Annotated in this window: 94 protein-coding genes (1 of these 94 running past the window's edge); 45 read left to right on the top strand and 49 right to left on the bottom strand. The window is 70.6% G+C overall.

Translation table 11 applies throughout. From position 1 onward, the window contains the following. The coding region (locus ACIF83_RS39925; RefSeq protein ID WP_399734720.1) for an RHS repeat-associated core domain-containing protein at positions 1-2025 on the top strand (2025 nt) is incomplete at its 5' end. A gap of 396 nt (positions 2026-2421) precedes the next feature. Here ACIF83_RS39925 and ACIF83_RS39920 read toward each other — a convergent pair. After that, a complete protein-coding gene (locus ACIF83_RS39920) occupies positions 2422-3294 on the bottom strand; it encodes a hypothetical protein (protein WP_399734717.1) in 873 nt (290 codons plus the stop codon). A 33-nt stretch (positions 3295-3327) separates the two neighbouring features. Beyond that, entirely contained in the window at positions 3328-3735 is a 408-nt protein-coding gene (locus ACIF83_RS39915; RefSeq protein WP_399734715.1) for an ATP-binding protein, read from the bottom strand. Positions 3736-3970: 235 nt separating this feature from the next. On the opposite strand from ACIF83_RS39915, the gene ACIF83_RS39910 reads away from it, so the two are divergent. Both ACIF83_RS39910 and ACIF83_RS39905 read left to right on the top strand, forming a co-directional pair. Next, positions 3971-4789, top strand: a complete 819-nt coding sequence (locus ACIF83_RS39910; RefSeq protein WP_399734712.1) for a helix-turn-helix domain-containing protein — start codon at positions 3971-3973, stop codon at positions 4787-4789. An 8-nt stretch (positions 4790-4797) separates the two neighbouring features. Beyond that, positions 4798-4995 carry a DUF397 domain-containing protein gene (locus ACIF83_RS39905; protein ID WP_393469783.1) on the top strand — a complete coding sequence of 66 codons (198 nt, stop codon included), beginning with the start codon at positions 4798-4800 and terminating at the stop codon, positions 4993-4995. 13 nt (positions 4996-5008) lie between these two features. Here the strand turns inward: ACIF83_RS39905 and ACIF83_RS39900 are convergent, their stop codons facing one another. Then, on the bottom strand, positions 5009-5449 hold the full coding sequence (locus ACIF83_RS39900; protein WP_399734709.1) for a hypothetical protein: 441 nt from the start codon (positions 5447-5449) through the stop codon (positions 5009-5011). A gap of 245 nt (positions 5450-5694) precedes the next feature. Here ACIF83_RS39900 and ACIF83_RS39895 point away from each other — a divergent pair, with 245 nt between their 5' ends. Beyond that, positions 5695-6948, top strand: a complete 1254-nt coding sequence (locus ACIF83_RS39895; protein WP_399734707.1) for a DUF1266 domain-containing protein — start codon at positions 5695-5697, stop codon at positions 6946-6948. Between the two features lie 209 nt (positions 6949-7157). After that, positions 7158-8501, top strand: a complete 1344-nt coding sequence (locus ACIF83_RS39890) for a M14 family metallopeptidase (protein ID WP_399734704.1) — start codon at positions 7158-7160, stop codon at positions 8499-8501. Here ACIF83_RS39890 and ACIF83_RS39885 read toward each other — a convergent pair. The 6 genes from ACIF83_RS39885 to ACIF83_RS39860 all read right to left on the bottom strand — a co-directional run bounded on the left by ACIF83_RS39885 (position 8498) and on the right by ACIF83_RS39860 (position 14509). Continuing rightward, positions 8498-9007 carry a hypothetical protein gene (locus ACIF83_RS39885; RefSeq protein ID WP_399734701.1) on the bottom strand — a complete coding sequence of 170 codons (510 nt, stop codon included), beginning with the start codon at positions 9005-9007 and terminating at the stop codon, positions 8498-8500. The two genes, ACIF83_RS39890 and ACIF83_RS39885, sit on opposite strands and share 4 nt — an antisense overlap. 68 nt (positions 9008-9075) lie before the next feature. Then, positions 9076-10641, bottom strand: a complete 1566-nt coding sequence (locus ACIF83_RS39880; protein ID WP_399734698.1) for an AAA family ATPase — start codon at positions 10639-10641, stop codon at positions 9076-9078. 70 nt (positions 10642-10711) lie between these two features. Continuing rightward, a complete protein-coding gene (locus ACIF83_RS39875) occupies positions 10712-11263 on the bottom strand; it encodes a hypothetical protein (RefSeq protein WP_393468316.1) in 552 nt (183 codons plus the stop codon). Next, a complete protein-coding gene (locus tag ACIF83_RS39870; RefSeq protein WP_399734695.1) occupies positions 11260-11856 on the bottom strand; it encodes a hypothetical protein in 597 nt (198 codons plus the stop codon). Before ACIF83_RS39870 ends, ACIF83_RS39875 begins: the two co-directional genes overlap by 4 nt. Then, entirely contained in the window at positions 11853-13973 is a 2121-nt protein-coding gene (locus tag ACIF83_RS39865; protein ID WP_399734692.1) for a hypothetical protein, read from the bottom strand. Before ACIF83_RS39865 ends, ACIF83_RS39870 begins: the two co-directional genes overlap by 4 nt. A 53-nt stretch (positions 13974-14026) precedes the next feature. Beyond that, positions 14027-14509, bottom strand: a complete 483-nt coding sequence (locus tag ACIF83_RS39860) for a hypothetical protein (protein WP_393468307.1) — start codon at positions 14507-14509, stop codon at positions 14027-14029. A 131-nt stretch (positions 14510-14640) separates the two neighbouring features. Here ACIF83_RS39860 and ACIF83_RS39855 point away from each other — a divergent pair, with 131 nt between their 5' ends. After that, positions 14641-16452 carry a caspase domain-containing protein gene (locus ACIF83_RS39855; protein WP_399734689.1) on the top strand — a complete coding sequence of 604 codons (1812 nt, stop codon included), beginning with the start codon at positions 14641-14643 and terminating at the stop codon, positions 16450-16452. Here ACIF83_RS39855 and ACIF83_RS39850 read toward each other — a convergent pair. The 5 genes from ACIF83_RS39850 to ACIF83_RS39830 all read right to left on the bottom strand — a co-directional run bounded on the left by ACIF83_RS39850 (position 16433) and on the right by ACIF83_RS39830 (position 24631). Further along, on the bottom strand, positions 16433-20569 hold the full coding sequence (locus ACIF83_RS39850; RefSeq protein ID WP_399734686.1) for a CHAT domain-containing protein: 4137 nt from the start codon (positions 20567-20569) through the stop codon (positions 16433-16435). The genes ACIF83_RS39855 and ACIF83_RS39850 overlap by 20 nt on opposite strands. 13 nt (positions 20570-20582) lie before the next feature. Then, positions 20583-22070 carry a GntP family permease gene (locus tag ACIF83_RS39845; RefSeq protein ID WP_399734683.1) on the bottom strand — a complete coding sequence of 496 codons (1488 nt, stop codon included), beginning with the start codon at positions 22068-22070 and terminating at the stop codon, positions 20583-20585. 139 nt (positions 22071-22209) lie between these two features. Next, on the bottom strand, positions 22210-22620 hold the full coding sequence (locus ACIF83_RS39840; RefSeq protein ID WP_399734680.1) for a RidA family protein: 411 nt from the start codon (positions 22618-22620) through the stop codon (positions 22210-22212). Further along, complete coding sequence (locus tag ACIF83_RS39835; protein WP_393468292.1) at positions 22617-23381, bottom strand: IclR family transcriptional regulator; 765 nt, start codon at positions 23379-23381, stop codon at positions 22617-22619. Before ACIF83_RS39835 ends, ACIF83_RS39840 begins: the two co-directional genes overlap by 4 nt. Beyond that, positions 23378-24631, bottom strand: a complete 1254-nt coding sequence (locus ACIF83_RS39830; protein WP_399734677.1) for a sugar kinase — start codon at positions 24629-24631, stop codon at positions 23378-23380. Before ACIF83_RS39830 ends, ACIF83_RS39835 begins: the two co-directional genes overlap by 4 nt. A 124-nt stretch (positions 24632-24755) precedes the next feature. On the opposite strand from ACIF83_RS39830, the gene ACIF83_RS39825 reads away from it, so the two are divergent. Continuing rightward, the gene (locus ACIF83_RS39825; RefSeq protein WP_399734674.1) at positions 24756-26033 is read left to right on the top strand and encodes an alanine racemase; all 1278 of its coding nucleotides are present in this window, start codon (positions 24756-24758) and stop codon (positions 26031-26033) included. 17 nt (positions 26034-26050) lie between these two features. Beyond that, positions 26051-27661, top strand: coding sequence for an amidohydrolase family protein (locus ACIF83_RS39820; protein ID WP_399734671.1), 1611 nt, complete (start codon positions 26051-26053; stop codon positions 27659-27661). A gap of 18 nt (positions 27662-27679) precedes the next feature. On the opposite strand, the gene ACIF83_RS39815 is transcribed toward ACIF83_RS39820, so the two are convergent. Continuing rightward, positions 27680-28513: a serine protease gene (locus tag ACIF83_RS39815; RefSeq protein WP_393468281.1), complete on the bottom strand. Its 834-nt coding sequence runs from the start codon at positions 28511-28513 to the stop codon at positions 27680-27682. Between the two features lie 130 nt (positions 28514-28643). Then, positions 28644-29318 carry a hypothetical protein gene (locus tag ACIF83_RS39810; protein WP_399734668.1) on the bottom strand — a complete coding sequence of 225 codons (675 nt, stop codon included), beginning with the start codon at positions 29316-29318 and terminating at the stop codon, positions 28644-28646. Between the two features lie 126 nt (positions 29319-29444). On the opposite strand from ACIF83_RS39810, the gene ACIF83_RS39805 reads away from it, so the two are divergent. The 4 genes from ACIF83_RS39805 (at position 29445) to ACIF83_RS39790 (ending at position 33443) form a co-directional block, all read left to right on the top strand. After that, complete coding sequence (locus ACIF83_RS39805) at positions 29445-30656, top strand: pyridoxal phosphate-dependent aminotransferase (RefSeq protein WP_398137104.1); 1212 nt, start codon at positions 29445-29447, stop codon at positions 30654-30656. Between the two features lie 97 nt (positions 30657-30753). Then, the gene (locus tag ACIF83_RS39800) at positions 30754-31173 is read left to right on the top strand and encodes a hypothetical protein (RefSeq protein ID WP_393468272.1); all 420 of its coding nucleotides are present in this window, start codon (positions 30754-30756) and stop codon (positions 31171-31173) included. A 495-nt stretch (positions 31174-31668) separates the two neighbouring features. Beyond that, a complete protein-coding gene (locus ACIF83_RS39795) occupies positions 31669-32172 on the top strand; it encodes a tetratricopeptide repeat protein (protein ID WP_393468269.1) in 504 nt (167 codons plus the stop codon). Further along, positions 32169-33443 carry a glycosyltransferase gene (locus tag ACIF83_RS39790; protein WP_393468266.1) on the top strand — a complete coding sequence of 425 codons (1275 nt, stop codon included), beginning with the start codon at positions 32169-32171 and terminating at the stop codon, positions 33441-33443. The genes ACIF83_RS39795 and ACIF83_RS39790 overlap by 4 nt, the downstream gene beginning before the upstream one ends. Positions 33444-33525: 82 nt before the next feature. On the opposite strand, the gene rfbD is transcribed toward ACIF83_RS39790, so the two are convergent. Then, the gene (gene rfbD, locus ACIF83_RS39785) at positions 33526-34443 is read right to left on the bottom strand and encodes a dTDP-4-dehydrorhamnose reductase (RefSeq protein ID WP_399734663.1); all 918 of its coding nucleotides are present in this window, start codon (positions 34441-34443) and stop codon (positions 33526-33528) included. Next, on the bottom strand, positions 34440-35414 hold the full coding sequence (gene rfbB / locus ACIF83_RS39780; protein ID WP_399734660.1) for a dTDP-glucose 4,6-dehydratase: 975 nt from the start codon (positions 35412-35414) through the stop codon (positions 34440-34442). Before rfbB ends, rfbD begins: the two co-directional genes overlap by 4 nt. A 183-nt stretch (positions 35415-35597) precedes the next feature. On the opposite strand from rfbB, the gene ACIF83_RS39775 reads away from it, so the two are divergent. Then, positions 35598-37715 carry a hypothetical protein gene (locus tag ACIF83_RS39775; protein ID WP_399734657.1) on the top strand — a complete coding sequence of 706 codons (2118 nt, stop codon included), beginning with the start codon at positions 35598-35600 and terminating at the stop codon, positions 37713-37715. Between the two features lie 227 nt (positions 37716-37942). Here the strand turns inward: ACIF83_RS39775 and ACIF83_RS39770 are convergent, their stop codons facing one another. The 3 genes from ACIF83_RS39770 to ACIF83_RS39760 form a co-directional block, all read right to left on the bottom strand. Further along, positions 37943-38548, bottom strand: a complete 606-nt coding sequence (locus tag ACIF83_RS39770; RefSeq protein WP_399734654.1) for a dTDP-4-dehydrorhamnose 3,5-epimerase family protein — start codon at positions 38546-38548, stop codon at positions 37943-37945. A gap of 98 nt (positions 38549-38646) precedes the next feature. Next, positions 38647-39600: a glucose-1-phosphate thymidylyltransferase RfbA gene (gene rfbA, locus ACIF83_RS39765; protein WP_399734651.1), complete on the bottom strand. Its 954-nt coding sequence runs from the start codon at positions 39598-39600 to the stop codon at positions 38647-38649. 218 nt (positions 39601-39818) lie between these two features. Then, complete coding sequence (locus tag ACIF83_RS39760; protein WP_393468247.1) at positions 39819-41642, bottom strand: phosphoenolpyruvate carboxykinase (GTP); 1824 nt, start codon at positions 41640-41642, stop codon at positions 39819-39821. 280 nt (positions 41643-41922) lie between these two features. On the opposite strand from ACIF83_RS39760, the gene ACIF83_RS39755 reads away from it, so the two are divergent. The 4 genes from ACIF83_RS39755 to ACIF83_RS39740 all read left to right on the top strand — a co-directional run bounded on the left by ACIF83_RS39755 (position 41923) and on the right by ACIF83_RS39740 (position 45711). Beyond that, complete coding sequence (locus ACIF83_RS39755; RefSeq protein WP_399734648.1) at positions 41923-42636, top strand: hemolysin III family protein; 714 nt, start codon at positions 41923-41925, stop codon at positions 42634-42636. Between the two features lie 112 nt (positions 42637-42748). Then, positions 42749-44317, top strand: coding sequence for an MFS transporter (locus ACIF83_RS39750; RefSeq protein ID WP_399734645.1), 1569 nt, complete (start codon positions 42749-42751; stop codon positions 44315-44317). Next, entirely contained in the window at positions 44314-44955 is a 642-nt protein-coding gene (locus ACIF83_RS39745) for a TetR/AcrR family transcriptional regulator (RefSeq protein WP_393468241.1), read from the top strand. The genes ACIF83_RS39750 and ACIF83_RS39745 overlap by 4 nt, the downstream gene beginning before the upstream one ends. Positions 44956-44988: 33 nt before the next feature. Beyond that, entirely contained in the window at positions 44989-45711 is a 723-nt protein-coding gene (locus ACIF83_RS39740; protein WP_393468238.1) for a Mut7-C RNAse domain-containing protein, read from the top strand. Here ACIF83_RS39740 and ACIF83_RS39735 read toward each other — a convergent pair. The 6 genes from ACIF83_RS39735 to ACIF83_RS39710 all read right to left on the bottom strand — a co-directional run bounded on the left by ACIF83_RS39735 (position 45708) and on the right by ACIF83_RS39710 (position 55057). Then, positions 45708-48110, bottom strand: coding sequence for a galactose oxidase-like domain-containing protein (locus ACIF83_RS39735; RefSeq protein ID WP_399734636.1), 2403 nt, complete (start codon positions 48108-48110; stop codon positions 45708-45710). The genes ACIF83_RS39740 and ACIF83_RS39735 overlap by 4 nt on opposite strands. Before the next feature lie 31 nt (positions 48111-48141). Then, positions 48142-49323, bottom strand: coding sequence for a glycosyltransferase (locus tag ACIF83_RS39730; RefSeq protein ID WP_399734633.1), 1182 nt, complete (start codon positions 49321-49323; stop codon positions 48142-48144). Continuing rightward, positions 49320-50972 (bottom strand): ArnT family glycosyltransferase, encoded by a 1653-nt coding sequence (locus tag ACIF83_RS39725; protein WP_399734630.1) that lies wholly within the window; start codon positions 50970-50972, stop codon positions 49320-49322. Before ACIF83_RS39725 ends, ACIF83_RS39730 begins: the two co-directional genes overlap by 4 nt. After that, positions 50969-52237 carry a glycosyltransferase gene (locus tag ACIF83_RS39720; RefSeq protein ID WP_399734627.1) on the bottom strand — a complete coding sequence of 423 codons (1269 nt, stop codon included), beginning with the start codon at positions 52235-52237 and terminating at the stop codon, positions 50969-50971. Before ACIF83_RS39720 ends, ACIF83_RS39725 begins: the two co-directional genes overlap by 4 nt. A gap of 215 nt (positions 52238-52452) precedes the next feature. Next, positions 52453-54486 carry a thioredoxin domain-containing protein gene (locus ACIF83_RS39715; RefSeq protein WP_399734624.1) on the bottom strand — a complete coding sequence of 678 codons (2034 nt, stop codon included), beginning with the start codon at positions 54484-54486 and terminating at the stop codon, positions 52453-52455. After that, complete coding sequence (locus ACIF83_RS39710; RefSeq protein WP_393468221.1) at positions 54467-55057, bottom strand: ArsR/SmtB family transcription factor; 591 nt, start codon at positions 55055-55057, stop codon at positions 54467-54469. Before ACIF83_RS39710 ends, ACIF83_RS39715 begins: the two co-directional genes overlap by 20 nt. 115 nt (positions 55058-55172) lie before the next feature. Here ACIF83_RS39710 and ACIF83_RS39705 point away from each other — a divergent pair, with 115 nt between their 5' ends. Next, positions 55173-55613 (top strand): hypothetical protein, encoded by a 441-nt coding sequence (locus ACIF83_RS39705; protein WP_393468218.1) that lies wholly within the window; start codon positions 55173-55175, stop codon positions 55611-55613. 76 nt (positions 55614-55689) lie between these two features. Beyond that, positions 55690-58893, top strand: coding sequence for a tetratricopeptide repeat protein (locus tag ACIF83_RS39700; protein WP_399734621.1), 3204 nt, complete (start codon positions 55690-55692; stop codon positions 58891-58893). 4 nt (positions 58894-58897) lie between these two features. On the opposite strand, the gene ACIF83_RS39695 is transcribed toward ACIF83_RS39700, so the two are convergent. Next, complete coding sequence (locus tag ACIF83_RS39695) at positions 58898-59122, bottom strand: hypothetical protein (RefSeq protein WP_393468216.1); 225 nt, start codon at positions 59120-59122, stop codon at positions 58898-58900. A gap of 1 nt (position 59123) precedes the next feature. Next, positions 59124-60005 carry a mycothiol conjugate amidase Mca gene (gene mca / locus ACIF83_RS39690; protein WP_393468213.1) on the bottom strand — a complete coding sequence of 294 codons (882 nt, stop codon included), beginning with the start codon at positions 60003-60005 and terminating at the stop codon, positions 59124-59126. Between the two features lie 102 nt (positions 60006-60107). Here mca and ACIF83_RS39685 point away from each other — a divergent pair, with 102 nt between their 5' ends. Together ACIF83_RS39685 and greA are read left to right on the top strand one after the other, a co-directional pair. Next, entirely contained in the window at positions 60108-60506 is a 399-nt protein-coding gene (locus tag ACIF83_RS39685) for a DUF4307 domain-containing protein (protein ID WP_393468211.1), read from the top strand. Between the two features lie 171 nt (positions 60507-60677). Further along, positions 60678-61178 carry a transcription elongation factor GreA gene (gene greA, locus ACIF83_RS39680; RefSeq protein WP_393468208.1) on the top strand — a complete coding sequence of 167 codons (501 nt, stop codon included), beginning with the start codon at positions 60678-60680 and terminating at the stop codon, positions 61176-61178. 64 nt (positions 61179-61242) lie between these two features. Here the strand turns inward: greA and ACIF83_RS39675 are convergent, their stop codons facing one another. The 3 genes from ACIF83_RS39675 to ilvA all read right to left on the bottom strand — a co-directional run bounded on the left by ACIF83_RS39675 (position 61243) and on the right by ilvA (position 64543). Continuing rightward, positions 61243-62100 carry an ABC transporter permease gene (locus ACIF83_RS39675; RefSeq protein ID WP_398137092.1) on the bottom strand — a complete coding sequence of 286 codons (858 nt, stop codon included), beginning with the start codon at positions 62098-62100 and terminating at the stop codon, positions 61243-61245. After that, the gene (locus tag ACIF83_RS39670) at positions 62097-63080 is read right to left on the bottom strand and encodes an ATP-binding cassette domain-containing protein (RefSeq protein ID WP_399734615.1); all 984 of its coding nucleotides are present in this window, start codon (positions 63078-63080) and stop codon (positions 62097-62099) included. The genes ACIF83_RS39675 and ACIF83_RS39670 overlap by 4 nt, the downstream gene beginning before the upstream one ends. A gap of 233 nt (positions 63081-63313) precedes the next feature. Further along, the gene (ilvA, locus tag ACIF83_RS39665) at positions 63314-64543 is read right to left on the bottom strand and encodes a threonine ammonia-lyase (RefSeq protein WP_393468199.1); all 1230 of its coding nucleotides are present in this window, start codon (positions 64541-64543) and stop codon (positions 63314-63316) included. A gap of 163 nt (positions 64544-64706) precedes the next feature. Between ilvA and ACIF83_RS39660 the strand changes: the two genes are divergently transcribed. From ACIF83_RS39660 to ACIF83_RS39650, 3 genes are all read left to right on the top strand, one after another. Beyond that, positions 64707-65210, top strand: a complete 504-nt coding sequence (locus ACIF83_RS39660; protein ID WP_386579380.1) for a MarR family winged helix-turn-helix transcriptional regulator — start codon at positions 64707-64709, stop codon at positions 65208-65210. Positions 65211-65340: 130 nt separating this feature from the next. Continuing rightward, entirely contained in the window at positions 65341-65871 is a 531-nt protein-coding gene (locus ACIF83_RS39655; RefSeq protein ID WP_398137090.1) for a sigma factor-like helix-turn-helix DNA-binding protein, read from the top strand. After that, positions 65868-66116: a hypothetical protein gene (locus ACIF83_RS39650; protein WP_393468194.1), complete on the top strand. Its 249-nt coding sequence runs from the start codon at positions 65868-65870 to the stop codon at positions 66114-66116. The genes ACIF83_RS39655 and ACIF83_RS39650 overlap by 4 nt, the downstream gene beginning before the upstream one ends. Before the next feature lie 7 nt (positions 66117-66123). Here the strand turns inward: ACIF83_RS39650 and ACIF83_RS39645 are convergent, their stop codons facing one another. Continuing rightward, positions 66124-67278: a cystathionine gamma-synthase gene (locus tag ACIF83_RS39645; protein ID WP_399734610.1), complete on the bottom strand. Its 1155-nt coding sequence runs from the start codon at positions 67276-67278 to the stop codon at positions 66124-66126. A gap of 119 nt (positions 67279-67397) precedes the next feature. On the opposite strand from ACIF83_RS39645, the gene ACIF83_RS39640 reads away from it, so the two are divergent. The 7 genes from ACIF83_RS39640 to ACIF83_RS39610 all read left to right on the top strand — a co-directional run bounded on the left by ACIF83_RS39640 (position 67398) and on the right by ACIF83_RS39610 (position 74265). Continuing rightward, positions 67398-68516: a hypothetical protein gene (locus ACIF83_RS39640; protein WP_399734607.1), complete on the top strand. Its 1119-nt coding sequence runs from the start codon at positions 67398-67400 to the stop codon at positions 68514-68516. 193 nt (positions 68517-68709) lie between these two features. Then, positions 68710-70347, top strand: coding sequence for a M48 family metallopeptidase (locus tag ACIF83_RS39635; protein ID WP_399734604.1), 1638 nt, complete (start codon positions 68710-68712; stop codon positions 70345-70347). 114 nt (positions 70348-70461) lie between these two features. Continuing rightward, positions 70462-71553, top strand: a complete 1092-nt coding sequence (locus ACIF83_RS39630) for a hypothetical protein (RefSeq protein WP_399734602.1) — start codon at positions 70462-70464, stop codon at positions 71551-71553. A gap of 78 nt (positions 71554-71631) precedes the next feature. Then, a complete protein-coding gene (msrA, locus tag ACIF83_RS39625; RefSeq protein WP_398137088.1) occupies positions 71632-72345 on the top strand; it encodes a peptide-methionine (S)-S-oxide reductase MsrA in 714 nt (237 codons plus the stop codon). A gap of 134 nt (positions 72346-72479) precedes the next feature. Next, positions 72480-72662: a hypothetical protein gene (locus tag ACIF83_RS39620; RefSeq protein WP_393468184.1), complete on the top strand. Its 183-nt coding sequence runs from the start codon at positions 72480-72482 to the stop codon at positions 72660-72662. Continuing rightward, positions 72659-73312 carry a cytochrome b N-terminal domain-containing protein gene (locus ACIF83_RS39615; RefSeq protein WP_393468183.1) on the top strand — a complete coding sequence of 218 codons (654 nt, stop codon included), beginning with the start codon at positions 72659-72661 and terminating at the stop codon, positions 73310-73312. Before ACIF83_RS39620 ends, ACIF83_RS39615 begins: the two co-directional genes overlap by 4 nt. After that, positions 73309-74265 carry a hypothetical protein gene (locus ACIF83_RS39610; protein ID WP_399734597.1) on the top strand — a complete coding sequence of 319 codons (957 nt, stop codon included), beginning with the start codon at positions 73309-73311 and terminating at the stop codon, positions 74263-74265. Before ACIF83_RS39615 ends, ACIF83_RS39610 begins: the two co-directional genes overlap by 4 nt. A gap of 101 nt (positions 74266-74366) precedes the next feature. Here ACIF83_RS39610 and ACIF83_RS39605 read toward each other — a convergent pair whose 3' ends face one another. Then, the gene (locus ACIF83_RS39605; protein ID WP_393468178.1) at positions 74367-74855 is read right to left on the bottom strand and encodes a nuclear transport factor 2 family protein; all 489 of its coding nucleotides are present in this window, start codon (positions 74853-74855) and stop codon (positions 74367-74369) included. A 134-nt stretch (positions 74856-74989) separates the two neighbouring features. Between ACIF83_RS39605 and ACIF83_RS39600 the strand changes: the two genes are divergently transcribed. Together ACIF83_RS39600 and ACIF83_RS39595 are read left to right on the top strand one after the other, a co-directional pair. Next, positions 74990-77410, top strand: a complete 2421-nt coding sequence (locus tag ACIF83_RS39600) for a SpoIIE family protein phosphatase (protein WP_399734595.1) — start codon at positions 74990-74992, stop codon at positions 77408-77410. A 108-nt stretch (positions 77411-77518) separates the two neighbouring features. Next, entirely contained in the window at positions 77519-78253 is a 735-nt protein-coding gene (locus tag ACIF83_RS39595; RefSeq protein WP_399734592.1) for a hypothetical protein, read from the top strand. Positions 78254-78432: 179 nt separating this feature from the next. On the opposite strand, the gene ACIF83_RS39590 is transcribed toward ACIF83_RS39595, so the two are convergent. After that, complete coding sequence (locus ACIF83_RS39590; RefSeq protein WP_399734589.1) at positions 78433-79473, bottom strand: NAD(P)-dependent alcohol dehydrogenase; 1041 nt, start codon at positions 79471-79473, stop codon at positions 78433-78435. Between the two features lie 181 nt (positions 79474-79654). Here ACIF83_RS39590 and ACIF83_RS39585 point away from each other — a divergent pair, with 181 nt between their 5' ends. From ACIF83_RS39585 to ACIF83_RS39570, 4 genes are all read left to right on the top strand, one after another. Continuing rightward, positions 79655-80566, top strand: coding sequence for a helix-turn-helix domain-containing protein (locus tag ACIF83_RS39585; RefSeq protein WP_399734586.1), 912 nt, complete (start codon positions 79655-79657; stop codon positions 80564-80566). A gap of 117 nt (positions 80567-80683) precedes the next feature. Then, positions 80684-81040 carry a hypothetical protein gene (locus tag ACIF83_RS39580; RefSeq protein ID WP_399734583.1) on the top strand — a complete coding sequence of 119 codons (357 nt, stop codon included), beginning with the start codon at positions 80684-80686 and terminating at the stop codon, positions 81038-81040. Then, positions 81037-82338 (top strand): WXG100 family type VII secretion target, encoded by a 1302-nt coding sequence (locus tag ACIF83_RS39575; RefSeq protein WP_399734580.1) that lies wholly within the window; start codon positions 81037-81039, stop codon positions 82336-82338. The genes ACIF83_RS39580 and ACIF83_RS39575 overlap by 4 nt, the downstream gene beginning before the upstream one ends. After that, positions 82338-82571 carry a hypothetical protein gene (locus ACIF83_RS39570; RefSeq protein WP_393468158.1) on the top strand — a complete coding sequence of 78 codons (234 nt, stop codon included), beginning with the start codon at positions 82338-82340 and terminating at the stop codon, positions 82569-82571. Before ACIF83_RS39575 ends, ACIF83_RS39570 begins: the two co-directional genes overlap by 1 nt. Positions 82572-82695: 124 nt before the next feature. On the opposite strand, the gene ACIF83_RS39565 is transcribed toward ACIF83_RS39570, so the two are convergent. The 6 genes from ACIF83_RS39565 to ACIF83_RS39540 form a co-directional block, all read right to left on the bottom strand. Next, a complete protein-coding gene (locus ACIF83_RS39565) occupies positions 82696-83466 on the bottom strand; it encodes a group II truncated hemoglobin (RefSeq protein ID WP_393468155.1) in 771 nt (256 codons plus the stop codon). 82 nt (positions 83467-83548) lie between these two features. Further along, positions 83549-86851: a S8 family peptidase gene (locus tag ACIF83_RS39560; protein ID WP_398137080.1), complete on the bottom strand. Its 3303-nt coding sequence runs from the start codon at positions 86849-86851 to the stop codon at positions 83549-83551. A gap of 241 nt (positions 86852-87092) precedes the next feature. After that, entirely contained in the window at positions 87093-87776 is a 684-nt protein-coding gene (locus tag ACIF83_RS39555) for an ABC transporter ATP-binding protein (RefSeq protein ID WP_399734575.1), read from the bottom strand. A 105-nt stretch (positions 87777-87881) separates the two neighbouring features. Then, positions 87882-89342 (bottom strand): ABC transporter permease, encoded by a 1461-nt coding sequence (locus ACIF83_RS39550; protein ID WP_393468146.1) that lies wholly within the window; start codon positions 89340-89342, stop codon positions 87882-87884. A gap of 143 nt (positions 89343-89485) precedes the next feature. Further along, the gene (locus tag ACIF83_RS39545; protein WP_398137079.1) at positions 89486-90733 is read right to left on the bottom strand and encodes an Ig-like domain-containing protein; all 1248 of its coding nucleotides are present in this window, start codon (positions 90731-90733) and stop codon (positions 89486-89488) included. Positions 90734-90952: 219 nt separating this feature from the next. Further along, positions 90953-91297: a hypothetical protein gene (locus ACIF83_RS39540; protein ID WP_399734571.1), complete on the bottom strand. Its 345-nt coding sequence runs from the start codon at positions 91295-91297 to the stop codon at positions 90953-90955. A 110-nt stretch (positions 91298-91407) separates the two neighbouring features. Here ACIF83_RS39540 and ACIF83_RS39535 point away from each other — a divergent pair, with 110 nt between their 5' ends. Both ACIF83_RS39535 and ACIF83_RS39530 read left to right on the top strand, forming a co-directional pair. Continuing rightward, on the top strand, positions 91408-91734 hold the full coding sequence (locus tag ACIF83_RS39535; RefSeq protein ID WP_393468137.1) for an LAETG motif-containing sortase-dependent surface protein: 327 nt from the start codon (positions 91408-91410) through the stop codon (positions 91732-91734). A gap of 42 nt (positions 91735-91776) precedes the next feature. Next, positions 91777-92571 carry a hypothetical protein gene (locus ACIF83_RS39530; protein ID WP_398137077.1) on the top strand — a complete coding sequence of 265 codons (795 nt, stop codon included), beginning with the start codon at positions 91777-91779 and terminating at the stop codon, positions 92569-92571. 53 nt (positions 92572-92624) lie between these two features. Here ACIF83_RS39530 and hutH read toward each other — a convergent pair whose 3' ends face one another. From hutH to ACIF83_RS39515, 3 genes are all read right to left on the bottom strand, one after another. Next, the gene (gene hutH / locus ACIF83_RS39525) at positions 92625-94163 is read right to left on the bottom strand and encodes a histidine ammonia-lyase (protein WP_393469777.1); all 1539 of its coding nucleotides are present in this window, start codon (positions 94161-94163) and stop codon (positions 92625-92627) included. 64 nt (positions 94164-94227) lie between these two features. Then, positions 94228-95415 (bottom strand): diguanylate cyclase domain-containing protein, encoded by a 1188-nt coding sequence (locus ACIF83_RS39520; RefSeq protein WP_398137076.1) that lies wholly within the window; start codon positions 95413-95415, stop codon positions 94228-94230. Positions 95416-95506: 91 nt separating this feature from the next. Continuing rightward, positions 95507-96301: an enoyl-CoA hydratase/isomerase family protein gene (locus ACIF83_RS39515; RefSeq protein WP_393468128.1), complete on the bottom strand. Its 795-nt coding sequence runs from the start codon at positions 96299-96301 to the stop codon at positions 95507-95509. Positions 96302-96503: 202 nt separating this feature from the next. On the opposite strand from ACIF83_RS39515, the gene ACIF83_RS39510 reads away from it, so the two are divergent. Beyond that, on the top strand, positions 96504-97115 hold the full coding sequence (locus ACIF83_RS39510; protein WP_399734565.1) for a hypothetical protein: 612 nt from the start codon (positions 96504-96506) through the stop codon (positions 97113-97115). Here the strand turns inward: ACIF83_RS39510 and ACIF83_RS39505 are convergent. Further along, entirely contained in the window at positions 97106-98221 is a 1116-nt protein-coding gene (locus ACIF83_RS39505) for an adenylate/guanylate cyclase domain-containing protein (RefSeq protein WP_393468122.1), read from the bottom strand. The two genes, ACIF83_RS39510 and ACIF83_RS39505, sit on opposite strands and share 10 nt — an antisense overlap. 606 nt (positions 98222-98827) lie before the next feature. Continuing rightward, positions 98828-99688, bottom strand: a complete 861-nt coding sequence (locus ACIF83_RS39500; protein WP_393468119.1) for a biotin--[acetyl-CoA-carboxylase] ligase — start codon at positions 99686-99688, stop codon at positions 98828-98830. 111 nt (positions 99689-99799) lie between these two features. Here ACIF83_RS39500 and ACIF83_RS39495 point away from each other — a divergent pair, with 111 nt between their 5' ends. From ACIF83_RS39495 to ACIF83_RS39480, 4 genes are all read left to right on the top strand, one after another. After that, positions 99800-101395 carry an acyl-CoA carboxylase subunit beta gene (locus ACIF83_RS39495; protein ID WP_399734561.1) on the top strand — a complete coding sequence of 532 codons (1596 nt, stop codon included), beginning with the start codon at positions 99800-99802 and terminating at the stop codon, positions 101393-101395. Positions 101396-101419: 24 nt separating this feature from the next. Further along, positions 101420-101629 carry an acyl-CoA carboxylase epsilon subunit gene (locus tag ACIF83_RS39490; RefSeq protein ID WP_399734558.1) on the top strand — a complete coding sequence of 70 codons (210 nt, stop codon included), beginning with the start codon at positions 101420-101422 and terminating at the stop codon, positions 101627-101629. Positions 101630-101766: 137 nt separating this feature from the next. Beyond that, a complete protein-coding gene (gene mmpB, locus ACIF83_RS39485) occupies positions 101767-101895 on the top strand; it encodes a morphogenic membrane protein MmpB (RefSeq protein WP_386579162.1) in 129 nt (42 codons plus the stop codon). Positions 101896-101921: 26 nt separating this feature from the next. Continuing rightward, positions 101922-102539, top strand: coding sequence for a Maf family protein (locus ACIF83_RS39480; RefSeq protein ID WP_393468113.1), 618 nt, complete (start codon positions 101922-101924; stop codon positions 102537-102539). Here ACIF83_RS39480 and ACIF83_RS39475 read toward each other — a convergent pair. Beyond that, positions 102511-103095: a hypothetical protein gene (locus tag ACIF83_RS39475; RefSeq protein ID WP_393468111.1), complete on the bottom strand. Its 585-nt coding sequence runs from the start codon at positions 103093-103095 to the stop codon at positions 102511-102513. The genes ACIF83_RS39480 and ACIF83_RS39475 overlap by 29 nt on opposite strands. A 375-nt stretch (positions 103096-103470) precedes the next feature. Here ACIF83_RS39475 and ACIF83_RS39470 point away from each other — a divergent pair, with 375 nt between their 5' ends. After that, positions 103471-105243 (top strand): acetyl/propionyl/methylcrotonyl-CoA carboxylase subunit alpha, encoded by a 1773-nt coding sequence (locus ACIF83_RS39470; protein ID WP_393468108.1) that lies wholly within the window; start codon positions 103471-103473, stop codon positions 105241-105243. Between the two features lie 167 nt (positions 105244-105410). Here the strand turns inward: ACIF83_RS39470 and ACIF83_RS39465 are convergent, their stop codons facing one another. Together ACIF83_RS39465 and ACIF83_RS39460 are read right to left on the bottom strand one after the other, a co-directional pair. Next, positions 105411-106334, bottom strand: coding sequence for a DeoR/GlpR family DNA-binding transcription regulator (locus ACIF83_RS39465; RefSeq protein WP_393468105.1), 924 nt, complete (start codon positions 106332-106334; stop codon positions 105411-105413). Positions 106335-106500: 166 nt separating this feature from the next. Further along, positions 106501-106865, bottom strand: partial view of an NAD(P)H-quinone dehydrogenase gene (locus ACIF83_RS39460; protein WP_393468102.1) — the end only. 1084 nt of this gene lie beyond the right edge of the window; 365 of the gene's 1449 nt are visible here — the last part of the coding sequence; its start codon lies beyond the right edge, outside the window; it ends in the stop codon at positions 106501-106503.

The raw sequence follows: 106865 nt of genomic DNA, 5'->3' as shown, positions 1-106865 counted from the left end.
GACGGTGTCCGCTACGAGTTCGACCACGACATGGAACTGCGCCTGACGAAGGTCACGAACCCGCAGGGCCTGACGTGGACGTACGAGTACGACGCGGCCGGCCGTCTGCTGACGGAGACGGACTTCGACGCCCGCACGCTGACGTACGCGTACGACTCCGCAGGTCGCCTCACCTCGCGCAGAAACGTCCTCGGTGAGGTGGTGTCCTTCGAGCGGAACGAACTGGGCCAGGTGACCCGCAAGGACGCGGCGGGCCAGGTCACGACCTACGCCTACGACTTCACGGACCAGCTGGCGCAGGCGACCGGCCCGGACGGTACGACCCTCACCCTCCTCCGCGACCGGTACGGCCGCCTGCACTCGGAAACGGTCAACGGCCGGACACTGAGCTACACGTACGACGCACTGGGCCGCCGCACCAGCCGCACGACCCCCACTGGCGCCGAAACGACATGGTCGTATGACACGACCGGACGTCGCACAGGCCTGGTGGCCTCGGGCAGGGCCATCGACTTCACGTACGACGAGGCAGGCCGCGAACTGTCCCGCCACATCGGTGAAACGGTCGCGCTTGAGCACGCCTTCGACGCTGTGGGCCGCCTGACGACCCAGTCGGTGACGGGTGCCGAGGGCCGCACCGTCCAACACAGGGCGTACACCTACCGAGCCGACGGCAACCTGATCGGCATCGACGACCAGCTCACCGGCTCCCGTCGCTTCGACCTGGACGCCGCGGGCCGGGTGACGGCGGTACATGCGGCCGGCTGGACAGAGCGGTACGCGTACGACGAGGCCGGCAACCAGACACAGGCAAACTGGCCTGCCGCACACCCCGGCCAGGAGGCAGTCGGCCCCCGCACCTACACAGGCACGCGCATCACGCGCGCCGGCAATGTCCGCTACGAACACGACGCACTGGGCCGCATCATCCTCCGCCAGAAGACCCGCCTGTCCCGCAAGCCGGACACCTGGCGCTACGAATGGGACGCCGAGGACCGCCTCACCGCGGTGACGACACCAGACGGCACCCGCTGGCACTACACCTACGACCCCCTGGGCCGCCGCACCGCGAAACTCCGCCTCGCGGCAGACGGCGAAACGATCGTCGAACGAGTCGACTTCACCTGGGACGCCACCACCCTCTGCGAACAGACCACGACATCCCCCGACCTCCCCGACCCGGTCACCCTCACCTGGGACCACCAGGGCCTACGCCCCCTGGCCCAAACAGAACGCATCACAGCAGCCGCCACACCCCAGGACGAGATCGATTCCCGCTTCTTCGCCATCGTCACCGACCTGGTCGGCACCCCCAGCGAACTCATCGACGAACACGGCGACATCGCCTGGCACACCCGCAGCACCCTGTGGGGGACGACGGCATGGGCTGTCGACAGCACCGCCTACACACCCCTTCGCTTCCCGGGGCAGTACTACGACCCGGAAACCGGCCTCCACTACAACTACTTCCGCCATTACGACTCTGAGACCGCTCGGTACCTCACCCCAGACCCCCTCGGGCTCACCCCCGCCCCCAATCCAGCCGCTTACGTTCACAATCCGCATATTCGGAGTGATTCCCTGGGATTGGCGCCGGAGTGTCTCCCTAAGGCAGACACCCCAGGAAGCGAAGGCAACGCGACATCCGGCTTGGAGCGCCGGATTGCGAACACGGGCCCCTTCTCCGAGCTGCAGGTTCCCATGCAGAAGCGGGTGGTACATCAAGTGGCTGAGCAGGCTGGGGTCGGACTCGAAGGGGTGAAGGTAAAGATCAATCGAGATGCAGACTTGATCGGACGTGGACTATACGGGCACACATCACCCGATGGAACAATCACGCTATATCCTGACGCCTTCACCTCTAAGGAGGACTTGGTGCGGACGATTGGCCACGAACGAATGCACGTGATGCAGATCGATCTGTACGGGGCCGCAACCTCACTGGAACAAGAAGCCGCATGGGAGCGGGCCGCCTATGGTTCAGAAGACCAATTCTGGAACTACTACAACGGGAGATTGGGCTGATGGCTAACCGAGCCGCCTGGCTGAAGGCACTTTCTCGACTTAACGTCGGCGCCGACAAGGAAGCTGCAGAACCGTGCCCTAACTGCGGACGAAATCAAATAAGAACTCGCTACATCGCAAACCCCGAAAGCCGAGTAGGCTACGCCCTAATCTGGTGCGACGCATGTCTCCACGGCGTATCCGTATCGCGGGTCCGAGCCCCCGACGGGGCACCTATTTGGCCAATCGAAGACCCAGATCCGGTCGCCGGCGTCCCAGTCTTCAAGCGTGACGAGTAGGCCGGATGGAAGGAATCCGTCATTTGGCCCGCCGCGAGGCTCGGGCCTCAAAGAGTCCGAAGCTGGAGGTTTCTGCCTCGCCCTAGATCCCTCTCGCCAGGCGGTGACCGCCCCCAGCTCACTCCTCGGCGAACAGCTCCGCCGCATCCGTGGCATGCACAGCTCGCTGGGCCCAGACCTCGAGTTGGTCCAGGTCGGCGCAGGCGCTCACCCGTTCGCGGACGGCTTCGGGTACCGGGATGCCGCGCCACTCCAGGATGCGGAGCGTCATCTCCTGACGATCCTGGATACGCCCCTCCTCGCGTACCTGCTCTGCCAGTGGGTGTCGCCAGAAGTACTGGATCGCCGTCATCAGGTCCCTCCACATCTGCTTCGCCTGGGGGTCGGCCAGGCATGAGTCGACGAACTGCACGAAGACCGCGGCACTGTCGGGGTCGATGGTCCGCAGGGCGGATGCCAGCGATTCCAGTATGGCCGGAGCCTGCGGGCCGCGCCCGTGTGTCATGGCCGAGAGCACCGCAAGGGGGACGTCCCGCTCCGCCTGCCGTTCACTCGTGATCACCGGAACGTTGTCCGGGCCCAGCACCAGCGGACGCACCGTCAGCGAGTGCCAGTCTCGGAAGCCGAGCTGGATCGGGCGCGACGCCCACTTGGCCGTGGCGCTGCTCTGGGTGATGACGATGAGTACGGGCTCGCAGCGGTACTTCTCGTACAGGTAGGAGAGGTAGTAGGGCCAGCTGCCGCGCTTGCGGTCGTCCACCTTCCCCTGTGATTCGACCACGAGGAGGTACGTGCCCTCGTCCGTCTCCGCCCGCAGCAGCGTGTCCACGCGGCGTTCGACCGGTTCGATCTCGGTGAGGTCCACGTTCAGCGCGGCGATCTCGTGAGGTTCGGGGAAGGGTACGTGCAGCACCCGCTGTAACGCCCTCGTCAGCAGCGCCGGGTCCTTCTGGAAGATCCGGTGCAGCGCCTCATGCGACGAGCCGACCATCAGCTCTCCTTTCCGTCTGACGTGATCAACGAGCTAGGCCGCCGCAAGTTCGCACCACACGAACTTGCCCCGGTTCCCGAACCGGGCCGACGGCTGCCAGCCCCAGCAGTCCGCACACGCCCTGACCAGCGCCAGCCCCCGCCCCTCCTCCACCAGCTCGGCGAGCTGCTCCAACGGCCGCGGAGGCTCCGGCGGCCCCGGGTCCGTGTCCCACGCCCCGATCCACACCACCCCCTCCGGCGAGCGACGCACCCTCAGCGCGGCCGGCCCCTTCGTGTGCCGCACCGCGTTCGAGACCAGCTCCGTCGCCAGCAGCTCCGCCGTGTCCACCAGGCCAGTCAACCCGTGCAGGGTCAGGATCAGACGCAGAGTGCGGCGACAGACCGTGACCGCTCTGAGGTCGTTCGGGATGTAGAGGGTGTAGTCCCAGCTTTCGGGCATGCGTCAACTCCGTTCAGAGGAAAGGGAATGCGCGCGCGGTGGCATTGCCGCAGCCGTCGTGGCACGGCGGAGCGGTGCACTTCCGCTTCGTATGCGTCGCGTCACTGAAGGTATTTCCTAAATTTAGGAAGGTGCAAGTCGTTGCCGTATCCTGGCCCCGAACGAGCGACACCCGCAGGGCAGTTGGGACGGGAGGTAACGGTTGCCGCCGAAGAGGCATCTCACGGCTCGCAAGGTGCGGCTGGGCGCTGAACTGCGCAGGCTGCGCGAGGCGACAGGCATGAAGGCTCGGGAAGCGGCGGATTTGCTCGGAGCCGACTCTGTCCAGATGAGTCAGATCGAGTCCGGTGTCGCCGGTGTGAGCGCGGAACGCGTACGGCGTATGGCGGCCCACTACGCCTGCACGGACGAGGCGCTGATCGACGCGCTCGCCGTCATGGCGACTGATCGGACCCGTGGCTGGTGGGAGGAGTACCGGGGGCGGCTGCCCACACCCTTCCTCGATCTGTCCGAGCTGGAACACCACGCCAAGCGCCGGTGGGACGTGGACTTCCTGCACATCCCGGGCCTGCTACAGACTGAGGACTACGCGCGAGCAATCTTCTCGCGCCGGGTTCCCGAACTCCCTCAAAGCGAAATCGAATTGCGCGTCCGTCATCGCATGCAACGGCGCGTCATCCTCGAACAGGCCGAACCGGTCCCGTACGAGGTGCTGGTGCACGAGGCAGCATTGCGGATCAAGGTAGGCGGCCGCGTCGCCTCCCTGGCTCAGCTGGCCCGCATCCTGGAGCTCTCCGAAGCAGACCACGTGACCGTGCGCGTCATCCCCTTCGAGCTGGACGACTTCGCCGACATCACAGCCGCCATGGTGTACGCCGGCGGCCCCGTCCCCAGACTGGACACTGTGGTTCGCGACGGCCCTCACGGTTCTCTTTTCATCGACTCCGAAACACAGCTGGGCGTCTTCCGAACACTCTTCCGTAGAGTTGAGGGAGCGTCACTCGACCCTGCTCGGTCGCGAGACCTCATCCACAGATTGGCCAAGGAACTGTGAGGCGCACGGTGACCACCCCGGACAACTGGCGGAAGTCCTCCTACTCCGGCAGCGGCGACGGCAACGCCTGCGTGGAGATGGCAGACCGGCGGACTCACATATCCATCCGTGACTCAAAGGCCCCGGCCAGAGCGACCCTCACCTTCCCGCCCGGAGCCTTCACCCCCTTCATAGAAGCCCTGAAGCGGGCGGACCACCCGCTGTAGGTCGTCGGGGTCGCTACTTCTTGCCCAGCCCCTGGGTCACGAGCGGGTCCCCGAACGCGTTGTACACCGTCACCGAGCCGGCCTTGGCGGACTTCCCCGCCCCAGCCGCACCCGCATAGTCGCGGTAGGCGTCCGCGACCTGCTGTGCCCGGGTCATCGCCTCGTCCACGGCGCCGATGTCCGTCGAGATGAGGACGTGGCCGCCGCCGGTGTCTCGGGCCTGGATGCGTTCGACTTCGGCCGTGGCCTTCGACAGGCCGTGGGTCTTGCCGTAGTCGCGGAGAGCCTTGGCGTTCGCCTTCATCTCGGTGCGGTCGCCCGTCGCGGGGAACTTCTCCGGGATCGCCGACTCCTTGGCCGTCGACCCCTTGGTCGCCGGCTCAGCGGTGCAGGCCGCGGTGAACAGGCAGGCGGCCAGCAGGGCCGAGCAGGCCACAATTCTGCGGTTGATCACGTCGAGACTCCTTGAGACTGTTTCGGACTCCCGTTGGGAGCGGCGGGGCTCATAGCCAAACCCCGCCTCCCCAAGACGGGCAAACAAAGAGTCAGGTCGCGGTAAAACGGCATGACCTGGGCCACTCGTCGGCGAACACCTCGCACCCGACACGCCGCCCCACCACGGTCGCCGCCCCCGCATCCCATAGCATGACCATGCAAGTCAAGTCGCCTCAGACGGCCATAAGTTGAAAAGGGCACGACATGTCGTTCGGTCCGCCAGCCGCAGGGTTCGGGCCTGCGACACCGCCAGCCTGGACTCCGCCGACGGCCATCGAGCAGGCGCTCTTCGAGGCCAAGGCGCGTGAGGACTGGGCGGCCTACTTCGACACCCTCGCAGGGCGCCACCTCTACTACGAGATACGGCGTGAGAAGTCGGATGCCGACCCGAGCAAGGTCCATCCCCTCTTCGGGCACGACCCCCGGGTTGCCGGCGGTCGCGTCTGGGCGGTCTACACCGAGGGAATGCTGCCCGCCCCGGAGCCGCACCGGGTGTTCGACCGGAAGTCGCTCGGGTGGTTCGCGCGGGGGTGGGAGCCCACGGATCCTCCGTGGCTCGTGGTCAACCCCGGCAGCCCCTGCGAGGCCTTCCTCCCGTCCGCGCCGCCGCACTCCGGGGCCTGGGCCCAGCATGCCGAACGGCGGGGCGTGCCCTCGTGCGGTCCGGGGCTGCGCGCTCTCCGGGTCGGCGGGCCGCTGCAGGGCGCCGTGGCCCATGGGCTGGCCTGTGGCGCTCTGCTCTTCGTGCGCTGCGGGCACCCCTGGAACGCGATGGCGCATCACGGCCACGGATACCCCGAGGAGCGCAAGCTGCTCAAGGAGTGGTGGGGCGTCACGAGTCGCGAGGAGTGGCAGGTCCAGCAGCGCGCCCTGCTCGACCCCGACGGCGCCAACCCGGTCTGGGAGTTCGCCCTGAACCTGCGTCGCACCATCGCCCGTGACTTCGGCGGCCATGTCGACACCGCCTACTGGCGCGACGCGGTCGCCCGGGTGCTGCGCGGTCCCGCAGATGGCGAGATCGTCATCACCCCGGACGGGGTCACCAGCCCAGCTGGTCCGGAGCCGGAGACCGAGGCACGCATCAAGGGTGTCCAGGCTCTCGTCGGTCGTATCACCCGCTACGAGGCGCGCTTCCGGGCCGACGGCATCCTCGACGAGAACCGGTTCGTCAGTTCCGTGGACGCCTGGAACTTCGGGCGCGCATCGGGCATGGCCCGGTGGGGGCTGGGGGCCCGGTACTGCTCTCTGCAGGAGGCCGAGTCTGCCGTCGTCGAGGCCGGGCGGGTCGCCGCGCGGTCGTACAAGTCCTGGCGGGACTTCGCCGCCGGGTACATCCTCGGACGCTGTCTGCACTTCGACGACGAGGAGTTCGGCAGCTGGTACACGGACATGGTCGACGTCCACCGGATTCTGACGTCCGAACCCGACAGTCCCTGGCTCACCGTTCCCTTCCGGTGATGCCGGCGAATCTCACCATCTCCGGCGAAGGCGAAATCCGGCCGGAGCCGCCTCGGAAGCCTCTTGACCTGATCATGCCAACACTTCACCATGAGCGCCAACCCCCGCACAGCGGCCTCACAGCAATAGGCACGTCGCACTGACGCACCCCCCAGCTCCACTCCCCACTTCCGGCGACCCCGGAATCCCTGGAGAACCAAGGAGAGTTCATGCGACTTCGCATCCGCGGCTCCGGCGCGCGCGGCGGCAGGCGTACCGCCGCACTCGGCGCACTGCTGGCCCTCGCTCTCGCCGCCCCCGTGTCCGCCACCGCCACGCACGCCGCCGCCGACGGCGCCCGGAAGGCCGCGCCGTCCGGTGACGACATCCGGCAGTACGAGATCCATCAGAGCACCGATCCCGTGACGCGTACGGCCATTCAGCAGGCCGGCGTCACCGTCGACGAGGCCGACGAGGAGACCGTCGTCGTGTCCGGGCGGGCCGAGCAGATCAGCAAGCTGCGCAAGCTCGGGTACGACGTCAGTCCGCTGGGGGCGGCACCCCAGCGGTCAGGCGCCCGGCTCTACGACTTCCCCAGCGCCGACTCGAAATACCACAACTACGCCGAGATGAACGCAGAGATCGACCAGCGGCTCGCCGCCTACCCGAACATCATGAGCAAGCGGGTGATCGGGAAGTCGTACCAGGGGCGGGACATCGTCGCCATCAAGGTGAGCGACAACGTCGGGACCGATGAGGACGAGCCGGAGGTGCTGTTCACCTTCCACCAGCATGCTCGTGAGCATCTGACCGTGGAGATGGCTCTGTACCTGCTGCGCGAGTTCGGCGCCGGGTACGGGAACGACTCGCGGATCACGAACCTGATCAACAGCCGGGAGATCTGGATCGTCCCCGATCTGAATCCCGACGGCGGCGAGTACGACATCGCCACCGGGTCGTACCGGTCGTGGCGGAAGAACCGGCAGCCCAACTCGGGGTCGTCGTACGTCGGCACCGACCTCAACCGGAACTGGGACTACAAGTGGGGCTGCTGCGGCGGGTCGTCGGGCTCGAAGTCGTCCGAGACCTACCGCGGTTCGGCCGCCGAGTCCGCGCCCGAGGTGAAGGTCGTCTCCGACTTCGTGCGCAGCCGGGTCGTCGGCGGCAAGCAGCAGATCAAGGCCGGCATCGACTTCCACACCTACAGCGAGCTGGTGCTGTGGCCGTTCGGGTACACCTACTCGGACACGGCGACGGGGATGACCGCCGATGACGCCGCCGCGTTCAAGGCCGTGGGGCAGAAGATGGCCGCGAGCAACGGGTACACGCCGGAGCAGTCGAGCGATCTGTACATCACCGACGGGTCGATCGACGACTACCTGTGGGGCGTCCACAAGATCTTCGACTACACCTTCGAGATGTATCCGACGTCCAGTTCCGGGGGTGGGTTCTACCCGCCCGACGAGGTCATCGAGCGGGAGACGTCCCGGAACAAGGACGCGGTGTTGCAGCTGCTGGAGAACGCGGACTGCATGTACCGGGCGATCGGGAAGGCCGCCCAGTACTGCAGCTAGGCCTCTTCGAAGTAGGCGTCGAGGACCGCGTCCAGCCGGCCCTCCCACTCCTTGAAGCGCGCCCTGGCCGTCGCCTCGATCTCGATCGGGTACCAACGGCGGTCAGGGGTGTGCACCGTGATGGTGAAACGCTTGCCGAAGCGGGGGGACTCCGTCTCGACCGCGGCGATCTCCTCCCAGCGGAACTCGCAGTTCTCCTCGTCCAGGCTGAGCCGGACACCGCGGTGGTCGGCGGCGAACTTGGCGCGGCGGTCGGAGGCCTCGAAGACGGGCCCGTCCGCGGGCGCCTCCTCCTCTTCCTCCGGCTCCGCCGGTGCCTCGGCCGCCTTGGCCTTCGGCTCCTGCTCCGGCTCCGGCTCCGGCTCCTCGGCAGGCTCCGGTGCCGCCGCCTGCGGCTCCTGCTCCTGCTCCGACTTCGCCGCCGGTGCGGTGAGCCCGGGGATGAAGGCCGGGTCGAATCCGGCGCCCTCGACGGGCTTGCTGCTCGATCCTATGCGCTGCTCCACGGCGGCAGTATGGACGACATTCCTGTGCCGGAACCAGTCGGACCACCCGACTCACGGATTGAACCTGGTCACTCGTCCATGAAGACGATCCTTCGGGTACGGCCCCCGTCGCCCGGTACCGGCGTCACCGCCGCCCGGCCCGCCGGTACCGCGCGCTCGCGGCCCCAGGCGCGGATCTCCTCGATCTGTTCGGGGTTGCTGACGCTGAGCGGGCGTACCTGGGCGAAGGTGTCCATGACGTACGAGTCCTTCAGCTGGGCGATGCCACCGCGACGCAGGGCCTCCTCGCCCACGTCGTGCACGGCGGCCTCTATGTCGGAGCCGGCGAAGCCCTCGGAGAGGTCGACCAGGCGGTCGAGCTGCTCGGGGTCGGGGTCGGCCTGGAGGTAGCGGTGGTGATAGATGCGGATGATCTCCTTGCGGTCCTGGGCGTCGGGCAGGTCCACGAAGAAGAGTTCGTCGAAGCGGCCCTTGCGCAGCAGCTCCGGGGGCAGGCTGCGGATGTCGTTGGCGGTGGCCACGACGAACGCGCGGGACTGGGACTCCTGGAGCCAGTACAGGAACTGGCCGATGATGCGCTGCGGGACGCCGGACATGTCGTCCCGCCCGGCCAGGCCCTTCTCGATCTCGTCGATCCAGAGCACACAGGGGGCCACCCTGTCGGCCATCGCGAGGGCCTCGCGGAAGCGGCCCTCGGACTCGCCGAGGTACTTGCCGTGGATGCTGGCCATGTCGAGGCGGTAGAGCGGGAGCTGCCAGTCGTGGGCGATGGCCTTGGCGGACAGCGACTTGCCGCAGCCGGGTACGCCGACCAGCAGGACGCCCCGCGGCGGGCGCAGGGCGGTGTGGCGCAGGTCGCGGGAGATCATGTCGTGCTTGCGTTCCAGCCAGGTGCGCAGGCCGGTCAGGCCGCCGATGGCGTAGTCGCTCTGCTTGAGGTGGACCCGTTCCAGACCGGTGAGGTCGCTGAAGATGCGGTCCTTGGCCTGGGCCAGGCCGAGGACGTCCTCGCGGCGGATGGCTCCCTTGGCGGCGATGGTCGCCATGAGGTTGACGCACTCGGCCTCGGTGACGCCGTTCAGGAACTCGGCCGCGCGGCGGGCGTCCTCCTCGCTCCAGTCGATGGGGATGTGGCCGTGGTGGTCGCCGAGGAAGCCGCTGAGGATGCCGTACATCTCCTCGGAGTCGGGCAGGTCCAGGCGCAGGCTCATGCCGAGGCGCTGCAGGCCGCTCCAGATGGGGGTGTCCGTGATCAGGACGATGCTGCCCATGTTGCTGTCGGCCAGGCGGGCCAGCTCCGCGAAGTGGCGGGTGACCGGGGTGTCCGACTCGAGTTCGTCGGGGTCGACGAAGACGACGGTGGCGTTGGCGCGGCTGCCGAACTGGGCGGCCGCGAAGTCCATCGCACCCGCCAGCGAACGATCGTCCTGCACCGGCGCGTTGGTGCGCAGGTCGCGCAGTCCGGTGGCCCGGGTGTAGATCCAGAACGGCATGCTGCTGCGCCGGGACTGGGTGGCCGCCTCCCGCAACAGGCGCAGGGCGCGCTGCTGTTCGATCGTGCGCATCGCGATGACCGGCACGCGGGCGGAGATGTAGCTGTCGAGATGGCTGAGGCTCTCGGCGTAGTTCGACATTCGGGCCTTCTCGGAGGTGTTCGGGGACGGCGGGACGTGCGCGGCAGGCCGTGGCCCGCCGCCGTCCGCCTCAGCCGGGGACGATGCGGCGCCTGGGCGGGGCCGCGGGGTCGTACGCCCAGGCGTCCTGGGCCGGCCGCGCCGTGAGGGTCGCGGTCAGCGCGTTGTCCCGCAGGGCGCGGCGGCGACGCTCGACCAGGCGGGGGTCGGTGCCGCGCCGGATCTCGGCGTCCAGATTCCGCTCCAGCTGGGCCTGCACCTCGGTGATCTGGTTGTCGACCAGCTCGGTGAGCCGGGTGCGCAGGGACTCCGGGAGCCCCGGGTGGGCGGCCAGCCCGCGGACGGCGTGCAGGCCGGTGCGGGCCTGGGCGAGCTCGCGGCCCCAACTGAAGTCGTCCCGTGCCCCGTTCAGGGCGCGGACGAGGTGCTCGGCCCAGGCGACCAGGCGCGTGTTCAGGGCGCTGGTGAGGTGTTCGGTCAGCCGGGCCCAGGTGTCGCTGTCGTACTGCTCCTCGGCGAGCGCGGGCAGCACGGCGGGGTCGGCGGGCTCCAGGGCGGCCCAGCGCCGCAGGAAGCCGACCCAGGCCTGGTACGGGCCGCCGTCGCCCCACAGGCCGCTCATACGGTGCTGCCCGGCCGGCGTACGACGGTCTCCCCCGGTGGCAGCGGCTCCCAGTCCGGCAGCCCCTCCACGACCCGCCGAAGCCTGCTGGTGACCCGCTCCTGCTGCGGACGTCGCTGCGCGGCCCAGGGGGAGGACTGAGCACGGGCAGAGTCGGCGGAGGCGGCCCAGGGGGAGGCGGCGGACTGCTGGCCGCTGCCTGCGGGCTGCTGGGCGGGGCCGCTGCCGATGGGCTGCCCGCTGTGGGGGGCGGGACCGCTGCCGGTGGGCTGCCCGCTGTGAGGGGCGGGACCGCTGCTGGTGGGCTGCCCGGTGTGAGGGGCGGGGCCGCCTGCGCCTGGGGCGGGCTGCGGGGTGGCAGCCCAGAGCGCCGCCGGTGTGGCCCCCTGCGCGGGCACCGTGGCCCCGGGCTGACCGGTCGCAGCCCAGGAGCCCTGGGCTGCGTACGCCGACTGGGGTGCCGAGGTCTGCCCTGGCGGCACGGCCCCCGCCTCGTGCGACGCGGGACGCGCGACGTTCGCCCACGGCGACTCGTCCTGCGTGCCGCGCGGCGCCGGGCCGGGCTGGTGGGCGGGCGGCGGTGGCGTACTCATCGGGCGCTGTCCTCCCGGGACTCGGACGAGATCTCCTGACCGGCCTTGCCCTCCGGCTCGGCCTCCTTGCGGAACGACGGCTCGGGCGCGGAGGAGCTCTCCGCGCGGGCCGACGAGCCCGGCGCCGCGGCGCCCTCCCGGACCGACGCCCCGGACACGGCTCCCGAGCGCGCCGCAGGCACGGCGTCCCCCTGAACCGACCCCGCAGGCACGGACTCCTTCCCGGACCGGGACTCGGACACGGCCTCCCGGCCCGGCCCGGACTCGGACACGGCCTCCCCGCGGGCCGACGAATCGGATGCCGCCTCCCAGCGCGCCGCAGGCACAGCGTCCTCCTGGGCCGACTCCGCGGGCACGGACTCCTTGCGTACCGTCCGCCCCTCGAACGGCGAAGCACCCCCGCCCGCCGTCGGCAGCGTGGCGATCAGTTCGCGGACCTTTGCCTCGGCCTGGTCGGCCGCCGTGAACTTCTCGTACCAGTCGGTGAGTTCGGCGGAGGCTCCGCGGAGCTGATGCAGGGACTCCGTCTTGGCGCGGTCCAGGAGTTCGCGGGCCGCGGCCTGGGCGCGGGCCGCGGTCTGGGCCTGGTTGCGGAGGATGAGGCCCCAGACGAGGGCGACGATGGCTGCCGTTCCGATCGCGAAGGCGGGCCAGCTGCCGGCGAGGAAGAGCAGGATGGCCGCGACGACGCCGGCCAGCGGAGCCACCTTCTTCAGCCACGGGAAGGCGAGCGCCTCCACGAACGGACCCGTGTAACGGTCCCAGTGGTCGCCGAGGGACTTCTCCAGGGCGGCCAGGGGCTGGGTGAACGAACCTACCCAGGTGGGCAGCTGGAAGAGCTGTGAGCCCACGGAGTGCGACGTGGCGAACTGGGCCTGGACGTCCTGCGGCACGGCGGCGCGGTAGTCGCGGGTGTGCGCGGCGTGCGCCTGCTGGAACCACTCGTGGCAGGCCGCGACGGAGAGCCGCTGGGTGGCCGGCGAGGTGCCGATGGCCTGCGGGTTGAGCGCGGCCGTGGTCTGCACGGTGAGGTAGTCGAGAGTCTCCTCGTACGAGGCCGCGTCCGCGTCGGCGGTCTTGCGGGCTCCGGCGAGGTCGCCGTCGTGGTCGACCACCGCCTGGTTGAAGGCGAGGTCGCGGCGCAGCGGCAGCTCCTCGTTGTCGTACTCGGAGACAAGCCGGTCGAGGATGTCGTCGACGGCGTCCTCGATGCGCTCGGACGGCTGGAACTCTCGGTCCATGACGGCCCGGTACTTGTCCAGCACGGGCTGCTGGCCGCGCGCGGACGAGAGCACGCCGTCGAGGGTGACCCACTGCGGGGAGACGGCGGCCAGGCGCGGGAACTCGGCCGCCTGGGACGGACCGCGCAGGGACTCCAGCTCGTCGCGCCAGCACCGGACCTGTCTGGCCTGCGCGTCGGCGCTGTCCATCAGCTGGGAGCGCCACTCGGCGAGGGTGCGGTCCAGCAGCTCGCGGCCGACCGGTCCGAACGCGCCCTGGGCGATGGCCTCCAGGATGACCGCGAACTCGCGGCCGAGCGCGGCCGGGTCCTGGGCGAGGAGATAGTGCCGCAGCCAGCGCACCGCGCCCTCGGAGCGGCCCTGGCGACGCAGGACGAGCGCGAAGAAGAGGGAGGTGCGGTCGGGCGAGCGACGGAAGGCCTCGTCGACCGCGCGCTCGCACAGGGTGCGGTCGTCGGCGGACCAGGAGGCGAGGGCGACCAGGGCGGGAGCGAGCCAGTAACGGGGGGTCTGGAGCATCAGCTGGTCGCCGACCATCCGGACGTTGTCCTCCGACACCAGGCCGATGTCGAAGGCCTGGAGCATGCCGACCGCGGTGCGGCGGACCGTCTTGTGGTGGCCGAACTCGTGGTCGATCTTGTCCTCGATGACCCCGATGCGGGTCTCGGCGCGCTGCACGTTCGCGGTGGCCTGCGCCTGCTGGACGAAGGCGAGGAACTCGTCGCGCAGCTGCTGGAGTTCGGTGCGGGTCTGCTGCTGGTTGGCCTCGACCGTGGAGACCTGGCCGGACACGGAGCCGACCTGTTCGCTGAGTCTGATGACGAGGTTGCTGACCTCCTGCACCTGGCGGCGCAGTGTGTAGTCGACCTCGGACATGCGGAACTCCGTTCGAGTGCTGCGGGGTGAGCGGGCTGGGTAGGGATCGGGACTCAGGGGCGGACGACGGTGCCGTCGTCCAGGACCGGCAGGATCAGGCCGTCGTCGTAGACCTCGACGTAGGCATAGCCGCCGGAGCGGGCGAGCATCCGGGCCGCCGAGAACGGCTCGGGCATCGGCTCGGCCGGGGCGAAGTGCCGCACGATGACCTGGAAGAGGTTGAGCTGGTGGTCGACGTACGGCGGGCCCAGGTGGCAGCGGGCGACGAAGCCGAGCGGCACCGAGCCGTATGCCGTCGTGTACTGCGCGCGGACCCACTCGGCCAGCGACCGGCAGGCCTGCTCGTCCAGGCCCGCGTCGAGCCGGCCCACGGCGTCGAGCAGTTTGCGGGAGCGCGGTGTGCACAGCGCGCGGCGTGCGACGCCGGGCGCCGGGTTCGCGGGCGCGGAGCCAGGCTGGGCGACCAGGCCCGGCTGGATACCCGGACCCTGCTGTGCCGGCCGCACGATACGGCGCGGCCGTTCGGTGTACCCCATGTGTCCCCCGAGAGTCATGGGTGGTGAGCGGTTGTGCGATGCACGGAAGGCGAAGGTTAGTGACGTCACGTCAAGAGCGCATCTCGGTATGCCTGATTGACCCGTGAACGGCACTGGCAAACTCTCTTCGCATGGGGAGGATCAAGGCGCTCCTGGTGGGCATCGACGACTATCCGGCGTCCGTGGCGAGTGCGCTCGGCGGCTGTGCGAACGACATCGCCGAGGCGCGTCGGCTGCTGACCGAGCAGGCCGGTGAACAGGTGGACGTCACCGTCCTGTTGGACGCCGACGCGACCGTGGCCGCCGTGACGGACGCGGTGCTGCGGCACCTGGGCTCGGCCGGTCCTGGGGACACCGCGCTGCTGTGGTTCTCCGGGCACGGCACGCAGGAGGCCGCCATCGGCGACGACCTGTTGATCGAGGCGACGGGCCTGAACCAGGCGCTGGTGTGCGTGGACGGTCCGCTGCTCGACAAGCGGCTGGGCGCGCTGCTGGACCGGGTCGCGGCGGGCGGTGCCCAGGTCACGGTGGTGCTGGACTGCTGTCACTCGGGGGGCGCGACGCGGGAGGCGGAACTCACCGCGCGGTACGCGCCGCCCCGGCCGGAGTGGGACTTCGGCACCCGCGCGTACGGCGGGTCTCCCCGGCATGTGCTGCTGGCGGCGAGCCGGCTGGACGAGCCTTCGTACGAGGGCTGGTTCGAGGGGCGCCGGCACGGGGCGTTCACCCTTGCGCTGGTCGGCGCGGTGCGCGCGGCCGGTCCCGGCGCCACGTGCCGGGAGCTGCTGGCGGCGGCCGCGGCGCGGGTGCAGCGGGCGGGCAGCACCCAGCATCCGGTGCTCTTCCCCGACCTGCCGGGCGGTGCGGCGGACCGCCCGCTGCTGGGCGGCGCGCCCCGTACGGCGAGCCCGCACCTGCTGCGGTACGGCGCCGACGGCTGGGAGGTGGACTGCGGCGCGGTGCACGGGCTCCGGGAGGGCGGCGCCGAGGCGCAGGGCACCACCTTCGCGGCGCTGGAGGAGGGGCCCGGCCGGGGGGTCGTGCGCGCGGTGACGGTGTCGGCCGCGCGGACGCTGGTCGCGCCGGTGGACTGGGACCCGGAGCCGGAGCGGGTGTATCCGGTCGCGCTGTCGGAGGTCGCGCTGCCGCCGGCCAGTGCGGCGGTGGACGGATCACCGGAGGACAGCCGGTGGCTGGCCCGCGAACTCGGCCCGCTGGTGCGGCTGGTGGACGGCCCCGAGGGGGCGCACGGGCTGCACTTCCAGGTGCGGGTACGGGACGGGCGGGCGTACGTCCTGCGGCGCGACGGTACCGAGTTCGCGGCGCCCCTGCCGTTCGAGGGTCCCGCGGACGCCGAGCGGGTCGCGGACTGCCTGGCCCACCTCGCCCGCTGGCACCAGCTGCGCGACCTCGCCCCGCGGCCCTCGCTGCTGGACGGGCTGGTGGAGCTGGAGATCGTCCCATGGGGCTCGGACGAGCCGCTGCGGCCGGACGGGTCCGGGGAGATCGTCTGCCCGTACGCCCCGGGCCCCTCCGGGCCGCGCCCGCCGTGGGTGTCGATCCGGCTGCACAACCGCTCCCCCGACCGCACCCTGTGGTGCGTCCTGCTCGACCTGACCGAAGGCTACGCCTCCTCCTCGGTGCTGTATCCGGGGCACTTCATCGGTCCCGGCCGTACGGGCCACGCGCTGGACGGCGATCCGGTGCAGCTGTCGCTGCCCGCGTCCCGGGCCGCGGTGCCGGGGGCGGAGGCCCGGGACTGGCTCAAACTGGTGGTGTCCGACCGGGAGTTGAACGTGGTGCCGTTCCAGCTGCCCCCGTGGGAGACCGCCACCGGCGGCCGGATCCTCGGTCCCGTACTGGGTGCGGCGGGCCGCTGGACGGCGGTGACCGTGCCGCTGCGCACGCTGGTGCCGGAGCCGGTCAGCGGCCGAGATGTGTGAAGCCGGCCCAGGCGCTCAGATCGCGCGGGTCGAGCCCGCGGGCCCGTTCGGCGAGGAACTCCGGGAACTCGGGCGGTAGTTCACGGTCGGGGTTGAGCATCCACAGCTGGGCGCGGCGCAGGGCGCGGGCCGGGGGTTCGCCGTGGGTGCGCAGGAAGTGGTGGGTGAGGAACATCAGCACCGAGGTCGCCTCGTCCGGGACCGGCCACAGCGAGCCGACGACCGAGCGGGCGCCGGCGGCGAGGAAGGCGGTGGCGAGGCTGTAGGCCTCGTTGTGGCCGCGGCCCGAGACATGGCTGCGGCAGGCGGCCAGCAGCACGAGACCGAGCCGGTCACCGCCCGCGCCGGCGATCTCCTCCGCCGCCAACTGGCCTGCGTGCAAGGAGAGATGGGCGCTGCGGCGGGCGTTCTCGGCGACGGACGCGTGGCAGGCGAGATGCAGCACTCCCCCGTCCTGCGGCGACTCGCGCAGCCACCGCAGCACCTCGCCGGGGGTGCCGGGGCCGTCGGTGGGACCGGTCGTGCGGCGGCCCAGGAACCGGGCCTCGGGGTAGAAGGCGCGCTGCACGGCGTCGGCCTCCTCGCCCGCGTGGCGCAGGTCGCCGGTGGGGTTGCCGACGATCAGCGCGGCACCGGTGTGCTCGGCGGCGGGGCGGGCGGCCACCTGGCACAGCAGGCGGGCCGAGGCGGCGTAGGAGATCTCGGCGGCCTGCAGCGCGTACTGCCGCCCGCGCGGCCCGCCCGGCTCCCAGGCCGCGTGCCAGGGCACGAGCCCGAGCCTGCCCATCGGCACCAGCACCAGCCGGGGCAACCGCCCGGCCGGCATCTCGAAGGCCTCCAGCAGCGGCCGCATCGCCACGTACCAGGCCCACCCGCACAGCCGGTCGAGCCGGGCGCGGAGGGTGGAGGGGGCCGAGGGGCGCCGGCCGGGGACGGGGCCCAGGTCACGAGGGGTTCCGTCACGGGTCAGCCCTTCCCCCGGCCCGTACTCCTTCAGTGGTGCCGCGTCCTCCGTCAGGGTCGGCAGGGGTACGGCGTGCACCGCGCCCTTCGACGTGACGACCAGGGCGGTGCCCGGGGTGTCCTCCGTGCTCGGTACCAGGTAGACCAGGGCGTCCTTGGTGAGGCTGCGCAGGGCCTCGGCGATCTCGTCGGGGGTGGGTGGGTCGAGGAGTTGTGCCTGGTGGGTGCCGGTGAGGGCGGCCAGGACGCGGCGGCGCAGGGTGCTGGGCACGGTGAGCTGGGTCCGGGCGGCGGCGAGGGGGTCGGCGGGCTGTTCGGTCGCGCCGGCTCCGGCGGTCCGCCACTCGGCCGTCAGGTCGGTGTGTCCGGTGGCGGTGAGGAGGTCGGGTACGGTCGCCGAGGTGAGGGTCGCGTGCAGGACCAGGCCCCGGCAGGCGTCCAGGGCCTGGAGGGCCTCCTCCGGGCGGTCGTCCTTCAGGCACCAGCCGGCCACCTGCAGCGCCGCCCTGGTGGCCTGCGCGGCGGCGACCGTCGCGTGGTCGGTGCCGGACTGCAGCAGGGCGGCCCAGGCATACCCGCGCAGGGACTTCAGGCCGAGGGCGCGGGCGCCGGCCCGGTCGCGGCGGTGCAGGTCGTCGCGGGAGCGGCGGGCCTGGGCGAGGGCGAGGCCGATGTCGGCGTAGAGCCGGTGCTCGGGGCCGCCGGCCTCCGCGAAGGCGCCCTCCAGCAGGGCGATGCCCTTGGCGAGGCGCTCGCGGCGGCGCACCCGGTCGATCTCCAGCTCGGACAGGGCGCAGTGGGCGATGCCCAGGGCGTTCGCGTAGCGCAGGCGGCTGTCGCTGCCGGGATCGCTCAGCTCGTGGGCCTCCCGGAGCAGGCCGATGGCAGCAGCGATGCCCGGCCCGTCCTGCTGCGTGACGGCGTGCATGAACCGGGTCATGCCGCAGTCGCCGAGCACCCAGGCCCGGTGGTCGCGGGGCAACCGGCGTGCCTGGCGGCGCAGTTCGGTGGCGTTCGGGCGGGCCGCGAGCGGCGGCAGCGGGGGTACGCCGAGGTGCTGGGCGAGGTTGTCGCGCCCGGAGCGGGCGTTCTCCAGGAGGGTGAGGATCTCGATGCGGGAGGGGTCCTCGTCGCCGAGCGCGGCGTGCCCCTCGGTGAGCGCGGCGATATGGCCGTCGGCGGCGGCCAGGTCGCCGCGCCGGACGGCGGCGTGCGCGTCGTAGCCCGCCTGCTGGAGGTCCATCAGGCGGCGCAGGTGCGCGGGCAGGGCGGGGTCGGAGCGCAGCCGCCTCCAGGTCGCGGCGCCGGCTTCCATGTCGTCGCCGGCGCCGCCGGTCTGGCCGCGCTGGGTCTGGGCCACGAACCGGGCGAGGGCAAGGCCGTGGTCGGCCTCTTCACCGAGGCCGCCGTCGGCCTCCGCCCGGTCGAAGTGGGCGAGCACCTCGTCGAACCCGGCGCCGGAGCCGCTGCTCATCTCCTGGTGCAGCCGGGCGACGCCGGCGACGGCGTTCGCCGGTCCCTGCCAGGCCGGGTCCCGTTCGGCCCGTTCCAGGACGGCCCGGGTCAGCTCGCGCCGGTGTTCGGCGGTGACGTAGGTGCCGTCGGGGTCGACGAGGGTGAGGTTGCCCAGCATCAGCGAGGCGAGCTGGGCCCGGCCGGGGCTGCCCGGTTCGAGGGAGCGCAGCCGGGCGAGGGCCTGCTCGAAGCCCTGGATACGACGGCGGGCTCCGACGACGTCCCGTTCCATGCCCCGCAGGAACTCCTCCTCCCCGAAGTCGACGAAGGTCCGGCCCTCGCGGATGTCGTCGAGGAGGCTGTCCCACGTCTGCTTCATCTGTTCGACGTCGAGTCCCTCCGGGCATCCGTCGGTCTCGGGCAGCACCCCGTGGTCGACGAGGGCGAAACGGGCCCAGCCGTCGAGCATCCGGGCGGACTGGAGCATGTCGTGGTTGTCGGTCCCGGAGTCCAGGACGAGACCGGCGGCCCGCAGCACGTCCCGGGCACGGTCCGGTCGGGGGTCGTCGTGGTGACGGGACTGCTGGAAGAGGGCGAGGAAGAGTGCGGTGGCGCCGATGTCGCCGTCCCGTTCCGGCCGCCAGGTGTCGACGGCCCGGCGGACCAGCGAGATACCGCGGTCCCTGCCCTCGACGTCGTCACGGGCGGCGGCCCGCTCGTACAGCAGGCGCCCGAACATGTCCAGGTACTGCGGCAGCAGCTGTTCCTCGGCGCCGGGCCGCTCCAGCAGGCGGCGCAGCTCGACCTCGGCGGCCAGGCTCTGGCCGACGTCCTTCCAGGTGGACCAGATCAGGGTCCGTACGAGGAGGGCGTTGACCTCGGCCTCGAACGCCCAGTCGGGTGCCGGTCCGCCCGCCCGCCGGGCCTCGGTGAGCGCGGTGTCGAAGGCGTCCCGGGCGCTCTCCAGTTCCTCCCGGTCGATCCGCACCCGGCCGCGCACCAGCGCGGCCAGGCCCAGGCTGTAGCGCAGGTGCGGGACGTCGGCGGGCGGGGCGGTGTCGAGGAGGGCGCGGTAGTGGCGGGCCGAGGCGTCGGCGGCGTCGAGGTCGCCGTGCAGCAGGGCCCGCCGCATGAACAGGTATCCGGCACCTGCCCTCAGGTCGGCCTCTTCCTCGCTTCCGGGCTCCGCGTCCTGAAGGGCGTCGTCGTGCCTGCGCAGGGCCTCCTCCAGCAACGCGGCGGAGTCGGGGTCGGCCAGGCAGCGCAGCTTGGCGCACACGGCGAGCACATGCCGACCCCACACGCGCTCCCAGGCGAAGTCGAGGTCCCCGGCGGGCAGCCCCTCCACACCGGCCGCCAGCAGCTCGAAGGCGTCCTCCAGCAGGTGCCGCTCGCCCCGGTCCTCGTACTGCACACCCCGCAGATGCCCGAACCTGACCCGCCAGGCCGACCAGAGCGGCTCGGCGCCGGGGGTGCGGAAGGCGTGCTCGAACGCCTCGACGGCCAGCGCGAGTTCCTCGTGCCGGCCGTCGTCCTCCCGCAGCAGGTACAGCCGGTGGCTCAGCTCTCCGGCGTACCCGCACAGCTCGGCGGTCTCCGGGTCACCGGCGGAGTACCGGGCCAACTCGTCGAGTACGGCGTCGCGTTCGGCGGTGATGTCACCGACAGGACCGGCCGGCCGGGAGGAGGAGAGGGTCACGTACCCATACTGCCTACACGAACACGCTCACCGCCGCCGCCACCGCGAAGCCAGCCACCGACAGCACCGACTCCAGCACCGTCCAGGTGCGCAGCGTGTCCCGCTCGGTGATGCCGAAGTACTTGGCCACCATCCAGAAGCCTCCGTCGTTGACGTGCGAGGCGAAGATGGAGCCGGCGGAGATGGCCATGATGACGAGGGCGACGAAGGCCTGGGAGTGGTGGCCCCCGGCGAGGAGCGGGGCGACGATGCCGGCCGTGGTCACGATCGCCACCGTGGCCGAGCCCTGGGCGACCCGCAGCACCAGCGAGATCAGGTACGACAGCATGATCACCGGCAGGCCCACGCCGTGGAAGGTGTCGGACAGGGCCTGGGCGACCCCGCTGGCCTTCAGCACGGCACCGAAGACACCGCCCGCGCCGACCACCAGCAGGATGTTGCCGACCGGCTTGAGGGACGAGGTCGACACCGACTCGAGGGACTTGCGGGACCAGCCGCGCCGGATGCCGAGCAGGTAGTAGGCGAGCAGCAGGGCGAGGGTGAGGGCGACGAAGGGGCTGCCGAAGAACTCGATCACCGAGCGGAAGGCGGAGGGGTCGAGCGCGATCGAGGAGAAGGTGGCGGCGAGGATGAGGACGAGCGGCGTACCGATGATGGCGAGGACCGTGCCGAGCGGCACCGGCTTCTCCTGCGGCTCGACCCCGGCCTCCCGCTGCTCGTGGATCACGGCGAGTCCGGCCTCCGCGGCCGCTTCGACCATGTCCTGCGGTACGGCGACGAAGATCCGCTTTCCGATCCAGGCGGAGAACACCCAGGCGGCCAGGACCGCGGGGATGCCGCAGACGATGCCCATGAGGACGACCCAGCCGAGCTGGACGTGCAGCAGTCCGGCGGCGGCGACCGGCCCCGGGTGCGGCGGCAGGAAGGCGTGGGTCATGGACAGGCCCGCGAGGAGGGGCAGGCAGTAGAGCAGGATCGACTTGCCGGACCGCTTGGCGGCCGCGTAGACGATCGGCGCGAGGACGAAGATGCCGACGTCGAAGAAGACCGGGATACCGAAGATCAGGCCGGTCAGGCCCATGGCGAGGGGCGCGCGCCGCTCCCCGAACAGGTCGAGCAGCCGCGAGGCCAGCACCTCGGCCCCGCCGCTGACTTCGAGGATCGCGCCGAGCATGGTGCCCAGCCCGATGATGATCGCGACATGGCCGAGGATGCCGCCCATCCCGGACTCGATGGTGGAGACGGCGTCGGAGCGCTGGACGGTGCCGAACAGTTCGGTGACGGAGAGGCCGGCGAGGAGACCGACGGCTATGGAGACGGCGAGCAGGGCGACGAAGGGCTGCAGCCGGACCTTGATGATCAGGAAGAGCAGCAGGGCTATGCCGATGGCGGCGACGGTGAGCAGTCCGGCGGTGCCGTCGACGAGGAGGAGCAGGCCTCCGGTGTGGGGTGGGGTTGCGGGGGCGGGGGCGGGGGCGGTTGCGGCGAGCGGAAAGGACATTCGGGGGTCCTCTTCGTAGATGCATCGTTCAGGGGGTCTGAGGTGTCCCCCCGAAGAGCGCAGCCGGGCAGGGGGGATCGCGGCACGGCACCCGAGGCGGGCGCCGTGCCGTGCAGGACGTGCGGGAGGTGATGTGCCGTCAGCTCAGGACGGCGAGGGCGTCGATCTCGACGAGGAGGCCGGCGGGCAGACCGACGTAGACCGTGGTCCGGGCGGCGGGCGGCTGAGTGAGGCCCTGCTCCTCGAAGTACGCGTTGTAGATCTCGTTCATCTCGGCGAAGTGGTCCACGTCGGTGAGGTAGACGCGGATCATCATCGCGTCGTCCCAGCTCGCGCCGCCCTCTTCGAGGATCGCCTTGACGTTGGCGAGGGTCTGCAGGGTCTGCTCGCGCAGGGTGGGACCGGCCGGTGTCGGGGGCTTGCCCTCCTCGGCGGGCAGGAAGCCGACCTGGCCGGCGACCTGGAGGATGTTGCCCTTCTTCACGCCGTGGGAGAACTTCGCGGGCGGGGTGGTGTGGGTCTTCGGGGTGAGCGCGATCTTCTCGGTCATTCGGGGGTGCCCTTCACTGGCGTTCTTCCGGAGTACTCGCCGCTGATCGCGTCCGCGGTACGGCGCACCTGCGGCAGCAGGGTGAGGAGTTCCTCGGCGGTGACGACGACGTTCGGCGCGGACACCGACATCGCGGCGACCACCCGGCCGTCGGCGCCGCGGACGGGGGCCGCGACGCAGTTGATGGACTCCTCGTGGCCCCCGAGGTCGGTGGCCCAGCCCTGTTCGCGCACCTGCTCCAACTCCCGCAGGAACGCGGCGGCGTTGGCGGTGGAACGGGCCGTGTACAGGGGATAGTCGAGCTTGTCCGCGAGGGCGCGGCGCTCGGGTTCGGGCAGGTCGGCGAGGAGCAGCTTGGCGACGGCGGCGACCGTGATGGCGACGGGCTTGCCGATCCGCGAGTACATGCGGACCGGGTAGCGGCTCTCGACCTTGTCGATGTACAGCACCTCGTTCTCCTCGTACACGGCGAGGTGGACGGTGTGGCCGCACTGCTCGTTGAGGCGGACGAGGTGGGGGTGGGCGATCTCGCGGATGTCGAGGTTCTCCATCGCCTCCTGGGCGAGGGCGAAGAGGCGGGCGCCGAGGCGGTAGCGCTGGTCGGACTGGCGGTAGACCAGGCCGTGCTCGTGCAGGGTGCGCAGGAGGCGCAGCGCCGTGGACTTGTGGACGCCGAGCCGGTCGGCGACCTGGCCGAGGTCGGCGGGGCCCTCGGCGAGCAGCGGCAGGATGCTCAGGGCACGGTCGACGGTCTGACTCATGGGGTGTTCGCCTCCTCCGGGGCCTCGTCGGCTTGCGTCCAGCCGGGGCCGAGTCGAAGTCTCCCCCATGCGTCGTCGTCCAGGGCGACGAGGCGGTCGGCGTGGCTCATCCAGGAGGGGCGCCGCGATGGGGGTCCCCCCAGGCGTTCAGCTCCGGGGGAGGCTCCTTGAGGGGCGGTGGTCGGGTGGCGGGTGGGAGGGGGAGCCAGGTCGCCGGGGGCGGTGAGGGCGGCTGCCGCCATGAGGTGACCGTGCCGGAGGCGGTCGCGCACCGGAAGGCCACGGAGGGTGCCGGAGAGGAATCCGGCGGCGAAGGCGTCTCCTGCACCGACCGTCGCCACGACGTCCACGGCGAGGGCCGGTTCGAAGGCGGGCGGTGCCGGTGCGGGCCGGGGGCGGGTCGCGCGGCCCGGCGCCGACGGGGTGCCGTCCGCGTCCGCCCTCCCCATCGCCCCAGCGGCACGACCGCCCGCGGGGAGCGGACACGGTTGCGGGCCCCCGTCGCTCTCGCGTCCGAACACCGTGGCCCCGCGCGCACCCTGCTTCACCACCAGCATCCGTGGTTCGGGCAGCAGCTGCCGGATCGCGGCCGGGCCGCCGGTGACGCCCCAGGCCTGCTCCGCCTCGTCCTCCCCCACGAACACGATGTCGGCGCACCGGGCCAGCTGCAGCAGTACCCGTGCTCCGTCGGCGTCCCGCCACAGTCCAGGCCGGTGATTGACGTCGAAGGAGATGAGCGGGCCCCCGGCAGACGGCTTCAGGAGGTGCCGTACAAGTTCCAGGCACCCTTCCGACAGTGCCGCCGTGATCCCCGACAGGTGCAGCACCCGCCCCGCCCGCACCGCCTCCACGTCCACGTTGTCCACGGCCATCGCGGAAGCCGCAGAGCCCGCCCGGTAATAAGCCACCTCATGCTCGTCCGTCGCCCGGTCCCCCGCCGTGCGGAAGTACAGTCCGGTCGGGCGTCCCGCGTCCCGGCGGACGTGGGCGACGTCGACGCCGTACGCCCCGATCGTCTCGACCAGGTGCTCGCCGAACCCGTCCGCCCCCACCCGGCTCACCCACCGCGTGGAGTGGCCGGAGGCCGCCAGCACGCAGGCCACGTTGGACTCGGCTCCGCCGATCCCGCGCTCGAAGGAGGGGACGTCGGCGAGGCGGCCCGGGCGGGTGGGGAGGAAGGCGACCATGGACTCGCCGAGCGCCACGACGTCCACAATGTCGGGGGCGTTGCGGGCTCCGGTGGCGGTCACGATCGTCGTAGCTCCTCGATGGTGGGAGTCCGTTGACCCCGCGTGGCCGAGATGTTAGACAGCAGTGAGCGACATACGCAATGAACGTTGCAGGGAGTGCAACGCACCAGATTGGGGAGGCCTCATGGCTCAGGAAGCCGGCACCGAAGCACTCGCCCGCCTCGCCGAGGAACGGGTCGACCACCGCTTCAAGGGCCTCCCGCCGGACGCCGAGGGCCTGACCGTCGCCGAGCTGGCCGCTCAGCGCCGCAACCTCTTCACCGACGGCTTCACCACCCCCGTGCTCGCGCTCTCCGCCGAGCGCCTGGAGCACAACCTGCAGCTCATGGAGACGTACGCCACCCGGCACGGCCTCGCCTTCGCCCCGCACGGCAAGACGTCCATGGCGCCCCAGCTCTTCCGGCGCCAGATCGAGCACGGGGCGTGGGGCATCACCCTCGCGGTGCCGCACCAGGTGTGGGTGGCCCGGGCGTTCGGGATCGAGCGGATCTTCCTGGCCAACGAGCTGGTCGACGCGGCGGCCCTGCGCCGGATCGCCGCCGACCTGGCGGCCGACCCCGACTTCCGTTTCGTCTGCTACGTCGACTCCGTGCGCGGGGTCGAGCTGATGGACGCGGCCCTGCGCGGCACGGCCCGCCCGGTGGACGTCGTGGTGGAGCTGGGCGCGGGCGAGGGTGCCCGTACCGGTGTGCGCACGGAGGCGGACGCGCGGGCGGTCGCGGACGCGGTGGCGGGTGTGGAGACGCTGCGCCTGGTGGGCGTGGCGGGCTACGAGGCCCAGGTGCCCGGCGCCGCTCCCGAGCCGGTGCGGGCCTGGCTGGGCCGGATGGTCGAGCTCGCGGCGGAGTTCGACAAGGCCGGGCGGTTCGCCGGGGCCGAGCAGATCGTGGTGAGCGCGGGCGGCAGCGAGTGGTTCGACGCGGTCGCCGACGTCTTCGCCGGCATCCCCGAACTCTCCCTCCCCGTGCTGAAGTTGCTGCGCTCGGGCGCGTACGTCTCGCACGACGACGTGCACTACAGCAGGCTCACCCCGTTCAACCGGGTGCCCGAGGAGGGTGCGCTGGAGCCCGCGTTCCGACTGTGGGCGCAGGTCGTCTCCCGCCCCTCCCCCGAGCAGGCCTTCGTCAACGCGGGCAAGCGCGACGCCGCCTACGACCTCGACCACCCGGTGGCCCACGTGGTGCGCCGGGACGGCACCGAGCACCCGGCGACCGGCATCGAGGTGACCGCCCTGTCCGACCAGCACCTCTGGCTGGGCACCGGACCTGCGGCGGACGTCGAGGTCGGCGACTGGATCGGCTTCGGCCTGTCCCACCCCTGCACGTCGTTCGACAAGTGGCAGCTGATCCCGGTGGCCGAGGCGGACGGGACGGTCGTCGACTTCGTCCGTACGTTCTTCTAGGGATCCGGGGGAGTGCCGTGGAGGACCTCGTCATCCGTGACGCGGACGTCGTCGACGGCAGCGGTGCGGACTCCTACCGCGCCGATGTCGTGGTCTACGGCGGCCGGATCGTCTCGATCGTCAAGGAGGCCGCGGCGGCGGGCTGTCAGCGGCCCCGGGCCCGGCGCGAGCTGGACGCGGAGGGGCTCGTCCTGTCCCCCGGCTTCATCGACATGCACGCCCACTCCGACCTGGCCCTGCTGCGCGACCCCGACCACAGTGCGAAGGCCGCGCAGGGGGTCACACTCGAAGTCGTCGGCCAGGACGGTCTCTCGTACGCGCCCGTGGACGACCGCACGCTGGAGGAGGTCCGGCGGGCGATCACCGGCTGGAACGGGTACGGCGACGACCTCGACATGGACTGGCGGACGGTCGGCGAGTATCTCGACCGGCTGGACCGGGGCATCGCCGTCAACGCCGCCTATCTCGTCCCCCAGGGCACGGTCCGCGCGCTCGCCGTCGGCTGGGAGGACCGCCCGGCCACGCCCGCGGAGCTGGACCGGATGCGGCAACTGGTCGCGGAGGGGCTGGAGCAGGGCGCGGTCGGCCTGTCCTCGGGGCTCACGTACACGCCGGGGATGTATGCCGCGGACGCCGAACTGACCGAGCTGTGCCGGGTGGTGGCGGAGTACGGCGGCTACTACTGCCCGCACCACCGCTCCTACGGCGCCGGCGCCCTGGAGGCCTACGCCGAGATGGTGGCGCTGACCCGGGAGGCGGGCTGCCCACTGCATCTGGCCCACGCGACGATGAACTTCGGCGTGAACAAGGGCCGGGCACCCGAACTGCTGGACCTGCTCGACGAGGCGCTCGACTCCGGCGCGGACATCACGCTGGACACCTATCCCTACACCCCCGGCTCCACCACCCTGGCCGCACTGCTGCCGAGCTGGGCGGGCGAGGGCGGCCCGGAGCGGGTCCTGGCCCGGCTCGCCGACCCGGCGACGGCCGCGCGGATCCGGCACGACCTGGAGGTGACCGGCGCGGACGGCTGCCACGGCGTGCCCGTGGAGTGGGAGACGATCGAGATCTCCGGCGTGACCGCACCGGCCCTGGCGGACCACGTCGGCCGTACGGTCCGGGAGTCGGCGGACCTGCGCGGCGAGAGTCCCTGGACGACTGCGCGCCGTCTGCTGGTGCACGACCGGCTCGGTACGACGGTCCTGCAGCACGTCGGCCACGAGGAGAACGTCCGCACGATCATGCGGCACCGCGCCCACACCGGCGGCTCGGACGGCATCCTGCGCGGAGCCAAGCCGCACCCGCGGGCATACGGCACCTTCCCCCGCTATCTCGGCCACTACGTACGGGAATTGGGCGTGCTGACGCTGGAGGAGTGCGTCGCGCACCTCACGGCGCGGCCCGCGGCCCGGCTGCGACTGCCGGACCGCGGGCTGGTGCGCGAGGGGTACCGGGCCGACCTGGTGCTCTTCGACCCGCGGACGGTGTCGTCCGGCGCCACCTTCGCCGAGCCCCGCATGCTCCCGACCGGGATCCCGTACGTCCTGGTCGACGGCAGGTTCGTCATCGAGGACGGCCGGCGAACGGACGTACTGGCGGGCCGGGCGGTGCGCCGCACACCGGTGTGACCGCCCGGCCCCGAGGGACTACGGCTTGGGCAGGGTGCAGCCGGAGGCGCTCAGGTCGAGCTTGTTGCCGGTCGTGAAGCAGGCCGGGATCTGGTAGGTCTCCTCGGCGTAGTTGATGCCCTGGCGGACGGTCACGTTTCCGCTCTCGTCGACCTCGCACGGGTTGTTCTCGGTGCAGCTCTCGCCGTCCTCGTTGCCCGTGTTGTTGACGGCGACGACGTTGCCGGTGGCCGTGTCGATCACCGGGGAGCCGGAGGTGCCGCCGATGGTGTTGCAGGCGGAGGTGTAGCGCATCGAGTCCTTCCAGGTCCAGCCACCCTCCTTCAGCCGGTACACGAACCCGTCCACGTTGCAGCTGTAGGTCCGCTTCCAGTAGCCGGAGACGACCTTGATGGCGGCGCCGGTGGTCGGGTGCGTGTTCTGCACGGTGAGCGGGCTGATGCCGTACGAGCTCTTGATCGCCGCGTAGGTGGTGGTCAGCCGGTAGATCGTGACGTCCGTGTCCGTCATGGTCGAGTAGACGACCTGGTTGGCGCGGAGCGTGGCGATCCGGCTGCCGGAGGAGCTCAGGAGGCCGAAGGAGCGGCTGGAGGACTGGCCGGTGATGACCTCGCCCGGGTCCGGGAAGCCGGTCTCCAGGCAGTGGCCGTTGGTCATCACGAGCGCCGGGTCGCTGTCCGCGGAGTTCGGGAAGCGGATGACGGAACCGGAGCAGTTGCTGAGCGAGACGGTGCCGGCGTAGGTGACGGTCACCGCCTTTGCCGTCTTGGCCTGGGGCGCGGCGACGGCGGGGGTCGCGCCGAGCCCGGCGATCGCCAGGGCGGACAGCGCGGCCAGGAGAGGCTTGTTCATGTGGGGGTCCCCTCTGCAGACATAAGCGACCGGAGATCTTCCGGCCGCCCACTGTCTTGTCATGAGCATTCTCACGAGAGGGGCAGGGGTGAGCAAGGAGTTGTATGCGAACTGTTTTACTGACGGATCGTCAACCCTGCGGCCATCTGGGCTTCTTGGTGGCACCCCGGCCATGCCCCCGACCACTGGGCGCGGTCGTCGTCGCGTTCGCCGACGGGGTCGTCGCCGTCGGCCTGGGGGCGGCAGAGGTCTGCGCGCCCGGAGAGGTGGCCGTGCTCGCCGACCGGGCAGCCGAGGGGGCGGCGGACGCGGGCACCGGCGAGGCCCCGCCGGGGGTGCCGGCGGTGGCCGTGGCGCTCGGCGCGTCGCTGCCCTTCCGCGTCGTCGCGGCACCGGAGTCGTCGGACGAGACGCGGTCGCCCTTCGCGGGCTGCTGTCCGGCCGGAGAACCCGAGCCACCCGTCAGACCGACGATCACGGCGACGACACCGGCCGCCCCGAGGACCCCCGCGACGGCCACCCGACGACGGCCGCCCTGCTTCTTCCGGCGCCGGAGATCGGCCCGGCCGCCGCCCGCCACGACAGGGGGCGGCCCGGCGGGCTCGGCCGCCGCGGGCACCGGGGGCAGCTCACGGGTCTCGTCGTAGGCGCTCTGCCAGCCGTGGGCGACGGCAGGATCGGCGTACTCCTCGTACGACGGGGCCGGGGCGGCATGCGGGTGGTACACGTTCGGCGGCCCCCCGGGCTCGCCACCCGCTCCGTGCGCGCCGTACGCCTCTGCCCCGTGCTCACGATCGGTGGACATGGGCGGGAATTGTAGAGACGTGTGTGACCCCTGAGACAGCTACCGGCGATAACAGCACAAAGCTCCGTGTCTCACGTGTCGGAAAACACGACCCGCGAGGCGTTACCGGGCCGTAAGCTCACGGACATGCAGGTGATCCAGTCGACCAAGCTCGCCAACGTCTGTTACGAGATCCGGGGCCCAGTTCTCGAGGAGGCGATGCGCCTGGAGGCGGCAGGTCACCGCATCCTGAAGCTCAACACCGGCAACCCGGCCGCCTTCGGCTTCGAGTGCCCGCCGGAGATCCTCGAGGACATCCTCCGCAACGTCTCCACCGCGCACGGCTACGGCGACGCCAAGGGCCTGCTGGCCGCCCGCCGGGCGGTCGTCATGCACAACCAGACCCTCGGCATCGAGACCGACGTCGAGCACGTCTACATCGGCAACGGCGTCTCCGAGCTGATCGTGATGGCGATGCAGGGCCTGCTGGACGACGGCGACGAGGTCCTCGTACCGGCCCCCGACTACCCCCTGTGGACGGCGGCCGTCTCGCTGTCCGGCGGTACGGCGGTGCACTACCGCTGCGACGAGCAGTCGGACTGGATGCCCGACCTCGCCGATGTCGAGCGCAAGGTCACCGATCGCACCAAGGCGATCGTCATCATCAACCCGAACAACCCCACGGGCGCTGTCTACGACGAGGCGATGCTCAAGGGGCTGACGGACATCGCCCGCCGTCACAACCTGCTGGTCTGCTCCGACGAGATCTACGACAAGATCCTCTACGACGGCGCCACGCACACCCCGACCGCCAAGATCGCCCCCGATCTGCTCACCCTCACCTTCAACGGCATGTCCAAGGCGTACCGGGTGGCCGGCTACCGCGTCGGCTGGATGTCGATCTCCGGCCCGCGCGCGCACGCCGACTCCTACATCGAGGGCCTGACGATCCTGGCCAACATGCGGCTGTGCGCCAACATGCCGGGCCAGCACGGTGTGGTCGCCGCGCTCAGCGGACGCCAGTCGATCAACGATCTGGTGCTGCCGGGCGGCCGACTGAAGGAACAGCTGGACGTCGCCTACGAGCTGCTCACCCAGATCCCTGGCGTGACCTGCGTACGGCCCAAGGGCGCGCTGTATCTCTTCCCACGCCTCGACCCCAAGGTCTTCAAGATCAAGGACGACCGGCGGATGGTGCTGGACCTGCTGCGCCAGGAGAAGATCATGGTCGTCCAGGGCACCGGCTTCAACTGGCCCGAGCCCGATCACTTCCGTGTGGTGACCCTGCCGTCCGCCGGCGATCTCCGGGACGCGGTGACCCGGATCGGGAACTTCCTGGACGGATACAGCCAGCCGTAGCAGACGGAGACCGGCGGACCGCAGTCCGTGACATGACTCAACTTTAGACGAAATCCAAGCTAGGATGGTTTCCTGTCAGAGCACAGGAGGCCATCCCATGTACGAACCGATCCGCACCAAGTCGGTCCACAGCACGATGGCCGGCACCCCTTCCGACTTTCCGCACCGGTCGCGCGAGGAAGAGCTGGACATCCAGCTGGCCGGACACCTCTCCGCGCTGCTCGCCGTCACCGACGACCTGCGCTCCCTGACCCCGTCGACCGATCTGGACGCGGCTGCGGAACGCCTCGCCGACGAGGTCGGCCGACTGCGGGGAGGACGTACGCCGTTGCGCGCGACACCGGCCGCGGCCGGTGACCCCGCCGCCCTTCACCAGCGCGCGCACGCTCTCGCCGGCCGCGCCCTCGTGGTCGCCGCCTCCCGGGCGGACACGGCGGCGGCGATCCTCGCGGCCGAGCGGATGGACGCCCACGCCGCCGCCCTGGCCGACCCGAAGGAACTCAGCGCGGCCCACTGACCCCGCCTCAGGGGTCCCCCGATCGGCCCCGGTCCGCGTGCACCCGCAGCGACGCGCGGACCGGGCGCCATGACCCGTGGCGTGACACGCGGAACAACTCGTCACCCGCAAGCAGCCGTTGACGCCGGCCCTGGATGCCGCGCCTCGGCTCTTGGCACATCCCCTTCCCTCCCGTGGCATTGATGCCTGCATTCGGGTGGACTGCACACCACAATTGCCTGCCAAACGGCTGCATCAACACGAACGACTCGTAACGTCGGTGGAAATAATGGTGGTTCGGACTTCAGCACTGTCGGCACCGCCACGTTCTTTTCGGTGCCGACTGCCCGAGGTCAACCACATCCGTGGTCCCTCACTATTTCTACGAGATGTGAAAAAATGAGACGCAGGCGATTGTGGGCGGGGCTCACCGGTGCGGCCGCGGTTGCGACCGGGGTGACCGCCTGGGCAGTTCAGTCACACCCGGCAACGACCCCGGAATCCGAGGACCTTTCGGTGAACCGAAAGGTCCAGGAGGCCAGTACGCTTTTCCAGAGCGCATTGCTGCAGGAGAAGTACCAGGATCCCCAAGGGGCGGCCAGAACCTATCAGCGGGTGCTGCAGCTCGACCCTCGTAACAAACTGGCCTGGTACAACCTGGGGGTCATCGCGCAACGGGACGGCAGAACAGCCGATGCCCGTGAGTCCTACGACAAAGCTCTGAAGATCGATCCGAAGTACGCCTCGGCCCTCTACAACGAGGCGATCCTGCTGAAGTCGAGCGACACCGACCGCGCCGTCGAACTCCTGAAGCGTGCCATCGCCGCAACGCCCAGGGCCTCCACGGCCCATCTCCAACTCGGCTGGATTCTGGCGCAGAAGCACCGTGCCGACGAGGCCGAGAACGAGTTCCGCCGTGCCGTCGCAGCCGATCCCTCGCTGCTTTCCCAGGTCCCGGAACAGTTCCGGGACGACGTAAGCCCCACACCGAACTCAAGTCAGGCAGGTGCCACCGGATGACGTCGACCGCAACCCCCAGGTTCTCCGTCTTCACCCCCAGCCACCAGCCCCGTTTCCTCGACGAGTGCCTCAAGTCCCTGCAGGCACAGACCTGTCAGGACTGGGAGTGGATCGTCCTGCTCAACAACGGCGCCCGGTGGCGGCCGGAGCGACACGACGACCGGGTCCGGGTGGAGATCGCGGACAGCATCCGCGGTGTCGGGGCGGCGAAGCGCAGGGCCTGCGAACTGGCACGCGGCGAGGTCCTCGTCGAACTCGACCACGACGACCTCCTGGCGAAGGCATGCCTGGCGGAACTGGCCAAGGCGTTCGACGCACATCCAGAAGCCGTCTTCGTCTACAGCAACACCGCCCAGATCACCGAGGACGGCAAGCGGGACGACAGCCGCTTCAACGAGGCGCACGGCTGGAAATACGAGGACGTGCGCGTCGACGGCCGCAAGCTGCTCCAGGCCATCTCCATGGAACCGACGCCGCACAACGTCTCCTACATCTGGTACGCGCCGAACCACGTGCGGGCGTTCCGCAAGGAGAGCTACGTGAAGGCCGGCGGATACGACGCCACGCGCACGGTGCTGGACGACCAGGACCTGATGTGCCGTCTGTTTCACCTCGGCGACTTCCACCACATCCCCCGCTGTCTGTACCTGCAGCGGATGCACCCCGCGAACACCCAGCGCGATCCGCAGATCAACGCGCACATCCAGCGCGAGACGGTCGCCCTGTACGACAAGTACATCGAGGCCAACGCCCTCGCCTGGACGCACCGGCGCGAACTCCTCGCGCTGGATCTCGGCGCGGCCCACCGGAAGCCGCCCGGCTATCTGGGCGTGGACCAGTACCCCGGTGAGGGCGTCGACATCGTCGCGACCCTGCCCGGAAGGCTCGACCTGCCCGACAACTCGGTCGGTCTGATGCGGGCGGTGGACTTCCTGGAGCACGTGCCGGCGAAGGTGCCGCTGATCAACGAGCTGTACCGGCTGCTGGCACCGGGCGGCATGCTCCTCACCATGACGCCCAGCTCCGACGGCCGCGGCGCGTACCAGGACCCGACCCACGTCGCCTTCTACAACGAGAACTCGTTCTGGTACTACACGGACAACCAGTACCGTGCCTTCGTGCCCGAGATCGAGGCCAGGTTCCAGTCGTCACGGCTGGTCACCTACTTCCCGACCGAGTGGCACTCCCGGAACAACATCTCCTACGTCGTCGCCAACCTCATCGCGATGAAGGAGGGCTCCGAGCGGTGCGGAGGACCGCTGCTGGTCTAGGGCTCGCACGCGGAAGAGGAGCGCCCTGCGGACCGTCAGGTCCCGCAGGGCGCTCCGGTGTTCGGGGCCTTGCTCCCGCCGCTCAGGACGACGGACGTGCGCTGTTCGTGCGTGCCGCCGCGACCAGAGCGGTGAAGGGGGGCGTCGCGAGGGCCGCAGTCAGTTGGTCGTCCCAGCGCGGGAGGGGGGCGAGGCCGCATCGAGCCCAGTTGCCGTGGCCGAGGACACCGAAAGCCGGCCGGGCGGCCGGGCGCGGGAACTTCTCCGAGCCGACCGGACGGATCCGCTCCGGGTCGAGACCGGCGAGGCGGAAGGTCTCCCGCGCCAGGCCGTACCAGGTGGCACGACCGGCCGCCGTGCCGTGGTAGGTACCTGCCGGCGCCTGCCCGGCCAGGGCCGCACGGCCGAGGGCTGCCAGCTGCTGGGCGAGTGCGCGGGACCAGGTCGGCTGGCCGTGCTGGTCGGCCACCACGTCCAGGGTTTCGCGCCGGCTCGCCAGTTCGAGCATGCGGGCCACGAAATTGGGGCCGTGCGCGCCGTAGAGCCAGGCGGTGCGCACGATGTAACCGGTGTGCGGCAGCAGTTCGGCGACAGCCCGCTCCCCCGCGGCTTTGCCGCGCCCGTACGCGTTGACGGGTGCCATAGGCGCGTCCTCGGGGTAGGGCCGTCGGCTGTCGCCCGGGAACACGTAGTCGGTGGAGACGTGCAGCAGGAGCGCGCCGCTGTCCGCGCAGGCCTGTGCCAGGTGGCGGACGCCCGTGCCGTTCACGGCCGTGGCTGCCGCCTCGGACCGCTCGGCGCCGTCGACGTCCGTCCAGGCCGCGCAGTTGACGACCACACGGTGGCCGGTGACGGCCGCACGGACGGCGACCGGGTCGGTGATGTCCAACTGGTCACGGCCCAGTCCCGTGACCACGGCGCCCGGATGGGCCGCGAGCACGGCCAGCACGTCCTGCCCGAGGAGCCCGCGCGCGCCGGTGACCAGCCATTCGGTGCTCACCGGAGCCCGGCCCTCTCCTTGAGCGGCGCCCACCAGGAGCGGTGTGCGCGGTACCAGGAGACCGTCGCAGCCAGACCCTCGGCGAAGTCCACCTGCGGTGTGTACCCGAGCTGTTCGCGGATCTTGCTGTCGTCCAGCGAGTAGCGCAGGTCGTGGCCCTTGCGGTCGGCCACGTACGCGACCCGGTCCCAGCCCGCGCCGACCGCGTCCAGCAGCAGGCCGGTGAGCTTGTGGTTGCTCAACTCGGTCCCGCCGCCGATGTGGTAGACCTCGCCTGCCCTGCCGCCGTCCAGGACCAGGTCGATGCCCCGGCAGTGGTCGGAGACGTGCAGCCAGTCGCGCATGTTGCGGCCGTCGCCGTACAGGGGAACTTCCTGTCCGTCGAGCAGGTTGGTGATGAAGAGCGGGATGACCTTCTCGGGGAACTGGTACGGCCCGTAGTTGTTCGTGCACCGGGTGACCACGACGTCCAGGCCGTGGGTGCGGTGGTGGGCGAGCGCCAGCAGGTCGGAGCCGGCCTTCGAGGCGGAGTAGGGGGAGTTCGGCGCGAGCGGCCACTCCTCGGTCCACGAGCCTTCGCCGATCGAGCCGTACACCTCGTCGGTGGAGACGTGGACGAAGCGGCCGACGCGGTGGCGGCGGGCCGCGTCCAGAAGCACCTGGGTGCCCATCACATTCGTACGAACGAACGGACCGGCCCCGTCGATAGACCGGTCCACATGCGACTCGGCCGCGAAATGGACCACCGCGTCCTGACCCGCCATCACCTGGTCGACCACGTCCGGGTCACAGATGTCGCCCCGGACGAACGAGTATCCCGGGTTTTCCGACACCGGCGCCAGATTGGACTCGTTTCCCGAATAGGTAAGTTTATCGAGAACGGTGACACGTGCGGTCGGGTCGGTTCCCATCCGTTGGCGGACATATTCCGAACCGATGAATCCGGCGCCGCCGGTCACGAGGATACGCATGGTTCTCCGATTTTCTCTTCGCTCAGCGTTCGGAACCGGTGACATTCCCGGCTGCGGGCACCCACCCCTCACGCTACTCAAGGCCGCGGGACGTTCCCGGCAGGCTGGGCCGATTCAGGATGATGTCGTCGAACTCGACGCCGCGTGTGCCGCGACGCCGGAAGCGCGGGCGGAACGCGGGCGGTGCCCCGAGGCCGAAGCCTCGGGGCACCGTCACTCTTTCCGAAGCGGAGCGGGCAGTCAGTACCGCACCGCCGCTCACGCTACGGGTCAGGGGCTGCAGATCACGAAGGCCTGCACGCCGGCGGGATCGGTGGTGGCAGCCGTCCACGCTGTGGCAGGGCTGCCGCCGGTCGGCTGGCTCTGGTACACGGTGCCGGTGGGGGTGAGAGTACCGGCCTGGTATCCGCCGCCGAGGGCCTGGCCCGTGGTGCAGGTGGCAGTCGACGTCGCTCCCAGAGTTCCGGTCACGACGGTGGTGGTACCCAGGCCACCCTGCGCGCCCTGGGCGCCCACGTCACCCTGGACACCCTGGGCACCGACATCGCCCTGGAAGCCCTGCGGACCCTGGACACCCGGGACACCCTGCGCGCCCACGTCACCCTGGACACCCTGCACACCGACATCGCCCTGGAAGCCCTGCGGACCCTGGACACCCGGGACACCCTGCGCGCCCACGTCACCCTGGACACCCTGCACACCGACGTCACCCTGCGCGCCCTGGACACCGGGCACACCCTGCGCGCCCACGTCACCCTGGACACCCTGCACACCGACGTCACCCTGCGCGCCCTGGACACCCGGGACACCCTGCGCGCCCACGTCACCCTGGACACCCTGCACACCGACATCGCCCTGGAAGCCCTGGGGACCCTGGACACCCGGGACACCCTGCGCGCCCACGTCACCCTGGACACCCTGCACACCGACGTCACCCTGCGGGCCCTGGAAGCCCTGCAGACCCTGCACGCCGACACCGACGTTGCCCTGGAAGCCCCGCGGGCCCTGGACGCCGACGTCACCCTGCGCACCCTGCGGACCCGTGGCACCGGTCAGGCCGTTCGAACCCGTGGCGCCCTGTGGGCCTGTAGGACCGGTGGCACCCGTGGAGCCCGTGGCACCGGTGTCGCCCTGCGGGCCCTGCGGGCCCGTGGAGCCGGTGGTCCCGGTGGCGCCCTGAGAACCCTGCGGGCCCGTGGCACCGGTCAGACCGGTCGAACCCGTGGCACCCTGCACGCCCGGGTCACCCTGAGGACCCTGCACGCCGACACCGACGTCACCCTGGAAGCCCTGCGGACCCTGCACGCCGACACCGACGTCACCCTGGACACCCTGGGCACCGACATCACCCTGAGCACCCTGGACACCCGGAGCACCCTGCACACCCGGGTCACCCTGAGCACCCTGCACGCCGACACCGACGTCACCCTGGACACCCTGGGGACCGACATCGCCCTGCGCGCCCTGGACACCCGGGTCACCCTGAGCACCCTGCACGCCGACACCGACGTCACCCTGGGCACCGACATCACCCTGAGCACCCTGGACACCCGGAGCACCCTGCACACCCGGGTCACCCTGAGCACCCTGCACGCCGATACCGACATCGCCCTGAGCACCCTGGACACCCGGGGCACCCTGCACGCCCGGGTCACCCTGAGCACCCTGCACGCCGATACCGACATCGCCCTGAGCACCCTGGACACCCGGAGCACCCTGCACACCCGGGTCACCCTGAGCACCCTGCACGCCTACACCGACGTCGCCCTGGAAGCCCTGCGGACCCTGCACGCCGACACCCTGGACACCCTGGGCACCGACATCACCCTGAGCGCCCTGGACACCCGGGGCACCCTGCACGCCCGGGTCACCCTGAGCACCCTGCACGCCGATACCGACGTCACCCTGCGCACCCTGGACACCCTGGAAGCCCTGCGGACCCTGGTTACCGGGCGTTCCCTGGACACCCCCGGGGTCGCCCTTGTCACCCTTGTCGCCCTTGTCGCCCTTGTCGCCCTGCGGGCCCTGGACACCCGGGACACCCTGCGGGCCCTGGGGGCCGGTGTGGCCACGCGGGCCCTGAGGGCCCTGAGGGCCGCGGTCGTCGTCGTCGCCGCCGTACGGGTCGGCCTTGCCCTTGCCGTGGTCGGCACTCACGGCACCGTTCGGGCCGGGCAGCCCCACACTGCCGTTCACGCCGGACCGGTGGATCGCGTCGGCGACGGCCACCGCGCTCGGAGCGATATTGAGCACGACGGCAAGCGCGCCCACGGAAACCATGGTCGCGGATTTCACGCGTGAACTCCGCATTGTTTTACGGCTCACTGAGAACCTTCCTCGCGAAACTTGGGGAAGTGGCCACACCACAAGCGCACACCCTGAGTGCGCTGCCCCGGACGCGGCCACTGACAGAGCCATTGTTCACCCCTGAAGGCGGAATGATTACAAACCTGCCCTTGGCATAGTCCAATATCACCCGGGTGGCCTCAACGAGCAGAAATAACGCAGGGCACTCCAAGAATTCCAACTCAATGGAACTCGGCGACCGCGAGACTTCTGCGATACGCACTGCAGGCCTCGAAGGAAGGCAGCAGGCCCTGCCGTTCGGCCTCCTCCAGCGTGGGCGCCGCCGCGTCCTTGTCGGAGAGACGCGGTACGAGATCCTCGGGCCAGGCGATGGCCAGCGAAGGGTCTAGCGGATTGATCCCGAACTCCCTCTGCGGCGCGTACCCTTCCGAACACAGGTAGACGACCGTGGAGTTGTCGTCCAGGGCCATGAAGGCGTGACCCAGCCCTTCCGACAGATAGACGCAACGGGGCGTGGTGTCGTCCAGCCGAACCGCCTCCCATTTCCCGAAAGTCGGCGAACCGGTGCGGATGTCGACCACCACGTCGAGGACGGCGCCGCTGACGCACGTCACATACTTGGCCTGTCCCGGCGGAACCGACGCGTAGTGGATACCGCGGAGAGTTCCGCGGACGGAGCGGGAGCAGTTGGCCTGCGCGAGGCGGAGCCCCTGGCCGAGAGAATCGACGAATCTCTCGCCCTTGAACCACTCATGGAATCGGCCCCTGTCGTCCGCGAAGACAGTGGGTGTGTCCACCCAGGCCCCTTCAATTCCCAGTGGTCGCACGTGACCACTTCCTTCCATCACGCTGCTGTTCTTGCCGAACTTGACGTCCGTGTCTTCGGGACGTCAGCCGCGCGACTTTAGTCAGGAGAAGGATGCCGTCACGCAAATGCTCCCGGACCGGTGCCCAGCAGTTCCCCGCCGCGCGATCCGGTGTCCCCGCTGCTCCGCGGGGGCGCGACCAGGCACGGGGAATCCTCCAAAAGCCCCAGCAGGTAATGGCCGTACCCGCTCTTGAGCAGCGGCCGGGCCAGCTCCCGGAGCCGGTCGTCGTCGATCAGGCCGGCCCGCCAGGCAGCCTCCTCGATACAACCGACCTTGAAGCCCTGGCGCTCCTCGATCACCCGGACGAATTCCGACGCCTGAACCATGGAGGTGAAGGTCCCGGTGTCCAGCCAGGCCGTGCCCCGGTCGAGCCGGGTGACGTTCAGTTCCCCGGCCTCCAGATAGACGCGGTTGAGGTCGGTGATCTCCAACTCGCCCCTGGCGCTCGGCCGAAGGCCGTGCGCGATCTCCACGACCCGGTTGTCGTAGAAGTACAGTCCGGGTACGGCGTACCGCGACTTCGGCCGGACCGGTTTCTCCTCGATGGACAGCACCCGGCCTCGCTCGTCGAACTCCACGACACCGTAGGCCGAAGGGTTGGCGACCTGATAGGCGAACACCCTGCCGCCCTTCAGATCGTCATAGCGGGCCAGCCGTGTTCCCAGGCCGGTGCCGTGGAAGATGTTGTCCCCCAGAATCAGCGCGACCGGCTCGTCGCCGATGAAGTCGGCCCCCAGGACGAGAGCGTGAGCGATGCCCTCCGGGCGTTCCTGCGCCACGTATTCCAGCCGCAGGCCCAGTTGAGCGCCGTCGCCGAGCAACCGGCGGAACTGGTCCTGGTCTTCCGGGGTGGTGATGATCAGAATCTCCCGGACGCCGGCCATCAGCAGTGTGGAAAGCGGGTAGTAGATCATCGGCTTGTCGAAAACCGGCAGCAGTTGCTTCGACACCGAACGGGTCAACGGCCACAGCCTTGAGCCGGTACCCCCGGCCAGCAGAATTCCGCGCACGGGATCACCATAGGCGAATTGCCCACAGATACACCTTTCGCGCGACGTGTGGCGTGTACCGACCTGCGTCTGCGCCGGGCCATGTGCCGACGGGGCCCGCCCCGTACGCCGTTGTACGGTGCGGGCCCCGGGCCTCTTCGTGGTGCCGTCACCACGGCCGGCCGTGACGATCGCTGGTCAGGGCATCCCAACCGGCCGTGGAGTCTTGTCCGCGGGTCTCAGCCCAGACGCTCGACCAGCGCGCGGTACTGGTCCCACAGCTCCTTCGGAGTGTGGTCGCCGAAGGTGTTGAGGTGGTCGGGGACGAGGGCCGCCTCCTCGCGCCAGATCTCCTTGTCGACCGTGAGCAGGAAGTCCAGGTCGGACTCGGCCAGCTCCAGGCCGTTCGTGTCCAGCGCGTCCCGGGTCGGCAGGACGCCGATCGGGGTCTCGACACCCTCGGCCTTGCCGTCCAGGCGCTCCACGATCCACTTCAGGACGCGGCTGTTCTCACCGAAGCCCGGCCAGACGAACTTGCCCTCGTCGTTCTTCCGGAACCAGTTGACGTAGTAGATCTTCGGCAGCTTGGACTGGTCCTTGTCCTTGGCCACGTCGACCCAGTGGGCCATGTAGTCGCCCATGTTGTAGCCGCAGAACGGGAGCATCGCGAACGGGTCGCGGCGCAGCTCGCCGACCTTGCCCTCGGCGGCGGCGGTCTTCTCGCTCGCCACGTTGGCGCCGAGGAAGACGCCGTGGTTCCAGTCGAAGGACTCGGTCACCAGCGGCACCGCGGTGGCGCGGCGGCCGCCGAAGAGGATGGCCGAGATCGGCACACCCTTCGGGTCCTCCCATTCCGGCGCGATGATCGGGCACTGGGAGGCCGGGACGGTGAAGCGGGCGTTCGGGTGGGCGGCCGGGGTCTCGGACGCCGGCGTCCAGTCGTTGCCCTTCCAGTCGGTCAGGTGTGCCGGGGACTCCTCGGTCATGCCCTCCCACCAGACGTCGCCGTCGTCGGTGAGCGCGACGTTGGTGAAGACCGCGTTGCCCCACAGCGTCTTCATCGCGTTGGCGTTGGTGTGCTCACCGGTGCCGGGCGCGACGCCGAAGAAACCGGCCTCGGGGTTGATCGCGTACAGCTGGCCGTCCTCGCCGAACCGCATCCAGGCGATGTCGTCGCCGATGGTCTCCACGGTCCAGCCGGAGATCGTGGGCTCCAGCATGGCGAGGTTGGTCTTGCCGCAGGCGCTCGGGAAGGCGGCGGCGACGTACTTGGACTCGCCCTGCGGCGGGGTGAGCTTGAGGATCAGCATGTGCTCGGCCAGCCAGCCCTCGTCACGGGCCATGACGGAGGCGATGCGCAGGGCGTAGCACTTCTTGCCGAGCAGCGCGTTGCCGCCGTAGCCGGAGCCGTACGACCAGATCTCGCGGCTCTCCGGGAAGTGGGAGATGTACTTGGTCTGGTTGCAGGGCCACGGGACGTCCGCCTCGCCGGGCTCCAGCGGGGCGCCGAGCGAGTGGACGGCCTTGACGAAGAAGCCGCTGTCGCCCAGCTCGTCCAGGACGGCCTGGCCCATGCGCGTCATCGTGCGCATGGAGACGGCGACGTAGGCGGAGTCGGTGATCTCCACGCCGATCGCGGACAGCGGGGAGCCGAGCGGGCCCATGCAGAACGGGACGACGTACATCGTCCGGCCCTTCATCGAACCGCGGAACAGGCCCTTCTCGCCGGCGAAGATCTCCCGCATCTCGGCGGGGGCCTTCCAGTGGTTGGTCGGGCCGGCGTCCTCCTCCTTCTCCGAGCAGATGAAGGTCCGGTCCTCGACGCGCGCGACGTCGGTCGGGTCGGAGGCGGCGTAGTAGGAGTGCGGGCGCTTGATCGGGTCGAGCTTCTTGAAGGTCCCCTTGCCGACGAGCTCCTCGCACAGTCGCTCGTACTCGGCCTCGGATCCGTCACACCAGACCACGTTGTCCGGCTGGGTCAGTTCGACGATCTCGTTGACCCACGAGATCAGTTCCTGGTGGTTGGTGGGGATGACGGTGGGAGCCGCGATGTCGCGCGCCACGATTGCTCCTAATTGAGGGATTTTATGTCTTGTCGCCCCGTGGGGGCTGCGACCCGGACGCTTCGTAGCTGCTCATCCGGTGCCGACCGCACTCATTTGATCATCCGATTCTAGTGCCCATCTGTCCAGAGGGCATCACAGGTGAGCAACGTGAGGAATCCCACGGTTTCCGTGATTCTTTGCGTGCACGTGGAGTTCAACAGAAGGACTTTTTGCGTTACGGCCACTCACGAGGGCGCGCTGACACGCGACTTACGGCGCCGTAGGTACCATGCCCCGCATGACTGCGCCCGTCCCCGACGCGCCCACGGACTCGCCGGCCGCCGGCCGCGGTCCCACCGCGCTCTCCCTGCCGCATCCGGCCAAGCCCAGGCTCCGCGGCTGGCTGCACCTCGGCATGTTCCCGGCCGTACTCATCGCGGGGCTGGTACTCACCGCCCTCGCCGACTCCACCAGAGGCCGCATCGCCTGCGGGATCTACGTCCTGACGGCATGCCTGCTCTTCGGCGTCAGCGCCCTGTACCACCGGGGCGACTGGAGCCCCCGGATGGACGGCGTCCTGCGCCGCCTCGACCACGCCAACATCTTCCTGATCATCGCGGGCACCTACACCCCGCTGACCATGCTGCTCCTGCCGGGCGCCAAGGGTCAGTGGCTGCTGTGGAGCGTCTGGGCCGCGGCCGCCGCGGGCATCGTCTTCCGGGTCTTCTGGGTCGGCGCCCCTCGCTGGCTCTACACCCCCTGCTACATAGCGATGGGCTGGGCGGCCGTCTTCTTCCTGCCCGACTTCATGCGCACCGGCGGCATCGCCGTCCTGGTGCTGGTGATCGTCGGCGGCCTCCTCTACAGCGCGGGCGGCGTGATCTACGGCATCAAGCGCCCGAACCCCTCACCGCGCTGGTTCGGCTTCCACGAGGTCTTCCACTCCCTCACCCTCGCCGCGTTCGTCGTCCACTACGTGGGCATCTCACTGGTGGCGTACCAGCACTCGTAACCCTTTCGAGCAGCCCCTTTCCGGCCACGGCGCTTCCGTCGTGGCCGTTTTTCATGCCCTGACAGCACATCCCTATTGACGGCGAACATCTTTTGAGAGTTACTCTCATTTCATGGTTGCTGTCACCCAGACCGACGAGACGCGGCACGATCCCCGCCGCTGGTGGGCCCTCGGGGCCCTGGTCGCGAGCATGCTCACGCTCGGCTTCGACATGACGATCCTCAATGTGGCGCTGCCGACCATGGCGGAGCAGCTCGGCGCCACCACCGGCCAGCAGCAGTGGATGGCGGACGCGTACGTCGTCGTGTTCGCCGCGCTGATGCTCCCGGCCGGACTGCTCGGTGACCGGTTCGGACGGCGGCGGATGCTGATCACCGGACTCGGGATCTTCCTGGCCGGCTCCCTCATGGGTGCCCTGGCCGGGGACGTGAACTGGGTGATCGCCGCCCGCACCGTCATGGGTGCCGGGGCCGCGCTGATCACGCCGCTGGCGATGTCCGTGCTGCCGTCCCTGTTCACGCCCGACGAACAGGGCAAGGCCCTCGGCCTCGTCTCCACCGGCTCGGCCCTGGGCCTGCCGCTGGGCCCGATCATCGGTGGCTGGCTGCTCGACCACTTCTGGTGGGGCTCGGTCTTCCTGATCAACATCCCGATGGTCGCGCTCGGCATCCTCGCCTGCGTCCTGCTGCTGCCCGAGACCCGTGACCCCGCCTCCCCCTCGGTCGACTCGCTCTCCACCGTGTTCACCACGGCCGGGCTGGGCGCCCTCATCTACGCGATCATCGAGGCCCCCGACCGCGGCTGGGGCGATCCGCTGATCCTCGCCGTGTTCGCGGGAGCCGCGGTCCTGATCACCGGGCTGGTGCTGCGCTCGCGCCGGGTCCGGCACCCGATGCTGGACATGAGCCTGCTCGCCCAGCGCGGCTTCCTGCTCAACACCGTCGCCGCGACCCTGGTGATGTTCGTGCTGTCCGGGCTGATGTTCGTGCTGCCGCCCTACCTCCAGGCCGTCCTCGGCAACGACACCCTCGGCACCGGTGTCCGGATGCTGCCGATGGTCCTCGGCCTGTCCGTCGCGGCGAAGCTCGCTCCCCCGCTCGCCGGCCGCTTCGGGTCGCGCGCCACGGTCAGCGCGGGCCTGGTGGTGCTGGCCTTCGCCGCCCTGCTCGGCAGCCGTACGACGACCGACTCGGGCTACGGCTTCACCGCGCTGTGGCTCACCGTCGCCGGACTCGGCTTCGGCTGCGCGCTCGTGCCGTCCATGACCGGTGCCCTCGCGACCCTGCCCCGCGACCGGGCCGGCAGCGGCTCCGGACTGCTGATGACCCTGCGCCAGGTCGGCTCCGCGATCGGCATCGCCCTGCTCGGCAGCCTGCTGGCCAATGTCTTCCGCGACCGGCTCGACGTGACCGGCCTGCCCGCACCGGCCGCCCGCACGGCCGGGGACTCGGTGGTCGCCGCGCACTTGATCGCCGAGAGGACGGGCGCCGCCCACCTCGCCGCCTCCGCGAACGGCGCGTACGTCCACGGCATGGGCGTGGTCCTGCTGGTGTGCGGCGTTGCCGCCCTGGTCTCCGCGCTTCTGGCGGCGGCGTTCCTGCCGAACACCCCGGTCGCGCAGCGCACGGAACGCGAACAGGTCCCGGCCGTGGCCGCCCCCGCGGGAGATGCCGGACAATGACGGGCATGACGGCCGCTCACTCCCCCACCTCCGCCGCCGACCGACCCCGCCTCGGTCTGCGCGAACGCAAGAAGATCAAGACCCGTGAGGCGATCCGCGCGGCGACGTACGCCCTGGTGGAGGAGCAGGGGTACGACGCCACGACCATCGACCAGATCGCCGACCGGGCGGAGGTGTCGCCGTCGACCGTCTTCCGCTACTTCCCCACCAAGGAGGACATCGTCCTCACCGACGAGTACGACCCGCTGCTCCTGGACGAGCTGAGGGCACGACCGGCGGACGAGCCGTGGACGGAGTCCATCCGGTACGTGACGCACCGGGCCGTCCAGGCCGGCGTCGAGGAGGACGCCAGGGTGTCCCGACTGCGCAGCCGGCTGACGGCCGAGGTCCCCGCGGTGCGCTCGCGGATGATGGAGACCATGTCGGTCACCGGCCGGATGATCTGCCAGGCCGTCGGCGAGCGCACCGGCCGCGACCCGGAGAGCCTGGAGGTGCGGGTTTACGCCATGTCCCTGATCGGCGCTCTGATGGAGGCCACGATGTACTGGGCCGAGCACGGCCACCAGGACGACTACACGGACCTGCTCGACCGCACCCTGGACGTCCTGGAGCACGGCCTGCCCGAGGAAAAGCACTGAGGTCCGGGCCGTCTCCCGTGCCATCCTGACGATGTGAACGGACCCGAGATCCACGTCGAAGTCGCCCCCGCCCTGCACCTGTTCGTGCCGCCCGTCCGGCGCGCGGGTGCCGCCGGCCTCAGCACGGACGGCGTCTCGACGCTCGGCCATGTCATCGAGTCCCTCGGCGTCCCGCTCACCGAGGTCGGCGCGTTGGTCGTGGACGGCCGCGAGGTGCCGCCGTCGCACATCCCGGCGTCGGGCGAGCGGGTGGAGGTCCGTGCGGTGCAGCGCCCCCAGCGGGTCCCCGGCGCCCCGCTCCGCTTCCTCCTCGACGTCCACCTCGGCACCCTCGCCCGCCGGCTGCGGCTGCTCGGTGTGGACACGGCGTACGAGTCGACCGACATCGGCGACCCGGCGCTGGCCTCCCGGTCGGCCGCGGAGAAGCGGGTCATGCTCAGCCGCGACCGGGGCCTGCTGCGCCGCCGCGAGCTGTGGGCCGGGGCGTACATCTACAGCACCCGCCCCGACGACCAGCTCCAGGACGTCCTCGACCGCTTCGCCCCCGACCTGCGCCCCTGGACCCGCTGCACCGCATGCAACGGCCTGCTGAAGCAGGCCACCAAGGAAGAAGTGGCCGACCGCCTCAAGGGCGGCACGCAGCGCTCGTACGACGTCTTCGCCCAGTGCACGGAATGCGGCCGCGCCTACTGGAAGGGCGCGCACCACGACCAGCTGGAAGCCATCGTGGAGCGCGCCCTCGCCAATCGGGGCTAGGCCCTGCGGGTGTCCCCCTTCTCGCAGGCCACGCCGTCCCTGTCGCGGTCGAGACCCAGCGGGTCGTCGCCGCCGTTGACCTTGAGGCGGCCGTAGTGGTTCTGCCTCAGCCAGCTGCAGCGGGCTGCGGTCGTCTTCTTCACCTGGGGCGGGAAGACCGTCGGCACGCACACGTTGACCGAGCCGTAGTGCCGGTCGCAGCCCGAGATCGTCGGGCTGACCTTCTGCGACGTCCGCTTCCTGCCCGGCCCGGAGACCTTGCCCGACAGGGAGTCGGCGAAGGAGTGGACGTGCGGGGAGGCGGCCGAGGCGCTGAGCGCGGCCGGTCCCTGCAGGTGCACCCACTTGGCCACCGACGGCACCCCGCCCGCGTCCACCGCGAAGAGCATGTACCAGCCGGGCGGGGCCAGGTCGGGATTGCTCGTCACGTTCAGGTCGACGTTGTTGCCGTCGACGGACAGCGGCAGGTCGACGAAGCGCTGGTTCGGATCGGAGGAGTGGGTGACCGCGGCCGGGCGGATCAGCTCGGCCTTGGCGATGGGCCGGTCGACCGTGATCCGCTGGGTGTCGCCGTACTTCCACTCCTGGTTGATCACCGAGGTGATCGTCGGGCGGGTGCCCTTGTAGAGGTAGGGCGGGGTGTAGATCGACACGTTGTGGTTCCAGGTGCCGTTGCCCGGGTTGTCGCCGGTGGCCATCACCCGGCCGTCGGGGAGGAGGAACGCCGAGGAGTGGTAGCCGCGGGACTCGGGGTCGGCGGCGACGGCCTCGAAGCGGTTGGTGGCCGGGTCGTAGATCGAGGACTCGTACACGGGGTTGGCCCGGTTGTGCAGGGCTCCGCCGGTCTCCAGCACCTTGCCGTCGGGCAGCAGGACGGCGGAGACGTACATCTTGCCCTGGTTGCCGGTCTCGGCGACCTTCCCGTTGCCGAGGTCCACCGTGCCCTGCGGGATCGGCGGGCCGGCGACGTACGACGGGTTCGCCTGCTTGAGGTCGATCAGGTCGGTGAGGCGGTTGGCTTCGGGGTTGGAGTCGATGTTGCCGCCGCCGATGGTGAGGACCTTCTGGTCCTGCGCCGGGGGCAGCAGCACGCTCGCCGACTGGTCCCGCTCGTCCTTGTTCTGCAGTCCCGGGATCTGGGTGACCGTGTTGGCGTCGTAGTCGTAGATCGCCGAGCCGGTGCCGGGGATGTTGTTGCCGAAGACATGGCTGCCCGTGTAGAAGAGGCGGCCGTCCTGCATCAGGACCATCGACGGGTACAGACCCCAGTACGACCAGGTCTGGTTGACCTTCCACAGCGGCAGCCACTGCTGGTCCTTGTCCGACCAGCGCTCGGCGGTCACCGACCCGCTGGAGTCCTCGCGCAGACCGCCGAAGGAGATGACGTCACCGTTGCCCAGCTCGGTCGCCGACGGGTACCAGTGCCCGTCGTTGAGGTCGTTGGTCTTGCTGTAGGTCTCGGTCTGCGGGTCGAAGATGTACGAGTCCTTGAAGCCCTCGTACCCGTGCCCGCCCGCAACCGGGTACGCCTTGTTGCCGCTCATGACGAGGACCCGCCCGTCCTGGAGCTGCACATGGCCCGCGCAGAACATGTCCTTGGGCGTCGGGACGACCTTGTAGGTGCCGTTGGCCGGGTCGTACACCGCCGAGGTGAACGTGCCCGCGTCGAAGTTCTCCTCGCTGTTGCCGGAGCCGGCGATCAGCAGCACCTTGCCGTTGTTGAGGACGACGGAGTGCATGGAGCGGACCGGGTTCTGCGTCGGCAGCACGGACCAGCTTCCGTTGGCGCAGATCTGCTTCGTGGCCGTGCACGACGGGGGTGGGAGCGTGTCCGGGACCTGATCCATGGTGTAGTCGTCGGTGGTCGCCGAACCGGTGCCGTACACCGACACACCCCAGGTGATGCGGTCGGTGCCATTCGGGATCCCCGGCGTGCGGACCGTGGCCTGCGTCCAACTCGACGCCATGTCCAGGGTCTTGAGGTCGGTCCAGTACTGCCAGCCAGCTGTCGTGTCGTGCCGGAACAGGGTGATGGCGGCGTCCGGGGTGGTGGTCTTGTACCAGAGCCCCAGGTCGTACTGCTCGCCCGCCGACACCACCGGCGCGCACGCGGTGGACTCGGTGATCAGCGCCTTGCGGTCACCGTCCACCCGGCGGGTCAGCGTGACCTTCATGGCCTTGGAGCCGGAGTGCGCGTCGGAGGTGGTCTGGAAGCTGAAGTCGTTGTCGCCCCAGCCGGACTTCTCCCAGCAGTACGGCATGTCGTCCGTGCCGGCGGTCTCGAAGCCCGGGTTCTTGACCAGGTTGGCGGCCGCGGCGCTCTGCGGCGAGGTGAGGAGCAGACCGGCGGTCAGGGCCCCCACCCCGACCAGCGCGGTCCGTCTGCGGTGTTTGTTCACACGGCTCTCCTTGCGGTTGTACGGCTGTGCATCACTTCGCGGCCTCCGGAGCGCTCCTACGCCCCCCACGGCGCGGGAGGTAGACCAGCGCTTCGGTCCCGACGAAGCGCAGGACGAACGTCGTCACCAGCGCGAGCGCGGTGGCGGGCAGCACGCCCGTCCCGAACCGGTCGACGAGCAGCGCGATCAGCGGGATGCGCAGCACCAGGTCCGCGTTGGCGAGCAGCGCGAACCTGCCGAGCCGGTCCCACCAGCGGCGGTGCGTGCGCCGGTCGCGGAACAGCAGCTGCTCGATGAGCAGGAAGTTCCAGGCGACGCCGAGCTGGTTGGCGAGGATCTCGGCGGGGACGTAGTGCAGGCCGAGCGCGGTCAGCGCCCACAGTCCGACGAGGTTCGGCACGAAGCCGCTCGCTCCGATCAGCCCGAAGCCGACCATGCGGGCGACCGGTGAGGCGGTGCGCAGCCCGATCAGGTGGCGCAGGAAGCGGAAGCCCTCCTGCGCGGTCGACTTGGACTCTCCCGCGAACCGGTCCTGGAAGACGAACGGCACCTCGGCGACCTGCCGGGGACGGCTGCGTACGGCCAGCTCCAGGAGGATCTTGTAGCCGAGCGGCTTGAGCACGTCGGCGGTGACCGTGCTGCGCCGGATGGCGAAGAAGCCGCTCATCGGGTCGCTGATGCCGTGCAGCCGGCGTGGGAAGAGCGCCTTGGTGAGCCAGGTCGCGGCGCGCGAGACGGCCACCCGGTAGCTGCCGGCGAGTCCGGCCCGGCTGCCGCCCTCGATGTACCGGGAGGCGACGACGAGCCCGGCGTGCGTCCGCTCGCCGGTGGCCACCAACTCCGTTACGAGGGAGGGCGGATGCTGGCAGTCGCCGTCCATGACGACGATCCAGTCCGAGGTTGCCGCCTTCAGTCCCTCGACCACCGCCCCGCCGAGCCCGCCGACCGGCTCCTCGCGGTGCAGCACGGCCACCGGGAACGGGCAGTCCTGCGCGGCCGCGCGGATCACCTCGGGAGTGTCGTCGGTGGAGTCGTCCACGAAGACGACCTCGCAGGGCAGCCGCGCGGGCACCGACTCGGTGATCTGGTGCAGCAACTGCCGGATGTTCGCGGACTCGTTGAAGGTCGGTACGACGATGGTGACGGCACCGGGTTCGGCGACTTCCGCGGCGTCCAGGCCCTGGGCGGGGACCGTGTACTCGTGGCTGCTCATCGCGCGCCTCCCGCGGCTGCCGTCCGGATCTGCCGGATCTCGATGCGGTCGGGGCCGGTGCCGAAGGTGGCGACCGGTTCGGAGTGCTGGATGGCGGCCTTGACGTTGGGCAGGTCCTTGGCGTCGCGGCGGACCGTCGGCGAGGCCACGACGTAGTCGATGTCCCGCCAGCCGTGCGGCATGGTCTTGGTGACGGCCGGGTCGAGGTCGGCCTTGTAGAACCAGATCACGCCGAGCCCGGGCCGGTACCCGGCGTGCACGAGGTCCAGCCAGAGGGCGTCGTCGACCAGGACCCGGGTGGCCTTCGGGTTCTCGACCTCGGTGCTGAGCCAGGCGGAGGCCTGCCGGTAGGGCCTGTTGGCGTCGGCGGTGAGGGCGGTGCGGTCGCCGTCGTACCAGTGCGGTACGACGAAGGCGCCGGCGGCGAGGGCCAGGACGACGGCCAGGGCGTACCGGCCGCCGGTGACGTACCGGTTCTCCGCGTCGGCGCGCCGACGGCGCACGACGGCGTGGGTGACGGAGGCGGCGCCGCCGGCCAGGACCAGGGCGAGGAAGGGCAGCGCGCCGATGATGTACATGGCGGGCAGATAGCCGCCCGGGCGCATGGCCACGGCGGCCAGGATCGCCACGGTCAGGGCGGGTCCGGCGAGGGCGCGGGCGGTGACCGACCAGCGCCAGGTGACGATCAGCAGCAGGGCGCCGGCGAGGCCGCCGAGGGGCAGCACCCGGTCGTAGTACAGCCAGGAGTGCAGGACGCCGTAGGAGCCGGAGGAGGTGTCCATGATGAAGCCCGAACCGGGCCTGGACATCTGGTACTTGATGCCGTCCCAGAGCGAGACGTGCCCGCTGCCCGGGAACAGCTCGCCCTTCAGCAGGGCGAAGAGCGGGTAGGAGAAGCCGATCAGGGCGCAGGCGGTGACGGCTCCGGTGAGGGCGAACTTGCGGGTGTCGCGGTGGCTGTGCCGCCACATGGTGACGAACAGGGCGGGCAGGACGACGAGCATCGTCTCCTTGGTGAGCACGCCCGCGGCGGCCGCGAGGCCCGCGCCGAAGTGGTGCCACAGGTGCCGGCTGGGCGAGGCGGCCAGGCAGAACGCCAGCAGCAGCCACATCACGGCGATGTTGTCGAGGAAGATCTCGCGCTGGAGCACGACGGCCAGTGGGGAGAGCCCGAAGAGGGCCATGCCGAGCCCGGCGGCCCAGCGGGGCAGGGAGAGCCTGCGGCCGAGGACGTACACCAGCACCGCGCTGATGCCGCTGATCACCAGCATCGCGATCCGCATGGAGCCGACGGTCATCGAGCCGGGGCTGATCGCCGAGGGTATCCAGGTGAGCAGGGCTATCTGGAGCCAGCCGAGCGGCGGGTGGTCGTACCAGTAGGTGTAGTGGCCCAGGCCCTTGCCGTGCTGGACGGCCCAGGCCTGGGCGAGGTACGTGCCCTCGTCGTCGCTGAGGGTCGGGTAGTCGGCGATGTTCCAGCCCTGGACGACGAGGATCGTCACGAGCAGCAGACCGCACAGCAGCAGGTCGGAGCGGGAGGAGCGGAGCCGCTCCTGCGGACTTGTCCGGCCGCCCGAACGCTCATCAGGCGCAGGCTTGCGCTGCGCGGGGACCGTCGGAGTGGTCACCGCGGGAAGAGTGGAGGTCACGCAGGAACGTCCTCTCGGATCGGCTCGGCCGCGGTGAGGTGCGCGCCGACGTGCGTGGTCAACTCCCAGTCGTTCCGGCCGCGCTGCTCGCGCCACACGGCGCGGATCGCGGCTCCGGCGAGGAGGACCTGGTAGAAGGGACCGCCCACGACGAGCTTCACGTAGTGGACGAAGCGGACCCTGAGCCCGTACTGCTTGCCGAAGTCGTGCAGTCCGACCACCTCGAAGACGAAGGTGACGGCGGCGGTGACCAGCGGCAGGAAGGTGAGGAAGGCGACCCCTACGGGAACGTCGAGGAAGAGCGCGACGGCCGCGTTCACCGGGATGACCACACCGGAGAAGGCCTGCAGGAACGGGGTCATCAGCGTGTACCGGGCGAGCAACCGCTGCCTGAGCGCAGGCAGTTGCTTCCAGTCCTTCTTCCGGTAGACCTGCAGGAAGCCCTGGTTCCAGCGGGTGCGCTGCTTCAGCAGTGACATCAGCGAGCCGGGGGTCTCCTCACGGGTGACCATGTCGGAGTCGTAGGCGACGACGACCTTCTTGCCGACGCTGGACAGGCGCACGCCCAGGTCGCAGTCCTCGGCGAGGCAGTTGGGGTCCCAGCCGTCCGCTTCCCTGAGGACGTCGGTCCGCACGAAGACGGTGTTGCCGCCGAGCGGGATGAACCCTTTCTGCGCGTGCAGGTGCAGCCGGGAGCGGAACCAGAAGAAGTACTCCAGGCAGTTGCGCAGGCTGTACCAGCTGGAGTGGAAGTTGATGAGCTGGACGCCGCCCTGGACGACGTCCGCCTCCGTGGTCCGGAACGCGTGGTCGACGTGGGCGAGCAGCTCCGGGTGGACCTGGTCCTCGGCGTCGAAGACCCCGACGACGTCACCGCGACAGTGCGGCAGCGCCGTGTTCATGGCCTTGGGCTTGTTCTTCTTCTCGTGCGTGTCGACGACGACACGGACACGCCGGTCGCGCTCCGCCGCCGCCCGGGCCACCTCGGTGGTCTCCGGGTCGTCGTGCCCGACGATCACGATGATCTCGAAGTCGGTGTGCGTGGACTCCAGCAGCCGCTGGATGGTGTGGTCGAGCACGGCCTGCTCGTGCCGGGCCGGCAGGAGCAGCGAGAAGGACAAGTGCTCGTCCCCGTCCGGTCTGCTGAACCGGGTGGAGGCGAGCACCTCGGGCGTGCGCCACGCGTGCATCTGCCACCACAGGGTGAAGGCCGCCATCCAGAACAGAGCCAGCGAGACGGCAGCGATGAAGACAGACGTCAGCAAAAAGATCCCCCCAGATCCCCAATACCCCCAGTGCGCGCAACGGTCGGTGACACCCGTCGCACCGCTGTGGAGAGACTAGGAGGGTTCTGTGAAGCGTGGGAGCTCTTCCGATAAAAAGCGTGTTTCGCAACGGTGGTGCGGGAAGCGGTATCTATCCGAACACCTGCTCACATTTGGGCAGTTCACCGCTTCCGCTCCCCACGCCTCCGTGCCGCTCAGCGGGTGTTCAGCGCCGCACCCAGCCGCTCCGGATCCGTCGTCGGGACGTCACAGGTGAAGTTACGGCAGATGTACGCCGCCGGTTCACCGCCCACGAGCGGACGGTCGGCGAGCAGCGGGAACTCGTCACTGTCCGGAGTCCCGACGGCGACGACGGTGCCCGGCGCGGTGCCGAGCAGGGCCGTACGGTGCAGGGTGCTCGTCCTCTCGTCGGCGAGGGACGGGCCGACGACCGCGACCTCCCGGGGCCCGTCGAGCAGCGCTTCCGCGGCGGCCAGTCCCCACCCGATGAACCGCGGCACCCGCGGTCCGAGCACCTTCACCACACCCAACGCCCTTTCCGCCGCCACCCGATGGGGCTCCGAACCGGTGTGCGCCGCGTAGCTCAGCAGGGCTCCGGCCGCCGCGGTCCAGCCGGACGGGGTGGCGTTGTCGGTGGGGTCCTGGGGCCGGCGGATGAGCCGCTCGGCGTCGGAGGCGGTGTCGTAGAGGGCACCGCTGTCGGGGTCGGTGAAGCGGGCCAGCACATGGTCGAGGAGCAGCCCGGCGAAGTCCAGCCAGACCCCCTCGCCGGTCACGGACGCGAGCGCGAGGAAGCCTTCGGCGACGTCGGCGTAGTCCTCCAGCACGCCCGCGTTCGGGCCCACCCGTCCGTCCTTGCTGGTCCGGGCGAGCCGCGCGTGTTCGTCGAGATGCACCCGCACGAGGAGGTCGGCGGCGCAGACGGCGGCCTCGACGAGGTCGGGCCGTCCGAAGTAGGCGCCGGTCTCGGCGAGCGCGGCGATCGCCAGCCCGTTCCAGGCGGCGACGACCTTGTCGTCGCGTCCGGGGGCGGGCCGCTGCGCGCGCCTCCCCAGGAGGCGCTCCTTGATCGACTCGATCTTCCCGGCCTCGAAGACGCCCTCGGTCTGCGGGAGTTGGAGGACCGACTGCCCGTGCTCGAAGGTGCCCTCCTCGGTCACCCCGAAGTACTGGGCGGCCGGCTCGGCGTCCTCGTCCCCGAGGGCGTCCCGCAGCTGCTCGGGGGTCCACACGTAGTACGCGCCCTCGACGTGCCGTCCGCTCCCGTCGTCACTGTCGGCATCGAGCGCCGAGGAGAACCCGCCCTCGCCGGTGCGCAGTTCACGCACCATGAAGTCGGCGGTCTCCAGGGCGACGCGGCGGGCGAGGTCGGATCCCGTGGCCCGCCACAGGTGCGCGTACACGCGGCACAGCAGGGCGTTGTCGTACAGCATCTTCTCGAAGTGCGGCACGACCCAGTCGCGGTCGACGGAGTAGCGGGCGAACCCGCCGCCGAGCTGGTCGTAGATCCCGCCCCGGGCCATCCGCTCGCAGGTGTCCTGGGCCATCTGCAGGGCGCCCTCGGCGCCGGTACGGGCGTGGTGGCGCAGCAGGAACTCCAGGACCATGGACGGCGGGAACTTCGGCGCACCGCCGAATCCGCCGCGCTGCGGGTCGTACTCGCGGGTGAGCCCGAGGAGCGCCTGGGCGAGGTCCGCCTCCCCGGGAACCCGGTCGGTCTGATAGCCGATCTCCCGCTGGGCGAGATCGCGCACGATCTTCCCGGCGACCTCGCCGACCTCGTCGCGCCGGTCGTCCCAGGCCTGCCGGACACCCTCCAGCACCTGCCGGAAGGAGGGTGTGCCGTGCCGGGGCGCGGGCGGGAAGTAGGTGCCGAAGTAGAAGGGTTCGGCGTCCGGCGTGAGGAACACGGTCATGGGCCAGCCGCCCTGGCCGGTGGCCGCCTGGACGGCCTCCATGTAGACGGCGTCGACGTCCGGGCGCTCCTCGCGGTCGACCTTGACGCTGACGAAGTGCTCGTTGAGGTAGTCGGCGGTGGCCTGGTCCTCGAAGGACTCGTGGGCCATCACATGACACCAGTGGCAGCTGGAGTACCCGACGCTCAACAGAACGGGCTTGCCCGCCTTCCGTGCCGCGTCGAAGGCCTCGGCCGACCAGGGCCACCAGTCGACGGGGTTGTCGGCGTGCTGGAGCAGATACGGAGACGTCTCATGGGCCAGTCGGTTCACCTTCCCACTCTCCCACGGGCTCCGGCACCGCGTAGAAACGCATCGACACCGGGCGCGCCCCCTCCGGGGCGTCCTCGCGGAGGTGGCCGTAGCGGTCGACGAGTGCGTGGTAGTCGCGCATGAAGGCGAGCAGTTCCTCCCTGGTCATCCAGGTGCCGGCGCGCTGGACCTGGGCCCAGCCCTCGGGGCCGCGGTACTCCTGGTGGGCGCGGCGGAAGAGGGCGGTGTCGACCTCGATCTTGAGGTGGGCGAGCTGTTCCGCGGCCGCGTACTCCTCCGGGGACATCGTGGCCGGGTCGGGCGTGGTGTGACTGAAGGGCAGCACCCGCCACCAGCGCTCGCGCCCGCCGGACTTCTCCGGGATCTCCTCGATGAGCCGCTGCTCGGCGAGTTTGCGCAGGTGGTAGCTCGTGGTGCCGGAGCTCTCGCCGAGTTCGCGGGCCAGCACGGTGGAGTTCGCCTCGCCGTGCCGGCCGAGGTAGTCGAGGATCCGGCGGCGCAGGGGGTTGCCGAGGGACTTGTAGAGAGCGGTGCGCTCAAGGCTGGTCATCTCGGGCATGCCGTCGGTCATGCGGCCACCGTAACCCTGAGAACCCTGAGAGGTCCCCGATGTCTGCCGAATTTTCTTTGCAGAACTTTCTCTGCGGTCTACGGTGGGGGCAGACGAAGACGAGACGGGGGCCGCGATGAAGACAACGCTGAAGAAGTGGACGCTGATCCTGCTCGGGACGGGGGCCGTCCTGCTCGTGCCGTGGACAGTGGTGCTCGCCCTGACCCTGCCGGGCAGCACGGAGGTCCGGCACTGGTCACTGGCCTGGATCGGCCTCGACGTCCTCATGGCGACGGGATGCGCCACAACGGCCTTACTCGGCCTGCGCGCTGACCCCCGGGCCCGTCTCACGGCCGCGGCGACGGCGGCGACGGCGGTGTTGGACGCCTGGTTCGACGTGACGACGTCCCGGTCGGGCGGCGACCTGGTGATGGCTCTCGGGTGTGCGGTGGTGGAGACGGCGCTGGCAGGGGCATGCGTGGCCATGGCGTTGTCGGAGCCGCAGAAGCCGGCCGCACACCAGAAGTCGGCCGCACACAAGGGGGTTGCCCCCACGAAACCCACACCCACCCCCTGATCTCCGCCCCTCGCGTTCCCGCCGTCCCCGAAGGACACTCGTAGGCAGAGGAGTTGCCACCGGAGGGGGACGGGACATGCGGGACAGCCACCGGGTGGACGCCGAGCGGCTGCTGGGGCGGGCGGTGGAGGAGGAGGTGCGACGCTCGGGCGGACGGACCGACGGGCAGCTACTCCTGTCGCGGGGGCGCGGTGCGCTGGACGCCATGGCACAGACCGCCGCCGAGGAGTACGAGGCCTACACGCGCGCGCTCGACGAGGCCGACGCCGGCCGCCTCAGCTTCGGCCAGCGCTACGCACGCGAGGGCGCCGGAACAGCCCTGCTGGTGGCGGGCGTCGCCGCGGTGGCCGCCGCCGTCGCCGACCTGTCCCTCGGCACCGGCACGGGTACGGCCGCCAGTGCGGGCGTCGCCGTGGGGGTGGCGGGGGCCGCGGCCACCGTGCTGAAGGTGGCCGGTTCGCATCTGCCCGCCGCCCACCATCGTGCGGGCGCGGCCGGCCAGCCCGGCGGACCGGAGCAGCTGCGGCTGCAGTGGCTGACCGCGCTGGAGGTGCGCGGCATCCGCCCCTTCCTCGACCAGCAGCGGGTGCTCAGCGCCTCCACGGGTCCGAAGAAGTCGAGCGGCCCGGCGCTGCGCGGTGCGGACAAGAGCGCGGCGGCGCGCAGGCGTACGGTGCTGGAGCAGTCGTTCGGTCAACTGCCGGAACCGGACGGCCCGTTCGCGGGACGGCGTCAGGAGCTGGCGCGGATCAGGCAGTGGGCGCAGTCGGCCCGGGCGGCCACCGACACCCGGCCGACAGTGGTCGTGCTGCACGGAGAGCCGGGCTCGGGCCGTACGACGCTCGCGGTCCGTGCGGCGCACGACCTCAGGGATCACTTCCGTGGCGCGGTCGTCGTGGACCTGCGCGGCGGCAGCCGGGAGGAGCCGCCGCTGCCCACCCGGGATGCCCTGCTGCACCTGCTCAACCGGCTCGGCGCGCCCCGCGAGCAGCTGCTGTTCCGCGAGCGCTCCTCCCCCGACCAGCAGGTCAAGCGGCTCGGCGAGCTGTACCACCGGCATCTGGCCGGGCTGCCGGTGACGATCGTGCTGGACGACGCCTCGGACCCGGAGCAGGTGCGCGCGCTGGTGCCGGAGCACTCCGACAGCCTGGTCCTGGTCACCGCCCGCACCCCGCTGGAGCTGCCCGCGGACCTGGTGGCCTGGGTGCACCATCTGCCGGTGGAGGCGCTGGACGCGGCGGGTGCCGAGGAGTTGCTGGGCGCGGCCGCGCAGGACGCGTCGGGGCCGTACGACGCCGAATCCACCGACCGGATCCGGCAGTTGTGCGGGGGCCTGCCGCTGGCGCTGCGTGTCGCGGGCTCGTCGCTCGGCCCGCGCTCGCCGCGGCAGCTGGCCACGGACCTCGGCGCGTACGGCCCGGTGGAGCCGGTGGAGCGGGTGCTGTGGCTGCGCTACACCGACCAGTCGGAGACGGCGCGCCGGCTGCTGAGGAGGCTGGCACTGGCCGGTCGGGCCTCGTTGGGCGCGGCGGCGGCCGCCGCCCTGCTGGCCACCGACGAACCGGAGGCGACCCGGCATCTGGCCGCGCTCGCCCGGGCCGGTCTGATCGACCATGTGCGCGGCAGCCGCTACCGGCTGCACGACCTGGTGCGTGCCTTCGCGCAGGCCCGGCTGCTGGACGAGGAGGACCCGGCCGAGCGCACGGCCGCGCAGGAGCGGCTGATCGTGAACTACGCGGAGCTGGCCGACTCGGTGCTGCGGCTCGTCGACGGCAACATGTCGACGCGCTCGGACCGGTTCGGCCCGCACGGCTTCACCTCGCTGGACGAGGCACTGCGCTGGCTGGACGACGAGTCCAGCTTCATCACGGCGGCCCTGCGGCACGCGGAGGGCGTGAACCAGGCGGCCGTGCTGAACCTGCTCGGTGCCCTGTGCGACTACTGCCTGCTGCGCGGGGACCTGTACCGGCTGGGCGAGATCAGCGAGTTGGCCCAGGCCGTCGACGAGGGGCTGCTGGTGCGTTCCGTGCAGTGGCGCACCGGTATCGCGGCCCGCCACCTGGGCGAGCTGGACAAGGCGCGCACCACGCTCGCCTCGGTCGTGGACCTCTACCGGGAGGCGCACCACGACGCGGGTGCCGCCCGCGCCCTGTGCTCCCTCGGGATCACCCTGCACCACCAGGGCAACCTCACGGAGGCGGCCGCCAAGCTCCAGGAGGCCCTGGATCTGCAGGCGGCCGAGGAGCTGGCGACGGACCGGGCCTGGACGATGCACGCGCTGGCGGCGGTCCAGCGCGACCGCGCCCGGCTGTCGGAGGCCCTGGACCTGCTCACCCGCTCCCTGGTCCTGCATCGCGAGGGCGGCTCCCTGCACGGCGAGGCCTGGGCCCACTTCCAGCTCGGCCAGCTGGCCCTGCGGATGGGTGACGTGCCGCGCGCGGATACGGAGCTGCGGGCCGCCCTGGAGCGGTACGGCCGTACGCACGACGCGCGCGGCGAGGCCTGGGCGCTGACCCAGCTGGCCCGGGCGCGGCTGGTCGACGGCGATGCGTCCCCCGCCGTGGAGGGGCTGCGCCAGGCGGCGGCCAGGCACCGGGAGAACGAGGACGCGCGCGGCGAGGCCTGGACGCTGTACTACCTCGGCCAGGCTCTGGAGGAGACGGGCGAGCTGGACCTGGCGGTCCGCGATCTCGAACGCTCCCGGCAGATGTTCTCCCGGATGCGCGACGTCTACGGCCTGGCCTGCGCCCGGCACCACTCCGCCCGGGCCACCCGGGACCAGCGGGCCGCGCAGACCGGCTCGCTGCGCAACTCGGGCTTCGCCCGCCAGCTGCTCGTGGACGCCCGTGCCGACTTCCAGCGCATCGGCGTCGCCCACGGCGAGGCCTGGACCTGCCTGGAGCTGGCGGTGGTGGACGCGGGCAACGCCCGGATCCCGCAGGCGCTGGCCCTGTGCGACGAGGCGCTGACCCTGTTCACGTCCTACGGCGACCGGCGCGGCGAGGACTGGGCCCGCTTCCTGCGCTGCACCCTGCTGCCGTACGCGGCGCCGGGCGGGGTGGACGTGGGTACGGCCGTCGCCCAGGAGGAGCTGGCCCAGCTGGCCCGGGCCACGCATCCGCTGCGGGACGAGAAGCTGGCCGAGTGGGTGCCGGCCTACGCCCTGCTGCTGGAGCGGGGCGTGAGCCTGGAGGCGGGCTGGCAGGCCTGGCGGCTGCGCATGACGCCGGACCGCCACGCCCGGGAGGTGATGGGGGTGGCGGTTCCGGCCGGGCGCTGAGCGGTCAGCCCCGCTGTTCCGTGGAGTCGGCCGTCTTCTCGGCCCCGGCGTCCGGGGACTCCATGAAGGCGACCTTCTGCATGTGCTTGTTCATCGACTTCATCAGACCCCACACGGCCAGGGCCATCACCGCGAAGACGATGAAGCCGAGGACGCCGGGGGTGACCTTGTTCTCGTCGACCTCCTTGGCGAGGGGGACGAGGTGCGTCAGTGCCAGGCTTGCGCTCATGTCAGGCATTGTCGCGGATGCCCGCGAAGAGGTCGTCCTCGGGGAGGGAGGTGTCGACGAGCGACTTCGACAGCTCGTACTCCTCCGTCGGCCAGACCGCCTTCTGCAGCTCCAGCGGCACCTTGAACCAGCCGCCGTCGGGGTCGATCTGCGTGGCGTGGGCGATCAGTGCCTTGTCGCGGATCTCGAAGAAGTCCGCGCACGGGATGTGCGTGGTCAGCGTGCGCTCGGCGCGCTCGAACTCCTTCCAGCGCTTGAGCCACTCCCCGTAGGGCGAGTCCAGGCCGCGGTCGAGCATCGCCTGGTGCAGGGCCTCGGTGCGGGGGCGGTTGAAGCCCTGGTTGTAGTAGAGCTTGAGCGGCTGACAGGCCGGGCCGTACTCGCTCTCGGGGTACTTCTCGGTGTCCGACGCGCCCTCGAACGCCACCATCGAGATCTTGTGGGTCATGATGTGGTCGGGGTGCGGGTAGCCGCCGTTCTCGTCGTAGGTGGTGATCACCTGCGGGCGGAACGAGCGGATCTTCCGGACGAGCTCACCGGCCGCCTTGTCGATGTCCTCCAGGGCGAAACAGCCCTCGGGCAGCGGGGGCAGCGGGTCGCCCTCGGGCAGGCCGGAGTCGACGAAGCCGAGCCACTCCTGCTTGATCCCGAGGATCTCGCGGGCCTCGTCCATCTCCTTCTTGCGTACCTCGTGGATGTGCTCCTCGATGTACTTGTCGCCCTGCAGCTTGGGATTGAGGATGGACCCGCGCTCTCCGCCCGTGCAGGTCACCACCAGCACCTCCACCCCCTCGGACACGTACTTCGCCATGGTCGCCGCGCCCTTGCTCGACTCGTCGTCGGGGTGCGCGTGCACGGCCATCAGTCGCAGCTGGTCAGTCAAGACTCGATCCTCGTATGTCGGCGCCCCCGCGTCTTGGGGTGCGTTCGGCGGCTTCTATAGTGACCGAATCGGGGGGCGAATAATTCCGCGGAGAGGACGATCATGAGCACGGCGAGCGCGCGGCTGCCCGAGGGCCGCTACGGCCGTTCCTCGGACGAGCGTGCCGACCGCAAGCTCAAGATCACTGGGTCGGTGCTGGGCGCGGCCCTGCTCGCACTGGTCGGTTACTTCGCCTACCACTACGTCGCGGAGAACGAGATCAGCGCCCAGGTGATCACCTTCCAGGCCTCGGACGCCGCGGTCAAGGTGCATCTGGAGGTCCACAAGGACTCAGGTGTCGACGGCTACTGCACCCTGCGCTCCCAGTCGGCGGACGGTGCCGAGGTGGGCCGGGCGGACTTCCGCTTCACGGGTTCGGCCACGCGCATCGACAAGGTCGTCACGCTCCGTACGACGTCCAAGGGGACGACGGCCGAGCTGCTCGGCTGCCATACCGGTTGATCCTTCACTCGCAATGCATACGCCCTGAGCTGCATTGATGAGATTCTGATGGCTTATGTCCTCCCCCTTCAGCCATTGAATTGTTAGGCTCGTGGTTTCGCCCATCCAAGAAGGAACATTCTTCTGGGTAGGGCGATGCTTTGTATTCCCAGTACCGACGAGGAGCACCCTGTGACCCAGACCAGCGAGAACGTCACCTGGCTGACCCAGGAGGCGTACAACAAGCTCAAGGACGAGCTTGAGTACCTTACTGGTCCTGCGCGCACGGAGATCGCCGCCAAGATCGCGGCCGCGCGCGAGGAGGGCGACCTGCGCGAGAACGGCGGGTACCACGCTGCCAAGGAGGAGCAGGGCAAGCAGGAGCTGCGTGTGCGCCAGCTGACCCAGCTTCTGGAGAACGCCCAGGTGGGCGAGGCTCCGGCCTCCGCAGACGGTGCCGTCACGCCCGGCATGGTCGTCACGATCGCCTTCGACGGTGACGAGGACGACACGATGACGTTCCTGCTCGCCTCCCGCGAGTACGCGAGCGCCGACATCGAGACGTACTCGCCGCAGTCCCCGCTGGGTTCCGGCGTGATCGGCCACAAGGTCGGCGAGGACGCGGAGTACGAGCTGCCGAACGGCAAGAAGGCCTCGGTGCGGATCCTGAAGGCCGACCCGTACTCGGGCTGATCCCACCCACCGCTTCGCCTCGCGCCCCCGGCGTCCGCGTGACACCGGGGGCGCAGCCATGTCGTCAGGCGGTCGCCGAGCGGTACTTGCGGACGGCCAGGGTGCGGAAGACGACGACGATCAGCACCGAGTAGAGCAGCGAGGCCCAGACAGGGTGCTGCATGGGCCAGGCCGTCGAGTCGGACTGGCCGGGGCTGCCGAACAGCACCCGGGCCGCCTGGACGGTGGCGCTGAACGGGTTCCACTCCGCGACGTGGCGCAGCCACGGGGTCATGTTGCTGGTGTCGACGAACGCGTTCGATATGAAGGTCACCGGGAAGAGCCAGATCAGTCCGCCGGAGGTGGCCGCCTCCGGGGTGCGGACGGTCAGGCCGATCAGGGCGCCGATCCAGGTGAACGCGTAACCGAGCAGGAGCAGCAGGCCGAAGGCCGCGAGGACCCGGCCGGCGTCGGTGTCGTGAAAGGTCCCGACCCGCCAGCCCACCACAAGCGCGACGACGGCGAGGACCAGCAGGGTGAGGGCCGTCTGGACCAGGTCGGCGAGGGTGCGGCCGGTGAGCACCGCGCCGCGCGCCATGGGCAGGGAGCGGAAGCGGTCGATGAGGCCCTTGTGCATGTCGTCGGCGATGCCGGCGCCGGAGCTGGCGGTGGCGAAGGTGACCGTCTGCGCGAAGATGCCGGCCATCAGGAAGTTCTTGTAGTCGATCGCGCTGGTGCTGCCGTCGATCTTCATGGAGCCGCCGAACACGTAGGTGAACAGCACCACGAACATGATGGGCTGTATCAGCCCGAAGATCAGCATTTCGGGGATCCGGGACATCCGGATCAGGTTGCGCTTGGCGACGATCAGCGAGTCACGCAGGGACCGGCCGATGGGGTTGCCGGGAGCCGCGACACGCACGGCGTCGGTGACGGCACTCACTTCACGGCCTCCTTGCCGTTCGTCTCGTGCTGGTCGGCGGTCTCGGCCACGTGTCCGGTCAGGGACAGGAAGACGTCGTCGAGGGTGGGGCGGCGCAGCCCTATGTCGTCCATCTCGATCCCGCGGGCGTCCAGCTCCCGGATGACCTCGGCGAGCAGCTTGGCGCCGCCCGTGACGGGGACGGTGAGCCTGCGGGTGTGCTCCTCGACCGTGGTCTCGCCCTTGCCGAAGCCCCGCAGGACCTCGAGGGCGCTCCGGATGTGCTCGCGCTCGTGCACCACGACCTCGACCCGCTCGCCGCCGGTGCGGGCCTTGAGCTGGTCGGAGGTGCCCTTGGCGATGACCCGGCCGTGGTCGACGACCGCGATGTCGTGGGCGAGATGGTCGGCCTCTTCCAGATACTGCGTGGTCAGCAGCAACGTCGTACCGCCGGAGACGAGCTGTTTGATGACCTCCCACAGCTGCTGACGGTTGCGCGGGTCGAGGCCGGTGGTCGGCTCGTCCATGAACATCACGGGCGGTGAGACCACGAGGGCGGCGGCGAGGTCGAGCCGACGGCGCATGCCCCCGGAGTAGGTCTTGGCGGGGCGGTCGGCGGCGTCGGCGAGGTTGAACTGCTCGAGCAGTTCGGATGCGCGCTGTCTGGCCGCCCGGGCCCTCATCTGGTAGAGCTGCCCCACCATCTGCAGGTTCTCCCGGCCGGTCAGGTATTCGTCGACCGCCGCGAACTGGCCGGACAGACCTATGGAGCGGCGCACGGTGTCGGGGTGCCTGAGGACGTCCACCCCCGCGACGACCGCCCGGCCGCTGTCGGGGCGCAGCAGTGTGGTCAGGCATCGCACCGTCGTCGTCTTGCCGGCGCCGTTCGGCCCGAGCAGGCCGAGGACCGTGCCCTCGGGGACATCGAGGTCGACGCCGTCCAGTGCCCTTACGTCGCCGAAGGTCTTCACCAGACCTTCGGCATAGATGGCGCCTGGCATGTGAGTCTCCACGTCGTCGGGGATCGTTCGGGAAGAGGTGGGGGGTTGCGGAAAAGGCTAGGTTTGTCCGCTCGGCGCCGCCTGTGGTTTTCCACCAGGGGCTTTCCGCGCGCGAACCGGCGGACAGACGGCCGACGGGCCGGCAGCCACGCGACACACCATAACGCGATGTATCGCGTCCCTCAATCGTTTTCCCCGAACGAGTGACCGCCCCCTCCAGGCTCCGGCCGGCCTCAGTCGATGACCGTGTAGCCCGCCTCGCGCAGGGCCTGTCCGACCTCGGCGCAGTGCGCCGGCCCCTTCGTCTCGAGGTGCAGCTCCACCTCCGCCTCGGTGAGCCCGAGCCGGGGATCGGTGCGTACGTGACTCACGTCGAGGACGTTGGCGTCGACCGCCGACAACACCCCGAGGAGCGTGGCGAGGGCGCCCGGACGGTCGGTCAGCCGCAGCCGGACGGCGAGGTAGCGGCCCTGTGCCGCCATGCCGTGGCGCAGCACCCGCTGCAGCAGCACCGGGTCGACGTTGCCGCCGGACAGCACCGCGACGACCGGGCCGGGGAAGGCACCGGGCTCGCCGAGCAGGGCCGCGACCGGGCTCGCCCCGGCCGGTTCCACGACGAGCTTGGCCCGCTCCAGGCACAACAGCAGCGCGGCCGACAGCTGGTCCTCGCTGACCGTGCGCACCTCGTCCACCAGTTGCTCGATGATCCCGAACGGCACGAGGCCGGGCCGCCCCACCCTGATGCCGTCGGCCATCGTCGCCGGGTTCTCCACCGACACCGGACGGCCGGCGGCGAGCGAGGGCGGGTAGGCCGCGGCGCCCTCCGCCTGCACCCCGACGATCCGGACGTCCGGCCGCAGCGCCTTCACCGCGACCGCGATGCCGGCCGCGAGCCCGCCGCCGCCGATACCGACGACGATCGTGCGCACCTCCGGGCACTGCTCCAGGATCTCCAGGCCGACCGTGCCCTGACCGGCGATGACGTCCGGGTGGTCGAAGGGGTGGATGAACACCGCACCCGTCTTCTCCGCGTACTCCTGGGCGGCGGCCAGCGTCTCGTCGACCACCTGGCCGTGCAGGCGCACCTCGGCGCCGTAGTCCCGGGTCGCGCTGATCTTCGGCAGCGGGGCGCCCTTCGGCATGAACACGGTGGCGTGCACCCCGAGCAGCGCGGAGGCGAGCGCCACTCCCTGCGCGTGGTTCCCGGCGCTCGCGGCCACCACCCCGGCGGCACGTTCCTCCGGCAGCAGACCGGCGATCCGGACGTAGGCGCCGCGCAGCTTGAACGAGCCGGTCCGCTGCAGGTTCTCGCACTTGAGGTGCACCGGCGCGCCGACCAGCTGGGACAGGTGGCGGCTGCCCTCCATCGCCGTCACACGTGCCACACCGGAGAGCATCTTCTGGGCTCCGCGCACATCGTCGAGGGTGACGGAACGCAAGGAGTCAGCCGTGCCGTAGCTCATGACTCAAGTCTCGCAGTTCACGGTCGCACACGGCGGGTGTGACCAAGCTCCGAGACCGGTTTGGTCCGCGCCGGTACGGCCCGCCCCCGGGCCGCGTACCCTGTCCCCCAACCCAGCCAGCCCTTCATGAAGCGAGCCCCCGGCCATGCCCACAACACCTGAAATGTCGATGGACATGACGACCGTCGGTGACACCGGTCTTCTCGACACCCTCCAGCACGAGGTGGCGGTGTTCGCCCGCCGTGCCGAACAGACCCGGCTCGGCGGCGTCGGACAGGTGCGCAACTCCATGGACCGCGCCGCGTACCTGCTGCTCAACCGCCTCGACAAGGAAGGCCCGATGGGCGTCAAGGCGCTCGCCGCGAGCATGGGGATCGACTCCTCCACGGTCACCCGGCAGGTGGCCCCCCTGGTCGACACCGGGCTCGTCAAGCGCACCTCGCACCCGGAGGACGGGCGGGCGGTGGTGCTCCAGCTCTCGCCGCGCGGGTCCTCGCGGCTGGAGGAAGTGCGCTCGTCGCGGCGTCAGTTGATGGCCGAGCTGACACACGACTGGGCGCCGGAGGAGCGCGAGCAGTTCTGCACGCTCCTCACGCGCTTCAACACCGCGCTCTCCTCGCGGATGGCGGTCCAGGTGCCGTCCTCGGAGCAGCCGCCGGCGTCCTGAGGCCGGCCGCACTGGTGCGGTCCCAAGTCTTGACCTTGGGCCGTCGCTGGCCTCATATGAGACCGGGTCCTGCGTCGTGCGCGGTTCGCCTGTCCCGTACCGGACAGGACCTCCTCAGGGGGGAGGCGCGGTGCGTGATCGGCAGGCATCCCGTGCTGCCCGTCGGGCCCGGGAGTTCGAGGCGTTCGTCGCGGGCGCGGCAGGACGGCTGCTGCACACGGCCACGCTGCTCACCGCGGAGGCGCCGGACGCCAACCCGCGCGCGCGGCGCCTGCTGACGCTGGCGCTCGCCCACACCTACGCCGGCTGGGACCGGCTGCACGGCGACGACCCCTACGACTGCGCCCGCCAGTACCTCGCCACCCGATTCCAGCGCGGGGCCTGGCACCAATACGGCGCCGTCGGCCGTGCCCGGCCGCATCCGCGCAGCCCGCTCGTCGAGCTGAACCCGCAGGAACGGCTGGTCCTGGTGCTACGGATGTACGAGGGAGTCGCCGAGGAACAGGCGGCGGCCCTGCTCGGCCTGCCGGTCGAGCGGGTGCACTCGATCTGCGACCGGGCCACGGCCACCGTGCTGCATCCGGCGCCGGTGTCGCCCGCCCCGCGCGCGGCGAGGGCGACACCGTCCTGGGCCTCCCGGCCCGCCGGGAGGCCCAGGTGAACCGTCCCCAGCGGGAGGCCGCCGTACGGCAGATCCTGGAGCAGACCCCGGCACCCCTGCCGCCGGACCTGTACGGCGAGGCGGTGCGCCGCGGCGACCGCATGCTGCGCCACCGGCGGCTCGCGCGCCGCGTGTGGTGGCTGCTGTTGTGCGCCGCGGCGGTGGCGTTCACCGTCTGGGCGGTGCACGTCCAACCCTGGGTGGAGCCGCCCTCGCAGACGACTCCACCGATCACCGGCTGGTGACCCGGGACTAGCCGAGGGCTTGCTGCAGGTCCTCCAGCAGGTCGTCGACGTTCTCGATGCCCACGGACAGGCGCACCAGGTCGGCGGGGACCTCCAGGGCGGAGCCGGCCGCGGAGGCGTGCGTCATGCGGCCCGGGTGCTCGATGAGCGACTCGACACCGCCGAGCGACTCGCCGAGGGTGAACACCTTGGCGCGGTTGCACACCTCGACGGCGGCCTCCTCGCCGCCGTCGACCTGGAAGGACACCATGCCGCCGAACGCCTTCATCTGCTTGGCGGCGACCTCGTGGCCGGCGTGCTCGGGCAGACCCGGGTACAGGACGCGGGTCACGCGCGGGTGCCGGGTCAGCATGTCGGCGATCCGCGTGGCGTTCTCGCTGTGCCGGTCCATGCGCACCGCGAGGGTCTTGGTGCCGCGCAGCACCAGCCAGGAGTCGAAGGGGCCGGCGACGGCGCCCATCGCGTTCTGGTGGTAGGCGAGCTCCTCGCCCAGCGTCTGGTCGGAGACGATCAGCGCACCGCCGACCACGTCCGAGTGACCGCCCATGTACTTGGTGAGGGAGTGCACGACGACGTCCGCCCCGAGCGACAGCGGCTGCTGGAGGTAGGGCGTGGCGAAGGTGTTGTCGACGACGAGCTTGGCACCGGCGTCGTGGGCGATCTGGGCGACGGTGGCGATGTCGGTGATGCCGAGCAGCGGGTTGGAGGGTGTCTCCACCCACACGGCCTTGGTCTTCGGGGTGATGGCGGCCCGCACGGAGGCGGGGTCGCTGGTGTCGGCGACGGACCACTCCACGCCCCACCGGCTGACGACCTTGGCGAAGAGGCGGAAGGTGCCGCCGTAGGCGTCGTTCGGGATCACGACGTGGTCGCCGGGGCTGAGCAGCGTGCGCAGCAGGGTGTCCTCGGCCGCGAGGCCGGACGCGAACGCGAGGCCGCGGCGGCCGCCCTCCAGCGCGGCGAGGTTCTCCTCCAGGGCGGTCCTGGTCGGGTTGGCGCTACGGCTGTACTCGTAGCCACCGCGCAGGCCGCCGACGCCGTCCTGCTTGTAGGTCGAGACCTGGTAGATCGGCGGGACGACCGCGCCGGTGAGGGGATCCGCGGTGTTGCCCGCGTGGATCGCGAGAGTCTCGAAGTGCTGACTGATGTGCCTGTCGCTCATGTCCACCGAGCGTAGTGCGCCTGACCGGATGCTGGCGTCCGCACCCGGGCATCGAGGTTTTCCACAGGCCCGGCGGGCGGGGTTGGCCAATTGTCGGCGGCGTCTGGTTCGCTGGAGTCATGTCGATTCTCTGGCTGCTCATGGCGCTGGTCCTGCTGAGCTTCGTGCTGCTCCCGGTCATCCGGCGCAGGCGCGGGGCCATCGGGCTGGTGCCCCCGGGCCACCCGGACGCCGCCGACCCGGCGGCCTACGGCTTCGTGCGCCAGGAGGAGCTGGACCTGCGGATGCCCGGCCCCGACCAGGACCTGCTGGACGTCCTGGAGCTGGTGCAGCGCACGCAGGACTACCGTGCGGCGGCCCAGCTGTTGGCCGGCACGGAGGCCGAGGGCGAGGCGCGCTGGCAGCGGGTGCAGGCCTTCGCCGGTGCGGCGGCGCTGGAGCTGAAGCAGCGGCCGGGCGGGGTGCACGAGACGCCGGGCGGGCAGTGGCTCAGGGTGTGGCGGGCCGAGCAGCCCAAGGACGCGGGCGGCGCGGCGGTGCACGCCGAGTTCCTGGTGCAGCAGGCGTGGCGGACGTCGACGCCGGGCACGGACGACTTCCGCATCGTCATGGAGGAGGCCAGGCAGGCCTGCGCGCAGGCGGCGCTGTCGGCCCCCGGCGACCCGGTGCCGTACATCGTCGAGCTGTCCGTCGCCCGCGGCCTCGCCTATCCGCAGCCCGAGTTCGAGAAGCTGTGGCTGAACATCATGGACCGCGCGCCGGACCACATGGGCGCGCACCTGGCCGCGCTGCACTACTGGTGCGAGAAGTGGCACGGCTCGCGCGAGTTGGCGTACGCGTTCGCCGAGGCAGCGGCGGCCCGCGCACCCGAGGGCTCGCTGCTCGCCGCGCTGCCGCTGTTCGCGGTCTTCGAGCACCTCCCCGAGGTGAACCTGGTCGCGAGTCTCTACCAGAGCGAGGTCGTCACCAAGGCGATGCACGGCGCGCTGCACGCGGTGCACACGGCCCGCCCCGACGACCCGATGCTCGCGCACGTCCGTCATCTGCTGCTCTTCTTCCTGGTCCGCGCCGAGCGCTGGGCGGAGGCCATGGACCAGCTGATACACGTCGACGGCCATGTGGGCGCGCTGCCCTGGACGCTGTCCGACGACCCGGCCGCCGCGTTCGCCGTCCACCGCGCGCTGGCGGTGGCCGGCTACGAGGCCAACGGAGGCAGCCCGGCGACCCTGCCCGGCTGAGCTGCCGAGCCTTGGATCTAGTGGATTGCCCTGCTGACCTGCGGTAGGGCATACTCCGCATGCTCCGAGTTTGCTCTTGCTTTGCCTTGAGCCGGCTCCGGATGTGCTCCGAGTCCCCCCACACTCACCGGCAGCACCGTGACCCGGTGTTTGCCATGTCCATGTCTCTGGGTCCTGTGGGGGGATCTGCCCGATGGGCGCAACTCTGCGCGCGCTGCGCGCCCTGTTCCTGCTGTTCGGCTTCTATCTGCTGAGCCTGCTGCTGCTCGCGGTGCTGGTCGGTGTCGACGTCGCCGCCTTCGGCGGGGGGCTGCACGGCCCGGCCGCCATCAAACTCTTCATCGTCACCGCGGTGCTCGCCGTCCCTGTCGTACGCGGCATGTTCATGCTGCGCACGCCCCGGGGCGAGGAGCCGGCCGGCATCCCGGTCACCGAGGCCGACGAGCCCCGGCTGTGGGCACTGGTCCGGGACCTCGCGGCGGCGACCGGCACCCGCGCCCCCGACCGGATCCTGCTCACCGCCGACGTCAACGCGGCCGTCAGCGAGGAGTCCCGGCTGCTCGGCCTGCTCCCCGGCCCGCGCCGCCTCTACCTCGGCGTACCGCTGCTGACCGGTCTGACCGAGGCGCAGCTGCGCGGCGTACTCGCCCACGAGTACGGCCACTTCACCAGCGGCGACACCCGGCTGTCCGCGCTCGTGGTGCGCGGCCGGGTGCAGATCGCCCGGGTCATCGGGCAGTTCCACGCCAAGGCCGACGGCAAGGTGGCCGCCGAGCGCGCCCGCCAGGAGCAGGCCTCCGCGAAGCGGGTCGCGAAGGGCAAGAAGGCGAAGCAGATCGACACCGCCGGTGCCGGGGCGACGTACCGGACGATGGCGAAGATCTACACCGCCTACGGCAAGCTCTACCTGCGCGCCTCCCTGTCCACGGCCCGCGCCCAGGAGTACGCGGCCGACCTGGCCGCCGCCCGGATCGCCGGGCGCGACGCGACCGCCTCGGCGCTGCGCGAGATCCCCGCGCTGGCCGCCTCCCACGACTTCTACCTCGACTCCTACGCCACCCTGGGCCTGCCGGTACGGCTGCTGCCGCCGCACGGTGAGTTCTTCGGCGGCTTCGGCCGGCTGCTGACCGCCCGCGATCAGGAGCTGGCGGAGCTGCGGGCCGACCTGCCGACCGAGCCCGCCTCGCCGTACGACTCCCATCCGCCGATCGCCGAGCGGGTGCGCCGGATCGAGGCGCTGCCCGCCGACGGGCGCGGCGAGGACGAAGGCACGGCCCTCGCCCTGCTCACCGACCCGCCGCGCACCCTGGCCGCGCTGGAGGACGCCGTCCTGACGGACGAGGTGCTCGCCTTCGGGCGCACCGCAAGGTGGCAGGCGCTGCTGGAGGCCTCCATGGCCGAGGGCATGTCCTCCGTGCGCACCCCGCTGCACGGGGCGCTCGCCGACTACACCGGGCGGCCGGCGACGCTGTCCGCACTGCTGGAGGTCATCGACGACGGCCGGCTGTGGCGGGTGGCGGAGCGGCTGCCGCTGTCCGAGGAGGCGTCAGCGGCGAAGGGCCGGGCCTTCCGTGAGTTCGTACGGCCCCGGCTGCGCAACTCGCTGCGGACGATGGTGCTGGCCGAGTTCAGCGCCCGTTCACTGCTGCACTGGGAGTTCTCCTGGTCCCACGCGGCCACCGTCCGGCTGCCCGGCTGGACGTCGGAGAACACACCGGACGACGGCCCCGAGGCCGCGCTCGACGCGGCGGTGGAGGCGGCGCTCGCCGACCACCCCGACACCGCACCGCTGCGGGCACTGCTGCCACCAGTGGCGCCCCAGCCCGCGTGAACGGCAGCACCCCCGCGCCGTAGCCGCCCCTGCGCGCCTTGGCCGCCCAACGCCCGCCGCCCCTGCGCCACTCCCCCCTCGACTCCCCCTCGACGAAACGGACCGCACCCTCCCATGACCGTGCTTCTCTGGATCCTGGCCGTCCTGGCCGTCCCCACGCTGATCTTCGTGGTGTGGATCGCCGGGGTGTTCCTCAAGGAGTTCTTCAACCCGAGCCCCGACGACGGCACCGAGGCCGCACAGGCCGCCGAGAAGCTCGGACTGCTGGCCGCCGAACGACAGGGCATGGACTACCCCGCCCAGCTGCCCGCCGACTGGGCCGCCGCCCTCGACGCCGTGCGCCGCGCTGACTGGGAGCCCGCCGCGGAGGTGCTGCGCACCATCGGCCGGGACTGGGAGCGCCGTACGACGCTCATCGGCCACCTGGCCACGCTCGCGGCCAAGGACGACGAGTGGCTGCTGGCCTGGGAGGCCGCGCGCCCCGAGGACCCGGACGCGGCCGTGGTCCGAGCGCAGAGCACGGTGTACCTCGCCTGGGAGCTGCGGGGTGCGAAGAAGGCCAAGTACACGACGCAGGAACAGTTCCAGGGCTTCCACCGGACGCTGGTGGGCGCACGCGAGGAGATCGCGCGGGCGGCGGCCCTCAACCCCGAGGACCCCACGCCCCACGTCGCGGAGATCTGGGTGGCGCTCGGTCTCGGGTACGCGAACGCCGAGATGGACAAGCTCTGGGCGGAGATCAAGACCCGCGCCCCGCACCACTTCGGGGCCCACTTCTCCGCTCTCCAGTACTGGTGCGCGAAGTGGCGGGGTTCGCAGCAGCTGGCGTTCGACTTCGCCGAGCGTGCGGCCGCCGAGGCGCCGCTGGGCAGCCTGCTGACGGCGCTGCCGCTCATCGCGCACTTCGAGCACGACGAGTCGACCGACACCGAGGCCGACAACACGCCCGAGATGGTGGCCAGGGTGGACGCGGGCCTCGCGGACGCGGCGGCCGCCGACCCCACCCACCCGGGCCTGGCACAGCTGCGCCACCTGCTGGCGTTCTACCTCCACCTCCAGGACCGGCACGAGGCGGCACTGGAGCAGTTCAAGCTGGTCGACGGCCATGTGGAAGCGCTGCCGTGGAGCTACCGGGGCGACGGCGCGGCGGCGTACTACTGCCAGGTCCGCAACGACACCGTGCGGGCGGTGACGGCGGAGGCCTGACCGGAATGCGGCGGAGGCACGGGCCGTTGGACCACGTGCCAGGCCGGCCTCCGCCTTCCAGACCGACAGGGAGACCTCATGCTCTTCGGCCGCTCACCCCAGCTGCCCACCCCCGAGCAGGCGCTCAAGGGCCGTGACCTGCCCGCCTTCGCAGTCCCCGAGCGCCACACCGTCCTGGGCACCCCGCTCCTCGGCCCCTACCCCGAGGGCCTGGAGATCGCCGACTTCGGCCTGGGCTGCTTCTGGGGCGCGGAACGCAGGTTCTGGCAGCTCCCCGCGGGTGTGTGGACCACCCTGGTCGGCTACCAGGGCGGCTACACCGAGCACCCCACCTACGAGGAGGTCTGCTCGGGCCTGACCGGCCACACGGAGGTCGTCCGCGTGCTCTACGACCCCGAGCTGATCTCCTACGACCGCCTCCTGAAGACCTTCTGGGAGTCCCACGACCCGACCCAGGGCTTCCGCCAGGGCAACGACGTGGGCACTCAGTACCGCTCGGCGATCTACACCCACACTCCGGCCCAGGCAGTCAAGGCCGAGGCCTCCCGCACCTCCTACCAGAACCGCCTGACCTCCACCGGCCACGGCACGATCACCACGGAGGTCCTCCCCGCGGAGGGCCGCACGTTCTACCCGGCCGAGGCCTACCACCAGCAGTACCTGGACAAGAACCCGGCGGGCTACTGCGGCTCGGGCGGGACGGGGGTCGAGCTGGGCACCCCGTTCGAGACCAACTGGGGCACGTCCTGCCCGACCGGCCTCGCCCCCGCCCCGGAAGTCACCGACAAGTAGCCCCGCCGCTGGGCAACCCCTCATCCTCCGGCCACAGCGATTGAGCCGTTCGGCCCATGGTCCGGTCGGGCCGGGAGGCCGAGAGCCTCACAAGGTCTTCTACTTGGTCTTGGCCTCTGAGAGGGAGTCGCTTCATGCCGGGACACCCGCACTCCGTCGAGCGCGTCCTTGCCGCGCCCGTCGATCTCAACGGCCCCGGGCACTATGTGCACTGGGGTGTGGTGCAGCTGTCTGTCGCCAACCTGGTGGTCATCGGGGTGATGCTGGTGGTCTTCGTGGCGGCTCTGCTCCTGCCCTTCCCCCGAGGGCGAGGATGAGCGGGGCGGGCGGGGCCGGCGGAGGCTGGACCGGAGCCGTCCGGCGACGGGCGGTACGGGCACTGCCCCCGGACAAGCTGCTGCCGGACACCCAACCCGCGTACATGGCCTCGTGGATCTACGTCTTTGGCGTGCTCACCGTGGCCTCGCTGATCGTGGTCCTGGTCACCGGCGGGGTGCTGGCCCTGAAGGGGCCTGCGTGGTGGCACGTCTCGGGAACCGGCAGGTACGTGAACAGTCTCCACCTGTGGGGCGTCGAGCTGTTCATGTTCTTCATGGTCATCCACCTGTGGGGCAAGTTCTTCATGGCCGCCTGGCGCGGCCGGCGGGCGCCGACCTGGATCACCGGTGCGGTGTGCTTCTTCGCCTCGATCGGCACGGCCTTCACCGGCTACCTGGTCCAGCAGAACTTCGACTCCCAGTGGATCGCCGGCCAGGCCAAGGACGGGCTCAACTCGGTCGGCATCGGCGCGTTCTTCAACGTGCTGGACTTCGGCCAGATGCTGATGTGGCACATCGCCCTGCTGCCCTTCGTCCTCGGTCTGCTGACGGTCTGGCACATCCTGCTGGTCCGGCTGCGCGGAATCGTGCCGCCGATCGACGCCACCACCGGTCCCGCGGACGCAACCACACGGGAGGCGGCGCGATGAAGCGACACCGCCGTGAGTCCGCCACGCCGGACCCGGCCGCCTTCCCCGCCAGGCCTTACGACCTGGTCAAGGAGTTCACGATCGCGCTGGTCGTGGTCGCGCTGCTCACCGCGGGCCTGGCCGCCGTCTTCTCCTCGCCCGACGTCAGGCCGGTGACCCTGGCCTCCTGGGCGCGGGCCGACGGCGCCGACTTCACCGCGACCGCCGTGACCGAGCTCGGCGGCACCAGCGGAACGGCCGGGTACGGGCCGCCGTACAACCACACGCCGGGCGCGGCGCAGAAGCTCGGCCCGGTCGGGCTGCAGAGCGCCGCGGGTGTCCGCGTCCCGGTGGACACGGCGAAGGACTTCGTGCTGCATCCGCTGCGCGACGTCCCGGAACCGCCCGCCGTCACCGCGGCCCTCGCCACCTGGGACGCCGCCCCGGCCGCCCGGCAGCAGGCATGGGCCGCGGCCTACTCCGACGCCCTGACCAAGGCCCGCGGCGGCGCCGTCCCGACGGGCGACTACGGCCCGGTCCCCGTTCTCACCGCACGCCTCCTCGAATTGGCCCGCAGCGGCGCGTTGGACGGCGAACTCCAGGCGGAGGGCAAGTTCTACCAGACCGACTACACCCGTCCGCTGCTCTTCCTCTCCGACGGCTCCTACCTGGAGTCCCTGGCCCGTGCCGAGCACCTCGGCGGCGACCAGTGGGGGATGATGAACGAGACGGGGAACTACCCGGGCCAGGCGTGGCTGTGGCTCTACACCTTCTGGTACCAGATCGAGCCCTTCAAGTCCTCCGGCAACGCCGACGCCCTGATCTGGGGTGTGATGGCCCTGCTCAGCCTGGGCCTGATGCTGGTGCCCTTCATCCCCGGCGTGCGGTCGGTCCCGCGCTGGACGCGGGTGCACCGGCTGATCTGGCGCACGTACTACCGCGAGCAGGCTGTGGAACAGGACCGGCGCAAGTGATCCCCGCCCTCCGCGGCGCAGGCCGACCGGGACCGGGGTCCCGTACATGCCGACCGCGTTCGGATCAGCTCCAGGTGGCTGGACGGCTCCCCTCGACGAGGCTAGGCGCCGTTGTGACCTGGCAGGTCGGCGACAGGGTCGTCGGCATGGTGGTCGCGGACGGCGTCCAGGACCTCGGTGAGTTGGCCGCGGGCCGCAGCTGAGCGCAGGTGGTCCAGGTAGTCACGGGATTCGACGATCTTTCCGTTCCTGACACGCATGATGAAGACGGCCGGGATGGTGAAGGGTTCGCCGGTCTCCACCACGCTGCCTTCGTACTGGAACTCGGCCACGATGACCTCGGGATCGGTGGTCTCGTGGACGTTGATCCGGGTCGGCCGACGCCTCAGGGCCCGGGCTTGGTACGGCTGCGGTGCGCCACCGAAGTGGGCTCGTAGCGCTTCGCGCGTGAGCATCGGCGGCGCCCCCAGGGGGTGGAACGGGTGGGAGACATCGGTCTGCTCCGCGTACAGATCCACTACGTCCGCCCAGCGCTCTTCACAGACGCCGTGCACCAGTTTCAAGAAGACTTCGCGAGGAGTCTCGGTCATCGGCCCACCGTAACCCGGCCCGGCAGAGCGGTGCCTTGCCCCCCGAGTCCGCTGATCGTGTCGGTCGCGGACGGACTCCGCGGAGAGGAACATCGGAGTCACGGAGGCAGGTGGTGGCTATGGGGACGCCGTCGATGCATTTCAGCGAGAGTCCGGAGGATCCGTTCGCCCTCGGGCGCGGTGCCTCGGCCGTGCTCGACGATCAAGGCACCGTGGTCGGCTGGAGCGCACGTGCGCAGGAGTTGCTCGGCTATCCGGCCAAGGAAGTGATCGGACGGGCGTGGCAGGACCTCCTGGTCGACGCACGTGACCTGCCAGTCGTACGGTCCGTCGTCGTGGACGCCATGAAGGCGGGGGGATGGTTCGGTGTCCTGCCCGTCCGCCACCACGACGGACGCCGTGTGGAGATGGGTTTCCGAGCCCGTGCGGTCACGCGGCAGGGAGGCGGTCAGGAGTGGCTCCTGGTCGGTGCCCCTGCCGCGGAGGTCATTGCCTGGCAGCGGGACCGTGCGCTGCTGGACGGTCTGTACCGCCGGTCCCCGATCGGTCTGGTCACCTACGGCCCGGACCGAAGAGTGATCCGGGTCAACCGTGCGGTCGAAAAGGCGAGCGGCGTCCCGGCCGAGGCTCCGGTGGGCCACCACCCCCGCGAATTCATGGTCGCCGAGGACGCGGGTCCGGCGGATGAACGGGTCCGGCACGTCCTGGAGACCGGCGAGCCGTTGATCTTCACCGAGCAGTCCGCCCGGGCACGCCACGATCCGGGCCGGGAACGGATCGTGTCCGTTTCGGCGTTCCGGATGGAAGATCCCTCGGGCCGGGTTCTCGGCGTGGCCGAGACGATCGAGGACGTGACCGACCGCCACCGGGCGCAACGCAGGCTCGCCCTGCTGAACGAGGCGAGCGCCCGGATCGGAACCTCGCTGGACGTGACACAGACCGCTCGGGAACTGGCCGAGGTGGCCGTCCACGGACTGGCCGACTACTGCTCGGTGGATCTCCTCAAGCCTGTGACACTCGGTGACGAACCGGGTACCGGTACGGGGGGTCCGCTGGTCCGGGCCGCCCTGTCACCACCGGAACACCGCGTCCCGTTCCAGGAGGGCGACGTCGTCCCGCTGCTTCCGGAATCGCCGCAGGCGCGGTGCCTGGCCGAGCGTCGCCCGATTCTCGACGGGCGGCTGTCCCTGCGCCCCGAGTGGTACGCCATGGACCGGCGGCGGATCGAGATCGCCCTGGGTCTCGGCGTTCATTCGCTGATCGCGGTGCCCCTGCTTGCGCGCGGCCTGGTACTGGGCGTGGTGAGCCTGTGGCGGTCGCGCAATTCGGAACCCTTCGAGGACGGCGATGCCGCGGTGGCCCAGGAGCTCTCCTCGCGTGCGGCCGTCTCCATCGACAACGCGCGCCGCTTCACCCAGCAGCAGAGCGCCGCGCTGACTCTTCAGCGCAGTCTGCTGCCGAGCGCGGCGTCCGACCTGCCGGCTGTGGAGGTGGCCTGCCGATACCTCCCGGCCAGCGGTGAACCGGGCATCGGCGGTGACTGGTTCGACGTGATCCCGTTGTCGGGGGCCCGGGTCGCCCTCGTGGTGGGCGACGTGGTCGGACATGGGATCCACGCAGCGGCCTCGATGGGCCGGCTGCGCGCCGCCGCGCGCACCCTGGCCAGCCTCGACCTGGAGCCGGACGAGGTGATGACGGGGCTGGACGATCTGGTCAGTCTGCTGGCCACCGAGCTGGAGGCGAACGCCGACGACAACCAGTCGGCGATCGAGCAGATACTCGGGGCCACCTGCCTCTACGCCGTCTACGATCCGGTCTCCCGGCATTGCTCCCTGGCCCGCGCCGGCCACCCGGCACCGGTGATGTCCGTCCCGGACGGCGAGGTGACCGTGCTCGATCTGCCCGCGGGGCCACCGCTGGGCCTGGGCGGTCTGCCCTTCGAGACGTACGACCTGGACCTCCCCGAGGGCAGCCTGCTCACGCTCTACACCGACGGCCTCCTGGAGGCACGCAACGGCGACATAGACGCCGCGCTGGAGCACCTGCGCGCATGTCTCGCCCACACCACGGAGCCGCTGGACCAGACCTGCCACACCGTGGTCGAAGCGCTGCTGCCCAAGGACCACCTCCCCAGCGACGACATCGCGCTGCTCGTCGCCCGTACCCGGGTGCTACGGCCCCAGAACGTCGCCTCGTGGCAACTGCCCCTGGAAGCGACCTCCGCCGCCCGTGCCAGGGAGCTGACCACGGCGAAACTGACCGAATGGGGGCTGACCGAACTGGCCTTCACCACCGAGCTGGTCGCCAGCGAGCTCGTCACCAACACCTACCGGTACGCGGCCGGCCCCGTCACCCTGCGCCTCATCCGTACGCACTCCCTGATCTGCGAGGTGTCCGACACCAGCCACACCTCCCCGCACCTCCGGCGGGCCCTCAGCACGGACGAGGGCGGACGCGGGCTCTTCCTGGTCGCGCAGCTCACGGAGCGGTGGGGCACCCGCTACACCCGCGACGGCAAGACCGTCTGGACGGAGCAGCCTCTGCCGCCCGCATGAACCACGCCCGCCACCAGGTACTCGTCCTCGGTGAGGACCCGGGTAATTAAGGCGACCGCAGCGCCTCCGCCCTCGTACATTCGCACTTCGCGCAAGGGGAGGGTCTGGATGAGCAGTTCCGCGTTTCTGATCGGTGGCGGCTGGGACGTCCCGGAGGTGTACGAGCCGTTTCTGCGGCAGGCGGCGGTGCGCGGTGGGGATGTGCCGCGGATCGGCTGCGTGATCGTCGACGAAGGGGACGGGGCGGAGCAGTTCGAACGGTATGCGGGTGTGCTGCGGAAGGCCGGCCCGTGTTCGCCTGTGCCGTCGTTCGTACCGCTCGGGGGGCGTTTCGAGCCGGACGGGGCGCTGGACGGCGTGGACGGGCTCCTGGTGTGCGGTGGGCTGACGCCCGCCTACCAGGAGGCGTTCGCCGAGTGCCTGGACCGCCTGCCGCAGCTGCTCTCCGACCGGGGGCTGCCGTACGCGGGGTTCTCGGCGGGCGCCGCCGTGGCCGCGCGACGGGCAGTGGTCGGCGGATGGCTGGCGGACGGGGTGCCGGTGTGCCCGGAGGACACCGCGGAGGATCTCGAGGAGATCGAGGTGCGGTCGGGGCTCGGGCTCGTGCCGTTCGCCGTGGATGTGCATGCCGCGCAGTGGGGGACGCTGGGGCGGCTGGTCGCGGTGGTGGGCCGCGGGGAGGCGCCGTACGGCGTCGCCGTCGACGAGAACACCGTGGTGGAGGTGGACGGCGAGGGCTGCCGGGTGGCAGGGCTCGGGCGCGTACATGTCGTACGGGCCGCGGGGGAAGGGGGCGTCGCTGTGCGGGCGTACGGGACCGGGGAGGTCTTCGGCCTGTCCTAGCCCCTGTGCAGCCGGTCGGAGGTGGGTTGGTTTCGCGCGCCGCGCCGGTGGGGTGCCGCCGGCATCCACGCCGGCCACGCAGCCGAGGGGGCTGTTACTGCACAGGGGCGCGGAGCCGTATCCAGATGCGGCTCCGCCGCGTGGGCGCGACCGGCCCCACGCGGCGGAGCCGAACGGGATCAGATGGTCGCCGTGTCGATCACGAAGCGGTACCGGACGTCGCTCGCCAGCACCCGCTCGTACGCCTCGTTGACCTCCGCCGCGCTGATCAGCTCGATCTCCGCACCGATGCCGTGCTCGGCGCAGAAGTCGAGCATCTCCTGGGTCTCCCGGATGCCGCCGATGCCCGAGCCGGCGAGGGTCTTGCGGCCGGCGATCACCGAGAACAGGTTGAGGGAGATCGGCTCCTCGGGGGCGCCGACGTTCACCAGCGCGCCGTCGGTCCTCAGCAGCGACAGGAACGCGCCGAAGTCCAGCGGCGCCGACACCGTCGAGATGATCAGGTCGAAGGTGCCGGCCAGCTCCTCGAAGGTCTTCGGGTCGCCGGTGGCGTGGTAGTGGTCGGCGCCCAGCTTCAGCCCGTCGTCCTTCTTGCGCAGGGACTGCGAGAGCACGGTCACCTCGGCGCCCATCGCGTGCGCGATCTTGACGGCCATGTGGCCGAGGCCGCCGAGCCCGACGACCGCGACCTTCTTGCCGGGGCCGGCGTTCCAGTGCCGCAGCGGGGAGTACGTGGTGATGCCGGCGCACAGCAGCGGGGCGGCCACGTCCAGGGACAGGCCGTCCGGGATCCGTACGACGAAGTTCTCGTCGACGACGATCTTCTGCGAGTAGCCGCCGTAGGTGGGCTCGCCGTCCTTGCCGACGGCGTTGTAGGTGCCGACGTTGCCGCCCAGGCAGTACTGCTCCAGGCCCTTGAGGCAGTTCTCGCACTCGCGGCAGGAGTCGACCATGCAGCCGACGCCCACCCGGTCGCCCACGGCGTACTTGGTGACACCGGGACCGACCTCGGAGACGACACCCGCGATCTCGTGGCCGGGGACCATCGGGAAGATCGCCGTGCCCCAGCCCTCGCGGGCCTGGTGGATGTCGGAGTGACAGATGCCGGCGAACTCGATGTCGATCAGGACGTCGAACTCACCGACCGGGCGCCGCTCGATCGTGGTCCGCTCCAGCGGAGCCTTCGCGGCGGGCGCGGCGTACGCAGCAACAGTGGTCATGCCGGGGGTTCTCCTAGCAGGGGGGTTCGTGCCCGGTTGCCTTTCGACCGGGCACGCGTCCAGCCTGCAGCGGGCGCCGCCGCTCACCCAGACCACGGATCTTCGTACGACCGCTGTGCCTACCACTGGCGGGGACAGGCTGGCGGGCGTACGACCACGGGAGACGGCCGATACTGGCCGTATGGACGCACAGCAGGACGCAGCCGCCGGCCGGCCCCTGGACCGGCGCGCCGAGCTGAGCGAGTTCCTGCGCAGCCGGCGGGCCCGGCTGAAGCCGGGGGACGTGGGGCTGCGCGACTTCGGACGGCACCGCCGGGTGCCGGGGCTGCGCCGCGAGGAGCTGGCCCAGCTGGCCGGGGTGTCGGTGGCGTACTACACCCGGCTGGAACAGGGCAACGGACGCAACGTCTCGGCGGAGGTCCTGGACTCGATCGCCCGCGCCCTGCGCCTCACCGACGCCGAGCACGCCCACCTCACCCACCTGGCCAAGCCGAAGACGCACAAGAAGAAGCCGGCGGCACGGCAGCAGCAGGTGCGGGGGGCACTGCGCCAGTTGCTGGACGTGATGGAGGGCGTGCCGGCGTACATCGTCGGGCGCCGGGCGGAGATCCTGGCCTGGAACCGGATGGCCGCCGCGGTCTTCGGCGACTGGTCGGAGCTGCCGCCCGCCGAACGCAACTGGGCCCGGCTCGTCTTCCTGCACCCCGAATACCGCGACCTCTTCGTCGACTGGGAGCAGAAGGCGATCGACATCGTCTGCGCCCTGCGCATGGACGCGGGCTGCTATCCGGACGACCCGCGGCTGTCCGCGCTGGTGGGCGAGCTGTCGGTGAAGAGCGACAAGTTCCGCCGCCTGTGGGCGACCCACGACGTCAAGGAGAAGAGCCACGGCGTCAAGCGCCTGCACCACCCCCTGGTCGGCGACCTCTCCCTGAACTTCGAGAGCTTCCGCCTCACGGACGACTCCGACCTCGGCCTGGTGACGTACCACGCCGAGCCCGGTTCCCCGTCGGCGGAGTCCCTGCGTCTGCTGGCCAGCTGGGGCACGGACGCGACCCGCGCGGGGACGGGGAGTTCGGCACCACCGCGCTGAAGGAAGAGAGATAAGTGGATCTTTACCGGTGCTTTGTGCTGCTCGCGGCTGTGAACGATTCGCTCCGCGTAGGGTGATTCGGCTGACAGGCCGACCGAGGGGGGCGAGCGCGAAGTCATGGGCGACGCGGATGGCAAGGGCGAGATACTCCACATCAAGATCGCCGATCTGAAGGCGACGGCGCCCCACTTCCACACCCACAGCACGGATCTCACCAAGGCGCTCACCAAGCTCAAGACGGCTCTCTCCGCTGCGGGTTCGCCGTGGGGCGACGACGAACAGGGCACCGCCTTCCACAAGGCGTACGGCCCGCACGTCAAGCAGATGGAGAACGCGGCGCAGATCCTCGCCGAGGGTCTGGCCAGCATCCATGAGGCGATGACGGACATGGCCGACGGCCATATCGACAACGAAGAGCTGGTCCGCGCCATGTTCAGCAAGATCACCGTCAGGGACGGGGACCAGGGCAAGTGAGCGTCGGCGACAAGGCCAAGCAGATCGTCCAGGACGTCACCGGCATGTGGTGGCCGGCCGCCGACGAGGACGGGCTGCGGGACGCGGCCACGGCCTGGCGGAACTTCGCCGATGACATCGAGGACGTCGCGGCCGCCGCGAACAAGTCGGCCCGCTCCATCATCGAGCACAACAAGGGCGAGGCGATCTCCGCCTTCGACGAGCCGTTCTGGCGCCGCTACTACTACGAGAAACACGGCTGGCTCCAGGACATGATCGACGGCGCCAGGGACATGGCCAAAGCCCTCGACAAGTACGCCGACGCCGTCCACTCCGCGGAGAAGCACCTCGAACACGAACTGGAGATCGTCGGAGCGACGATCGTCGCCGGGACCGCCCTGGCCATCTTCACGGCGGGCATCTCCGAAGGCGCCGCCGCGGCAGCTACCGCGAGCATCGTGGAGATGGCAGGCACACTCGGCGTGACCGTCTCCACCGAGGTCGCCACCATCGCGGGCACCACCCTGGCCACGGCCGCGCTCGGCGGCATCGAGTCGGTGACCGTCGACCTGGCCGTCGCCCAGCCCGTCGCCATCGCCACCGGCGAGAGCAAGGGCTTCAGCCTGGACGAGGCCAGCGGGGCGGCCACGGACGGGATGCTGTACGGCGGCATGTTCGGCGCGGCAGCCGGTGGCGCGAGGGCCGCGGCCGAAGCGGGCGGCTGGCGCAACCTCCTCGGCGGTGACATGCCCGCCCTCACGGACCCCCGGCTGCTCCTGGCCAACATGCCGGAGGAGGCCGCTCCCGCCCTGGGCGGGACACGGAGCGGCGACGAGTGGCTCACCGGCGCCCGGCGCCGCCCGCGTGACATCCTCGACGATCCCGCACAGACGAAGTGGGCGGAAGCCGCGTACGACGATTTCCGTCAGGACTCCCGCGACATCGCGGCCATCAGCCGCAACACCGAAGGTGTGCCCCGGGCCAACGGCACGACAGGGTTCACCGAGGAGGAAATCTCCACCATCAAGAAGCACGTCTTCGATACCGAGCACCCGATCGAGGACTACGAAACCGGCAAGGTCGTCACCCGCAGGTTCGACGCGGATGCCGAGATCGCCGACGCCTGGATCCGCCTCCGCTCCGGCAACGCCCTGCCCGAGGACCACGTGCTGCTCGAACACGAGTTGACGGAACTCGACTACCTGCGGTCGCACCCGGGTGCGACCTACCAGGAGGCGCACCGGGTGGCCAACCAAAACTACAATTGGCAGAACATGGTTCCGCTCAACAAGCGGGAAGACTTCGAGAGCGAGTGGTAATGGCGTCCCTGGTGTACTTCAAAAAGCTGTCCGAGCAGCCGGGCTCCATTCGCTACTCCTTCGGCGAGGACCCCGCCGAGATGGACCGCACCCTCACCATGAACACGACCAGCCGCACCTCGACGTCCGACGACGGCGACACCGACTACACGTTCCTCAAGGCGTCCCGAAAGATCAACTCCTTGTTCGAGGAGCGCAGCCAGTGGCCGGAACGGGGGATGAGCGCGAGCTGACAGCCTCAGCTGCGTGGGGTGGCAGCAGGGTGTCGAACTGCCGCGAGGCGCCCGGGGTCCGGGGGTGTTCCCCAGAAGGCACAGCATGGCGGTGATGGCGGCGGTCACGGACAAGGCCCCTGCATCAGCCCTGGTACGGCGGCATCGCCCCCCAGTTCCACTTCGGCACCGGCTGCTCGGCGGGAGGCCGCGCGTCCGGGCCCGAGAAGTACACCGCCAGCCGGGTTCCCCACTCCACATAGGCCAGGAAGGCCGAGCGGAACTCGGCGTCGACGGGCAGACCGGCGTCGTCGGCGGCGTCCTGGATGAGATTGACCCAGCGGCGGCGCTGGGGCTCGGTGATGTGCTTGCCGAAGTGTTTGGCCACCATGTGGGAGTGGCCGCCCTGGGTCTCGGAGTAGCGGGCGGGGCCACCGAAGACCTCGCCGAGCCAGAGGGCGACATGGGAGGCGTGGCCTGGGGCGAGGTCCTGGAAGAGCGGGGCCAAGAGGTCGTCCTTGACCACCTTGTCGTAGAAGACCGAGGTCAGCCGGGAGAAGGCCGCGGCGCCGCCCGCCCAGTCGTACAGGGTGGGCACGGCCCCTCCGCCGCCCTGCACACCGGTCGGCCGGTAGTGGCGCATCTCCTCGATGTTCTCCACGTACGGCCGGATCTCCGCGAGGAACGGCGGAAACAGCTCCGACCTGCGGAAACCCTGGAGGTGGTCCTCGGTGGACGTCCAGGTGATCCGCAGGATCCAGGACTCGGGCTCCTCCTCGCAGCGGGTCAGTCCGTAGTCGACACACTGGGGAGCGGCGGCCAGCTGGACGGCCGCGCGGGTGTAGGCGGAAAGGAACTCCGCCGACTGCTGCTCGGGAACGCGGTAACGGATGTACTCGACTGTGTGAGCCGTCATACGGGCACACAAGCACGAACGGCCCGCCGGAAGCTTCTGCTCCGGCGGGCCGTTCGCTCACGGCCTACTCAGGTACGACGGCTCACTTGCCGTAGTACGCGTTGTAGACCGTGATCGTCGACGTGTTGCCCTTCTTGTCGGCGATCTTGGCGCGGAACGAGATGGCCTTGTTCTTCGCCGGGTTCTTCACGGTGATCTTGCCGCCGCGGACGTCGACCTTCTTGAAGGTCTTGCCGTCGTAGGAGACGTACACCGTCAGGGACTTCAGGTTGCTGCCCGCGGCAGCGCCCTCGACGGTGACCGGGAAGGTGACCCTCTTGCCGGCCTCGACACGGCTGTCCAGGCCGGTCTTGGCACCGAAGTACAGGGCGGAGACGGGGAGCTTCGCGGAACCGCCCGCCGGCTTCTTGGAGCGGAAGGTCCACGCCGCGTCGATCCGGGAGGAGGCCTCCGACACCTTGGCCGAGCGCTTGACCGAGGTGGTCAGCTTGTACGCGGCGTCACCGGCGGGCACCTTGAAGGTCTTCTCGCCGAACATCGGGTCGTCGTTGGAGCCGACCTTGACGCCGTTGCGGTACAGGGTCGTGGTCGCCGAGGTGAACGTCGACGAACCGATGTGCTTGGCGCCGTCCGCGAACAGCGGCAGCGCGCCGTAGATCTCGTTGCCGTCCCGGAAGACACCGAAGTCGGCGTTGACCAGCGGGGCGAAGACCGCGGTGTTGAAGGTCTTGGAGTACGACTTGCCCGCCGTGAAGGACTGCGCGCCGGCCGAGTAGGACGCGTCGGCGATCGGGAACCCGTCCGGGTCCACCCCGCCGTCCTGCTCGAACTCCAGCTGCCACTTCACGCCGCCCTTGGCCGACAGGTGCAGGGTGCGGGTGCCGGGCAGGGTCTGCGGGATGCCGATGGAGGAGGCGCCGGAGCTGCCGGGCAGCCAGCCCACCGCGTTGACGGTGCCCTTCTTGCCGCTCGCGGCGGCACCGAGCCGGGCCTTCACCGTGGCCAGGTCGCTCGCCTTGTAGTGCTTGGTGTAGCCGGTGGCGAGCTTGGTGACCGGACCGCCGGAGGTGACGTCGTACTCCGTGCCGGTGCCCTTGGACCAGTGCGCGTCCCACTGCTGGTACAGCGTGCCCGCGGGCAGCGACCCACCGAGGTGAGCGGTGTGGAAGTTGTCGTACGAGTCGAGGAACCAGCCGTAGCCGTACTGGCCGTCGCCGATCGTGACGTCCCACTCCGGCGAGGCGAACTGGGACTTCAGGCCCGTGGCCGGGACGGTGATGTCCACCGGCTTGGCCTTGCGCGCGTCGATCGTGATCGTCTGCTTGCCGGAGACGGTCAGCTTCGGCTGGGCGATCCAGTCGATGCCCTTGGTGGCGTCCTTCGGGTCGACGAAGGTGGCGGTGTTGAGGATGTACGTGCCCTTGGGCGCGCGCACCTTCACCGTGCCCGACGGGTCGTACGGGTTCAGCCACTGGCCGTTGGCCAGGCCGGCCACGCCGGTCATGTCGGCGTCGAAGTACTGGGCCGGCTTGCCGTCACGGCCGATGAACTTCAGCGTGACGTCGTACGACTCCACCTCGCGCTGCACCGCGGCGGCCGTGCGGACGGTCTGCCCGTCGCCGGTCGCGGTCACGTACGCGGAGTAGGCGCCGTCGAGGGTGCCGCCCAGCTTGGTGTTGACCGTCAGGTCGACGGAGGCCTTGCCGTGCGCCGGGACCGTCACCTTGGTCGCGCCGAGCTTGAAGAAGCCCGCCGGAGCCGCCGCACCCTTGGGGTCGGTGGCGGTGCTGGTCAGGCTGAGGGTGACGTCCTTGTCGCCGAGGTTGCGGTAGGACACCTGCTTGGTGACCGGGGTGTCGTCGGTGTGCGGCCACTGCTGCACGCCGAAGCTGACCGACACCGGGTCGGCGATCACGGACTGCTTGATGGCCTTGTCGACCGCGATCCGGCCCGAACCCTGCTGGAACGGGGTGTACTTGCCGCCCTTGGCGGAGCCCGTGAGCGCGCCCTTCAGCTCGGCGTAGCCCCAGTCGGGGTGCTCCTGCTTCAGGATCGCGGCGGCGCCCGCGACATGCGGAGTGGCCATCGACGTACCGGAGATGGTCAGGTAGCCCTCGGGCTTCTCACCGACCTCCTGGTCGATGACGCTGCCCTTGGCCGCGGCGGCGGTGATGTCCACACCGGGCGCGGTGACGTCCGGCTTGATGGCGCCGTCGCCGGTGCGCGGGCCGGTCGAGGAGAAGTCGGCCAGCTTGTCCTTGTCGTCGACCGCGCCGACGGTGAGCGCGGCGTCCGCGCTGCCCGGCGAACCGATCGACTGGGGGCCCTCGTTGCCCGCGGCGATCGCGAACAGGATGCCCTTCTCGGCGGAGAGCTTGTTGACCTCGGCCTCGAGCGGGTCGATCTCGGGCGTGTCGTAGCCACCGAGGCTCAGGTTGATGACCGAGGCACCCTGCGAGGCCGCCCACTCCATGCCGGCGAGGATGCCGGAGTCGTCACCGGAGCCGGTGTCGTCCAGGACCTTGCCGTTGAGGAGCTTGGCGTCGGGAGCGACGCCCTTGTACTTGCCGCCCGACTTGGCGCCGGTGCCCGCCACGATGGAGGCGACGTGCGTGCCGTGACCGAAGTGGTCCTTGGCGTCGGCCGCGGCGGAGAAGTTCTTGGACTCGATCACCTGGTCCTTGAGGTCCGGGTGGCTGGTGTCCACACCCGTGTCCAGGACGGCGACCTTGACGCCCTTGCCGGTGTAGCCGGCGGCCCATGCGACCGGGGCGCCGATCTGCGGCACCGACTTGTCGAGCGAGGCCTTGCGGACGCCGTCGAGCCAGACGTGCGCGATGCCGGAGGCGGTCCTGTCGCCGTTGGTGACGGCGTCCCACAGCTCGGCGGTGTCCTTGACCGGGGTCTGCACCGCGTCCGCGTTCAGCGCGGTGAGGCTGCGGCGCAGGTGGCCCGCGTCGCGGACGTCCTGCTTGGCCGCCGTGGCGGAACCGCTGTAGCCGACGATGACCTTCAGGCCGTTCTTCTGGGCCTTGCGGGTGGCGGCCTTGTTCAGCTCGGTGATGTCGAACAGCCGCTGGTCCAGCTTGCCGGAGGCGACCAGGCGGGCCGCGTCGGCGGGAATGACGAGCGTGTGTCCGTCGGCCTTGCGGACCTGGACGGGAATGTGCTCCCGCCCCTTGGCCCGCTGCAGGCCGACGACGCGGCCCTTGGCGTCGAGGGCGACACGGTCGCCGGTGATCAGGGTGACGTGGTGCTTGACGCTGAGCGAGGAGGCAGCGGCCGAGACACGCTGCTCGGGCTTCGCCGACGCGGGGCTGGTCATACCCGCGGCGAGGGCGACGGCTGCGGCAGTGGCCACAGTGGCCGCAGCTGCTCTTTTCACTTGTCTGCGCAAGTTCTCCCCCTGGAGATGAGTTACCGGGCAAATCCCCATTCACCCGGCGGGGGGTAGTCCCGTACACCTGCACGTCAACCCCCCGGATCCCGAAGTATGCCGGGGGGTGATCAGACGGCTCAATAGTTGAGAGGACCGTAAGAAAGCGCTACCCAAAACTGTTACGCATCGGGGGAGACACCGTTACAGAATCGCTAAGTCGCGTTCGTACGAACGGTGTTATGGGCCGTCAGGCGCCCGCGTTCTCCTTCACGGTGATCCTGCCCTTGCGGATGGTGGCCAGCCGCGGGGCCTTCTTCGCGATCGCCGAGTCGTGGGTGACCATGACGAAGGTCAACCCGTGCTCCTTCCAGAGGCGTTCGAGTACGTCCATGATCTCGTCGCGCATGCCCTCGTCGAGGTTGCCGGTCGGCTCGTCGGCGAGGAGGACCTTCGGCCGCTTGACGAGTGCGCGGGCGATGGCGACGCGCTGCTGCTGTCCTCCGGACATTTCGGAGGGCAGGTGCGCGAGGCGTCCGCCGAGGCCCACGGACTTCAGTGCTTCGGCGGCCAGTTCACGGCGCTCCTTGACCTTGATGCCGAGGGGGACGAGAGCGGTCTCCACGTTCTCCTGGGCGGTGAGGGTCGGGATGAGGTTGAAGGACTGGAAGACGAAGCCGATGTTCTCGCTGCGGACCCTGGTGAGGCGGGCCTCGGAGAGCTTGGCCAAGTCGGTGCCGTCGAGGACGACTTCGCCTTCGGTGGGGCGGTCCAGGCCGCCGAGCATCTGGAGGAGGGTGGACTTGCCTCCGCCCGTGGGGCCCTGGATGACGAGTCGGTCGCCGTCACCGATGGTCAGGTCTATGCCGTCGAGGGCGTGGACGGTGTCCTTGCCCCTGGTGTAGCGCTTGGTCACGTTCTTCAGTTCGTACATGGTGGCTCCTGGGATCGTTCTTGACTGCGGGTGCGTGGGGGCTGATCGCGCGCGGCGGAGCCGCCTGTCGATACGGCCCCGCGCCCCTGGGTCGGCAAGCGCGTCCTACTCGACACGGCGCAGCGCGTCGGCCGGGCGCAGCCTCGACGCCCGCCACCCTCCGAACGCCCCCGCGATCAGGCCGCCGGCCACCGCCAGGCCCACCGCCAGGAGGATCGTCGTCACGCTGACCGGGGCCGTGAGGGCGACCTCCAGGGTCTTGGCCGACTGGCGTCCGGGGCCGCCGAAGCCGCCACCGCCGCCGGGGCCGCCGCCGAACCCGCCGCCGCCCGTGCCACCGCCGAGCTGGGCCTGCAGGTTGGGACTGATGGCCGTGACGGCGTACGCGCCCGCCAGGCCGAGCGCGATGCCGAGGGCACCGCCCACCAGACCGTTGACGACGGCCTCGCCGACCACCTGGCGGGTCACCCGGCCGGACTTCCAGCCCAGGGCCTTCAGCGTGCCGAACTCGCGGACGCGCCGGGAGACGGCGGAGGAGGTGAGCAGGCCCGCGACCAGGAACGCGGCCACCAGCACCGCGATGGACAGCCACTTGCCGACGTTGGTGGCGAGGGAGGAGGCGGTGGACAGGGAGCCGGAGACGGTGTCCGCGAGGTCGGCGGAGGTGGTGACCGTCGTACCCGAGACGTTCTTCCGGATCGCCGACTTGACGCTGTCGATCTTCTGCGAGTCGGTCGCCTTGACGTAGATCGTGGTGACCTTGTTCTTCGAGTCGCTCAGGGTCTGCGCCTGCTTGAGCGGGATGTACAGGTTGGCGGCCGAGTCACCGCTGTCGGCGGTGGCGATGCCGATCACCTTGAACTTGACGCCCTTGATGGTGACGGTGGAGCCGGCCTTGTACTTCTTCTGCTTGGCGTAGGCCGAGTCGACCACGACGACCTTGGCGTTCGTCTCCGTCGCCTTGAACGTACGACCGCTCGTGATCTTCGAGGAGGTCAGCGGGCCGAGGGCCGGCTCGGTGACGTCGGTGCCGTAGACGGAGTAGTTGTTGACGTCGAAGGCGGCGCCGCCGCCCTGTACTTCGCCCTGCGGCTGGCCGGTTCCGCCGGGGCCGCCGCGCCGGCTGCCGCCGTTGCCGTTCTGCTGGAACTGGCCTCGTGTGAACTGGCCGTTGATCTTGATGACCTGCAGGCTCAGCCCGCCGACCGCGTCCGAGACGCCGGACTGCGCGCCGACCTTGGTCACGGTCGAGGTCGACAGCGTCTGGAAGCCCTGCACCATGACACGGTCGCTGCTCTGGGTGGAGTCGTCGTCGTTGTTGCGGGCGTCGAACTGGAAGCGGGGCCGCTGGGCGTTGCCGGTGGACGCCGACGCCGCCTTGGTGACGGTCATGTCCGTGCCCAGTCCGTACAGCGACTGCAGGACCTTGTCCTGGGCCTTGCCCATGCCGCTGGACACGGAGTTGACCACGATGACCAGTGCGATGCCCAGTGCGAGGCCGGAGGCGACGACCAGGGCCGCCTTTCTACGGCGGCGCAGTTCACGCCTCAGGTAGGTGAAGAACATGCCCGCAAGCTAGGGACGGACCGTGATGACTCGATAAGCCCGGAATAAAAGAACCATGAGAAGGCTGTGGCCGCCCCCAGGAAGGCCCCGGAAACACCGATGCCGCCCCTGGGGGCGGCATCGGAAAGGCTGTGAAGGGGCTGTCAGACGGCCGAGCCGGCCTTCCACTGCGCCCAGTCCATGTTCCAGCCGTTGAGGCCGTTGTCCGGGGAGACGGTCTTGTCGCCGGTGTGCTGGACGACCACCACGTCACCGATCAGGGAGTTCTCGTACATCCACGCGGCCGGCGTGTTCGGGTCGTTGGCACCCTTGGTGTCGGACAGGCCCACGCAGCCGTGGCTGGTGTTGACGCTGCCGAAGATGGACTTCGCGCCCCAGTAGTTGCCGTGCAGGAAGGTGCCGGAGCTGGTCAGGCGGATGGCGTGCGGCACGTCCTTGATGTCGTACTCGCCCTTGCCGTCGTCGTCGGTGAAGCCCACGGTCGCGCCGTTCATGCGCGTCTCCTTGAACTTCTCCTGCATGACCATGATCCCCTGGTACGTCTTGTTCTCGGGCGAACCGGCGGAGATCGGGATGGTCTTGATGGTCCTGCCGTCCTGCGTGACCTTCATCTGCTTGGTCTGCGCGTCGACGTAGGAGACCTGGTTGCGGCCGATGTGGAAGGTGACCGTCTTCTGCTGCACACCGTAGACGCCGCTCGCACCCTGGACACCGTCCAGGTTGAGCTTCAGCGTGACGGTGGAGTTCTCCTTCCAGTACGTCTCGGGGCGGAAGTCGATGCGGTTGGCGTTGAACCAGTGGCCGACGACCTCCTGGCCGCTGCTGGAGCTGACCGTGATGCCCTTCTGGACGGCAGCCTTGTTGGTGATCGCCTTGTCGAAGTTGATCGACACGGGCATGCCCACACCGACGGTGGAGCCGTCCTCCGGCGTGAAGTTGCCTATGAAGCTGTTGGCCGGGGAGACCGTGGTGAAGGTGGCGTTCTCGTGGGCGACGAGGCCCGCGGCGTCCTTGGCCTCCGCAGCGACCTTGTAGCTGGTGGAGCGCTCCAGCTGGGTGGTCGGCTTCCAGCTCTTCTTGTCGGCGGACAGCGCGCCGGCGACGGCCTTGCCGTCGACAGTGGTCATGGTCACACCGGTGAGGGTGCCCTTGGCGACCGTGACGGCGGCCGAGTTGTTGATGGAGGCGTTGTTGGAGCCGTCCTTGGGCGTGATCGTGATCTGGGCCTCGGAGGACTTCTTGGCCGCCGCCTCGTCGGCCTTGGCCTGGGAGGTGTCCCCGTTGTCGGCGGACTTGGCGTCCCCGCCGCCGGAACACCCGGTGAGTACCAGTACGCCGCCGAGCAGTGCGGACGCGACCGTCAGGCCCTTGCGCCGCTTACTGTCCGTCATCACACGCTTCTCCATCGCTGCCGAATCCGCGGAATCCCCGAAAGCCCCCGTTGGGAACCTTTAACGCTACGGCCGGTGCCTCCCGTTCCACATAGATCACAGGTGTGGGCCACGCCACGTCCCGCCCGGGACGGGTGGCGCGGAAGTCGTCCGTGCGCTCCCCGAAACGACGAGACCCCGGACGGCGGTTGCCGTCCGGGGTCGGGTTCCCCGAGCCGCTCAGCCGATGCCGCCCTCTTCCTCGTCGTCGCCCCCATCCTCCTCGTCCAGTTCCCAGTCCGGCGAATCCGGGTCGTACTCGATCCGCTCGCTGGACCAGGAGGCCTGCTGGAGTTCCACCCCCGGCACCTCGCTCACCAGGTCGAACGGGTCCACGAGATAGGCGAGGGCCTCCGCGGTGTCTTCCGTCACAGCGTTCTCGGCATGGGCCCGCTCCTCCGGAGGCAGCTCGGTATCGGCGGTGAGCCGGCGCAGCGCGGCCTTGGTCACCTCGTCCTCGTCGTGCACCTCAAGAACCAGCTCCACCCGAAGCCGTACAAAACGTGATGTCTCTTCCGTGCTCATGACCGGAGCGTACGACTGAAACCTCCCGTGACTTTCCTGTGACCCGCGATTTTCACTAACATCGCCCCACACGGCCAATTCGCCAGCGTCACAAGGGGGATCGATATTCCGTGCCATCCGCTCGCCGTCCGCTGCTGACCGCCACCGCCGCGGGGACCCTGCTGTGCGCCCTGTGGTTCGTCCCGTCCGCCAACGCGTCGCAGGACGGCACGGCCAGAGCGACCACGGAGGTGACCGGAACGACGCAGGTCACCCAGCAGGCGAAGGCGATATCCGAGGCCGCGACCACGGACGCCTCGGGCGCCGCGGACAGCACCCAGCTCGCCGACACCGGCAGCTTCGACACCACGCCTTACGTGGTCGGCGGCAGCCTGTTCCTCGCCGTGGGTGCCGGATTCGTGGTGTATTCGGTACGCCGGGAACGCCTCGGCTTTTAATTGCGCTTGACTCTTCTTTGACGGAGAACGCATAGTCCGCCCATGAAGAGATCATCGGGCGTGCGGCTGTGCGCCACCGCAGCTGTGAGCGCGCTGTCGCTCGCCCTCATCACCGGCTGCTCCGACGGAGGTTCGAAGGACTCCGGGGACGGCAAGGGCGGCAAGGACGGGAGCTCGGCCGCGAAGGCGCTGAGCGTCGCCGAGCTGAAGCAGCTGATCATCGCCAAGGGCGAGGTGCCCGGCTACAAGGTCGGCCCCGTCGAGGGCGGCATCCCCGACAAGAGCAAGGTCAAGTCGGACGACGCCCAGTGCGACCCGGTACTCCGCGCCCTGACCGGCATCGCGCCCGGCGAGCCGGCGACGAACACCAGCCGCATGGCCACCGAGGACAAGAAGGACCCCACGGACAAGGCGACGTCCCTGGACGACCTGGCCGACGGCAAGTTCGAGGACGCGCTCAACGAGTCCATGGACCTGGACGTCACCGTGGTCACCCTGGCCTCGTACGACGGTGACGGCGCCGAGTCGGCCCTGAAGTCGGTGACCGACGCGGTGAAGTCCTGCTCGGGCGGCTTCTCCGGCGAGCAGGACGGCGAGAAGGGCAAGTTCACCAAGGTCGAGGAGGAGAAGTCCTCGGGCACGGGCGACGAGTCGGTGGCCTTCACGGCGACCAACGACTCGGGCAAGGACGGGGTCATGCCGCTCCACGCCGAGGTCGTGCGGCACGGGAACACCCTCGCCACGTACACCACCATCAACATCGGCGCGATGATGAGCAAGAAGGCCTACACGGTGTCGGCCCCGGTCATCAAGGCCCAGGCGGCCAAGCTGAAGTGACGTCGTGAAAGGGGCCCTGCCGAACGGCAGGGCCCCTTCACTCTTTCCACGTCCTACTGGAGCGGACCGGTGACCGTCTCCGCGGCAGCGACGAGGTGACCCCCGCGCACGAAGGCGTCGGCGGCGGCCAGGTCGGGGGCCAGGAACCGGTCCGGGCCGGGACCCTGCACACCGGCCGCGCGCACGGCCTCGATCACGGCCTGCGAGGCGGGCGCCGGGGTCAGGCCCTCGCGCAGCTCGATGCCGCGGGTGGCGGCGTACAGCTCGACGGCGATGATCCGGGTGAGGTTGTCGACGGCGGTGCGCAGCTTGCGCGCGGCCGACCAGCCCATGGACACGTGGTCCTCCTGCATCGCGGAGGACGGGATCGAGTCCGCGGAGGCGGGAACGGCCAGCCGCTTCATCTCGCTGACCAGCGCGGCCTGCGTGTACTGGGCGATCATGAGCCCGGAGTCGACACCGGCGTCGTCGGCGAGGAACGGCGGGAGCCCGTGGCTGCGGTTCTTGTCCAGCAGCCGGTCGGTGCGGCGCTCGGCGATGGAGCCGAGGTCGGCGGCCGCGATGGCGAGGAAGTCCAGGACGTACGCCACGGGGGCGCCGTGGAAGTTGCCGTTGGACTCGACGCGGCCGTCGGGCAGCACGACGGGGTTGTCGACGGCGGAGGCGAGCTCCCGCTCGGCGACGAGACGGGCGTACGCGAGGGTGTCCCGCCCGGCACCGGCGACCTGCGGTGCGCAGCGCACCGAGTAGGCGTCCTGGACGCGGGGCGCGTCGTCCTGGTGGTGCCCGGTGAGCCCGGAGTCCTTGAGGACGGCGAGCATGTTGGCCGCCGAGGCGCCCTGCCCCGGGTGCGGCCGGATGGCGTGCAGCTCGGGCGCGAGGACCTTGTCCGTGCCGAGCAGCGCCTCCATGCTGAGGGCGGCGGTGATGTCGGCGGACTTGTACAGGGCGTCGAGGTCGGCGAGGGCCATGACCAGCATGCCGAGCATGCCGTCGGTGCCGTTCAGGAGGGCCAGGCCCTCCTTCTCGCGCAGCTCGACGGGCTGGATCCCGTGCTCGGCGAGCAGCTCACCGGCGGGCCGGACGGTGCCGTCGGGGCCCTCCGCGTCCCCTTCGCCCATCAGCGCGAGGGCGCAGTGGGACAGCGGGGCCAGGTCGCCGGAGCAGCCGAGCGAGCCGTACTCGTGCACGACCGGGGTGATCCCGGCGTTCAGCACGTCGGCCATGGTCTGCGCGACCTCGGGCCGCACACCCGTGTGTCCCGAGCAGACGGTCTTGAGGCGCAGGAACATCAGGGCCCGTACGACCTCACGCTCGACCCGCGGGCCCATGCCGGCGGCGTGCGAGCGGACGATGTTGCGCTGCAGCTGGGCGCGCAGTTCCTGGCTGATGTGCCGGGTCGCCAGGGCTCCGAAACCGGTGGAGACGCCGTAGACCGGGTCCGGCTTGGCCGCCAGCGCGTCCACGATCTCCCGGGCCGCCGCGAGGGCCGCCACCGCCTCCGCCGACAGCTCGATCCGGGCGCCGCCGCGCGCCACGGCGAGAACGTCGGACGCGGTGACACCGGACGTCCCCACCACCACAGTGTGCATATCCATATTCAGGAGCGTACGCATTGAATGCCTTGATGTCACTAGTGGGGAACAGGAGTGACCCTTACCGATCCGTGTGCTTCACCTCACGGCCGCCCCCGGGCGGCCGGCGCCCGCGGAAGCGCCGCCGCTCTCCGCGCTCGGCCCGCTCGGGCGACGGCTCGTCGGCGAGGCGTACGACAGGGTCGTCCGGCCCCTCCCGGCCCGCCACCACCGGCCGGTCCGCGCGCATGGCCTTGGCCCGGTACTGGGCGGCGTCGGCCAGCCGGAACAGCCGCCGCGCCGAGCGCACGGGCCCGATGGCCTCCTCGGTCGAGGCCACCCCGCACGCCACCCCTTCCCCCAGCTCCAACTCGGCGGCCCTGCGGCACAGTTCGCCCGCAGCCTTGACCACGTCATCGGCCGACGGCCCCACCGCCAACAAGCAGAACTCATCCCCACCGAGCCGCGCCGCGAGCGCCCCCGGCACCATTGCCCCGCACAGCGACAGCACCGACCCGAACCGCTCCAGCAGCCGGTCCCCCACCGCATGCCCGAGTGTGTCGTTGACCCTCTTGAGCCCGTTGAGATCGCAGACGACGAGACTGACGACGACACCGTCCGCGCGATGCCGCTCGACAGCCTCTTCCAGACTCACGTCCACGGCACGGCGGTTGGCGAGGCCGGTGAGGGCGTCGGTGAACGCGAGCCGGTGGGCCTCCTCCAGCCGCTCGGTCTGCGCGATGCCCGCGGCGACGACGGCGGCCAGAACCGTGGCGAAGTCGGCGTCCGCCCGCCCGAACACGGGCTCGCCGGCCGCGCGGGCGACATACAGCTCGCCCCAGGCCCTGCCGTGCAGCACGACAGGGGCGACCAGACAGCAGCCGCGGCCCCTGCGGCGCAGGGCGGCGACACGATGGTGGTGGTAGCCGGGGGTGCCGGCGGCCGTGCCCTCGGCGGTCTCCACCCAGGCGTTCGGCTCGCCCCCGCCCGCCCAGCGCTCATGCAGGAACTCGGTGATCTCCGGGAACTGGTGCACCGGATAGGCCTCGGCCTCCGGGAACTCCTCCTCGTCCGGGCGGCGCTCCCCCACGTTCACCAGGACCCGCAGCCGGCCCAGCTCCCGCTCCCACACCGACAGCGCGGCGAACCTCCCGTCCAGCGCCCGGCACGCACCGAGCGCGGCGGCCCGCCACGACTCCCGCGGGGTGTGCGCCGCCGCCATCCCCTGAGCCAGCGCCACCACGGCGGCGAGCCGCTTGTCCTCACCCATCACCCCAGGTTAGGGATGAAATGAGGCAAATGGGGATAGGAGCGTGGCGATCAGGTGGCCACAGAACACACCCGAGACGCACACCCCCGACTCACTCCCCGGGCCACTCCGGCTTCCGCTTCTCGTTGAACGCGGCCACACCCTCCGCCCGGTCCCCCGAGAACGCCACGGACCGCCACGCCGCGTCCTCGACCTCCAGGCCGGCCCGCAGATCCAGCCCGTGCCCGAGCCGCAGCGCCCGCTTCGCCGCCCGCAGCCCCACCGGCGAGTTCCCGGCGATCCGCGCCCCCAGCGCCAGCGCCTCCTCGCGGTCCCGTCCCTCCTCCACCAACTGGTCCACCAGCCCCAGCTCGGCGGCCTCGGCCGCCTCCAACCGCCGCGCCGAGAAGATCAGCTCGGCCGCCCGAGCCGCCCCGACCCGCCGCGGCAGCAGCTGCGTACCGCCACCCCCCGGAATCACTCCCACGGACACCTCCGGCAGCCCCACCACCGCCGTACGGTCCGCCACGATCAGGTCGCAGGACAGGGCCAGTTCGAATCCGCCGCCCAGGGCAAAGCCGTGCACGGCGGCGATCGTCGGCATGGGCAGTTCCAGCACCCCGGTGTACGCCCCGCGCGCCACCGGTCGCTGGCGCACCAGATCCGCGTCGCTGAACGAGTTCCGCTCCTTCAGATCGGCTCCCACGCAGAACGCCCGCTCATGGGACGAGGTCAGGACGACCACCCGCGCGTCCCGGTCGGCACCGAGCGCCGTACACGCGGCCGCGACGGAACGGGCCATCTCCGTCGAGACGGCGTTCATGGCCTTGGGCCGGTCCAGCACCAGCTCGGCCACATGTCCGTGCCGCCGCACCAGCACGAACTCCCCGAACCGCTCCTCGCTCATGACACCCTCCGGTTAACGCGGGTTAACTCACTGTCGGCCCGATCATCGCAGCCGTACCCCGCCCCGGGAAAGAGCCGCCCCCGCCCGCTGTTCTACGCCCGTTCGAGTGACATCCCGGCCGTCTCACCCCACACCGCCCACAAGAGCGCATAGCGTGCGCTCCGCCGCAGCGCACCCGGGGCGTACGGCGGGGAGGAACCTCATGGCACCGATACCTGCACAGCCCGGCACGGCCGAGAGAAAGCCGGCGGAGACGACGCACCCCGTCCTGCCCCTCATCCGCCGCGGACGCCACCGCAAGTCCCGCCCCCGCAAGGTCCTGCTGGCCGCGGGCGGCCTGGCCGTGGCCGCCGGAGTACTCAGCCTCGTCCGGGTGGCCCCGGACTCCGGGGTCGGCGCCCCGGGCACGGCGGAGGCAGAGCCCCGCCCGGACCCGAACGGCACCACCGGCCACGCATCCGCCCCGGCGAACGACAGCACCCCCACGACCCTGCCCTCGGCGACATCGGTCATGGGCGGTTTCAGCGCAGCCCCCACGACCACAACCACCCCGCAGGCGACACCCACGACGCTCACGACGCTCCCCGACAGCACGGGCATCCCGACCACGATCCCGACGAGCGCCCCGAAGACAACGGCCCCCCGCCCCTCACCCACGACACCCGCGACGCCCACGCCCACCCGGACCCCCACACCGACGCCCAGCCAGACCACACAGGCACCCGCACCGGAGCAGGGCGGGGTGTGCGTACCGGTGATCGCCCTGTGCGTGGACCTGCCCGGCGCCCGTCAGAACTCAGTCCCTCAGGACTGACCGTCGCGGCGATTGAGCAGCCACGGCTCGACCACACCGAGCCCGCGAACCGGCCGCTGCCACATCGGCTGGAGCGCGAAGCGGTACTTGGGCGGCTCCTCGCCCTCCTTCTCGGCGGCGGCAGCGGCCTCGGCCTCGGAGGCGGGCGCCTCAGCGGTGCGGATCAGCTCCTCGGCGAAGGCACTGTCGACCAGGACGGCGTCACGCGGCGCTATCGAGGTCAGCCTCGACGCCAGGTTGACGGTCGTGCCGAAGACATCCCCCATCCGGGTGGTCACCGTTCCGAACGCCATCCCGACCCGCAGTTCGGGCATCGTCTCGTCGTTGGCCATCGTCTCGACCAGCCGCAGGGCGATGTCCGCGGCGACACCCGCGTCGTCGGCGGCGTACAGCACCTCGTCGCCGAGGGTCTTGATGAGCCGCCCGCCCCGCGCGGCGACCAGGTCGGCGGCCGTGGTCTCGAAGGCCTCGACCAGCTCGCCCAGCTCCTCCTCCTCCATCCGCCGGGTCAGCCGCGTGAACCCGACGAGGTCGGCGAAGCCGACGGCCAGCCGCCGGTCGACCATCTCCTCGTCGTCGCCGGTCTGCACGACGCGGCCGGCCGAGGCGGCGAGCTGGCGGCGCCACACATAGACCAGGAACTCCTCCAGCTCGGGCAGGAGCAGCTCGACGATCGGGTACGTCACCTCGGTGCGGGTCATGCCCGGCTCGGGGGGCTCGGTCAGCCCCTCCAGAAAGGAATCGATCTGCCACTCCGCCAAACGGGCGGTGGTCTGCCCGGTCGACCGCGCGACCTGGACGGCCATGGCCTCACTCAGCAGCCCCGCCTCCACCAGACCGGCGAGCCGCCGCAGGGCCAGCACGTCGGCCTCGGTGAGCGCCTTGGCCTGCCCGATGTCCGCGAACCCCATGGCTCGCCAGAACCGCGACGCCAGCTCCATGGAGACACCGGCGCTGCGGGCCGCCTGAAAAGGGGTGTAGCGCCGCTCGGCCCCCAGGATGAGCTGCTCGAGACGCAGGGCAAGCGGATCCTCGCCGGAGTCGGCGGCGTGGAGGTCCACCCGGCCGTCCGCGTCCGCGCCGGAGCCCGTGTCGTCGACGGTCACGCCTGCTGCCCTTCCGATCTGCCACGGTCAGGTATCGACCGGCCTCAACTCTACGGCAGGTGTGCGCCAGCTCACTCCGTAGGGTTCACCCGACGCCGACGCATCGGCACCGGTCAAGTCACCCGGCGTCGGCACGGGCCACCCCGTGGCTGCCGCCCCGGCCCCCGTCCTCGAACGCCGAACGATGCCGGCCTGCGCCGTGAAGCACCCGCAGCCGCCCACGGCGGGAAGGGGACGTGCCGGGGGTGTCCGCCCGCAGCGGTCGGCGCGTCGACACCGGCGCCTGTGCCGCCAACCGATTCCGCGCCGTTCCGAGGACGGACACCCCCCGGGCGCGGCCCCGACCCACACCCCACCCTGGGCGCTGCGCGCACCCACACCGAGCCGACACAGGCGCCGCAGGCAGGAGCCCCAAGCCCGCAAACGCCCCGCATGCACCCCAACCAGCAGCCGCACAGGCGCACCCACCCAAGCCCGGACCGGCGCCGCAGGGACACCACCCAAGCCCAGACAGGCACCGCAAGAGGCACCCGCACCCACCCAAGCCCGCAAACGCGCCACAGGCACCCGCACCCACCCAAGCCCGCAAACGCGCCGCAGGCACCCTCACGCAGGCCGCAGATGCACGATGTCCCCCGCCCCCACAGGCTCCTGCACACCACGCTCCGTAGCGATGACGAGCCGCCCGTCCCCATCGACGGCGACCGCCTCGCCCACCAGCGCCCGATCCCCCGGCAGCTCGGCCCGCACCGCCCGCCCGAGCGTCGCGCACCCCGCCGCATAGGTCTCCTGGAGCCCACTGAGCCCCGGATCGCCCCCGGCCGCGCGCCACCGCCCGTACCACTCCTCCAGCGACCGCAGCACAGCCCGCAGCAGCGGATCCCGGTCCGTGCTCACCGCCCCGGCCAGCGCCAGCGACCCCGCCTGCGGCACAGGCAGCTCCTCGGCACGAAGCGTGACGTTGATCCCGACGCCGACCACGACCCCGTCGTCCGCGGCCCGCTCCGCCAGGATGCCCCCCGTCTTCCGCTCCTCCTCACCCACGGTCACCAGCACGTCGTTGGGCCATTTGAGTGCCGTGTCCACACCGGCGGCCCGGGACAGACCGGTCGCCACCGCCACCCCGGTGAGCAGCGGCAGCCACCCCCACCGGGCCACCGGCACCTCGACCGGCTTGAGCAGAACGGAGAAGAAGAGCCCCGACCGAGCAGGCGCGGTCCACTCCCGCTCCAGCCGCCCCCGCCCGGAGGTCTGCTCCTCGGCGACCAGGACCGCGCCCTCCCCCGCCTTGCCCGCGACGGCCCGGGCCACGAGGTCGGAATTGGTGGAGCCGGTGCGCTGGACCACGTCCAGCTCCGACCACAGACCCCCCTCCCGCACCAGGGCCTTCCGCAGCGCGGCGGCGTTCAGGGGCGGACGGTCCAGGTCGGACCAACGGCTGTCGTCTGATGCATTGTGCGGCGTCATGCAAGTCACCCTAGGTGTGGGAAACGCCGCACTGCCGACACGAAGGCGCGCCACTACGCTACGGATGAGTAACCGTCCCCCCTTTTGAGCAGGCAGGGAGCCGCGATCCCGATGTCCGAGCCGGAAGAGATCGACATTCACACGACCGCGGGCAAGCTCGCGGATCTGCAGCGCCGTATCCATGAGGCGACGCACGCCGGCTCGGAGCGCGCCGTCGAAAAGCAGCACGCCAAGGGCAAGCTGACGGCGCGTGAGCGCATCGAGCTGCTGCTCGACGAGGGCTCCTTCGTCGAGTTGGACGAGTTCGCCCGCCACCGCTCCAGCAACTTCGGGCTGGAGAAGAACCGCCCGTACGGCGACGGCGTCGTCACGGGCTACGGCACGGTCGACGGCCGCCCCGTAGCGGTGTTCTCGCAGGACTTCACGGTCTTCGGCGGCGCGCTCGGCGAGGTCTACGGCCAGAAGATCGTCAAGGTCATGGACTTCGCGCTGAAGACCGGCTGCCCGGTCATCGGCATCAACGACTCCGGCGGCGCCCGCATCCAGGAGGGAGTCGCCTCCCTCGGCGCGTACGGCGAGATCTTCCGCCGCAACACCCACGCGTCCGGCGTGATCCCGCAGATCAGCCTGGTCGTCGGCCCGTGCGCGGGCGGTGCGGTCTACTCACCCGCGATCACCGACTTCACGGTCATGGTCGACCAGACGTCCCACATGTTCATCACGGGCCCGGACGTCATCAAGACGGTCACCGGCGAGGACGTCGGCTTCGAGGAGCTGGGCGGCGCCCGCACCCACAACTCGACGTCCGGCGTGGCCCACCACATGGCCGGCGACGAGAAGGACGCCATCGAGTACGTCAAGCAGCTGCTGTCGTACCTGCCGTCCAACAACCTCAGCGAGCCCCCGGTCTTCCCGGAGGAGGCGGACCTCACCGTCACCGCGGAGGACCTTGAGCTGGACACCCTGGTCCCGGACAGCGCGAACCAGCCGTACGACATCCGCACGGTGGTCGAACACGTCCTGGACGACGCCGAGTTCTTCGAGTCGCAGGCGCTGTTCGCGCCGAACATCGTCACCGGCTTCGGCCGGGTCGAGGGCCACCCGGTGGGCATCGTCGCGAACCAGCCGATGCAGTTCGCCGGCTGCCTCGACATCGACGCCAGCGAGAAGGCGGCGCGCTTCGTGCGCACCTGCGACGCCTTCAACCTCCCGGTGCTCACCTTCGTGGACGTGCCGGGCTTCCTCCCGGGCGTCGACCAGGAGCACACGGGCATCATCCGCCGCGGCGCGAAGCTGATCTACGCCTACGCGGAGGCGACCGTCCCGCTCATCACGGTCATCACCCGCAAGGCCTTCGGCGGCGCGTACGACGTCATGGGCTCCAAGCACCTGGGTGCCGACCTCAACCTCGCCTGGCCGACCGCCCAGATCGCCGTGATGGGCGCCCAGGGCGCGGTCAACATCCTGCACCGCCGCACGATCGCGGAGGCAGAGGCGAACGGCGAGGACCTCGAGGCGGTCCGCGCGCGCCTGATCCAGGAGTACGAGGACACCCTCCTCAACCCCTACATCGCGGCCGAGCGCGGCTACATCGACGCGGTGATCATGCCGTCGGACACCCGCGGCCACATCGTCCGGGGTCTGCGTCAGCTGCGCACCAAGCGGGAATCCCTGCCTCCGAAGAAGCACGGCAACATCCCCCTCTAGGCCCCGCGGACCCTTGGAGCGGTCATGAACATCAAGGTCGTACGAGGCAACCCCACCCCGGAGGAGCTGGCCGCCGCTTTGGCGGTGGTCCGCGCCCGCGCCGCGGCGGCAGCAGCAACGCCGCCCGGCGCACCGGGTCCGAGGGACTCCTGGTCGGACCCGGCCCGCATCGCGGGCCACCGCGTCCCGCGCCCGGGCCCGGCGTCGTGGACCCGCACCTACTGGCCGAGCTGAGGCCGATTCCCTCGGGGGTGCGGGGCTGTATCGATATGCGGCTCCGCCGCGTGGGCGCAGCTCAGAGCAGTACCGGGTGCCGACTTGAGTACTTGTACTCAGGCACCCGGCACAAAAAAAACCACACGCTGGACACCATGCTGTGGTCAGACCCCGAAGACGAGCCGCCGAAGGAACTCCGCGACACGCAGGAGATGCTCCGGCGGCTCGGCTTCGTCATGGCCCTGGCCATGTTCCTCGGCATGATCGTGCTCGGCCTGAGGTAGCCCAGCGGCCCCGCTAACCTGACCGCATGACTGCAAAGCCGCGCAGACGCCTCGTGCTCGCCTCCCAGTCCCCCGCCCGCCTGGGCCTGCTCCGCCAGGCCGGCCTCGCCCCCGAGGTGATCGTGAGCGGCGTCGACGAGGACGCCGTCACCGCACCGACGCCGGCCGAGCTGGCGCTCGCTCTCGCCGAGGCCAAGGCCTCCGTCGTGGCGGCGAAGCCGGAGGTGCAGGGCGCCCTCGTGATCGGCTGTGACTCGGTGCTGGAGCTGGACGGACAGGCGCTCGGCAAGCCTGCCGACGCCGAGGAGGCCACCGCCCGCTGGAAGGCGATGCGCGGGCGCGCCGGGACCCTCCAGACGGGCCACTGCATCTGGGACACGACGGCCAAGCGGTACGTGGCCGGGCTCGCCTCCACCGTCGTCCACTTCGGCGAGCCCTCGGACGAGGAGATCGCCGCGTACGTGGCCTCGGGCGAACCCCTCTACGTCGCCGGAGCGTTCACCCTGGACGGCCTCTCGGCGCCGTTCATCGAGGGCATCAACGGCGACCACGGCAACGTGATCGGCATCAGTCTGCCCCTCGTGCGGCGGCTGCTGGCCGAACTGGGGATCGGCATCACCGAGTTGTGGGCACCGGCTGAGTGATCTGGGCGGGGACGGAGTCCTGCGGCTCTTCGTCCCCGTCCTGGGGCTCGTCCGTCCGGCTGTGCGACTCGCCCACGACGCCCGGGGGCCCGGCCGGCTCGCCCTCGGCCTTCGGGTCGCCGCCCGCCTCCGGGGCATCGCCGGAGGCACTCTGCTCCGGGCCGTCCTCACGGTCGTACGACACCAGGAGCAGGACGAGGAGGCCGAGCATCACGACCATGAACACGAAGGCCGGCCAGCCCACCAGACTCAGGGTGAAGGCGCCCAGCAGGCCGTGCACCACCGCCACGCTGATCAGCACGACACGCCCGAAGCCCGCGGGGGCGCGGTTGCGTATCGCCACCAGCAGGGCCACCAGAGCGCACAAAGCGAAGTAGAGGCCGAAGGCCACCCCGCCGATCTTCGAGGACTTCGACATGACGTCGGGGTCGAGGCCGGCCAGGGACATCTGCTGCCGGTCCACCACCACCCCGAGGAACCAGTTCAGCGCCCCGATCACCAACGCCTCGGCCAAGAGGACGACCGCCACGACCCATGCCACCGGTCTGCGCACCACCGGCCCCCACCCACCTTCGACCTCAGCCCGAGCAGAGCTGCTGTTACCTGAAGTACGTTCGAGTCATCGCGAACGCTACTAACGGGTAAACCCAGGGACAAGGGTTCGGTCACCAGCAAAGAATCATTGGGCCATTCGTAGGGACTCGACAAAGAAACAGAGTGGGCCGCAGCACGCTCTCACAGAGACCTTGACCACATGGCGGGGCTAGGGTTTTCCGGAGGAGTCCTGCGTACCGAGGTGCGACAAGGGATTTCGCGGGTCGAGCGAGCCTCGTATCACGCTCCGTGTGGGCAAGCTCACCATTGGGGACGGGTCGAAGTGCCGTGTCGGCAGTCCCTAAACTCGGCTTGTTTCAAGGAGGGAGCCTCAATCGTGCGCAAGGTGCTCATCGCCAACCGTGGCGAAATCGCTGTCCGCGTTGCCCGGGCCTGCCGGGACGCCGGGATCGCGAGCGTGGCCGTCTACGCCGACCCGGACCGGGACGCTCTGCATGTCCGCGCCGCGGATGAGGCGTTCGCCCTGGGTGGTGAGACCCCCGCCACCAGCTATCTGGACATCGAGAAGGTGCTGAACGCCGCGCGCGAATCCGGTGCGGACGCGGTCCACCCGGGCTACGGCTTCCTCTCGGAGAACGCCGACTTCGCGCAGGCGGTCCTGGACGCCGGTCTGATCTGGATCGGCCCGCCCCCGCAGGCCATCCGCGACCTGGGTGACAAGGTCGCCGCCCGTCACATCGCCCAGCGCGCCGGCGCCCCCCTGGTGGCCGGTACGCCCGACCCGGTGAGCGGTGCCGAGGAGGTCGTGGCCTTCGCCGAGCAGCACGGCCTGCCGATCGCCATCAAGGCCGCCTTCGGTGGCGGCGGCCGCGGCCTGAAGGTCGCCCGCACCCTCGAAGAGGTCCCGGAGCTGTACGAGTCGGCGGTCCGCGAGGCGGTCGCCGCCTTCGGCCGGGGCGAGTGCTTCGTCGAGCGCTACCTCGACCGCCCCCGCCACGTCGAGACCCAGTGCCTCGCCGACAAGCACGGCAACGTGGTCGTGGTCTCCACCCGTGACTGCTCCCTGCAGCGTCGCCACCAGAAGCTGGTCGAGGAGGCGCCGGCACCGTTCCTCTCCGAGGAGCAGGTCGCCGAGCTGTACCGCGCCTCGAAGGCGATCCTGAAGGAGGCCGCCTACGAGGGTGCCGGAACCTGTGAGTTCCTGGTCGGCCAGGACGGCACGATCTCCTTCCTCGAGGTGAACACCCGCCTCCAGGTGGAGCACCCGGTGACCGAGGAGGTCGCCGGCATCGACCTGGTCCGTGAGATGTTCCGCATCGCCGACGGCGAGGAGCTGGGCTACGGCGACCCCGCCCTGCGCGGACACTCGTTCGAGTTCCGGATCAACGGCGAGGACCCGGGCCGCAACTTCCTCCCGGCTCCCGGCACGGTCACCAAGTTCACCCCGCCGTCCGGCCCCGGCGTCCGCCTGGACGCGGGCGTGGAGTCCGGCTCGGTCATCGGCCCGGCCTGGGACTCCCTGCTCGCCAAGCTGATCGTCACCGGCCGCACCCGCAAGGAGGCCCTGGAGCGGGCCTCCCGCGCCCTGGAGGAGTTCCAGGTCGAGGGCATGGCCACGGCGATCCCGTTCCACCGTGCGGTCGTGCAGGACCCGGCGTTCGCCCCGGAGCTGACCGGCTCCGCCGAGCCCTTCACGGTCCACACCCGCTGGATCGAGACGGAGTTCGTCAACGAGATCAAGCCGTTCGCGACCCCCGCCGAGGCCGAGGGCGAGGAGGAGACGGGCCGCGAGACGGTCGTCGTCGAGGTCGGCGGCAAGCGCCTGGAGGTCTCCCTCCCGGCCTCCCTGGGCATGTCCCTGGCCCGCACCGGCCTCGCCGCCGGCGCCAAGCCGAAGCGCCGCGCGGCCAAGAAGTCCGGTCCGGTGGCCTCCGGCGACACCCTCGCCTCCCCGATGCAGGGCACGATCGTGAAGGTCGCGGTCGAGGAGGGCCAGGAGGTCAAGGAAGGCGACCTGGTGGTCGTCCTCGAGGCCATGAAGATGGAACAGCCCCTCAACGCCCACAAGGCGGGCACCATCAAGGGCCTCAACTTCGAGGTCGGCGCCTCGGTGACGTCCGGCGCCGCGATCTGCGAGATCAAGGACTGACAGCAAGAACCCGAGTGACGCCCGGTGGAGCGACTTCGCTCTGCCGGGCGTTCCTCTTTCGACGAGCCGGGGAGCAGCCAACCTAAAGGGGCGCGGGGAACTGCGCGAACAACCACAACGAAGCCGCACCCGCCCGACGACTCGAAACCCTACGGCGAATAGGCTCCTCAGCGCCTACGAAGATCAGCGACGCGCCCCCGCTCAACGCCCGGCGACTGCTCCCCCAGCATCCCCCGCAGTCCGCCCTGCCCCCGCCGCGGCCCCGGCAGCGGGCGCCGCGCCGGGACCTGCTCACCCCCCGGAGGGCTGCTCGCCCCCGCGACAGCGATCTGCACCCCCTGATCCGCGAGAGCCTGCAACTCCGTGCCGGCGCGATCGTCGTGCGCGGGCGGCTCGTCGGTGACCAGCCGGGTGATGACATCGGTCGGCACCGTCTGGAACATCGTGTCGGTACCCAGCTTGGTGTGGTCGGCGAGGACCACGACCTCCGCCGCGGCCTGCACCAGCGCACGGTCGACGGACGCCGAGAGCATGTTGGACGTGGACAGCCCCCGCTCCGCGGTCAGGCCGCTCCCCGAGAGGAACGCCTTCGACACCCGCAGCCCCTGCAGGGACTGCTCCGCTCCGGAGCCGACGAGGGCGTAGTTGGAACCGCGCAGGGTGCCGCCGGTCATCACGACCTCCACGCGGTTGGCATGGGCCAGCGCCTGTGCCACCAGAAGGGAGTTGGTGACGACGGTCAGCCCGGGCACCCGCGCGAGCCGGCGGGCCAGCTCCTGCGTGGTCGTACCCGCGCCGACCACGATGGCCTCGCCCTCTCCGACGAGTCCCGCGGCGAGATCGGCGATGGCCGTCTTCTCGGCGGTCGCGAGATGGGACTTCTGCGGAAAGCCGGACTCCCGCGTGAACCCGCCCGGTAGTACCGCACCGCCGTGCCGGCGGTCGAGGAGTCCTTCTGCCTCCAGTGCGCGCACGTCCCGCCGTACGGTCACTTCGGAGGTCTGGACGACGCGGGCGAGTTCACGGAGCGACACGGCCCCGTTCGCTCGCACCATTTCGAGGATCAATTGGCGACGTTCTGCAGCGAACACGAAACTGACAGTAACCCCAACGACCGTCTGCTTTCAGCAGTTTGCGCCGAATAACAGAAGTTGTTCGCACGGTGGGACGGGAAGTGGTATAAGGCCTAATCTTCCCGCCTATGCCGCACGCATGCTCGACAACTCCCCGTGACCAGCGGGAAGTCGGGCCCGGCCGTCAGGCCTCGGCGCCCGCCTTGCGGGTGTGCAGCTGCCGTGCCACCTCCGCGATCGACCCCGAGAGGGAGGGGTACACCGTGAAGGCGTTCGCGATCTGTTCGACCGTCAGATTGTTGTCGACGGCGATCGAGATGGGGTGGATCAGTTCCGAGGCGCGCGGCGCCACCACGACACCGCCCACGACGATCCCGGTACCCGGCCGGCAGAAGATCTTCACGAAGCCGTCCCGGATGCCCTGCATCTTGGCGCGCGGGTTACGCAGCAGCGGCAGCTTCACGACCCGGGCGTCGATCTTGCCCGCGTCCACGTCCGCCTGGGTGTAGCCGACGGTGGCGATCTCGGGGTCGGTGAAGACGTTGGAGG

The sequence above is a fragment of the Streptomyces sp. NPDC085866 genome, from assembly GCF_044541035.1.
Classification (GTDB): domain Bacteria; phylum Actinomycetota; class Actinomycetes; order Streptomycetales; family Streptomycetaceae; genus Streptomyces.
This window is presented reverse-complemented; position numbering and strand designations above follow the sequence as displayed.

Excerpts from the sequence above, each read along its gene's own strand:
- ilvA (WP_393468199.1), bottom strand. The coding sequence starts at position 64,543 with ATGAGCTACGGCACGGCTGACTCCTTGCGTTCCGTCACCCTCGACGAT.
- ACIF83_RS39755 (WP_399734648.1), top strand. The coding sequence starts at position 41,923 with ATGACTGCGCCCGTCCCCGACGCGCCCACGGACTCGCCGGCCGCCGGC.
- ACIF83_RS39880 (WP_399734698.1), bottom strand. The coding sequence starts at position 10,641 with ATGTCGAACTACGCCGAGAGCCTCAGCCATCTCGACAGCTACATCTCC.
- ACIF83_RS39550 (WP_393468146.1), bottom strand. The coding sequence starts at position 89,342 with ATGTTCTTCACCTACCTGAGGCGTGAACTGCGCCGCCGTAGAAAGGCG.
- ACIF83_RS39515 (WP_393468128.1), bottom strand. The coding sequence starts at position 96,301 with ATGAGCGAGGAGCGGTTCGGGGAGTTCGTGCTGGTGCGGCGGCACGGA.
- ACIF83_RS39500 (WP_393468119.1), bottom strand. The coding sequence starts at position 99,688 with ATGACGCCGCACAATGCATCAGACGACAGCCGTTGGTCCGACCTGGAC.
- ACIF83_RS39750 (WP_399734645.1), top strand. The coding sequence starts at position 42,749 with ATGGTTGCTGTCACCCAGACCGACGAGACGCGGCACGATCCCCGCCGC.
- hutH (WP_393469777.1), bottom strand. The coding sequence starts at position 94,163 with ATGCACACTGTGGTGGTGGGGACGTCCGGTGTCACCGCGTCCGACGTT.
- ACIF83_RS39590 (WP_399734589.1), bottom strand. The coding sequence starts at position 79,473 with ATGACCACTGTTGCTGCGTACGCCGCGCCCGCCGCGAAGGCTCCGCTG.
- ACIF83_RS39835 (WP_393468292.1), bottom strand. The coding sequence starts at position 23,381 with ATGAGTCAGACCGTCGACCGTGCCCTGAGCATCCTGCCGCTGCTCGCC.
- rfbB (WP_399734660.1), bottom strand. The coding sequence starts at position 35,414 with ATGCGTATCCTCGTGACCGGCGGCGCCGGATTCATCGGTTCGGAATAT.
- ACIF83_RS39890 (WP_399734704.1), top strand. The coding sequence starts at position 7,158 with ATGCGACTTCGCATCCGCGGCTCCGGCGCGCGCGGCGGCAGGCGTACC.
- ACIF83_RS39895 (WP_399734707.1), top strand. The coding sequence starts at position 5,695 with ATGTCGTTCGGTCCGCCAGCCGCAGGGTTCGGGCCTGCGACACCGCCA.
- ACIF83_RS39640 (WP_399734607.1), top strand. The coding sequence starts at position 67,398 with ATGTCGATTCTCTGGCTGCTCATGGCGCTGGTCCTGCTGAGCTTCGTG.
- ACIF83_RS39705 (WP_393468218.1), top strand. The coding sequence starts at position 55,173 with ATGAAGACAACGCTGAAGAAGTGGACGCTGATCCTGCTCGGGACGGGG.
- ACIF83_RS39660 (WP_386579380.1), top strand. The coding sequence starts at position 64,707 with ATGTCGATGGACATGACGACCGTCGGTGACACCGGTCTTCTCGACACC.
- ACIF83_RS39710 (WP_393468221.1), bottom strand. The coding sequence starts at position 55,057 with ATGACCGACGGCATGCCCGAGATGACCAGCCTTGAGCGCACCGCTCTC.
- ACIF83_RS39810 (WP_399734668.1), bottom strand. The coding sequence starts at position 29,318 with ATGTCCACCGATCGTGAGCACGGGGCAGAGGCGTACGGCGCGCACGGA.
- ACIF83_RS39495 (WP_399734561.1), top strand. The coding sequence starts at position 99,800 with ATGTCCGAGCCGGAAGAGATCGACATTCACACGACCGCGGGCAAGCTC.
- ACIF83_RS39695 (WP_393468216.1), bottom strand. The coding sequence starts at position 59,122 with ATGAGCGCAAGCCTGGCACTGACGCACCTCGTCCCCCTCGCCAAGGAG.
- ACIF83_RS39605 (WP_393468178.1), bottom strand. The coding sequence starts at position 74,855 with ATGACCGAGACTCCTCGCGAAGTCTTCTTGAAACTGGTGCACGGCGTC.
- ACIF83_RS39790 (WP_393468266.1), top strand. The coding sequence starts at position 32,169 with ATGACGTCGACCGCAACCCCCAGGTTCTCCGTCTTCACCCCCAGCCAC.
- ACIF83_RS39595 (WP_399734592.1), top strand. The coding sequence starts at position 77,519 with ATGAGCAGTTCCGCGTTTCTGATCGGTGGCGGCTGGGACGTCCCGGAG.
- ACIF83_RS39800 (WP_393468272.1), top strand. The coding sequence starts at position 30,754 with ATGTACGAACCGATCCGCACCAAGTCGGTCCACAGCACGATGGCCGGC.
- ACIF83_RS39730 (WP_399734633.1), bottom strand. The coding sequence starts at position 49,323 with ATGAGCAGCCACGAGTACACGGTCCCCGCCCAGGGCCTGGACGCCGCG.
- ACIF83_RS39480 (WP_393468113.1), top strand. The coding sequence starts at position 101,922 with ATGACTGCAAAGCCGCGCAGACGCCTCGTGCTCGCCTCCCAGTCCCCC.
- ACIF83_RS39490 (WP_399734558.1), top strand. The coding sequence starts at position 101,420 with ATGAACATCAAGGTCGTACGAGGCAACCCCACCCCGGAGGAGCTGGCC.
- ACIF83_RS39540 (WP_399734571.1), bottom strand. The coding sequence starts at position 91,297 with ATGAGCACGGAAGAGACATCACGTTTTGTACGGCTTCGGGTGGAGCTG.
- ACIF83_RS39845 (WP_399734683.1), bottom strand. The coding sequence starts at position 22,070 with ATGTCCTTTCCGCTCGCCGCAACCGCCCCCGCCCCCGCCCCCGCAACC.
- ACIF83_RS39600 (WP_399734595.1), top strand. The coding sequence starts at position 74,990 with ATGCATTTCAGCGAGAGTCCGGAGGATCCGTTCGCCCTCGGGCGCGGT.
- ACIF83_RS39670 (WP_399734615.1), bottom strand. The coding sequence starts at position 63,080 with ATGCCAGGCGCCATCTATGCCGAAGGTCTGGTGAAGACCTTCGGCGAC.
- ACIF83_RS39870 (WP_399734695.1), bottom strand. The coding sequence starts at position 11,856 with ATGAGTACGCCACCGCCGCCCGCCCACCAGCCCGGCCCGGCGCCGCGC.
- ACIF83_RS39855 (WP_399734689.1), top strand. The coding sequence starts at position 14,641 with ATGGGGAGGATCAAGGCGCTCCTGGTGGGCATCGACGACTATCCGGCG.
- msrA (WP_398137088.1), top strand. The coding sequence starts at position 71,632 with ATGCTCTTCGGCCGCTCACCCCAGCTGCCCACCCCCGAGCAGGCGCTC.
- ACIF83_RS39840 (WP_399734680.1), bottom strand. The coding sequence starts at position 22,620 with ATGACCGAGAAGATCGCGCTCACCCCGAAGACCCACACCACCCCGCCC.
- ACIF83_RS39565 (WP_393468155.1), bottom strand. The coding sequence starts at position 83,466 with ATGACGGCTCACACAGTCGAGTACATCCGTTACCGCGTTCCCGAGCAG.
- ACIF83_RS39580 (WP_399734583.1), top strand. The coding sequence starts at position 80,684 with ATGGGCGACGCGGATGGCAAGGGCGAGATACTCCACATCAAGATCGCC.
- ACIF83_RS39700 (WP_399734621.1), top strand. The coding sequence starts at position 55,690 with ATGCGGGACAGCCACCGGGTGGACGCCGAGCGGCTGCTGGGGCGGGCG.
- ACIF83_RS39745 (WP_393468241.1), top strand. The coding sequence starts at position 44,314 with ATGACGGGCATGACGGCCGCTCACTCCCCCACCTCCGCCGCCGACCGA.
- ACIF83_RS39570 (WP_393468158.1), top strand. The coding sequence starts at position 82,338 with ATGGCGTCCCTGGTGTACTTCAAAAAGCTGTCCGAGCAGCCGGGCTCC.
- ACIF83_RS39585 (WP_399734586.1), top strand. The coding sequence starts at position 79,655 with ATGGACGCACAGCAGGACGCAGCCGCCGGCCGGCCCCTGGACCGGCGC.
- ACIF83_RS39825 (WP_399734674.1), top strand. The coding sequence starts at position 24,756 with ATGGCTCAGGAAGCCGGCACCGAAGCACTCGCCCGCCTCGCCGAGGAA.
- ACIF83_RS39865 (WP_399734692.1), bottom strand. The coding sequence starts at position 13,973 with ATGTCCGAGGTCGACTACACACTGCGCCGCCAGGTGCAGGAGGTCAGC.
- ACIF83_RS39630 (WP_399734602.1), top strand. The coding sequence starts at position 70,462 with ATGACCGTGCTTCTCTGGATCCTGGCCGTCCTGGCCGTCCCCACGCTG.
- ACIF83_RS39815 (WP_393468281.1), bottom strand. The coding sequence starts at position 28,513 with ATGAACAAGCCTCTCCTGGCCGCGCTGTCCGCCCTGGCGATCGCCGGG.
- ACIF83_RS39685 (WP_393468211.1), top strand. The coding sequence starts at position 60,108 with ATGAGCACGGCGAGCGCGCGGCTGCCCGAGGGCCGCTACGGCCGTTCC.
- ACIF83_RS39860 (WP_393468307.1), bottom strand. The coding sequence starts at position 14,509 with ATGGGGTACACCGAACGGCCGCGCCGTATCGTGCGGCCGGCACAGCAG.
- ACIF83_RS39875 (WP_393468316.1), bottom strand. The coding sequence starts at position 11,263 with ATGAGCGGCCTGTGGGGCGACGGCGGCCCGTACCAGGCCTGGGTCGGC.
- ACIF83_RS39920 (WP_399734717.1), bottom strand. The coding sequence starts at position 3,294 with ATGGTCGGCTCGTCGCATGAGGCGCTGCACCGGATCTTCCAGAAGGAC.
- ACIF83_RS39530 (WP_398137077.1), top strand. The coding sequence starts at position 91,777 with ATGAAGAGATCATCGGGCGTGCGGCTGTGCGCCACCGCAGCTGTGAGC.
- ACIF83_RS39805 (WP_398137104.1), top strand. The coding sequence starts at position 29,445 with ATGCAGGTGATCCAGTCGACCAAGCTCGCCAACGTCTGTTACGAGATC.
- ACIF83_RS39915 (WP_399734715.1), bottom strand. The coding sequence starts at position 3,735 with ATGCCCGAAAGCTGGGACTACACCCTCTACATCCCGAACGACCTCAGA.
- ACIF83_RS39555 (WP_399734575.1), bottom strand. The coding sequence starts at position 87,776 with ATGTACGAACTGAAGAACGTGACCAAGCGCTACACCAGGGGCAAGGAC.
- ACIF83_RS39615 (WP_393468183.1), top strand. The coding sequence starts at position 72,659 with ATGAGCGGGGCGGGCGGGGCCGGCGGAGGCTGGACCGGAGCCGTCCGG.
- mmpB (WP_386579162.1), top strand. The coding sequence starts at position 101,767 with ATGCTGTGGTCAGACCCCGAAGACGAGCCGCCGAAGGAACTCCGCGAC.
- ACIF83_RS39635 (WP_399734604.1), top strand. The coding sequence starts at position 68,710 with ATGGGCGCAACTCTGCGCGCGCTGCGCGCCCTGTTCCTGCTGTTCGGC.
- ACIF83_RS39510 (WP_399734565.1), top strand. The coding sequence starts at position 96,504 with ATGGCACCGATACCTGCACAGCCCGGCACGGCCGAGAGAAAGCCGGCG.
- ACIF83_RS39610 (WP_399734597.1), top strand. The coding sequence starts at position 73,309 with ATGAAGCGACACCGCCGTGAGTCCGCCACGCCGGACCCGGCCGCCTTC.
- ACIF83_RS39645 (WP_399734610.1), bottom strand. The coding sequence starts at position 67,278 with ATGAGCGACAGGCACATCAGTCAGCACTTCGAGACTCTCGCGATCCAC.
- ACIF83_RS39620 (WP_393468184.1), top strand. The coding sequence starts at position 72,480 with ATGCCGGGACACCCGCACTCCGTCGAGCGCGTCCTTGCCGCGCCCGTC.
- ACIF83_RS39545 (WP_398137079.1), bottom strand. The coding sequence starts at position 90,733 with ATGACGGACAGTAAGCGGCGCAAGGGCCTGACGGTCGCGTCCGCACTG.
- ACIF83_RS39520 (WP_398137076.1), bottom strand. The coding sequence starts at position 95,415 with ATGGGTGAGGACAAGCGGCTCGCCGCCGTGGTGGCGCTGGCTCAGGGG.